Genomic DNA, 115,343 nt, shown 5'->3' on the forward strand with positions numbered 1-115,343 from the left:
AAACGCCTCGGAAACGCCACAAGGTATTACTACTATTTTATTTTTATTCTTTATATTGAAATTATCGAATAGTAAACTCTTTGTATAACTACTTACACATACCACTTTTTCTGCATTGTTATACATTTCTCCAATAATCCTCTTAGCCATTTTACGCTTACTAAACCTAATAATTTCTGAACCATGTGACGTAATTATAAAATTAAATTCTTTTATTTTATAAACAAAATAACTTGACAACTGGTATGAAGGATCAATTATATGTACGAAGTCATAATTTTTTTTAATTCTTTCTTTAAATAATACGCTCCAAATAGTAACGTTGATAGTTTATTAAATAAATTATTTCTCCCCCAAAAAGGTGTTCTAACTATAGTTACTCCTTTGATATTTTTATCAATCTCTATGCCTTCAGTTTCTGCTTTAGTTATTACTGTTACCTTATAACCCTCATTCAAACTAGCTAAAGCTAAATTATAAGCGTAACTTCCAATACCACCCATATCAGGTGGGAATTCACGGGACAATATTAATATCTTTTTCATAAGAGCAAAGCTCCTTTAGTATTTATTGATATACAAAATAATTAATTTAAATATTATCATAAATTTTCAATACTTCATCAACATGATGTTTAATATTGAATTTTTGAACACTTTTATATCCTTGTGTTGAAATATTGTTATAAAATTCTTGATCAACTATTAGCTTTTTTATATATTTTTCGAGGGATTCATGATCATCACTTTCAATTAGAAGTCCTGTTTCTTCGTGATTTATTAATTCTAAGACTCCACCCATCGCTGTGGATATAATTGGCTTGCCTGCCATTTGTGCTTCGATTATAACTCGTCCAAATGGTTCAGGATTTTTTGATGGAGCTATTATTATATCAAGCTCATCATATACTTTATCCATATCAGATAAATAACCAGTGAATTTAATTTTATGGTGATGAATAGTTTCTCTTGATAATTTATAAAGGTATTCCTCATAAGCTGAAGAACCTTCAATTCCACTTCCACCTACTACATAAAATTCAACTTCATAATTTCCATTATTGGTATTAAGGAAGCTTGTTGCAGCCTTAATAAATGTATCTTGCCCCTTCCAAGGCGCTAATCTACCTATAATTCCAATCTTAAACTGACCATATTTACTATATAATTTTATATCTTTTTCTTTTCTTAAAGCCACTCCATTATACACAACCTTAACTTTTTCCTTTTCATTGTATTTTCCCCCCACATATTTAGAGATAGCTATAATTTTATCTGAGTTGCTATATATTAAATTATTTATCTTAGAACGTGTATCCGTCCTGTCATGATAAATGTGTTTAAATTTGCAATAAAGCTTAGTAATTATAGTTATCAAACCTGATTTAAGCGTATTAGTATGAACTATATTAATTTCGTATTTTTTTATTAAACCTCTTAATTTAACTGAGTATACAAATATTTTTAAAATAGTCCTAATTTTACTCAATGTTGTCGCAGTTACAGCAGACTCTGCTGTTTCCTCTATGAATGATTTATCCATATTAAGATTGATTAAAATTATGTTTTTTCTTTTTTTAATTCCTTATAAAACTCCCCTTCCCCAGTATATACCATAAATATATTTATAGATTCCGGCAAATTATCAACTAATAATAGTAAACTTTTCTCTCCGCCACCTATGGCCACTTGATGGTCAAAAAATAGTATGTTTTTTTGTATTTCTCTCATTATTTTTTTTTCCTTTGCGTATTTTGTTTACTATCCTATAAGGAACATAAGAAATAAAGTAAAGTCCGATATTCTTTTTAGAGCCTCTATTAACACCCATTAATTCTCTAGCAATATGCCTTGCTTTTTTTCTCTCATCATTAAAATAATAAATCTTATATATATGTCTAAGCTGTGATTCTTCAATTTCTTTCATTTCTTTTTTAGTAAGTTGACTATAATAGTTTGATTTTATTTTTTTAAGTATTATTTGAGTTCCTTTGACTTGTTTTTCATACGCATGACTAATTCTATTTTTTTCTAAATAATATATATCCACTAAAGTTTTATTAATATATTTGAATGAAAATTGTTCTGATAACCTGATCCATAAATCATAGTCTTGTCTAGCAGGTAAATTTTCATCAAAAAAATTATTCTTTAGGCATTCGCTTTTTAGCATGACTGCTGATGTTGGTGAGACATAATCTTTTAGTAACTGATCTTTAAAAATATTGCCTTCTTTAATTTCTTTCGAATTTTTTCTTTTATTATGAGTTTCTATAATATTATATCCTGTAAACACTACATCACAATTCTTATTCTCTAAAAAAGCATTAATACTGTCTTCTAATTTCGTACTTGACCAAACATCGTCACTATCAAGGAATGCAATATACTCACCTTTAGATTTTAAAATCCCATTATTTCTGGCTGCATTAGCCCCTCTATTTATTTCATGCTTATAATAACTAATTCTAGGTTTATATTCATCTAACAGTTCTTGTGTATTATCATCTGAGAAATCATCAATCACTATGATTTCATAGTTTTTATAAGTCTGTGCAAAAACGCTTCTTATTGTTTTTATTATACTTGTAGCACGATTATAGGTTGGAATTATCACACTTACTAAAGGTCCTAGTTTTGTTTTATCCACTGTAATTAATATGCTCCTTTTGTATTAATCAAGACTAATAATGTCTTCAAAATTATTTTGAAATCGAGTAGAATATTTCTGTTTTTAATATAATTCAAATCCATAGAAACCATCTCATCAAAACCAACATTGTTCCTTGCGCTAACCTGCCATAGGCCAGTGCACCCTGGCTTTATCAACAATCTCTGTTTATGAAATAAAGTATATTCGTTAACCTCCCTTATCAGAGGAGGTCTTGGTCCCACCAAACTCATGTCACCTTTCAGAACATTTAACAGTTGAGGAAGTTCATCAATACTTGTCTTCCGAATAAATTTCCCCATTTTCGTAATACGTGGATCTGCCTTCATTTTAAACATCGCACCACTTACTTCGTTCTGATCTAGCAATCCTTCTAATAGTTCTTCCGCATTACTTACCATTGATCGAAACTTGTACATTTTAAATTCATTCTCATCTTTGCCAACTCGAGTCTGCTTAAAAAAAACAGCTCCTTTTGGGTCTTCTATCTTTATTACAATAGCAAGAATTAAAAATAAAGGAGATAACACGATAATTCCAATAATTGAAGCTGAGATATCAATACCTCTTTTAAGAAAGAGATAAAAGAGTGATTCGTTAATAATGAGTTTTTTACTGATGGATTGATCTCTTCTGGCACTTGACTGAGATGTTTCTTCCATTTGTATTCTCCTTCCTTTATTTTATTTTATTTTATGTACGAGTAAAAAAAGCTAGAGAATCGCTCAATTATATGTAAGCGCTTTTCTAACTTTTTTTACCTTTATTTATACTCGTTTGTGGGGGTTGTCCCCCCTGAGGCATCTAACCTCTCCTCACATCATGCCCTTGACGACTGGCGTCTAAGGCTTGTGGCCCGTTGCATGATCGAGTATCTCCAACTGATAGCGGTAGAGGAGATATAACCGTCACCTTCTAAATTTCTGATAATCCTAACTCCACAGAAAAAGGTTGTATTCTCATAGATGCTGATAGAACGATCTCGGCATAGGAACTATAGTCGTTCTTCGCCGAGATCTGTCGGTTATGAGTTCTGGATGGTTTGTTCACTTTCTACGTATTCTCTCATTTTCTTAATGAGTTCTTCTTTTAGTTCATCGCGTTGCATGGCAAAGTCTAGTGTGGTTAGGACAAAACCTAACTTCTCTCCTACGTCGTAACGCGTTCCTTCAAAGTCATAGGCATAGACGCTTTGCTCTTGATTCAGCATCTGAATTGCATCAGTTAGTTGGATCTCGCCACCTGCTCCGATTTCTTGTTTTTCAAGATGTGCGAAGATCTCTGGTGTTAGAATGTAACGGCCCATGATCGCTAGATTTGATGGTGCTTCCCCTAATGCTGGCTTCTCGACAAAGCGATTGACACCATAGAGTCTGCCGTCTGACTGGAGTGGATCGATAATGCCGTAGCGGTTGGTCTGGTTGTCAGCTACGGTTTGTACACCAATGACAGATGATCCGGTTTCGTTGTATTGATTGATCAATTGTTTGGTACATGGTGTGTCATCTTGCACGATGTCGTCTCCAAGTAAAACGGCAAATGGTTCGTCACCGATAAACTTGCGGGCAGTCCAGACAGCATGTCCAAGTCCTTTTGGTTCTTTTTGACGGATGTAGTGTAATTCAACTTTGGAAGCAGCGGTAACCTTTTCAAGTAACTCTAGCTTTTGTTTTGCGAGTAGATTCTGCTCGAGTTCAAAAGCGTGGTCGAAGTGATCTTCAATCGCTCGCTTGCCTTTACCGGTTACGATAATGATGTCTTCAATGCCAGAAGCGACTGCTTCTTCAATGATGTATTGAATGGTTGGTTTATCGACGATTGGCAGCATTTCCTTTGGCATCGCTTTGGTTGCTGGTAAGAAACGGGTTCCGAGTCCGGCTGCAGGTATAATGGCTTTTTTGACTGGTTTCATATGGTTGGTCTCTCCTCTTTGTTGTCTCTCCACTCTCTATATCTCTCTAATTTATTAGAAAATCCCAACATAGCGTTTGCGTTTGAAGCGTTCTGGCGGAAGAAAAGGAATCGGTTCATCCTTCATGATTCTTGTTAGATTCTGCTGCAAGAATGTTGTGGTTTCCGTGCCAAAACGTGTTTCGATTTGATATAGGGCTTTATGTAAATTGGTTGTGTCTATTTTTGGTCGATCCGTGTCTGATGTCATCATGTGTACCAGGTTACAGCCAATCATTCGTTCTGTTGTTCGTTTGACATAGGTGCCTGCTTTGCCTGTCACACTGGTTGCAAGAACTTGAAGGAGTACGCCTTGCTTCACAAGCTTATATAATAAATCCGGTTGTTCAATTAAATAACGGTTACGTTCTGGCTTAAATAAAATTGGAGTAATATCTAATAGCTGCAGCTGGTAAAGCTGTTCTGCTAGATTCGATGGAACGTCTCCGTCTGGTAAGTCAATAAGTAGATATCGGGAATGATTAATGGTTAGTAGGGAACGTGATTTGTATTCTTCAACAAGCATTTCGGTATAACGAACAAGTTGACCAGGAAAAATAGATAACGGAATATTCCGTCGATTAAGTTCGGTATTAAACGTTGAGACAGCTGATTCAATCAATTCAACTGATTGTGGAGTAGGATGTTGCGGCATATCTGGAGCTATAAGGATAGATCGAATTCCATTTTCATGAGCATTTTTAGCTATTTCAATAGACCTATCTTTCGATAATTGATTTTTGCAAACCATCGGAATAATGCGATTATATAGATCAATCATGGGCTACCCTCTCTCTTGAAAAGTAAGTACAAGAAAGCAATTCCATAATTTGTTCCTATCATACTACATACAGGACCAAATATCGATACTTTCCCAACATTTATTTGTTAATTTTACATTACAATCTATTAACATTTCATATTTCGTGCCGAATCATTAACATAGTAGTAGATACCTGTATATAGTATGATAGAATGAATATCGTTACACTAACGTTACACTTTATGGAAAGAGGGATGAATTGCCTACTATACAAATAGGTGAGCAACCTATTCATTATTATTATCATCTGAGTCAATCGAGTGAAGCGGATACAATTGTTTTTGCACACGGAGCAATGACAAATTATGAGCTGTTTGATGATTTGCTTCCATTCTTTATAACGCACTTTCACGTGCTTGTTTATGATCATCGTGGGTACGGGGGGAGCGTTCCGCTTACTGAACCACTTGAGACACTTTCATTGGATCTATTTGCTAGTGATTTGCACGTCTTGCTTCAGTCACTTGGTATAAGTAGTGGTGTTCATCTTGCTGGCTTTCATCTTGGAGCGCTTACCGTTCTGCGTTATGCGGTGATGTTTCCAGATGAAGTAAAATCACTTTGTTTGATGACGTTGCCCTGTACACCACCACACTTAGCTGAGCAATTAATGGAGCATCGGTTGGCTATTAGCAATCAAGGAACTTTTATCCCAGAGGAATATGTGACACGTGTCGCTACTAATCTGCCAGAGACACACCCAAGAATTGCGTACTTACAAGAGAGGGTTCAGAATCTCGACATGACGGTTTTTAATCAGGTCTTGAAACTGGTTGTCTTTAACGATCCGTTACCAGATTTGCGGGCCATTGAAAAACCGACGATGATCATGTCCGGTGCAAACGATGTTCTATTTCCTTCGTATTATCTTAATTTGCATGCGGTTTCCTATCCACATTGTCGTTTTGTATCAATTACAAATGCAGCTTCATTTATCGTTCTTGATCGTCCTGAGCCAGTTGCGAGAAAAATGATGAGGTTCATGAACGTTAAACATGTTAAGAAAACAGTGTCCGATCCATTTATTCAGCACATGGATGAAACGATGCGCGCGTATGTTGAACAGATTCATCAAACAGCCAGAGATCAGCTCACTGTCAGTACTGGATTACGTGTAGATGTCTTATTTCAGTTCAAGGTTACTCGAGAGGGCAAGGAGTTATTGGAAGGTTGGAATAAACGTTTTTCAAAACAGATCCTACTGTATCTCTTATTCCACCGCTCTACAACAAGAGAACAGTTGTGTGAGGAGCTTTGGCCAAGCACTCCTATCGATAAAGCAAAGAAAAATTTACGTGTATATCTTAATTACCTAAAAGGTGTCATTAGCGATAAGGAAGCCGAACAACCATACATTGTGATAGATCGAGAGCACATCCACCTTACAGGTTTAATTGAAAGTGATGCATTGGCTTTTACAACTCTCCTTCATAAAGCGAATCTTGAAGAGGATGAGAAAGAGAAAATCCAAGCTCGTTGAACAACTCCTTTCAGAAGTAAACCAACCACTACTTCGGGTTTGTTATGATGAGTGGTTTCTAACGATGCGTTTTCAGTTAGAGGAGGAGTTTATTGAATTAATCCAGTGGGCAACTGATTATTCAATAAGGGTTGGAGAAGAACGATGTATGACCACCGGCCTCAAGAAAGCGATCACAGCCGTGCCTGATGATCGGCTGTACGACTCCTTGATTGATTTGTATCAGCATTTGGGAGATGAGGCTGGTCGTGCGAAGTGGCTGCAGAAGAAGAAGTTAATTGAGGTTTAGGAAATTTAGTCCCGTCTATGTAGGCGGGATTTTTTGTTGTGAACAGTTAGGCTGAAACCAAATCAAAAAGCAGTGAGTCTATTGGGACTCACTGCTTGGGTCTTAGCCAAAAAAGCTAAAGCGTTTTCTCTTTTTTCGAACGGGTTCTGGTGGATAAATGATTAGGTTCTGGTTTGAGACTAGAAGTTCGGCATTTTCTTGAAATTGATAGAGTAGGTCCGTTCCAAACTCTTCTTCTATTAGGTCTGATGCTTGTTTCATCCGGAATGTCCGGGCTTGTAAGTTATGTGCATCAGACGCAAGAAGGTGAGCTAGGTTCGCCTCTAGCAATTGGTCAGTAAAACTTTTAACCGTTTTACCAAAATGCCCAGTGACGCTTGAAGTCGTAATTTGGGTTAAGGCACCGTTGCGCACAAACTCAAATAATTTGTCTGGCTTTTCTTGCAGCACCTTATTCCGTTCTGGGTGAGCAATAACCGGTATATAGCCTTGTACAGCCAGATCATAAAATAAGCGCTCACTGTAAGCAGGAACTGAGTTCGTTGGAAATTCTACTAATACGTAACGTCCTTCACCTGTTAGTGGAACGGAGCGTCCAAGCGCCAGATGCTCAACTAACTCGCCAAAAAGGCGGATTTCCTGTCCTGGCTTAACGACTAGTGGAATGCCTTCTGTTTCAAGTGCTGCAATCACAGCTTCTACTCCCGCTGCCATTTCTTCGGCAGTTGAGTCGAAGTAGGGATTCGCATGATGAGGCGTTGCAATAATCGTAGTAATACCTTCCTGTACGGCCGTCCGTGCCATTTCTACACTATGTGCAAGTGATGCTGATCCATCGTCTAGACCAGGAAGGATGTGACAGTGCACATCAATCATAGTGGATCACCTTCTAATCTAATAAATAGGATTAATAATAGTAATAGCTCTTCTCATCTACTGGTTTATTATTAAGGATGACACCTAATAAATTTGCCTTACTTTTTAATAAAAGATCTTTTGTTTTGACTACTTCATCACGGTCGGTTTTGCCACTTGAGGTAACAAGAATGGTTCCGTCTACTTTACTAGCAATTAACTGTGCATCGGTTACTGCCATCACAGGTGGCGCGTCTAAAATGATAATATCAAATTGTTCAAGTGCTTGCTCTAATACTAACTCCATCATACGCGAGTTTAAAAGTTCAGCAGGGTTTGGGGGGATAGGGCCACATGTCAAGATAGATAGATGTTCAATCTTGGTTATTTGTACCGTTTCTTCTAAAGTTGTTTGTTTTGATAACACATTTGTTAATCCGCGGGTATTAGGTGAGCTAAATGTGTAGTGAACGGTCGGGCGACGCATATCAGCATCTATTATAAGGACACGCTGCCCATTTTGTGCCATGACAATCGCTAGATTCGCTACACTAGTTGATTTGCCTTCCCCTGGCCCTGCTGATGTGACAACAAAACTGCGTAATTCTTTATCGACTGAAGAAAATTCAATATTGGTACGAATCGTTCGATACTGCTCCGATATTGGAGAATGTTTATGTAAGTCAGCAACCAATTGGCGTTGTGTCTTATTTCTTGTCGATTTTGATTTTTGTTTACTCGAGCGTGTTGCCATATGTGCAGGCACCTTCCTTCTAGGAACTTTTCTTTAAGAAATCGTCTACACTATCCATATTGGAGATTGCTCCAAGAACAGGCATATCCAGTGCATCTTCAATGTCTTTTTCCGATTTAATCGTTGTATCTAAATATTCTAACAAGAATGCCAAACCAACGGCAGCCATTAGGCCAACGACAAAAGCAATCGCAATATTCAGCATTTTGTTCGGGCTAACGGGTGATTGATTTTCTGTAAATGTTGCTGGTGACAGAATACTAACATTCTCTACACTAAACAATCCAGGTACTTCTTGTTCAAAGACTGACGCAATGGTATTAACAAGCATAGCAGCCTGCTCAGCACTAGAATCTTCAACAGTAATGTTCATAACCTGTGAATCATTCGCACTACTTACAGTAATCATTTGATTTAATTGACTAACTGTTAGATTTACATCCGCTTCTTCAATTACCTTGTCTAGGATATAGGGACTTTTAATAATTTCATTATACGTGCTAATCAATTCAATATTAGTGCGGATTTCATTTTGACTGAATGCATTCTCTGGATTCGGATTGGTTTGATTGACGAGTAGTTGTGTGCTATTTTGAAACATTGGTGTGAGTAAAAAGAAGCTAACGGCTGCGGCCACTACCATAGCAATAATAGGAAGGATAATAAGTAGTTTCAAACGCCTTCTTAATGTTAAAAATATATCTTTTAGACTAATGGTTTCTTCCATCCGATACAAATACCTCCTAAATGGTGTAACTTTTCTATAGATATTTTGGATTATATCATAGTTTCGTAGGGAGAATAGATTAATTTTCGCTTGTGTATCTGTAAATTTTTCACTATACTTATGAAAGTATTATGCCTTAAAGGTCTAAAGACCTATATAACATCAAAGAGAGGCGTTATGAATCTATGAGAAAAGGTTTTAAAATTGCTATTATTATCGTTGGTGTATTGTTCCTTGCAGGCGCTTGTTTTGCTTATTATGTCTACGACTCCATTCGTGATACAGCTACTGCCATTCATGAGCCGATCGGTGATCGTCAAATGCCAGGTAGAGACGTAAACATTGAAGACTCAGAGCCTGTATCATTCTTGATCGCCGGTATAGATGCTAGAGGAGATAATCTATCAGGGCGTTCCGATACGATGATTCTCGTGACGGTGAATCCTGCGATGAAGTCAGTGAAAATGCTCAGTATCCCACGTGATACACGTACTGAAATCGTCGGAAAAGGCACTGTCGAAAAGATCAACCATGCATACGCATATGGCGGACCAGCCATGGCAATGGACTCTGTTGAGAACTTATTTGACGTGAGTATCGACCATTATGTGACGATTAATATGGAAGGTTTTAAAGAATTAATTGACGCACTTGGTGGAGTTACTGTAGACAACGACTTTGAATTCAACCTCGATGGCCACACTTTCTCAGAAGGTAAGCAGTTCTTAAGCGGCGAAGAAGCCCTAGCTTACACTCGCATGAGAAAAGAAGACCCGCGCGGAGACTTCGGACGAGCAGCTCGCCAACGTGAAATTGTTGAAGCGGTTATTAGAGAAGCAGCCCAGTTCAGCTCGATTACAAAAGCAAACGAAATGCTAGATGTTGTTGGCGGATCAGTTAAAACAGATATGTCCCTTGATCAAATGTGGACGTTGCAAAATAACTATCGTAATGCGTTAGGCACAGTGGATCAAATCGAATTTGATTATACTACCCCTACTATAGACAGAGTATCATATGTTGTTTTAAGTGATGAGACTATAGCAGAGATTAGTGCTGAGTTGAGAGAGCATTTGGAATTGAATTAATAGAATTTTTACCCCTGCGGCGGTGGCTGTGGGGGTTGTTTTATGAAAATGGATCAACTAGGAACCTCGCTATGTTTTCGTTTTTCCAACCTGATACTTGTTCACTCACTTTATTCGTTTACATCTGTTTTGGTAGGGATGGCATAGACAAAATAACGTTCTTCCGGTCTAGTCAATGAAAAAAACGGGTAACACGTCATTAACACGAGCGTCTCCTCATCCCCCTCCCCCACGCGCCATGTTTCAGACTCATGACCAATTTCTGTGGAATCCACTATATACTCGAATTGGCCATATGGGGTATCTATTGTAATGAGATCGCCTTGTTCCACTTCACCTACATGTAAAAAGGCAGAGTCATTATGTCCCGCCAGAAACACTTGCTCTCCATCTCCAGGGAACCCTGTTTGGGGGTCATGACCAACTCCATGTTTAAGGTTCTCAAGCTCTGAACCATGTACGATCGGCATGGATAAATCAATGGATGGGATTTGAATTTTCCCGATTGAATCCCCAAGCTTAACCGAGAAGTCCTCACGCTTCATCAGTAACGCTTCATCTAGTTTTGTTTCATTTGCAGTTGAGTCATACCCATACTCCCTAAGGTAGTCTTCAGTCGCTTCCATTTGATAATTGCTACCAAAATAAAAGTCTACTAATAAATATCCAACGTATAAAAGGAAGCTTGCCCCAGTAACTAAACATAATCTACCGACCCATCGTATCATACGAACGCTCCTTAATTGAGTATGAAAAAGGCCACTTAATGATTTAAGTGGCCTTTTCATTATACTGTATTCTTTTTCTTCTTCCTATTCATTTGTAAAAATAGGATACCGATAGCAAGCAGAACGATTCCTGTTAGGGCCATGGCAAATACATTGTTTGCCGTTTGGACTAACGTACCGTTTCCATTCTCTTTGTCCCTGTCTTTACTAAGATCTTGATCATGATCTTTGTTATTCTCTGCTTCTTGTGATGGTTTGTGATCTTTTGGATCCCCAGTGCCTTTTACTGCTTCATCTGGATTTTTGGTCGGATCACTTGGTTCATCATTGTCTGTTTCGTTTGGTTGATCAACCCATTTAATTGATACAAGGTGATCGTCTATCTCTTTTAGTTCTTTTTCATCTGAGGTGTAGCCGACTACTGAAGCGACGTTGATAAGTGTTTCTTTTGTCAGATCAGATTGTGTGACAGCATACACAGCCGTTCCTGTTGTTTTCTCCCCTGGTGCGAGTTCTGTTGTTTCCAGTTTAACTTCTCCACCAAGCATTGGGTCTTCAACTTGAATATTTGTTATCGTGACATTGCCTCTGTTTTCTACTTCAAATGAGTATGTCACTTCATCACCAACTTGGCTGATGGATTCCTGGTTGCTGCTCTTTGTAAACGCAAGGCTGCCAGCTGCCTCTTCATATACTGTCACCTCATCAACTCCAGTGACACGTTCTCCTAGCTTTGTTTCACCAGCTACAGTCGCTTCATTATAGATCTCGCCACGGTCAATGTCGGCTTGAGTGATTGTATAGACTGCTTCTGCTACCAGTACGCTGCCTGGTTCAAGCGTGATGGAATGATCCTCTTCAATCACTTCTCCGTTGATCGTCAGGTACGTGATGTCACTGATATTTTCTAGCTCATCCGTTAACGTTACATCAACTAATGTGACATTTCCTATGTTTTGAGCTGTGAAGGTGTAGACGATCTCTTCTCCCACTTTTAACTCATCACGATCCGCTTCTTTCATTAATGCGATCGCTTGGGATTGTTCTGTTGGAATCGTATCGTCATCTTCTGTTTCAAGAACGGATTCGTCTGGACCTTTCCCTGTTACGGTTGCAATGTTTTTAACGTCTGTCTTGTTTAAATCTTCTTGTGTCACCGTGTAGCTTCCTGTTCCAGTCGTGGTTTGCCCTGGTGCTAGCTTTGTTGTTTCAAGGGTAACCTCTCCACCAAGCATTGGGTCAGTTAGTTCCAGATCCGTTATCGTTACATTCCCTGTATTTTCAACATCAAATGTATACGTTACGGTTTCCCCAACTTCTCTGACTGTCTCAAGATCGCTTGTTTTAGTTAAAGAAAGCTTTGGTGCTAATTCTTGTTCAATGAGGACCTCATCTTCGTCGCTCACTTTTTCTTGAGATGGTGCGTTCCCTTCAACCATCGCTTTGTTGAACACTTTTCCACGATCCACGTCTGCTTGTGTGATCGTATAGGTTGCTTCAGCCAATAGCTGACTACCTGGTTCAAGGGTGACTGATTCTTCATCCTTGATCTCTTCCCCATCAATCGTTTTCAAAGTAATCTCACTTAGGTTCTCTAATTCATCTGTAAGAACCACGTTATTCAACGTGACATTCCCTTTATTCAATACAGTAAAGGTGTACACAATGTCTTCGCCAACCATCAGATCATCCCGGTTCGCTTCTTTTGTCAGCTCAAGGGAAGGCTGTTGTTCAACCAAGGTCGTTTCGTCATCTGTTTCTTTGACGCCCGTGCCATCTGGGAACTCTCCTGTAACAGCGGCCACATTCGTGAGAACGCCGTTGTTTAAGTTGGCTTGAGTCACCACATATACAGCCATTCCAATGGTTTTCTCTCCTGGTGCGAGTTCAGCTGTTTCAAGCTCAATCTCTCCACCAAGCATTGGATCCTCGACTTGAATTTGTGTGACTGTCACATTTCCTGTGTTCTCCACTTCAAATGTGTACGTTACTTCATCACCAACTTGGCTGATGGTTTTCTGGTCGCTGCTCTTTGTGAACGCAAGGCTTCCAACTGCTTCTTCATACACAGTGGTCTCATCCTGATCAGTTACACGTTCTCCTAGCTTTGTTTCACCTGTTACAGTCGCATCGTTATAAACCTCACCACGATCGATATCCGCTTGTGTTATCGTATACGTTGCTTCTGCGATCAATACACTGTTTGGTTCGAGCGTGATCAATTCACCATCTTCAATCGCTTCTCCGTTGATGGTCAGGTATGTGATGTCACTGATATTTTCTAGCTTATCCGTTAATGTTACGTCAACTAATGTAACATTTCCTACGTTCTGAGCTGTGAAGGTGTAGACAATCTCTTCTCCCACTTTTAACTCATCACGATCCGCTTCTTTCATTAATGCGATCGCTTGGGATTGCTCCGTTGGAATCGTATCGTCATCTTCTGTTTCAATGACTGATTCGTCTGGGCTTGTACCTGTCACGATTGCCGTATTCTTAAGGTCTTTCTTGTTTAAATCTTCTTGTGTGATGACATAATTCGCCGTTCCAGTGGTTTTCTCTCCTGGTGCCAGCTTTGTCGTTTCAAGAGTGATTTCTCCGCCAAGCATCGGGTCAGTTAGTTCCAGATCCGTTATCGTTACATTCCCTGTATTTTCAACATCAAATGTGTACGTTACGGTTTCTCCAACTTCTCTGACTGTCTCAAGATCGCTTGTTTTAGTTAGTGAAAGCTTTGGTGCTAATTCTTGTTCTACAACGACTTGGTCTTCGTCGCTCACTTTTTCTTGGGATGGTGAGTTGCCTTCAACCATTGCTTCGTTGGTCACTTCACCACGATCCACATCTGCTTGAGTGATCGTATAGGTTGCTTCAGCTGCTAGCTGACTACCTGGTTCAAGGGTAATCGAATCTTCATCCTTGATCTCTTCCCCATCAATCGTTTTCAAGGTAATCTCACTTAGATTCTCTAATTCATCTGTAAGAACCACATTCGTGAGGGTCACATTTCCTGTATTTTCTACAGTAAAGGCGTACACAATGTCTTCGCCAACTATCAGATCATCCCGGTTCGCTTCTTTTGTCAGCTCCAGGGAAGGCTGTTGTTGAACCGATGTCGTTTCTTCATCTGTTTCTTTGGCTTCTGTGCCGTCTGGGAACTCTCCCGTAACAGCGGCCACATTCGTGAGAACTCCGTTGTTTAAGTCAGCTTGTGTGACGACATATACAGCGGTTCCTGTTGTCTTCTCGCCTGGTGCGAGTTCGGTCTTTTCTAGTTCGATCTCTCCACCAAGCATCGGATCATCGACTTGAATATTTGTGACTGTCACATTTCCTGTGTTTTCTACTTCAAACGTGTAGGTCACTTCATCACCAACTTGGTTGATGGTTTTCTGTTCGCTGCTCTTTGTGAACGCAAGGCTGCCAGCTGCTTCTTCACGCACAGTGACTTCATCAGAGTCAGTTACTTGGTCTCCTAGTTTCGTTTCACCTGTCACTGTCGCATTATTATAGATTTCGCCACGATCGATATCCGCTTGAGTAATCGTATACGTTGCTTCTGCGATCAATACACTGTTTGGTTCGAGCGTGATCGATTCATCATCATCAATCGCTTGTCCGTTGATCGTCAGATACTTGATATCACTGATATTCTCTAGTTCATCCATTAACGTTACATCAACTAATGTGACGTTCCCTACGTTCTGAGCTGTAAAGGTGTAGACAACCTCTTCGCCCACTTTTAACTCATCACGATTGGCGGATTTGATTAATCCAATCGCTGGAGATTGTTCCGTTGGAATCGTATCCTCATCTTCTGAGTCAACAACAGATCCGTCTGGACTTTCACCAGTCACGATTGCCGTATTCTTAAGGTCTTTCTTGTTTAAATCTTCTTGTGTGATGACATAATTCGCCGTTCCAGTGGTTTTCTCACCTGGTGCCAGCTTTGTCGTTTCAAGTGTGATCTCTCCACCAAGCATCGGGTCAGTTAGTTCCAGATCCGTTATGGTTACATTTCCTGTATTTTCAACTTCAAATGTATACGTGACGGTTTCCCCAACTTCTTTAACCAAGGTAAGATCACTTGATTTGGTGAGAGAAAGGTTTGGCGCTAACTCTTGTTCTACATTAACTTCGTCTTCGTCGCTCACTTTTTCTTGAGATGGTGAGTTGCCTTCAACCATTGCTTGGTTGGTCACTTCACCACGATCCACATTTGCTTGAGTGATCGTATAGGTTGCTTCAGCTACAAGCTGACTACCCGGTTCAAGAGTGATCGATTTTTCATCCGTAATCTCTTCCCCAACGATCGTTTTCAAGGTAATCTCACTTAGATTTTCTAATTCATCTGTGAGAACCACATTCGTGAGGGTCACGTTCCCTGTATTTACTACAGTGAAGGTGTACACAATGTCTTCGCCAACAATCAGATCATCCCGGTTTGCTTCTTTTGTTAGCTCCAGGGAAGGCCGTTGTTCAACCGATGTCGTTTCTTCATCTGTTTCTTTTACTTCTGTGCCATCTGGGAAATCTCCCATAACAACGGCCACATTCGTGAGAACTCCATTGTTTAAATCAGCCTGTGTAACCACATATGTCGCGGTTCCAGTGGTTTTCTCACCTGGTGCAAGTTCTGTTATTTCAAGTTCGATCTCTCCACCAAGCATCGGGTCTTCGACTTGAATGTTTGTGGCTGTTACATTTCCTGTGTTTTCTACTTCAAACGTATACGTTACTTTATCACCAACTTGGTTGATGGTTTTCTGTTCGCTGCTCTTTGTGAACGCAAGGCTGCCAGCTGCTTCTTCATACACAGTGACTTCATCAATGTCAGTCACCTGGTCTCCTAGTTTCGTTTCACCAGTTACTGTCGCCTTGTTTTCGACTTCGCCACGATCGACATCCGCTTGGGTAATCGTATACGTCGCTGCTGCAACTAGTACGCTACCTGGTTCAAGCGTGATCGATTCACCATCATCAATCGCTTCTCCGTTAATCGTCAGGTACGTAATGTCACTGATGTTTTCTAGTTCGTCTCTTAAGGATACGTCAACTAACGTGACATTCCCTACGTTCTGAGCTGTGAAGGTGTAAACAATCTCTTCACCGACTTTTAACTCATCACGATTGGCTGCTTTGATTAATCCAATCTCTGGAGATTGTTCTGTTGGAATTGTATCATCATCTTCCGTTTCTACAGATCCGATAGGACTTTCTCCGGTAACGGTTGCGATGTTTTTAATATCTTCCTTATTTAGATCTTCTTGCGTAACAGTATAGCTCGCTGTTCCAGTCGTTTTCTCTCCGGGTGCAAGCTCCGTTGTTTCAAGTGTGATCTCTCCACCAAGCATTGGATCATTTACATTCAGATCCGTTACCGTAACATTCCCTGTATTTTCTACGTCGAATGTATACGTTACGGTATCCCCAACGGCTTTCACCGAGTTAAGATCACTTGTTTTTTCAAAGCTTAATGATTTCTTCATTTCGGTGTTTTCTTTTGTGACTTTTGTGATCTCTGTTTGATCATTCTTAATCTCAAATCTTACGGGTTCCGCATTTAAGAGATAAGAATCAGGTGCCTTTGTTTCAATCAATCGGTATTCGCCTTCATCTAAATCCTCTATAAGCAGGACCCCATCTTCATCTGTCTGATAATCGCTGCCAACTGCTTCCCATTCATCATCATTTTTCTTCTCTAGTAGGAAGGTTGCCCCACCTAATTGTTCATTCGTTTCATCATTTACTTTTGTTAGTTCAACATGCCTTTTGATTTTTTTATTGCTTACTTGCAATGTGTTTTGACCATTAATATCGATAGTTTGAGTACCGTTTGGACCAATGACATAGTCATCTGGAGCTTTGTCTTCTCTAAGTTCGTACTCCCCAAACAATAACCCTTCAAACGTTACTTCTCCATTTTCATCCGTATTTTTCGTACTAATGACAATGTCTGAGAATTTATCTATTAGTGAGAAGGTGGCACCTTCTAACTTCTCATCATTTGTTTCCGCATCGATTTTCTCTACAGTTAGGGAACCTAGTTCACCACTACCATCGCCTATACCTTGAGTACGAGCGACTGTAATCTCCGATGCAGATAACCATGTTTCTGTATCAGTTTGATCTCCACTAAACGAAATGTTATTTTGAATCTCCGCTCCAACCCCAGCTTGAATAAACGATTTATATTCAAGGATATATGGACGATCTACTTTGTCTACGAACTCTAATACAAACCCGTTATCCGTCATTTCAATGGTATAATCTTCATCTATTATTAACGGATTCTCTTTTTCGACATTTCCATTCTCTTCAACACTTGTGTCATAAACCACAAATGAATCCTGCAGAAGAAGTTGGTTCGTTGTCAGCTCATCAACCAGTCGAACATTATCTACTTCCGCTTGGGCAAAGTTAATGTTTACGTTCCAGTTAACAAAACGTCCATCTTGCTTACCGCTTTTTTTAGTGTAATGACCACCATTTGGAGGGGAAACAGATGCATTCAGCTCAACTGGCTCTTGACCACCATCTGAGAATGTTGCCTTATTTCCATAATCTTTTTGAATGAAACTTAACTCATTTAAGCTCGTCTTATACGTAATGTAGTAAGGCTGATCAACAGGTGAGTTAAATTTGATTTCGAACTGATTCTTATCTTCGTTAATTGATAGTTCATAATCTTCTTTACTAACTAGATCACCTAAATTTACTCTATCAGGGGACCCACTTGGTAGCATTTCGTAAACTTCAATTGTATCTTCTACTAATTGTTGATTACCTTCAATGTCATCCTTAATCATTAATTGATTAATAGGTTGTAAATTGTAGTTAACCCCAATATTCCAAGTGATTTCTTTATCAACCGCATTGTAGGAACCACCTTTAAATCCATTAGCTCTCGTATAGGTATCAGGCGTAAACTGGTTATTAACAGGATGACTAATCCGGTCACTTGAGTTTGCTGGATTCTCCCATGAAAATACTGCCTGGTTTTCAAAGAATAGTTTTCCTTTATCTTCACGCTTTTCATAATCGAATTCTGTTGTGTAAGTGATAATCACTTCATCATCAATTGATTCGAACTCAATATCAAATTGATTCTTGTTAGTAAAATCATTTGGTTCGTTTATTTTAATCGTATAATTGTCTTCATTCATCTCTTCGTTGTTAGATGTTATTTTAATGGAGTCCTCCACTAAACGGAGTCCACTATTTTGGAAAACATCTTTTAAATACACATCGTTCATTTCGAATTTGTCGCTATTAAAACGTATTGTCCAATCAACTGTCTTTTTTTGATAATCAATATTTCCATTTGACTTGAATAGAATTTGTTGACCTATCTGTTGACTTGCTGAATCTTCTAGGCCCTCACCAGATTCAACTGTATTTGTAATCGTGCTACCTTCAAACACACGATCTTTAGCTTTAGTTACATATGTGACTTTGTAAGCTGAATCAATATCTTTTGTGAAGTTCAGTTCAAATCCGTTGTCCACAGTTATCACATCAACGTAATCTACTGTTTCACTTGCCGTTTCTCTCCCGTTCTCATCAATAGTAATACGTTCAACTACAAGAGAGCCTGCTTGAAATTGATGTAAATCCGTCAATGAATCTTTTAGGGTTGCATCTGCTTGCGGGATGGCTCGTTCATTATAGTTGTACCGTACTTCCCATGTGATAGTTTGGGATGGGCCATTCGTACTTTCCACTTCTTTAGCAAGCGGCGTTCCTCTTCCAACTTCTACTGTCGACTTGGCACTTGCTACTTCCGAACCATTTTCTAGTAGATCAGCCTTATTCTCAAAACTAGATTTCGTATTATCTGTGAGCTCTGTTGTGAAAACGAGTCGATAGGCCCGAGTCATATCGTTCTTAAATAGAATCGAGAACTCTGGATCATTAGAAAGTTCATATTCGTCGGTAGGTACTTCATCGCCTAACGAAGATGATCCATTTAACTTCATATCTAAATAGTAGAGTTTGATCGAACCATCGACTAAGCTCTGTCCCTCTTGGATCGGGTCGCTTAACACGGCATTAGTTAGGGTATCCATTGACTTGTTAAAGTCAACTGTCCACTCAACAGACTCCGAATTATAGGGGCGATTCGGTTCTCCTCTTTTTTCCATCGTGCTTCCCGACGGATTAAAATCAATCGGTATCGTTAAAGACTCCTTGCCTTCAATAGGTGTAACTGTTATGGTCTTTCCTTCTTCTAAAACAAGGTCTTCACTAAATTTCGTCCACAATCCTACAGTTCCATTTATATTGGAAAACTGTTCCACAGAATCTGTGAACTCAATCGTTGCTTGTCCATCTTTCGTAACGGAAAAGTAACCGATTATTTGATTATTAAAACGCATTTCGACTCGATCAATTTCATCATATACTATGAATTGCTCTGGAATATCGAACTGAAAGGTTGCTCCCTCCGTATAACCATGTCTATTAGGTAGCTCCCATGTATAGTTAATTTGAATGTTAGAATTCAAACCGGGGTTATCTATGGTTTCTCCATTTGAATTCTCATAACGAATCTTATAACTAGTTAAAATATTTGAATCAATGGTCGTGCTGGTTGCTTGAAGCTCTTGCTTCTCTTCAGATTCCTCTACTTCATCAGCTAATTCCTCTTCAACCTTGCTCTTATCTTCATCAATTAAATCGCTTTCAACTGTTTCTTCTGTTTCTTCTGTTTCTTCTGTTTCTTCCTCTTCTTCATTTACAGGTAATTGCTCTTCCTCTTCGCTCTTAGCTTCATTGACCGAATCAGTCTCAACTTCTTCTTGTTCCGCTAATTGCTCATCGTCAATGACTACCTTTTCCTGATCAGATGAATCCTCATCGGGAGCTTCTTCCACACTTTCTTCAACTGCTTCTTCAAGCAATGGTTTGTCAAAGTGTACCAATAATTCTTTGGAACCAAACGTATGCGTAAACAAAAGATTGATAGAATCTATATCTTCCGTAATCCGTTCTGTATTCCACGTTACGGGTATAGAGATCCTGCCAGAAGATTCCGTTTGTCCTTCTGCAAGAGTGAGAACCAATTGATTCTCTGAGATTACGTACGTACCCACTTCATTCTTATCGTGATCATAGAGTACTTCTTGGAGATCTTCTACATTTAGCTCAACAGGAAATTGAAAAGATAGTTGCGTGTTATCTAGAATGGTATAACTAACGTCAACTTCAAACTCATCATCCCTATTGGCTAATTGATCCTCCTCCCCGTATTGCTCATTTTCCGTTTGTTTCAACGACACATCTACATTGCCGGGATTCAATCCGTTTGCCACCATTACATGGGTGCCAAAAGGCTGAAAAATAAAGATCAAGATAAATAACCATGTTAATACCTTTTTCACGTTCGCATACCTCCTATTAAGCTTCATTTAACGCACTAGACGCACTCCCTAAAAGATTAGCAAGCGGTCAAACACGTATTTAATCATACTTTAATCATGTAGAAAAAGATAGAGTCATGACCTTATTTTGGATTTTTTAAAGGTGAAAATAACTGCTCATTTAGTAGGTATCAAATGATACGTTCTTGGTCATCGAACATGTGGGGTTTTCTTCTACCTTTTCTTGTACGCTTCACACACAAACACCCCCTCCGACATTGTCAGAGGGGGTGTTAAATAAACGTTTAATTAAAAGCGCTTCGCACCGATGTAGCGCGGTTTCCAGTAGCTGTTGTCCATGCTTGTGATAGTTACGCCGGTGCTTGACCCGGAGTGGATGAACTGGTTGTTTCCGATATAGATTCCGTTGTGAGATGGGCCGGCTTTGTACGTTTCGAAAAAGACGACGTCTCCTACTTGGAGGTTGGATACGCTGCTTCAAGCGCTGTGTTGAGAAGCGGCTGTTCTTGGTACTGAGATACCTTGTTGTTTGAATACATATTGAATAAATCCGCTGCAGTCGAATCCAGCTGTTGTTTGGCCACCCCATTTGTAAGGCGTACCGATGTGTTTTGAGGCTTCTGCGACGATGTTCGTGATCGTTGCGCCTGAGTTATTGCTAACTTGTTCGCTTTTGACTTCGGTGTTTGGCTTGTATGTAGAGCCTTGTCCTAGTTTTGCGAATGTTTTTGGTCCGGCGATTCCGTCAGCTGATAGACCGTTGGCACTTTGGAATTTGCGCACGGCGTCGCGTGTATCGGTTCCGTAGTAACCTGTTGGGTTTTGGTTAAAGACGCCAACTGAGCGTAGTTGCGATTGTAATTCTGTTACGGCGGCTCCCTTGCTACCTACACGCAAGATACTTGTTGCAGATGGCTTTGAGTTCGTATTCTTTGTTGTTTGGTTTGATGGTGCTGGTGCTTTGGAGCCTGTGTTGTTTAGGGCTGCAAAGGTTTGTGGTCCGGCGATTCCGTCAACTTGAAGATTTTTGTTTTGTTGGAAGGCACGAACGGCGTCTCTTGTTGTGTTATCGTATTGTCCGTTAGGTTCTTTATTTAAGAAACCTGCTGAACGTAGTTGAGATTGAAGCTGACTTACTTGGTTACCGCTGCTACCTACTCGTAAGATGCCTGAGTAAGATACAGTTTTATTTGTGTTTGCTGGTGCTGAGCTTGCTTTTTGAGACGATGATCCGCCTTTTAGGGCACCAATTGTTTTTGGTCCAGCAATTCCATCTACTGATAGGTTATTTGCTTGTTGGAACTTTCGAACGGCATCCGTAGTGATGGTTCCGTAGTATCCTGTTGATTTCTCGTATGTAAAAAATCCTTTTGACTTTAACTCATCTTGTAGTTGAGTGACGTCTGAGTGATTCATTCCTTGGCGAAGTGTCTGATCTCCGAGTGCTGCATCTGCAATGGTTGGTACTGCGAGAACAAGTCCTGTTGCGACGGTTGATGTTAAAACGGCCTTTTTCATCTTAGCTGTATGGCTCAAATAAAGAACCTCCTCTAATTCTCTTAGTTTGTTATTTCTTATTTCGGCTGCGTGAGTTAAGTGTTAAATATGGCCTGTTTATTATCTCTTATTTTTTTGACAAAATAAGGGACATAACTCGATTATATTCCTAAATTCTACACGATTTCTTGATATGAATCTATCAATGTAATGAAACTGTAATATTACATTTACGAGATTCGTTCTTTGCGTTCGTGACGCAGTTCGACATGATTCGATTTAGGCAAAAAAATCCCCAAGCGATGCTGAATCGTTGGGTAATAATCATTTTGTATAGGTAATATGTCCTGCAAGTGCGTATAAAGCAAGGGTGGATGCAAAATGGGAGGAGATGTCATTGGGATCTTGCTGTGGGTACACTTCCACAAAATCCATGCCAACTAATCCTCTTGATGCAAATTCATAAACCAGTGTGAGCAGTTCATAACTGGTTAAGCCATTAACATCTGCGGGTCCACCTGGGTTAAAGGCGACATCAAGCACATCACTACAGATTGATAGGTAGACGAGGTCAACATCAGCACTTGCCATCTCATATAATTCACCGGCAAATTCTCGTAGATTACTGGCTTCGCGTATCTGATTCACTGTTACTGTTTTAGCACCAGCTTCTTTTGCGTAACGACCGGTTGCTGGTTTGTTACGTGGTCCATGGATGCCGGTATGTATCAGACTTTCATTGACGACGCCATCTAGTTCGTAAAGTCTCGCAAACGGCGTTGATCGCGCGTACTTTTCGCCTTCATGATGTGGCATGTTGTCATAGTGCGTGTCCAGATGGAGAATACCGATTTTTTTATCAGGATGTGCTTCTGTTAATCCACGCACAATCGGATAGGTAATGCCGTGATCGCCACCAAGTGCAATCGGAAACTTGTTTGTTTTCCAGACGTCTTTGGCGAAGCTTGCGATGCGATTCATTGTCTCTTCTACATCGGCGGGAACAACATCAACGTCACCTAGATCTGCAAGTGTTAGATGCTCAAAGACATCAATGTGGTCGAGTTCCGGTAAGTAGCCAGAATAACGGCCGGAGCACAGACGCATGACCTTTGGCCCTAACTCACAGCCCGTATAATCACCCCATGTCACTGCCCCTTCCCACGGTACACCGTAGATCAGGACATCTGCCTTTTCAATTGAATCAGTTGTTCCATTTATTGCACCAAGAAACGGCGGCGTATTGCCATATAACATATTGTTCGTATTGGACATCAACTCAGTCCTCTCAAGTGAATTCTCGTTATGCTTTCCCTCTTTTTGTTGGATTAAACATAAAAAACACAGGTAGAAGAATATCTACTACCTGTGTTCGGTTGGTCTACCACTCCGCAATACTGCCGTCGTTATGTCTCCAAATGGGGTTATGCCAATTTGGTTCTTGTTTGCTCATCTTACGAACATGTTCCTCATTCACCTCAATGCCTAAGCCTGGTTTTGTTGGAATTTGAACATAACCTTTCGAATAGGTAAATACACTTGGATCAACAAGATAATCGAGTACGTCTGAGCCTTTGTTGTAATGAATGCCAAGGCTTTGCTCTTGAATAAAGGCATTGTGACATGTCGCGTCCACTTGCAGGCATGATGCCAAGGCAATGGGTCCTAATGGGCAATGTGGAGCCGCAGCAACATCAAAGGCTTCAGCCATGGAGAGGATTTTTTTGTTTTCTGTAATGCCTCCCGCATGAGATAAGTCCGGTTGAATGATGTCAACATAACCATCCATTAACAGATTCTTAAAGTCCCATTTTGAATACATTCTTTCTCCGGTCGCAATTGGAATGACGGTGTGCTTCGAGATCTCACGTAAGGCTTCATTGTTTTCTGAAAGCACTGGTTCTTCGATAAACATCGGTCGAAATTGTTCTAGTTCTTTTGCTAAAATTTTTGCCATTGGTTTATGCACACGGCCGTGGAAATCGATGCCGATGCCAAGATATTTACCTCCTGCTTCGCGAACAGCGGCGACATTTTCTAAGACATGGTCAATTTTCTCGTAGGAATCAATGTATTGCAGTTCATTTGTTCCATTCATTTTGATTGCGGTGAAGCCTTTTTCGACCGCATCTCGTGCGGCTGCGCCAACATCTGATGGACGGTCTCCACCAATCCATGAGTAGACTTTCATTGAGTCTCTTGCTTTGCCTCCAAGCAACTCGTGAACAGGTGCATTATAGTATTTTCCTTTAATATCCCAAAGGACTTGGTCAATGCCTGAGATTGCACTCATAAGGATCGGGCCCCCACGATAAAAGCCACTGCGGTACATCATGTTCCAGTGGTCTTCAATATTCAGAGGATTTTCTCCAATCAAATTCTCCATTAGCTCATCTACTGCGGTTTTGACTGTTGCTGCTCGACCTTCAACAATCGGTTCACCCCAAGCCAGTGATACCTTCATCGGTTTCAACTTTTAAAAATAACCATCTTGGTGGGACTTGAAAGAGCTCATAGCTTTTTATTTTCATCTGTGTCACTCCCCTAATGTAATCGCTTTAATTAGTGCCTACGCCCTTTGTGGTGTTCACGATAATACAGATCAGATTACATGTCCACTCTTGACTAAGGAAAAAGCCGGCTCATTAACGGAAGACCACTGAAAAAGTCTTTAAAAGGTGAAAAAGAAGCTCTACTCCTACCGAATATAGGAAAATCGCTTCTCTTTTACACGATATGCAGATGCAAATGGCTATTATTCAAAGCTAAGTAGCTTGTTTTTCAGTGGCCTCGACATACGGAGGTTCCTCCTTTACATGCAAGACCCGCTTTTTACATGCGAGGAGCTCAGGCGACATGCGGAGCTTCCTTCTTTACATGCAAGACTCGCTTTTTCACATGCGAGGAGCTCAGGCGACATGCGGAGGTTCCTTCTTTACATGCAAGATCCGCTTTTTCACATGCGAGGAGCTCAGGCGACATGCGGAGGTTCCTTCTTTACATGGGAGACCCGCTTTTTGACATGCGAGGAGCTCAGGCGACATGCGGAGACCACTGAAAAAGTCTTTATAAGGTTAAAAAGAAGTCCTTCTCTTACCAAATATAAGGAAAAACTTTTCAAAACTATATGCAGATGCAAATGGTCTTGGCTTGTTTTTCAGGGTCCTCCATTAACGGAGCGGTTCCTTTTACGGATACTATTAAGATTAATCAACCCTCATAACTGAAAAAAGACAACGGGACTCTTGTCGTCCATGTTGTCTTTTTTACTTTTAGTAGTCAAAGTTCTGCAGGAATGCTTGACACCTATGCGCTTTGTCGAGAGCATTTAGAAATTGACTATGTGATATATCTAGAAAAATAGAGGTGCGATCTCTAAACATGATTTGTGTACCAACTTTACCTTCTTGTTTCTCGGCTATGCAGGATACAACATGTCTTGAGAAAAACCACTCACAATTAGGATTGGATGGAGAAAGAGTAGGAGCGGCAATAATAGCTAATCCCTCGCTAATCATGATAGGTGGTTTGGATTTTATTCCAAGACTATAGAGACTATACAATCTTCTTCCATCATAGCTCGAACCATTTGCTAGACATGCCGACTGTACTAGTTGAAGCGGTGTTTGTTTTACTAGGTAGGTTGTATTGGGTTCCATTACTTTGGTTGAGTATTCAATATCACGATATGGTTGTATAAATAAGGTCTGTTCATTAATGGCGTAATCATCTACATGGCGAATACTCTGCTGCATATCTTTTAGCATCTGTGTCAATACTCCTCCTTCTGAAAGTTCCGAAATTTGGACTGTTTTCTTCAAATCGGTACAACTTTAGCGTGAATTATGACCAATGCCCACGGTGAAAAAAGCGTAAAACAGATTGATTGAAGCCTCATTTGCCATCTTTTGCTGATGTGCGTATGTATGCAAACTCTCGTAATCTAAGCTTACCGCGGAATACTTGGAAAGCGCGCTTTCAGAATGGTGTAGAGCAGATGACATACAATTTCGATGATGTGTTGGAACAGTATACCCCTCTCATTAAAGGACAGATTAAAAAGCTACGCCTAACGCAAAACTATGATGAATTTTACCAAGTTGGCTTGATCGCTCTTTGGGATGCCTATCAGCGATTCAGTCCAGAAAAAGGTGAGTTTGCAGCCTTCGCTAAACTAAGGGTTCGAGGGGATTTGATCTCCCATTTACGGAAGGAGATCCTCACAGCTGAGCGATTTATGCTAACTGATGAAACTACAGAACACTTGCTTGAATCCCTACAAGATCGTGATGATGAGCCAATTGCCGACTTCTGTTTCTCTCCTTATCTTCAGTATTTGTCACCGCGCGAATTGCTTTATGTGAATCAGGTGCTTATTCAAGGTAAAAGCAGAAAAACAGTTGCTCTTGAGCAGAATGTAACCTTAAACACGGTTGCAAGCTGGAGCAAGACGGCACGTCGTAAATTACGAGAGTCCGGCAAAGCTCTCGGTGATCCACGAAAAATGAAAGAATAGAATTCACTTTGTAAATTTAGTTAAAATTATACTGAATAGATCTTCATCATGCAATTGATTTATTCTAAATATTACTTTTATTCTGTTAATTAACCTGACTAACTTAAAGATAATAATCATGCAAGGTATAACCAACACCCCGGATGGTTTGGATATATGGAGGGTATCCGTGATCTGTAGCGAGTTTCTTGCGGATATTACTAATATGAACCAATACTGTTCGGGAGTCCTTATGGCTATTTTCCCCCCAGATGTCCTCAAAAAGCTGATCTGCACTATACACCTCATTCGGACGGTGAGCCAAATAGGATAAGAGCTTAAATTCTTGTGAAGAAAGTTCGATATAGTTGCCCTTATGAAAGACCTCTTGCGTAACTAGATTTATTGAAAGACCTTCGAATTGAATAACAAACGTCCGTTGATTCCGTACATTTTTGTAATGAAAGAGATGTGCTTTAATCCGTAACAGCAACTCTTCATAATCAATAGGCAGCTGAAAATAATCATTTGCGCCTGTTTCAAATATCTCCTGTCTGGTACACGTATGATCCTCAATCATAAAAATTGGAGCAGAGGTTTTGCTTCTCAACTGACAGCAAAGTTCAAGAGATTTCTTAAAACGTAACTCGCTACCAATGATGATAAGCTGGGATTTAATTCACTCATGATGCGTGAGAGCTGCAGTGAACTCTTTTGCCGAATGACAATAAACTGTTCTTTCATTGCGTCACGTATTAAAGCCTGATAAAACCGATCCTCATCTTCAATTAATAAAATCTGTGCCCTTCCCATCATATCCCTCATTCATTCATGTATTATCTATAGTATACGTAATAAAGAAGGATTTTCATAGCAAAATAAGGACTTTTGTATCATTTTTATTGACTAACAGCATAGGCAAAAGACCCCAATCACATAATTGAGGTCTTTTTATATGAAACGATGCAGTTACTCGTCAGATGACTCGTCCTGTTCAACTGAGCCACCTTCCATCCGTTCATCATCATTATCCATAAGCTGTTCATCTGATGGTTCAGACTCAAGCTCGAATTCATCTTGGCCTTCTATCTCTTCTTCATCAAGATCTTCATTTATATCTTCGTCCATCGTTGGATCTGAGATGCTTTCACGATTTTCACTATTTGAAGAAGAAGCAGGATCCTGCTCATCCTCGCCTCCACATGCTGTTAGAATGGCTGCAGAAAGGATGGCTGTGGCTACTATACTTGTTGTTTTATTCATCTGTTAACCTCCCGCAGAATTAAGACATCGATTTTTCAACATCACCATCTTAACAATGGAGACAACAAGCGTCTATTATACAAGCCGTTCTTATGCAATATTTTGCAAGATCACACGGTCTCTCATAATGTCTCTACCTTATGATTCATGCATATTGGAGTGATTACGCGTTTGGCTGCAGAGCAAACGTCATATCTGCCTCAACAGCAACCTCGCCATTTACAGTAGCCACGCCATGCGCTTTCGCCACTGGTCCTTTTAAGCGTGTGATCTCCACTTCAAGACGAAGCTGATCTCCAGGCTTCACCTGTCTTTTAAAACGACACTTTTCAATGCCACCAAAAAGTCCGATCTTGCCTTTGTTCTCTTCCTTCGTCAGAATCGAAACCGCTCCCGTTTGCGCAAGTGCTTCAAGAATTAACACACCCGGCATCACAGGATAATCAGGAAAATGCCCATTAAAAAACTCTTCATTTGCCGTTACATTTTTAATAGCAACCGCACGCTTCCCCTCTTCTACTTCATCCACCCGATCAATCAATAAAAACGGATAACGGTGCGGAATAATCTCTTTAATTTGCTCAATCGTTAACATATACAACATCCTCTCAAATACTCATCATTAGTGGAATTATACCATATCTCTATATAAGAATCCGATGATGATGTAGGATAGAAGAAATAGACAAAAAGGGAGCGATCAAATGGCAAGCTTTCACGGATACGTTGCACCAGTCTCACTAGGAATACAGACAGGATTACAGATTATCCTTCCAGAACACACAAACCAAACCACCCAACCGAAAACTCTCTATCTACTTCACGGCATGGGGGACAACGAAACGATCTGGACACGCCGCACGGCTATCGAACGTTACGCCGATACATATGGCTTCAGCGTTATCATGCCAAGCGTCGACACAAGCTATTACACAGACATGGCCTACGGAAAAAACTATTGGACCTACATCTCAGAAGAACTCCCAAAAATCATCAGCACCCACTTCAACATAACAACTGATCCCGAACACACCTACGTTGCCGGACTATCCATGGGAGGCTACGGCTCCTTTAAACTCGCCCTAAACCACCCAAACCGCTTCCGCGCAGCCGCCAGCTTCTCCGGCGCACTAGACGTCAAAAGTCTGCTCGCGCACACACCAGAAGAAAACAAAGAACAACGCAAACTCAGCCTGAAAATCATCTTTGGAGACAACCCAAACCTTGACGCAATAGGAGCCGACCTATTCTCGCTCATCACCAAACACCAAGAGGCTGGCCTTGCACTACCCGATCTCTATCAATACTGCGGAACCGACGACTTCCTCTATCGCATGAACACGAACTTCAGCAACCATCTAAAAGAACAAGGCATCAAAGCTTATTACGAAGAATCCAAAGCCGACCACACATGGGATTACTGGGATTATTGCATTGAATCATTTTTGAAGAAGATCTGTGAGAGGGACAACGCTTAGGCGTTGTCTTTTTTGTGGGGAGATGGGTCAATGCTGTGAATAAAAATGGTTATTTTTATTCCTTATATAATTAGACCTTTCTTGGTTTGCTGCGTGGGGGCTTGGTATTAGGTTTGCGCTCTTGGTAAGTACGGGGTAGTTCTTGGTTTTGGAGTGGAGCTCTTGCTTTGGGTCTAATCTAGCTTGGTATTGGGGTGGATTTCTTGCTTTAGTTCTGATCTAGCTTGATATTGGAGTGGAGCTCTTGCTTCAGCTCTCCTCCCGCTTGGTATGAGGGGGGCGCTCTTGGTTTTGACGCTCTGGCTCTTGCTATCTCTCGCCTTCTCTTGATGAAGCGTGTGCCTCTCTTGCTCTCCTCACCATTCTCCTTGCTGCTCCAAGCTTCTTCTTGATAAGCAGTACTTCCTTCTTGCTTTTACCTTCAGTTCCAATGCAGTTAATAAAAATGGACATTTTTATTCCTTATTTCAATTGACCTTTCTTGGTTTGGTGCGTGAGCTCTTGGTGAGTGAGGGGAGATCTTGGTATTTGAGTGGAGCTCTTGCTTTAGCTTTACTCCCGCTTGGTATTCGAGTGGAGCTCTTGCTTCGTCCCTTCTCCAAGCTTGGTATTAGGGGTGCGCTCTTGGTTTTGACGCTCTGGCTCTTGCTATCTCTTGCCTTTTCTTGATGAAACGTACGCAGCTCTGGCTGTTCTCGCCATTCTCCTTTATACTCCACGCTTCTTCTTGGTAAGCGGCACTTCCTTCTTGTTCTTACCCCAAGTTTCAATGCAGTAAATAAAAATGGACATTTTCATTCCTTATGTTCATGGATTTTTCTTGCCAGGGCGCTTGGTATTGGCTCGAAGGCTTCGCTCCACCCTGTCCATCCAATTAAATCCAATAAAATGGTTGCAACTGTAAATTATATAGTGTACTATGTGAGTAGTACAGTATGACAATATAGGGAGTTGAGAGTATGGAAAATCAGCAGGCGCGGCCTTTGGTTGTCGAGAATATCAGCAAAAGCTTAGGTGGAAAGAAGATCATTAAGGATCTATCTTTCTCAGTAGAAGCAGGGAAAATTTACGGTTTTCTTGGACCAAACGGATCGGGGAAAACAACAACGATTCGAATGATTGTTAGCTTAATTGGACTTGACGCAGGGGATGTCAAAATCGGCGGACACAGCATTCGCACAGAAAGAGAGCAAGCTCTCTCACAAATTGGTGCGATTGTTGAAAATCCAGATTTATACGAATACATGAGCGGACGAAAGAATCTGATTCATTTTGCTCGCATGACTAATAAGAAAGTCACTACCGAGCGCATTGATGAAGTCATCAAGATGGTTGAATTAGATCATGCCATTGATAAAAAAGTCAAAACCTACTCTCTTGGCATGAAACAGCGACTTGGTATTGCCTTATCCATTTTACATGAACCCAGTGTACTCATTTTAGACGAACCTACAAACGGATTAGATCCAAAAGGCATCCGGGAGCTGCGTTCTTATCTAAAAGATCTCGCCCACAATTCAGGAGTAGCCATTCTTGTCTCCTCACATCTTTTATCGGAAATTGAACTGATGTGCGACCGCGCCATTGTGATAAAAGAAGGCCAAGTCATTAACGAGCTTGCAGTGAACGACAAAGAGCAAGGAGAAGAACAGGAAGTCGCTGCTGTCTTTGAAGTAAATCAGCTGGAAAAAGCCGAGGCACTGCTTCTGCAATACGGAACCGTTCGCAAAGAAGAGAACCGAATTATCCTAGAAAATACAACGGTTGAGCAGGTCCCATCGATTGTATCTGCCCTAGTAAAACAGGAAATTGACATTTATCACGTTTCATATAAAAAGTCACTCGAAGATACGTATCATTTGTTAACAGAAAAGGAAGTGATCTAGATGTTTCTATCATTGGTGCAGAATGAGTGGATGAAGGCTTATTATCGGAATAAATTTATTGTGTTTTGCCTGGTTATTTCGGGACTAATCGGAATTGGAGCAGTGCTCACTACTTTATTTAATAACTATGACTTTGGAGCAGAGGAACCTGTTGAATCTATATCCGCGCTTGAGTTTACTGTAAGTGCTTTGGAAGCTACTTCAATCTTTGTGCTTGTGTTTAGTGTAGTGATATTGATCTCAAGTATTGCGAGCGAATTTAAAAGTGGTACGATGAAGCAGTTGTTGATCCGACCGGTTTCACGTACAAATATTCTTGTATCTAAATGGGTAATGACATTCCTAGCAACTATTATGATTCTGATCGGCATTGCCCTGGTTAGTTTGATTATTGGTAGCATTTTCTTCGGCTCTGATACTCCTTTCGTTGAAACGATTTCAGCACTTGGATTATGGATTTTATATAATTTACCTATGTTTTTCTTTTTCCAGACTCTAGGTCTTTTCATAGCCGTTTTAACTAGAAGCACAGCTCTTTCTGTGGCTGCTGTCATAGTCTTAAATTTTGTCGGTGGCGTTATTACTATGTTTCTTTTACGATTCGAATGGTCTAAATATCTAATCACAGCAAACCTATCACTACAGGATTATAGTCAGAATGAGCATCTATTCTTTGGAGGTACTCCATTAATGGAGAATATGACTCTTGGATTCTCACTAACCATTATTGCTGTCTATTCCATCGTGCTCCTGCTCATCGCTCATCTTGTTTTCAGTAAAAAGGATGTATTATCATAACCGTTCGACTAACATTTGAACGCAGAAAGGGGTGATCTCTAGGTGACCATTGAGTTTGACCCATCAAAACCCATCTACAGACAAATAGCAGATTATTATTATCAAAAAATCAGTAGCGGAGAACTCCGCCCTGGCGATAAGCTTCCTTCCGTCAGAGAAACCGCCCAGTCCCTGCGAGTGAACCCAAACACCGCTTCACGATCCTATCTAGAGATGGATCGTGAAGGTGTGACGTTCACGAAACGGGGTCATGGTACATTTGTAACTGAGGACGAAGAGGTGGTTAGAGAATTGAGAGTACAACTAGCACAATCTCATATCAAAGAATTGATTGACTATCTATATAAGCTCGGATTCTCAAACAAGCAAATTAAAGATCAGCTTGATTCGTTATTAGAGACGGAGGATGGTGAAACCAATGCAAAAAATCGAACTAAAAAACCTCTCTAAATCCTATGGAAGAAACGAAGTACTAAGCAATCTCAACCTAACATTAGAAGGCAACCGAATCTATGGCATCATCGGCGAAAACGGAACAGGAAAATCAACCCTACTCCGACTCATCAGTGGACTCGCCAGACCATCACGCGGATCCGTTACCGTAAACGGTCAAACCACCGCGGAAGGTCGTAGAAATCAGGTTGCCTATCTATCCGATCAAGAGATGCTTGATAAATTTTCAACACTAGCTTACCAAATCAAATTTCACGAAAATATGATTCCCGGTTTCCAAACAAACCGTGTCTATGAAATGCTCGACATGATAAAGCTGCCTGTTGATGGGAAAATCAAAAACCTCTCAAAAGGACATCGGAACTTGTTTAATCTCGTGCTAACACTTGCTAACCCTGCTCCTATCTTGATCATGGATGAGCCACTTTCAGGCATCGATACAAACAAAAAAGAGGATCTCATGCAGCTCTTGTCCTCCTTTACCCTTGATGAAGAACGACTCATCCTATTCGCAACACATGAATATGACGAGATTGAATTCCTAATTGATGGCTTGATCGTCATCAAAGGTACCAATGTCGCATACTTCACAGAAGACCTTGAAGAAATGCGAATTGAACAAGGAAAAACCATTCAACAAATTTTCAAGGAGGTGACCCAATGACCTCATTTCTAACCCTACTAAAAAGAGACCTAAGGCTGCAGGTTCCGTTTATGGTGATATACTCAGCAGCTATGCTTTTTGTCGCAATCGTCTTTACCTTTCTGGCCATGCGCTATTCATACGAATTTTTCGGAGCTATTCTATTCATTTTTCTAGCACAATTTTTCTTCGCCTTTATTGCCTTACCAATCAATTCAATCTGGAGAGAATGGCGAATGAAAACAGCCGGACATTGGCTCATGCTCCCAACATCCGTTCATGCAAAAATTTGGAGCAAAATACTCTCAATAATCATCTGGATTCTATTCTTAATTGTGTTAACCCTATTATTGTGGGCTGCAACGGGATTAATAGACCATACAGAAATACATGAAATGACCTTTATTCTCCTTAGTAAACTAGCATCAGTCGACCTATTGATTATTGGACCTTTTATGCTGTACTCTCTCATCTCCGTTTCAATTCCTGTATTCCTAGGAGTCATCATGCTCAATGGAGAAGGCGGTTTGAAAGGATTTCTGTACACCGGTTTGCTACTTGCCTTTTACCTTATTTTGATCCCATGGATCTCATCGATCGAGTTGCTCTCTTCCCTAAAATTTGGTCCAATCTTTCTTGATATAAGCTTTTTCCAAGAAAACACTACATTTGGTGACTCTTCATTTACCTTTAATATTATAGCTGACGGCTCCGCTCCTTTTACCTATGTAAGCACACTGATTTTGGAAGTTCTATTAGTTTGCTTCATGTATTGGATCTGCTGGTGGTATCTCGCAAGGAAAGTGGAAATTTAATTTGGATTCTACTGAAAAAGACTGTCCGAGGAGGGCAGTTTTTTTGTATGGGTATGAGGCGTTGGATTCGTTTCTACACGCAAGATGCCCATTACCACGCGCGAGAACCCTCTTTCCACACGCGGTGGCCTTTTCCTCTTGCTTGTTGGAGGATCTAGCTTGGTCCGATACCTGTTTTTCTTGATGCAGTTCTCTTTCCTCTTGGTAAGCAGCACATCCTTCTTGCTCTTACTTCAAATTTCAATGCAGTTAATAAAAATGGATATTTTCATTCATTATTTAAGTTGAACTTTCTTGGTTTGTCACGATGGGGCTTGGTATGTGGGGGTGGCTCTTGCTTCTTCTGGCTCTTGGTGCTGAGGGTAACTTCTTGCTTTCCTTCTTCTGCCTCTTGGTGCTGTGGGTGGCTTCTTGCTTTCTTCTTCTGCCTCTTGTGGGTGGCTTCTTGCTTTTCTTCTTCTGCCTCTTGGTGCTGTGGGTGCTTCTTGCTTTTCTTCTTCTACCTCTTGGTGCTGAGGGGATGTTCTTGGGTTTCTTCTTCTGGCTCTTGGTGCTGAGGCTGGATTCTTGGCTTTCTTCTTCTACCTCTTGGTGCTGAGGGTGACTTCTTGCTTTCCTTCTTCTGCCTCATGGTGCCGAGGGTGACTTCTTGCTTTCCTTCTTCTACCTCTTGGTGCCGAGGGTGACTTCTTGCTTTCCTTCTTCTACCTCTTGGTGTTGAGGGTGACTTCTTGCTTTCCTTCTTCTACCTCTTGGTGTTGAGGGTGACTTCTTGCTTTTCTTCTTCTGCCTCTTGGTGTTCTAACTATTCTTCTTGCTCCTCCGAACTTCCTCTTGGTGAACCGCATATTCTTCTGGCTCTCACCGCCGCAGCCCAAAAATTCAAATGCCTCTTAATAAAAATGTCCATTTTTATTCCTTATTTCCCTTGATCTAGACTAGTTTAATACGTGCCCATTCTCCGCCAAAAATAAAAGACCAACGCACACGCGTTAGTCTTCTACTCCTTTCATCAAGTCCACGATGTGGTACCAGGTTTCGAGCTTGAATACATCGAAGGGATCGCCGCCTCCGATGGTACCATAGCCGACCATCATGCCTAGGAAAAGCGAGGCTCCGATAAGTGTCAAGATGATATATAAACGCAGCCAAATAGGCAGAATTCGGATCCGGCCTTTTTTCTTACGTGGTGTCTTCTCGGGTTTTTGCTCGGCTTTTTGCTTTGCTTTTGCCTCTCGAATTTCCGCACGTGTTAGTGGTTTGGCTTTGGTTTCATTTTTTCCTTTATCAGAGGCGGGTTTTGCCTGCTTCTGATGGCTAGGTTGTTTCTTGTTCATGTATCTCTCTCCAGTCGAGCAACGTTTGCAATTAGCGACGGATACCGTTAATGATGCCTGACATTTCATCGGCTATGGACAAAGAACGTGCGTTAAATTGATAGTGACGCTGAGTCAAAATCAGTTCACTCATTTCTTTTGCCATATCGACATTTGAACCTTCTAGAGCTCCCTGCTGAATCAGTTGGTCAGAGGCTGCAATCATCTGCATGCGGTTGTCTCCATCTGGCATGAGAAAATCTGTGTTGCCAGCCGCTTCAAGCAACTGGGGTTTTGCCACTTCAACTAAACCAATTTGACCAACTGCTGCAACAGTTCCGTCCTGGAGCTGCGCTTCTAGTTGACCATTTGCCGTCATTTGAAGGGATTCAAAGGTATAGGGAACCGTCATTCGCTCACCATTGTCATCTAATAGGTAAAAGCCATTTTCATTTGCAATAACCAGCTCTTGATCATTGTTAGGATTCTCCGTTAAAAAGAAGGCTCCTTCACGAGTCAATCTTGTTTCCGAAGCTCCATTATCATTTCTCTCTACTTGAAAGAAATGATAGCCGTTTGTCAGCGCAAAATCAAGCATTCGTCCGGTTTGCATCGCAATGCCTGGTTCATTAGATAGACGAGTTTGGGCAATTTTTGCTCCTGATCCAACACGTAGGCCAGGAGGGGTTAATCGGTTGCCCTCCGTTGGTTGGTTAGTGTATTCACGGTTTAGAAGGTCCGAAAACGAGACATCTCGTTTTTTATAGCCAGCTGTTTCACTGTTTGCTACGTTATGCGAGATCGAATCAAGTTTGCTTTGAAGCTGGCCCATTGTCACTGATGCAATATTGGATGAAATATTCATGAACAATCTCCTTTATGCGGCTTGTTATCAGCCAATTCTTCCTACCTCGTTCACAGCTTTGTCCAAGCTTTGATCATATGCCTGTAACACTTTTTGATTAGCTTCAAACGAACGCAGAGCGCTCATCATATCAGCCATTGTTTGGTTACTGTCCACATTTGACTGCTCCACAAAACGCTGTTGAATCTGAAAATCAAAAGCAGAGGCTGGTAGTTCCTCTTCCGAACGAAGCAAGCCATTGCCTTCCTTTACAAGCGCTTGGGCATCCTCTGCATATGCAATGCCTAGTTGACCAAGGTTTGCACCAGCAGAACTTGTGACGACACCTGTTTCATTAATAAGAAATTCTTCGTTTTCAACCTGAATGGTTTGTCCTGCAGCATTTAATACAGGATATCCTTCTGTCGTGACGAGCTTGGCCCGAATCACTTACAGCAAATTGACCATTACGAGTGTAACGCACAGTCCCGTCATCTGCCTGAACGGAGAAAAAAAGCATTGGACGAGCGCCCGCTTCTCCTTCTGGTAAAACTCCGTCAAGTAACGCCACATCTGTTCCATTTCCAGTTTCAACAAGTGAGCCTTGTCTGAAGTTTGGTGTTGCTTCCTGCATATAGGTTCCAGTAGAGAGCGATCCGATGTTATACGATCGTCCTGTGATGGAATTTGCATTTCGTGCCTGAAGCAGCATCTCAGGAAAAGAGCGAATACTTGATTGATCGGCTTTATATCCAGGCGTATTCGCATTTGCCATATTATTTGTAAGCATTTCCTGACGCTGTTGCTGAGTCAGCATTCCTGCTGCTGCACCATATAAGCCTCGTAGCATGACATTTCTCCTCTCAGGTTACACACGTGCTCGTTTCTTAGACATTTTATCTAAGTTTTCTAGAATCAGACCCGTTCCCTTAGCTACACAATGCATCGGATCCTCAGCTACTAATACCGGTACTTTTAACTCTTCTGCAAGTAGCTCATCAATACCATGAAGCAACGCTCCACCACCCGTTAGAATGACACCACGATCAATGATGTCTGCAGATAGTTCAGGAGGTGTTTTCTCAAGCACTTCTTTTGCTGCTTGTACAATATACGCAGCCGATTCCGTTAGAGCACCTTGGATCTCTTCTGTTTTGACTGTTATCGTTCTTGGAAGACCACTTACTAAATCACGTCCGCGAATTTCCAGTTCTTCCTGACGTCCGCCTGGGAACACTGTCGCCACTGTCTTTTTGATATTCTCAGCTGTACGTACACCAATTAACAGCTTGTACTGTTTTTTGATGTAAGTTAAAATCTCGGAATCAAAACGATCCCAAGCTACTTTTATGGATGAGGCGGTGACGATATCACCCATTGAAAGAACAGCAACATCTGTTGTTCCACCGCCTATATCAATAACCATATTTCCACTCGGCTGAAAAATATCCATTCCTGCGCCAATTGCTGCTACCTTAGGCTCTTCTTCCAGATAGACATCCTTACCACCACTTCTTTCAGCTGCTTGACGGATCGCCTTTTGCTCAACCGATGTAATGTTTGTTGGGCAACAGATTAAGATGCGAGGCTTACTAAACATGCTTCTCACCTTAATCTTATCCAGAAAATGCTTAAGCATAGACTCCGTTAAATCAAAATCAGCAATGACACCATCCTGCATCGGGCGAAGTGCAACAATATTCCCAGGAGTACGTCCCACCATCCGATATGCTTCCTCACCTACTGCTAAAACGCGTTTTGTAGATGTTTCCATAGCCACAACAGATGGCTCATCCAGGACAATTCCACTTCCTTTTACAAAAATAAGTACGTTCGCTGTTCCTAAATCAATTCCAATATCTCGACCAAACATGATTCGTTCCTCCCTGTTATTCGAACATTATGTCATCATTTACAATTCTCTAAAGGCTATCGTCTCTTAATTACCAGCATCTGACTGAGTCACCCTTACAAAGTTGCAATCATGCATAGTGCCGGGGCGGTCCTCAAAATGTGCTCGAGTCTAGATTGACAGGCCTATATACCTAATTGTAGATTTTATCATATAATGTCCTCTCAGGGATGATTTTAGGGAAATTTATTGACGAGATTTTACAATTAGATGATCCGAAACGTCTACAGTCTTCCGATATTTTACTTTTGTCGCCTCACCACCCCGTAAATGGCGAATGGACTTGTGATACTCCAGAATGTCTTTCACTTCGTTTGCCAGCTCCGCATTAATTTCGGGCAGACGCTCCGTGAGATCTTTGTGTACAGTACTTTTTGAGACTCCAAACTCTTTCGCTATCGTTCTCACCGTTTTTCGAGTCTCAACAATGTACCTGCCTATCTTGATGGTTCGCTCTTTGATGTAATCATGCACACGACTCGCCTCCCTAATTCTGTGTTGGTGATTGGTACAGTTTATTAGGGAGTGGATATAGATATACCACCTTATTATAAGGACGAGCGCGGTTTTCCGGTGCGCAAGCTTGTCTCGGCACATTCAACCTGTATCATTTATTAACTTACTGACTTAAGACCAATAACAGACACCAAAATTAATGTAATAAAAAATAACCTCTTCAAATCACGGGATTCCCCATAAAAAATCATCCCAACAATCGCACCACCAAAGGCACCAATCCCAGTCCACACAGCATATACAGTCCCCATCGGCAACGAATTCATTGCATAAGACAATAGTATAAAACTAGAAGCAAAACCCAAAATCAAACCAATAATCGGAGCCGGACCACGCTTCGTTTTTAACTGATTCATCATCGTCACACCAAACAATTCACAAAACCCTGCAAGAATCACACTAACCCAAACCATTTTCTCTCACATCCCCTGTATCGTCCTCTTTTGTTACCATCTTTAGCCCTATAACCCCAATCAACAAAGTTAAAATAAATAGGAACTTAGCAGGAGGTAAAGCCTGACCCAGGCACCAGCGTATCCACCGCAACAGACCCCACAGTCCCAAGCCCCACAAACACCGCATACGCCGTCGCAACCGGAAGCTCCTTAGTCGCTTGTAGCAAAAGAAGAAAACTCACCACAATGGCAACACCAGTTCCTCCCCACTCAAGCACAGACGAAGCCTGATTCAACCCAATCACCCAGCACACCTCAAACACCGCCGCAACAATCAGCAAAACCCAATTTCTCATTTCTTTCTCTCTCCTCTCTCTACACACAGAAAAGCCCGGAAGACTCCCGCACATTCCCATGTGCAAAATATCTCCCGGGCTTTTATCCCTCCGTGTCACAGCATAACGCTGTGCGCCCCCTCTCGGACCAGACCAACCATAATAGCGGCTGCGGAACCCTAGGAAGCTTTATATGAGCTTATTATAACGTATGTGGGTGTAGAGTTCAAATTGGGCGGATGTGGTGGGGAGCGGCTGTTAGTGAGCGTAGGGGGGGCGGGAGGGGTCTTGGTGTTTTGTGCGGCTCTCTTGGTGGGGAGTGGCGGCTCTTGGTGTTTTGGGCTTCTTTCTTGGTGGGGAGCGCCGGGGCTTGGGGTTATGTGCTTCTCTCTTGATGGGGAGTGGTGGCTCTTGGTTACTTGTGCTTCTTTGTTGATGGGGAGTGGTAGCTCTTGGTTATTTGTGCGGCTCTCTGGGTAATGAGAGGCGGAGCTTGGTTGTTTGTGCTTCCCTCTTGGTGGCGAGCGCAGGCTCTTGCTGTTTTGTGCTTCTCTCTTGGTGGCGAGCGGTGCCTCTTGGTTACTTGTGCTTCTTTCTTGATGGGGAGTGGTGGCTCTTGCTGTTTTGTACTTCTCTCTTGGTGGGGAGCGCCAACTCTTGGTGTTTTGTGCTTCTCTCTTGATGGGGAGCGGGGGTTCTTGGTTACTTGTGCTTCTCTCTTGATGGGGAGCGCCGGCTCTTGGTTACCGATCCTTCTCTCTTGGTGCCGAGCAGCGGAGCTTGGTAACGCCCCCTTCTCTCTTGCTATCAAGCAACGGCTCTTGCTTAATCTTGGCACTATCTTGGTATGAGTAAGTCTGCTCTTGCTCTTGGCGTTCAGTTCTTGGTTTCTTCACCACTCCTCTTGCTATCTCCCACAAAATTCAATCGATTTAATAAAAATGGAAATTTTTATTCCTTATTTCCCTTGACCTTACTCAATTCGCTATAGGTAGTAGCTTTGAAGCTCTTGGTTTGTGGTTCTACCTCTTGGTGTCGAGCGGTGCCTCTTGCTTTCACCTTCCTTGTTCTTGATATCCTGCGGTACCTCTTGCTTAATCTAACCTCCGTCTTGGTCCAAAAGCATTTGCCCTTGCTATTAGCTACCTCCTCTTGGTGGACAGAGAACTTGTCTTGATTTTTCCCCCATTTCTCTTGCTATTGCTTTCTCTTTCTTAATACAGAACTCAACTTTCTTGCTAATCTACCATTAACTCAGTCTCTAAAAAAACTAAGAATTAATTTCTGATTTTTAGAGGATTTTGTCTCTTTTCAAAGAATAGTTAGTAATCAAAAGGAGTTGATACATTGCAGGTTGTCAAAGAACGGACTAGTCCACTGCGAATTGCACAATTGGAGGCTCTATTAAGAAGACTGCCAAGTGAACACGAAAAAGTTCCGATTATAAAAAAGGAACTAATGAAACGGCGTATTGGCTATCAAGGTGAGAAATCGTTAACTTATTATTTTAATTTAATTACGGATCCGAACACTTATTTGCTCCATGACCTTCGACTTTTAGGGCCAACCGGCTATCATTTTCAGATGGATACAGTTCTTGTTACTCCATCTTTCATTGCGATTATTGAAATAAAGAATTACTCAGGGACCATTTATTTTGATCCAGATACACACCAAGTCTTCCGCACATCCGACACGCACGATGATGAAATTCTCACCAATCCCCTCTCACAAATTCAAATTCAGAAAATGCAGCTAAAAGATTGGCTAGTGGAACATGATTGGCCTTTGCTACCAATTGTTAAGATGGTTATTTTTAGTGATCCCTCTACTAAGATTGTTTCGACACCTACCAATCTAAAAACGATTAATCAGGTCACAACTGCTCCCGCATTTCTTCCAAAACTAAAAGCTCTACAAACCGCGCTTCCTAAAACTCACCTCACAACATCAAGCCTACAAAAATTAACCCAGCAGCTTGCTAGTATGCATGTCCCTACAAGTTCAAATATTCTAAATGACTTTAAAATCGATCGTTCCTCAATTATTTCAGGTGTTTATTGCCCATCTTGTGATGAGCCGACATTGATTCGTGGCATGATCATTGGAAAGTGGTTTTGCCAGAGCTGCGAAGTGTCGTCCAAACATGCGCACATATTTGCACTTGAAGATTATTTTCTCTTATTGGATAAACATGCATCAAGCCACGAAATTCATCAATTTCTTCGGACTTCTACTAGGCAACAAGCCTATGATTTACTGAAGAACTTCCCATTAAATCGATTCGGCGCGTTTCGCTCCAGACGTTACGAGCTTCAATATCCTCTTCCATTAACAAAATTGACGCCATAATCTTTCAGAGTAAACAACTTGATAACAGGGGTATTTTCTTGGTGTCACGCCTCTCTCCGTGCTAATCAACCTTTCTCTCTTGTTATCCTGCCTCTCCTCTTGGTACGTGGCTCACACTTCTTGCTACCCTGCCACTGTCCTTGTTAATCAACCAATCTTTCTTGCTATCCCGCTCCTCTCCTTGGTAATCAACTCACACTTCTTGCTATCCAGCTTCCCCCTTGGTAAACTGCCTTTCTCTCTTGCTATCACGTACCTCCCCTTGATAATCAGCTCACACTTCTTGCTATCCCGCTCCCTCACCTTGATAATTAGCTCATCTCTCTTGCTATCCATCCTCTCCCCTTGATAATCCTGCTTTAATCTCCCATCCTCCTAAAAACACAAAAAAACCACCGAAACCCAATTGGATCTCGGTGGTACTTATGGAATTTATTAAGTGTTCGAAGACTCGCTTGGTACTAAACCTGATTGGTCTGGTTCTGATGGGCTTTCTTCGCTGTCTTTATCAGTTTCAGGCGCTTCTTTGTCATCGCCGTCTTCTTTTTCTTTGTCTTCATCTTTTCCTTGTTCTGGTGCTTCTTTTTCAGCTTGTTCTGTTTCTTTTGCTGCTTGCTCTAGGGATTGTCCGAAGAAGTCTTCTGGATTTAGAGCTTCGCCTTCGCTATCGCGAATTTCAAAGTGAACGTGAACGCCTGCTTCTTCGTTGTAAAGGTTACGTCCAGCTTCTCCTAGCTTGTCGCCTTGATTAACTGTGTCGCCTTCTTCAACTTCAAGTGATGCTAAGCTGCTGTAATGCGTTTTGATTCCGTCTTCATGCATGATTTCAACTACATTTCCTAAAGTTGAATCTTGTTGAGACTTTGTGACTTTACCACTTAGTGAAGCAACTACGTCAAAGGCTTCCTCGTTTGTTGATCCGAAGTCTACACCTTTGTTCATACGGTACGTGTTGCTGTAATAAACAAGAGATGCTTGCTGTTCTTCAGCAGAGGCAGATTCGTCGTAAAAGTGCCCGATGATTTCTGCTTCAGCATTTTCAAGTGTTGGTACACCAACTACTTCTGTAGAAGACTGGACTGGTACTGCTTCTTCATCACGTGGGTCGAAACCAAGTTGGAAATCGTCAGTTGGCGCTTCTTGATTCTCCTGGTCTAATGGAGTTCCTAAATTTTGACCTTGGAAATAGAATACGGAGCTAAGAATGCCTGCTGCTGCTACTAGATAGATGGTTGGTAAAACCCAACGTTTACGTAAGAGACGTTGTGCGTTGGACCATTTGCTTTCGTTTTTAGAAGATCGATTGTTATCTTCATTCATTTCTCATCACCTCAGCAACCATTCTGAACAGATTACTAGAAATGTATACATGCTGCGTGAAATATTTTTTTGAGATTCTTTTCATAGCAGGTTTCTATTCGGATCTAGTAATCAACAGACTTATTCACAGATCCACAGACTTATCCCCATTTTAGGTCATTTATCCACAACAAAAAAGCCTGAATGCCATTTTTCATTAGCACTCAGGCTTGAACCTGTGGATTATTTTAAACGCGCTGTTACTTTTTCTGCAAAGTGATCGATTCCCGCGATTTCTATGCCTTGATAGTAGTGTTCGACAATCTTATCGTAGGTCATTCCATCCTTCGCCATTCCATCTGCACCATATTGACTCATTCCAACTCCGTGGCCCCAGCCTTTTGTTTGGATAGTGACAACCCCGTTTGCACGCTGCCATGTAAAATCGGTGGAGTCTAGTTCAAGCAATTCTCTAATTTCTCGTCCTTTGAATGTTTTCTCTCCAATTGTCACAGAGGCAACACGATCGCCATCTGTTCGGCTCGCTGTGTCTGGGATTGACCCATCCGTAGGCAAGGAAACACCCAGTTTCTGCTCAACTTCAGCATCTGTCAATTCTTTTACAGCTGAAAAACGAGGTGACTCCTTATCCCAAGGACTCTCTACACTACGTAAGTAAGGGAAAGGATTTTCATAGAAATCCTCTGAGTTTTCTGTAAAACCATTACTTGTGGAAAAAAATTGAGCTGAAATTGGTTCATTATCATACGTTAAAATTTGACCTGCTGTGGCTGTTACGGCTTCTTTGACACGATTATAGTTACTCTCATAATCTTGTCCCCATTTCTGGCGAAGCTCTTCCGCGTCTTGATAGACCTGATGTTGAATCGTATCTGTCACCATAGCGCCCTCAGGTATTTTTGTATTTCCTTCATTCAAAACCAGCTTCAAAATAAATGTACGAGCAGCTAATGCTTGTGCCTTTAATGCCTCCATTTCAAAGGATGGTGACATCTCAGAAGAAACAACACCAGCTACATAATCCTCAAGTGGGACATGTTCAAGGCTGTTTTTCTTGCTACGAAACACACTTACATCAAATGAAGGAGGAGCTTTCTTAGACTCTTTTCCCACAACCTCATCCTCCAAACCTTGAGTATCTTTTGTCGAGGCACTAATTGATTGTTCATCTCCTGAGAAAAAAGCGACCATTACAGAAGGGATAATCAATACGGCTACAAAAAGTATAACAAATGACCAAACAAATCGCTTCATAGCAGCCCTCCATTGCAACCAAACTAACACTACTCTTAACCATATGCCGACGAAAAGACAAGTAGAACAAAAAGAAAAGAGACATTCATCAAAATGAATGCCTCTTTCGCTAAAAATGCTGTCGCCTTCTATCATTTCCTAGGCAATAACCTAATTTGTAGACGTATTAAGACTTAATGAAGCAGTTTGTTCAAGTGATACTGGTTCACCTTCGACAATTTCTTCTACTTCTTTCACACGTTCTACGTCAGCACCAAGTGCAGCTAGTTTGCCTGCTAGATCAACGTATCCGCGGTCAATATGCTTTAATTCCGTTACTCGAGTAACTCCTTCTGAGACCAATCCAGCAATAACAAGCGCAGCGCCTGCACGTAAATCAGTTGATGCAACTTCTGCACCTTGTAAGTTATTAGGTCCGGTAATAATAGCAGAACGACCTTCAATTTTAATATTGCTGTTCATACGACGGAATTCTTCAACGTGCATAAAACGATTTTCAAATACCGTTTCTGTGATAACACTTGTGCCTTCTGCTTGGAGAAGAAGTGCCATCATTTGAGCTTGCATGTCAGTTGGGAATCCAGGATGTGGCATTGTCTTTAAATCCACTGCTTTGAGCGTTTTTGGACCAATTACTCTTAATCCGTTAGGAACCTCAGTAATATCGACACCCATCTCTTCCATTTTTGCAATAAGTGGGCGCAGATGTTCTGCTACAGCACCTTCAACGATCACATCACCTTCAGTAATTGCAGCTGCTACCATAAACGTACCTGCTTCAATTCGGTCAGGAATCACTGTGTGTCCCGCTGCTGTCAGTTTGTCGACACCTTCAATACGGATGACGCCAGTTCCAGCACCTCGAACTTTTGCCCCCATTGCATTTAAGTAATTCGCAAGGCAAACAATTTCAGGCTCTTCTGCTACGTTCTCAAGAATCGTTGTTCCTTCAGCAAGAACAGCTGCCATAATAATGTTTTCGGTTGCCCCTACACTTGGGAAATCAAGATAGATCTTTGCTCCCTGCAAGCGACCATCGATACTTGCTTCGATAAAGCCATTTCCAATTTCAACCGTTGCTCCCATTGCTTCAAAGCCTTTTAAGTGTTGGTCAATCGGACGTGATCCAATTGCACAGCCACCAGGAAGCGCAATACGAGCTTTTCCAATTCGGGCCAAAAGAGGACCCATCACTAGGAACGAGGCTCTCATTTTACGAACATACTCAAATGGAGCTTCTGTTTTTAAAGCCTTCGTTGCATCTACAACAAATTCTCCGTTTTCGTAGGTAACGTTAGCATTTAAATTCTTTAGTACTTCTTTCATTGTATATACATCAGCTAGTGCAGGCACTTCATGAATCACACTTGTGCCCTCTTCAGCTAAGATAGATGCAGCAATCACAGGTAATACAGCGTTCTTTGCGCCTTCTACCTTGACGGATCCGTGTAGCTTGTTGCCACCTCGGACAATAATTTTTTCCAACATATTCCCCTCCGCGTCAAGTTTTTGTCTCTTCTATATCATCAATATTCAGTCGTAATAATAGGCGTTCCTATTGTCACAGTTGTCCCCTCGCCCAAAGCTTCATCGCTTCTCAGAGCAATCTGGACATTCATCGTTTTGTTCCCGGTATTAAGCTGTTGCTTCCACACAGTAGTATATGCGGATACCGAGACAAACGTTTCTTCTGTGAGAGCCTCTACTTCTTCGGCATCTAGAGCATCCATATAAGTATTGGCTAATTTCATGAGTGATTCTTTTTTGTTTATTTGTGCATCTTTTTTGCTTTGTACTTGTGTATAAAGCGATGCCGTGTCCATTGAAAGTAGCAGCAAGCGATTTTGTAATTGATCTGCTAACTCATAACGTTTCCAATCAGAGGCACTTGTGCCAGTCATTTTGTACGTGAAAGTGAGTGTGTGAGTATTGTTATCGGGATACGCCATAAGACGCAGTGATTCCTTTACCCCACCTGCAGATTGCAATTGATATTCAGCTGTCCATTCAGTTGTACTAGTATCTAAATACGTTTGGTCCAAGCCCTCAAGCTGACCAGAAAGCTTATGTACGTGTTCTTGGAACATATCTTGTGAATCCACTGTTCCTTGTACGTCTCGTGCAAGCACCTGCCATTCTTTCAGAGCTAAATCATCGTATTCCACTAGTTCAAGGATCGTTTCAATTGGTTGAATGATTCGTTCAGCTTGCATATTATCTGATTTTGAATAAAACACAATTACAGAAGACATAATAAGTAAGCTCAACAGTACTTTCATCCATCCCATGGAAACCGCCCCTTTTAGTAAACTGTTCTTAGTAACAGTTTGACCGTTAGAAGGCTAAGCATACATGGAAGTTAGAGTCACCATTCGACAGCAACTACCACAAATATTGGAGTAGTCTCGATGCTTGAAGGTAGTCAAGAAAAAAGCGGCTAACAAGGTATGCTAGTGCAAGAGCTGTTAATAGTCTGAGCATAATTGCTTGAGGACCCTTAGGTTCTCTAACAAACAAGTCAAACCGAAAACTCTGCAGTGCCCACCAAGATAACCCCAGGAAGAAGAGATTCACCATGATCTGAATCAGTGCGTCCTGCCCAAAACCATCAGTCACCTATAAAAACTCCTTTTCTTACAAGAGTAACCACTGTAAGATTATTTGCCGTAAATTTAATTACGTGTAATTAATGGTGGATTATATGATGAGACAATCCACACTCAACTATAACGGAAAAACATAAAAAAAGCTACTGCTAATCTTTATTCAAATCTAAAAAAATGCTTAAAAGTTGACAAATTAAGACACACCTTTACAAAGCTTGTAAAATTGAGACTTTGTGCTCTGTATTTTAGTTACCCGGTTAGCTCTTTATTTAATCTTGAAATTTACAAATTTTAAAAAAAGCTTAGTGATTGCGCATCACTAAGCTTTTCTTTATTTTATAAAACCTTGTTCACGTGCAAGAATTTTAGCTACTCTCGGTGCATGCCAGATAAGTGGCAGCATCAGAATGGAAACAGGAACTGCTGCAATCACAACAAAAGATTGTAGCGCGCCGATTCCGCCCCCACCAATATTTATTAGTAACACCGCAATAACCGCCATAATTACGGCCCAAAACACTCGAACCGGTTTAGGTGGATTTCCAACTCCTGTTACACTCATCGATAATGAATACGACATAGAGTCTACGGTTGTGACAACAAATAAAATGGTAAGCAGCAAAAAGACAAATGGCATAATTGTTCCAAGCGGCATTTGATGGGCAATCGCAATGATCGCTGCAGGCAACCCATTTTCAAAAAGTGGTTCACTAATGGACCCAGGGTTGTTCAGCTCATAATGAATTCCACTTCCACCTAATACAGTAAACCATAAATTTGTAATGATTGGCGTCAGGATTGCAACAACTAGGAAGATTTCACGAATGGTACGTCCGCGAGAAACCCTTGCTACCAGTAAGGCTACTAATGGACCAAATCCAATAAACCAACCAAAGAAAAATAATGTCCACGAACCAAGCCATTCATTATCTCCTCTAAACGTGCTCATCCGAATAAAATCACTTAGATATACACCGGATGAAGAGATAAAGGAATCAACTATAAAAAGTCCTGGACCACAGATCAACAGAAACACAGCAATAATTAATACCATATTTACGTTTATACTACTAAGCCATTTAATCCCTTTATCGATTCCAGTTATGGTTGAGACCAAAACCACCGATGTTAAAGCGATGATGATAAGTACCTGCGTTATGAATGTGTTCGGCCAACCAAATAGCGCATTCACCCCATAGCTTACTTGTAGACCAAGAAAGCCGATTGGACCAATTGTACCAGCGGCTGCACCAATGATACAAACCACGTCAGCAGCTGTACCCCATGCACTGGTTTTAATTTTTTCACCCAAAATTGGATAAAGCAATGTTCTCGGCTTAAGTGGCATGCCCCTGTGATTATGGGCGTACATAATCACGATTACGCTAATTGCTCCGTATACCGACCAAGCGGTGAATCCCCAAGATAGGAAGCTTTGAGCTAATGCTGGGCTAACAGCAGCTTCCGTTCCACTCTCAATCCCTTGGAAAACGGGCGGCATGTCGATAAAGTAATACATCGGTTCAGCAGCAGCCCAGAAAACTCCTCCTGCTCCGAGTCCAGTTGTCACGATTATCGCTAAATATTTGAAAAAGCTCATTTCTGGGGTTTTTAATTTCCCTAACACAACATTTCCACTTGCTGAAAAGGCGATATAAGCCCCCACAATAAAAGTGGCAATAAGAAGAACCTGCCAATAAGGCCCAAAATAACGAATGGCATAATCAAAACCAAGATCGACATATTTCGAAGTCCACGTAACATTTAACAAAGATAATAATACAAATAAAACCAATATGCCTCCGCTTATAAGAAAAACTGGCCAATTTAATATCTCTTTGATCTTACTCCAATCCTTGCGACTCATTCATTTCCTCCAGTTGATACATTTTATAAGCAACAATCGTACCATAGATACTACGAGCGAATATTGTGAATCCTTTTTTTGTCGAAAAGAGGACTTAGGTTGTACAAAAACGAATGGATATGTAGCGGTGTAAGGAGGTGATTTTATTATGATGACCCTAAAAGAACGAGTTATGCCTATAAAACTTCAACAATTAAGGGCTTTAGAAAAAAGATTAGGAAGATTGTCTGGCAAGATGAAGGACGATATTGCGCTCTATGAAGCAGGATATCGAGGTGAACAGAATCTCGATTATCACCTAGGATTTTTAGGTGTTAATGAATTTGAGATCGTACATGACGTAAGGATAAGCAATGGTCGAGGAAACTATTTTCAAATAGACACACTCGTGCTGACCACTCAATTTTTTGTGATTCTAGAAGTGAAAAATATGGTCGGCCGCTTTGAATTTAATGACGAGCTTAAGCAAATGGTACGCATTTGGAATGGTGAGGAGGTCTTAATGCAAAACCCTTTAAACCAAGTTCGTAGGCAACAAACTCAATTATCCGATTGGTTGCTAGATCGCGGATTCCCTCTCATGCCAATTGAGCAGCTAATAGTCTTCGCAAACCCCTCCACCATCGTGCACTCAACAGAAGCAGGAAGGCATACATTATCAAAAGTTGTCTATGCAGAAGGCGTTGTGCCTCGATTAGAAAAGCTGAAATCGAATTACGGAAAAGCGAAGTCCTATTTGGATAATGTGAAACTTCGAAAAGTTGCTGAGCAGCTCAAAGCAAGTCATTCCCCCTTTTAACCTCAATTTTAAAACTCTACCATCTCAAACCATCTCAATTGCAAAAAGGAGTCTACTGTCCCAGTTGTCGTACACCAAACATGGTACGTCGAGGCAGAAGTGGAAACTGGCACTGCCAATCATGTCCCATCACCTCTAAAACTGCACACGTACAAGCTTTGGAGGATTATTATTTGTTGATCAAGCCGACGATTAGCAGCGCGGAGTTGCGGGAGTTTTTGGGGATTGAATCCAGAGTTGTTGCGTATCACCTACTTAATAAGTTAGACATTAAACGAACGCACAAGAATCGGCATTGCTACTATCACCTAACTTTCCCACTGAAGTTGAAGTAAAAAGAGGGAGGACATCGGAGTTAGTAGAGTTTATGGCCTAGTTTAGCTCGGATCGTAAGACCATCGCTCCAGTTTTTTATCCTATCGTTCCAGTCGGCGGGCCATCTGCTCCAATTTCTTACTCTATCGCTCCAGTCGGTGCTCCATCGCTCCAGTTTCTTACCCTATCGCTCCAGTCAGTGCTCCATCGCTCCAACTTCTTACTCTATCGCTCCAGTCAGTGGGCCATCGCTCCAATTTCTTACTCTATCGCTCCAGTCGGTGCTCCATCGCTCCAGTTTCTTACCCTATCGTTCCAGTCAGTGCTCCATCGCTCCAATTTCTTACCCTATCGCTCCAGTCAGTGCTCCATCGCTCCAACTTCTTACTCTATCGCTCCAGTCAGTGCTCCATCGCTCCAATTTCTTATCCTATCGCTCCAGTCAGTGCTCCATCGCTCCAATTTCTTATCCTATCGCTCCATTCGATGGCCCATCGCTCTAATTTCGTCCTCACCCCGACACCCCCCAACCAAAAAAACTGCCCTCCACATGTGGAGAGCAGTCTTTTTTATTATTTACCCGCGACTTTCAAGCGGTTGAGGGCACGTTCGAGAGCGGCTTTGGCGCGGACGGTGTTGATGCCGTCGTGGCTTTGGGCGTTTACTCGTTTTTCGGCGCGTTCTTTTGCTTGTTGGGCGCGGTCGACGTCGATGTCAGTCGGTTGTTCTGATGCTTCTGCTAAAATGGTAACCTTATCCGGTCGTACTTCTACGAATCCGCCGCTGACCGCGATGATATCTTCGGATGAGCCTTTTTTCATTCGGGCTGCGCCGATGGCAAGTGGCGAAACGAGCGGGATATGGTTTGGTAAGATACCAAGCTCACCTTCAACAGTTCGAACAACCACCATGTCGACGTCACCTTCGTAAACAGTGCCGTCTGGTGTTACGACGCTGGCATGAACAGTTGGCATAAAATCCCCTCCTTTTCAGCAGAGCTTGGTTTTAGACCATTTGCTCTGCTTTTTCAACCACTTCTTCAATGCGGCCAACTAGACGGAATGCGTCTTCTGGCAGATCATCGTATTTTCCTGAAAGGATTTCGCTGAATCCTTTGATTGTTTCTTTAAGTGGTACATATGAACCCTTTTGTCCCGTAAATTGCTCAGCTACGTGGAAGTTCTGGCTTAGGAAGAACTGGATACGACGAGCTCTTGATACAACAAGTTTGTCGTCCTCAGATAATTCCTCCATACCAAGGATCGCGATGATATCTTGAAGCTCACGATACTTCTGTAGTGTTTGCTGTACGCGACGAGCGATTGAATAGTGCTCTTCACCAACTACTTCTGGAGAAAGGGCACGTGATGTTGAAGCTAATGGATCAACCGCTGGGTAGATACCCATTTCAGTTAGTTTACGCTCAAGGTTTGTTGTTGCATCCAAGTGAGCAAACGCTGTAGCTTGTCCTGGATCCGTATAGTCATCGGCAGGTACAAAGATCGCTTGGATCGATGTAACTGAACCTTTTTTCGTTGAAGTAATACGCTCTTGAAGTTGACCCATCTCAGTTGCAAGTGTTGGTTGGTACCCAACGGCAGATGGAAGACGTCCAAGTAGTGCAGATACCTCTGAACCAGCTTGTGTGAAGCGGAAAATGTTATCAATGAAAAGTAGCACGTCGGCTCCTTGCTCATCACGGAAATACTCAGCCATTGTCAAACCGCTTAGTGCAACACGCATACGCGCACCAGGTGGCTCGTTCATTTGACCAAATACCATTGCCGTTTTCTTAATAACGCCAGCTTCAGTCATCTCATGGTACAAGTCATTACCTTCACGTGTACGCTCTCCTACTCCGGCGAATACAGAGATCCCGCCGTGCTCTTGAGCTACGTTATTGATTAATTCTTGAATTAGAACGGTTTTACCTACTCCCGCTCCTCCAAATAGTCCAACCTTACCACCTTTTGTATAAGGGGCAAGCAAGTCAACTACTTTGATTCCTGTTTCTAGGATCTCAGTTGCTGTTGTTAACTCGTCAAAAGCAGGTGCTTCACGGTGAATTGGGTCACGGCGCACACCACTTTCTACTGGATCTTTGAACTTCAAATCAATCTCATCACCAAGTACGTTAAATACGCGACCTAGTGTTGCTTCTCCAACTGGGACTGAGATTGGTGCTCCTGTATCGACAACGGCTGTTCCACGAACAAGACCGTCTGTTGAGCTCATTGCAATTGTACGAACAGTGTTGTTACCAAGGTGAAGTGCAACTTCAAGTGTGACTGATACGTCAACAGCGTTTGTTTCACTACCTTGTTGATTTACGGTTAAGGCATTGTTAATTAGAGGAAGGTTGCCATCGACAAACTGCACGTCAACAACAGGTCCTGTAATTTGAATAATACGCCCTGTGCTCATCTTTTTCCCTCCTATTTAGATCGGCAACAGTCTACTCGAGAGCGGCTGCTCCACCGACGATTTCTGTGATTTCCTGCGTAATAGCCGCCTGACGTGCACGGTTATAGGAAAGTGTTAAGTCATCAATCATAGAGTTTGCATTATCTGTTGCAGAACTCATGGCTGTCATTCTTGCACCAAATTCACTAGCTTTCCCATCAAGCAGTGCACCAAAGATTAGGCTCTCTGCATATTGAGGAAGCAATTGGTCAAGAATGGCTTGCTCATTAGGTTCATAGATATAGCTTGCATTTGAACTAGCTGACTCGTCTACAAGTCCAGCTAAAGGTAATACTTTATTCTCTGTTGGAACCTGAGATAGTGGATTTACAAAGTGGTTATGCCAGATGTATAACTCATCAAATACTTGATCAGCAAACATATCCACTGTTGTACTAGCTAGTTTCTTAATATCACTAAACTCGGGCTGATCTTGAACTTGAATCATTTCCTGAATAATTGGAAGTCCTCTTCCTCTTAACAAGTCACGACCAATTCTTCCGATAACAATTAAAGCATACTCATCCGTAGAGTTGTGACGCTCATTAAGTGTTTTAGTCAGCCTGCGAATAAGGGAACTGTTATATCCACCAGCTAGGCCAGTATCAGATGTAATGACAATATATCCTGTTTTCTTAACCGGACGTTCCTCAAGTAGTGGGTGCGTAGCATCGGTGCCGCTTGCAGCCATATTTGATACCACTTCTTTGATTTTTGCAGCGTACGGGTTAAAAGCCTGTGCTTTTTCCTGTGCGCGGTTAAGCTTAGATGCCGCAACCATTTGCATAGCGCGCGTAATCTGCTTTGTTTTTTTCGTAGAAGTGATCCGGTTTTTTATATCACGTAAAGAAGCCAATCTCTCACCACCTTTATTGAAAACTTGGGTTTATCTGCTTAGCTATCAGATACGTTAAAACCTTTTTTGAACTCTTGAATAGCTGCTCTAAAGTCGCCATCATCAGGTAGGTTACCTGTTGTACGAATGTGATCCAAGCAAGTCTTTTTTGTTGAGGTCCAAAAATGCGAATAGTTCAGCTTCAAAACGAAGAACATCTTTAACCGGAATATCGTCTATATAACCATTTACTAGCGAGAACAGGATAGCTACCTGCTTCTCAACTGGAACTGGTTTATTAAGATCTTGTTTAAGAATTTCAACAGTACGTACTCCACGGTTTAGTTTCGCCTGAGTAGCTGCATCTAGATCAGATCCGAATTGAGAGAATGCTTCTAGCTCACGATATGAAGCTAAATCTAAACGTAGCGTACCTGCTACCTTTTTCATTGCTTTAATCTGAGCAGATCCTCCAACACGAGATACCGAGATACCTGGGTTAACAGCTGGACGAACACCTGAGTAGAACAAGTCAGATTGTAAGAATACTTGACCATCTGTAATCGAGATTACGTTTGTTGGAATGTATGCTGATACATCACCAGCTTGTGTTTCGATAAATGGTAGAGCTGTAATTGAACCAGCGCCTTTATCGTCACTTAGCTTCGCTGCACGCTCTAGTAAGCGTGAGTGAAGGTAGAATACATCCCCTGGGAATGCCTCACGACCTGGAGGACGACGAAGCAATAGGGACATTTCACGATAAGCAGCCGCTTGTTTAGATAAATCATCATAAATTACAAGTACGTGCTTGCCATCGTACATGAACTCCTCTGCCATCGTTACCCCTGTGTAAGGAGAAAGGTAAAGCATTGGTGCCTGGATCAGAAGCCCCAGCTGTTACAACGATTGTGTAATCAAGTGCTCCACGTTGACGAAGTGTTTCTACCACGTTTGATACAGTAGATTCCTTCTGTCCAATCGCAACGTATACACAGATCATGTCTTGGTCTTTTTGGTTAAGAATTGTATCAATTGCAATAGAAGTCTTACCAATTTGACGGTCACCGATGATAAGCTCACGTTGGCCACGACCAATTGGAATCATTGAGTCAATTGATTTGATACCTGTTTGTAGTGGTTCATGAACCGATTTACGATCCATTACACCAGGTGCATTTCCTTCAATTGGACGGCTTTTTGTTGTGTTAATTGGACCTAGTCCATCAACAGGCTGACCAAGAGAGTTTACAACGCGACCAAGAAGTTCTGGTCCTACTGGAACCTCCATGATGCGACCAGTACGCTTAACCTCGTCACCCTCACGAATACCAAGATAAGGGCCAAGAATGATAATACCAATGGTGTTCTCTTCCAGGTTCTGAGCCATACCCATGACACCATTCGAGAATTCTAGTAATTCACCAGCCATTACGTTCTCAAGACCATGAGCAAACGCAATTCCATCCCCAACGCGGATAACTGTACCAACGTCTTGAACTTCAACATTTGCTTCAAAGTTCTCAATTTGCTGTTTAATCAGCGAGCTAATTTCTTCAGCTTTAATGCTGCTCATTTTGATTCACCCCTTTAGTGATTGCTACCGATATTTACTACTATCGATATTTGCTACCGATTTCCTGCTAACAGGTTTCGTTCCAGACGGTTCAGCTGACCTTTGATGCTGCCGTCATATATACGATCGCCAATGCGGATTTTCACTCCGCCAACTAGCTCTTTGTCTACCTTATTTGTTGCGATGAGACGGCTTTTGCCTGCTTTAGGCGCAAACACAAGCTCAACTTGCTTTAACTCTTCATCTGTTAAAGGTTTTGCAGAATACACCATTGCATCTGCGATATTTAATAAATCATGATGTAATTTTGTAAACGCCTTAGATAGGTCAGACACAATTGAAAAACGCTGACGCTCAAGTAAAAGAAGAAGTGTATGTAAAACATCTGCCCCTACTTGTCCTGAAAAGCTTTTACGAACCAGTTCCTTTTTCGTTACTAATGTAACCTTTGGGTGGTTGATTGTCTTTACAAGTTCTGGCGTACTCTTTATAACGGATTGAATAATTTCTAGCTCTTCGCCTGTTTTTTCAAGTGTACCTTTTGACTGGGCCAATTGAAAAAGAGCAACCGCGTAACGATTTGCTACCGCTTGGTTGCTCATAGCTCTTCGCCCGCTTGTTTAAGATAGTCTTGGATCAACTGTTCTTGAGCTTTTTCATCCAATTCTTTCTCAATTACTTTTTGAGCAATTAAGACAGATAAAGACGCGACCTGTTCGCGAAGAGCCACAACAGCTTGGTCTTTTTCATTTTGGATTTCAGCAATAGCTGTATCTTTCATACGCTGAGCTTCTTCTTTAGAGGTTTTAAGAATATCCTGCCCCTGTTGCTCGCCTAATTTCTTAGCATTTTCAATGATTCCTTGAGCTTCTTTTTTTGCATTGTTTAATTCTTCACGTTGTCCTGGTTAAGAAGTTCTTCCGCATCTTTACGATTACGTTCTGCAGAGTCAATTTGATCATTTACAAGCTTTTCACGTTGCTCCATTACTCCAAGAAGTGGCTTTAGAGCAAATTTGCTAAGTAACGCTAAGAGAATGATAAAACCAAGTAATTGAAAAATAATTGAACCCCATGGTATTACTAATCCACCCATGATTTTGTACTCCTTTCGTCGCTATACATAAGGAATGGCGAAGGTTCAAACATGAACACAGTCGCCATTATTATACGATCGTACTAATTAACCACCAATACCAAATAGCATTAAGATTGAGATAACAATCGCAATGATCGGAACAGCCTCAGCCAATGGTACACCAATAAACATAAGTGTTTGAAGTGTTGATTTAAGTTCTGGCTGACGAGTTACACCTTCAAGAGTAGCTTTAACAATGATAGCAACCGCAATTGCCCCACCAATAGCAGCAAAACCAGCTGCAAGTGCAATACCTAAAAATAACATAATTCATGTTCCTCCTAGTAATATAGTTTTTTATATATATAGTTTGTCCGAAAAACGGACGGTGTTAAAGAATTAATGTGCTTCTACTTTATGAGACATATAAACCATTGCTAGCATCACAAAGATATAAGCCTGTAATGTTCCAATAAAGATACTAAATGCTTGCCAAATGACAAGAGGACCCATTGCTGCTGCTCCAGATAGAAACTTCATCATGAAACCAGCGCCTTCAATTCCAAATCCAGACGTACCGAAAGCAACAATCAAAATCATAAGAATTTCTTTAGCGTAAATGTTACCGAACAATCGCATACCTAGTGTTAGCATATTTGCAATTTCTTCAATGATCTTAAATGGTAGCAGCACCCAAACAGGTGTTATGTAGCCTTTTAAGTATCCTTTCATTCCATTAATACGTAAGCCATAGATATGTGTCAGCAATACGACAAAAACAGAAAGAGAAAGAGCCATCGCGGGATCGGAAGTTGGAGATTTCCACCAAACCTCATGAGTTTCTTTGTTATATATTTCAAATGGAATCCCTAGCATATTACTTACAAATACGTAGAATAGAAGTGTAACTGCTAAAGCAATAAATCTTCCGCCGACTTCCCAACTCATATTTGCTTTTATAATGTTTCGACAAAAATCTACTGTCCATTCCAAGAAATTCTGAAGTTTGCCAGGACGAACAGATAAATTACGGGTGCCAATAAAGAAAAGCAGAAATATAATTAAACTTGCGACAAACGACATTACAATCGTTGAGGCATGGAAAGTAAGTCCGTATATTTCCCATTTGGCCATTACATGGTCCACACACCATCACCTCTCTTTAAAAATAAATTTTCGAACGCTGTCAATGAATAGCATAGCGTATACCGAAGAAAAGCCTACCAAAACAAATAGTACATCTAGCCATTGTGGAAAGATAATTGCGATATAAATAATGACTACTGGACAAACCATTCGAACGATAACGTTCAATCCTACAAGCAATGACATCGTACGGTTCTGCTTCAAGGCGACATGTCCTATGATTTTTGCATCAACAAAGTTCAACAAAAGATTCACAAGCCCTGCAACCAACCCAGCAAAAATACTTAGAAACAAGATATGAAATGGGCTAATGATAAACCCAGCCATGCAAATAGCGGCGCATACACCAAGTATCGTCGCATATCTCTTCATATTTGTTTCGAGTTCACCTGTCATGTTCATCGTCTCCTAAAAAAGGCTGAACTACCTTATACATTCCATAACAGCCTGTTAAGAGTCCAACAAACAGGAAGATGATTAGAAACCAAGGCATTGTTCCTAGTTGACGATCTAACCATAACCCGATAAATACGCCACCTACTAATCCTCCAACCAAGCAAGAGGATATCATCGAAACTAATCCCGCTGTCTTCCAAAGGTTAGATTTTTGTTTCGGCATGTTTGCCTCCAGACACAAAAAAACTAATGTCTATATGTAACCCTTACCATTTGTCCCTAGTTATCGTACAATAGCGAAACCCTTGTGTCAACGGTGTTTTGCCATGAAAAAAAGGGGGTACAGAAGTTGGTCACGATTGTTCACACATCCGTCATAATGTCTGCAAGATTTTCCATAACGCACCTAATAAGCATACTTAATTAAATGAAAAAACTCAAGAGAAAACGCTTTCTCTTGAGAAGTTTTTCGCTATTCTCCGTCAATTTGTATCATAGACTCAATAATATCCTGACGTCCTTCTTGTTTTGCAAACACTAATGCTTTGTACGTTCCAGGTGGAAGGCTCACATCTGTTATTTCTGCTTGAACCATGCCCCGGTCTGAGTAATCTCTCGTCTCAAGGTACGTAATAAATTGAAACGTGTCAGGATCATACAACGCAATCCCCGATTCTTCTGCTCCTCCAGGAAGATAATATTCATATCTGTAGGAATTCGGTTTATCTCCGTGCACAAATTGAAAAGCCATGACTCTTGGATAATCTGGTTCCTCCATAAATAAAATGTAGGGTAGTAAAATATCTTCCTTGCCACCTGTGATCTTAATATGGTCATAATGAATGCCTTCACCTAAAATAGATGGCATCAAATCTAGAGAAAGTGTGACTTCTTTTTTCTCTTTAGGTTTTAGTGTCACAGCTGGTGGTGCGTGCCACTCCATACCATCTAGCAACACAAAAGGCGGATCAATATGGTACGTATTCGTCTGATCACTTTGATTTTCGACGGTAATGGTTACCGATCGTTTCTCACGAATATCATTTTTCGACCATTTTCCAAACGTAATTGCAGCTGGGTACACCAATGTATCTAATTCAAGCGACTTATTTACCTGCAGACGACCTGCCCCTTGCTCGTGCGGCGCATACAAATCGCCTTCCTTATTAAACAGTTGCTTCGCTGAATTCATCAAGGCAGCTTTTATTTGTTCAGGTGTCCAGTCCGGATGAGCTTGCACAAGGAGCGCCGCCGCACCTGCTACATGTGGCGCTGACATACTCGTGCCATCAAGTCCCGTATAGCCACCAGGAACCGTGCTATCAATGCTCATCCCCGGTGCAACAAGATCTGGTTTCACTTCCCATGAAAACGTCACAGGACCACGCGAACTAAACGGCGCTAAGAAATCTTGTTCTTTTCTGTACATCGTACGAAGAATCGATGAATGAGTCGAATCTAATTTTTCGAGCAGCCATTCCCCATCTTCTTGACTTAATGTTCCTGCTGGCAGTGAGTGTCGTTTCTCCACTCCACCAACAAACGGACCTGATGTATTATTATAAATCAACACACCAACTGCGCCGGCTTTCTGCGCAATCTCCACCTTTTCTTCAAATGAAATTCGCCCACGTTTCACTACGGCAATTTTACCTCGTGCCTCAAGCTCCTTATAGTCATCACCCATTCCAAAACCAGCTGAAACATATTCAAAATCCCTTCTCAGCGTCCAGCGATCCGTGCCTTTAAGAGCATTTAACTCTAATTCCTTACTCTCACTTGGGATCGTAATATATGGTGTTTGCATTGGGGGTGCGGATGCCCCAACGGATATCGCTTGTTGCGCAGTCCCTGGTGAACCCACCGTCCACATAGCCGGGCCACTGTTTCCGCTTGACGTCACAGCAACAACTCCCTGCTCAACTGCTTTATCCAGCGCCAAACTCGTTGGCCAATCAGGCCCATTCACGGTATTCCCAAGTGACAAATTTAGAACATCGACTCCGTCCTCAACCGCTTTTTCAATCGCCTCAATTACCTGTTCCGTTGTGCCTTGACCACCTGGTCCAAGTGCACGATAAGCATAAATTTCTGCCTCAGGAGCCACACCCTGAACTCTGCCGTTCGCTGCAATAATGCCTGCCACATGTGTTCCATGTAACGTTGGCGGACCCTGAGAGGCCTGCGTTTCCATTGGATCTAAATCAGAATCAATGATGTCATAACCGCCCTTATAATTCCGCACCAAGTCAGGATGAGTATAGTCAATCCCCGTATCAATGACCGCTACCTTTACACCCTCACCCGTCAGCCTATGTCCCGATTCATCCAACATGCCCCGGACAGAACCCGCCCCGATAAAAGGCACACTCTCTTCTAGTGCAGCTTGATAAGTCGCAATTTCATCCACTCGCTCCACATGTTCAATCTGCTTAATTGTATCCAAATCTTTTTTGGAAAGACTCATGGAAAAGCCATTATATAATGTGGAAAACTTCTTACGAATGACACTGCCTGGCACTTGTGCGGACACCTCAGCTAGCGCCTCATCAAGTTTTCCCTGCTTTGCCCCTACTATAACCACCGCCTGCTCTGCCTGCTCCTGCTCTATTACAGTCGTTTGCGCAGGAAGATCAGGATATAACACCTCTGCAACTACAGGCGAAGGACTGATTACACATAAAAAAAGTAACAGCCAAATTCGGATTTTCTTCAATACTCTCACCTCCATTGCGTTACGTATCCTATGTAGTATGAGGGAGTGAGCCACGCATTATACACCTTTTACTCGGGAGAAAAATGGGAACAAAAAAAAGACCTCGCGCGAAACGTATCTCGCTCGAAATCTTTTAGTTCCATCTATTATTTTGTACCAAAAAGTCGGTCGCCAGCATCGCCCAAACCAGGCACGATATAGCCATGATCATCTAACTTCTCATCCATAGCCGCTAAATACAAATCAACATCTGGATGCGCCTCATTCAAAGCCTTAACCCCTTCAGGAGCAGCAACCAAACACATTAACTTAATACTTGTCGCTCCACGCTTTTTAATACTCGTAATCGCATCAATCGCCGAACCACCCGTTGCAAGCATCGGATCAATGACAATAAAGTCACGCTCCTCCACATCCTTTGGCAGCTTCACATAATACTCAACCGGCTTTAATGTTTCTGGATCACGATACAAACCAACATGTCCAACCTTAGCAGCTGGAATCATGCGCAAAATACCATCCGTCATCCCTAGACCCGCACGTAAAATCGGTACAACCCCAAGTTTTTTCCCTGCGATCCGATTCGCTTTTGCTGGCCCAACAGGTGTTTCAACCGTTGTCTCCTCAAGCGGTAAATCACGTGTAATCTCAAAAGCCATCAGCGCCGCAACTTCCTCAACCAGCTCACGAAATTCCTTCGTTCCCGTTTCCTTATCACGTATGTATGATAACTTATGCTGAATTAGAGGGTGATCAAAAACATATACTTTACTCATGGCAATCGCTCCTTTTATTGGACTTTCCTTAAAGCATTCTAGCGGAAACAAGCTCCTTGTTCAAGTCTGAATACTTTTTTGGGGCGGAGTGGAGGTGGAGAAGTTCTTGGTAATGCGCGACGGCTCTTGGTGTGGCGCGGAAACTCTTGGTAAGAGGATCTGGCTTTTGGTGTGGCGGTGCCGTTCTTAGTAAATTGCTCTTTCCTCTTAGTTAAGATACATAAGTTCTTCGTTTTAGGTCCCTGCTCTTGGTTATAAGTGCTTCTCTCTTGGTATCGCACCCTACCTCTTGCTATGTCATCCGTCCTTCTTGATCCGGTGCTCATTCCGCTTGCTATCGTCCTCCGGCTCTGGCTAAAATTCCATATTGTCTTGATCCCACCATTATTCTTCTTGCCAAATCCCCAAACCTTCAATCTGTTATAAAAATGGGCATTTTTATTCCTTATTTCTTTTACTCTTTACAAAAACCTCCTGCCCCGCAACATGCGGTACAAGAGGTTTTATCTGTTTTATAGGTTTGGATACATTGGGTATTTTGCTGTTAGGTTCGCGACACGTGTGCGAACTTGCTCGGCTACTTCTTCGCTATCAACATTTTTCAATGTTAATGCGATGAGTTTACCGACTTCTTCCATTGCTTCAGCATCAAAACCACGAGATGTAACAGCAGCTGTTCCTAAACGGATACCGCTTGTTACGAATGGGCTTTGAGGGTCGAATGGAATCGTGTTTTTATTTGTTGTAATACCTACGTGGTCAAGTGCTTTTTCTGCTACTTTTCCAGTAAGTTCTAGAGATTGAAGGTCCATTAATAATAAATGGTTATCTGATCCACCTGAAACAAGATTAATGCCTTCTGATTTCAGCGTTTCTCCAAGATGTTTTGCATTATCAATGATATTTTGTGCATATGTTTTAAATTCTGGTTTAAGTGCTTCACCAAATGCAACGGCTTTAGCGGAGATAACGTGCATGAGTGGTCCACCTTGAATACCAGGGAAGATCGACTTATTTAGTGCTTTGCCGTATTTTTCACCAATTTCTTCGTTGGTCAAAATAATTCCGCCGCGTGGTCCGCGAAGGGTTTTGTGAGTTGTTGACGTAACAAAATGGGCATGTGGAACTGGGTTTTGGTGTAATCCAGCTGCTACTAGACCTGCGATGTGCGCCATATCAACCATTAAAAATGCTCCAACTTCATCGGCGATTTCACGGAATTTTGCAAAGTCAATTTCGCGTGGGTACGCACTTGCTCCTGCAACGATCATTTTTGGTTTGTGCTCTTTTGCTAGTTCACGAACAACATCATAATCTATAAGTTGAGTCTCTTTATCGACACCATACTCAACAAAATTATATTGAACACCACTAAAGTTTACAGGGCTACCATGAGTTAAGTGACCACCGTGAGATAGGTTCATCCCAAGTACAGTATCTCCTTGGTCAAGCACTGTAAAATACACAGCCATATTCGCTTGGGCTCCTGAGTGGGGCTTGGACGTTTGCATAAGCGGAACCAAAAATTTCATTTACTCGTTCTTGTGCCACTTCTTCTACGATGTCAACATATTCACAACCACCGTAATAGCGACGACCTGGGTAACCCTCTGCATATTTGTTTGTTAATACAGAACCCTGAGCCTCCATTACCGCTTCACTAACAAAGTTTTCTGAGGCAATTAATTCAATTTTGTCGCGCTGACGACCTAACTCCAAATTAATTGCTTCTAGAATTTTCGGATCTTGCTTCTTTAGATTCTCCATTACCCATTCCCCTCTCAAAAACCGCTCTCATTCGGTTTTAGACTATTTCTTTAAAGATTCAACTATATACTATCATATAATTAAGAGTATTTCCGTAACATTTGGTGAAATTCGTGAAAATCATTCTGTTTTTACTTATTCGTATACAGCTCTTATTCCACCAATTAACTTAGGACGGGTAATCGCCATTGTTACGTGGGCCGCCCCAATCTCTTTGATTTGACTTCGAACAGGCACGGCTACTTGTCTTAAGTGCATGCCTATAAATGTATCGCCAATATCAATTCCCGCATCTGCACGTATGGATTCGACTAAAACCGGAGAGTTCATTTGTGAGAAGGCATATTCAGCCATCGCTCCTCCCGCTTTACGAATCGGAACAGCTGACACTGGTTCATACCCACGCGTTCTAGCAGAATTTGCTTCTACCACAAGTGCTCGATTAAGGTGCTCACAGCACTGAAATGCTAGTTCAACACCAGTTTTTTCTTTGTAAGCCAAAAGCGTTTGGTAAATAGCTGTAGCTACTTCCTCAGAACCATTTGTGCCGATATGCTCGCCGATGACCTCACTTGTGCTTGTGCCTATGACTAACAAATCCCCCGTAGTTAGCGACTTGGCTTGGTGTAGATCTTCAAGCAGCTTTGAGAGAGAGAATGTAATTGTCTCGGATAATTTACTCATAAGCCGCTCCTAACATTCGTATTTAGACACCTTTTCAATACGATTCGCATGTCGTCCACCTTCAAATTCGGTTTGTAACCAAGTACGAACAATTTCAATCGCAATACCAGGACCAACTACTCGCTCTCCCATTGCTAACATGTTGCTATCGTTGTGCTCACGTGTCATTTTTGCCGTGAATAAGTCATGTACAAGCGCACAGCGAATCCCTTTTACTTTATTCGCTGAAATGGACATACCAATACCTGTCCCACAAATGAGAATGCCTCGATTGAAGGTTCCATCTGCTACTTTTTCAGCAGTTGGGAAAGCATAATCGGCATAATCAACAGATGCTTTTGAATTTGGACCAAAATCCTCACACTCATGTCCGAGTTCAATGATTACTTCTTTAATACTCTCTTTTAAATCCACTCCTGCGTGATCTGAAGCAATTGCAATTTTCATCAAGGTTACCACCTTTATAAGATTGGTTTATAAAAAAAACGCCTTCATTCAGATAGGCGTTTTCTTTAGATGTAGTTATATTGTAAACCTTTCGATCGTTGCCTTCAATCTCTTCGCCTGAACAGATAATTCCTGCGCGGCTTTTGACGTGTCAGCAATGACACTTGTTTGCTCATTTGCAAGCTTCGTAACACTTGATGAATCGCGTGATGTTTCTTCCGCGATTGCAGCCACTTCCTGAGAGGCTTTTGCAGTTACTTGAATGGCTTTCATTTGGTTATCAACCATGCCAGTAATATCAGAAATAACAGCAGCCACTTCGTCTACGGAACGGGTCATTTCTTTCATTGCCCGGCTCGTTTCCTCACCTTGTTTGGATTGCTCATTCGCTTCAGCTACTTGATCGCTAATCTGCAGGACCACATTTTTCACTTCTGTCTGAATGGTATGTACAAGATTTGTAATATCGGCAACAGCTTGTGCACTTTCATCGGCTAACTTACGCACCTCTTCGGCCACAACGGCAAATCCCTTACCTTGTTCTCCAGCACGAGCCGCTTCAATCGAGGCATTTAACGCCAAAAGATTTGTCTGACCAGCAATTTCACCAACAAGTGAAATAATTTGTTCCACCTCACCAGCTTGTTTCTCTAATTTTTTTACAGCCCCTAGTGATGCTTGATTATTGTTGGCTAACAGTCGAATTCCTTCAACTAGGCCTTTAATAACCGTTCTGCTTTCACTAAGGTTGTGAACCAGTTGCTTGGAGGAATTGCGAGATTGGTCTGCACGACTTTTCACTTGCTCTGCAATTTGTTTTGCCTCATTCATTGATTCAGCATTTTTACGACTGACTTCTGCTGAACCAACCGCCCCTTCGGAAATGGATTGAAGTGTTTCTCCCATTTTTTTCACTCGTGAGGAAGCCAGTTCAGAAGACTGTGTCATATCACTCACTCGTTGCTCTGTTGCCAAAAAACTAGAATCTATATCCTGAACCATTTGTCGCAAATTAAGTAGCATTTCATTATACGCTTCGCCTAATGCTCGAATCTCATCATCGGATCCTGTAATGATGACATCCTCCTGAATATCACCAGCCGCAGCTCTCCTTGCTGATGCTTCCAGACGATTAAGCGGTTTAGTGATATAACCCGCCGCGAAAAAGCAGAGTATACCTGTCCACACAACACCTGCAATAAGAGTCAAAATGGTGAAGATCTCACTATTTAATCCTAACCATTCAGAAAAATAATCAGATAGGACAAAGATAAATAAAGAACTGATTCCATAAGTAACCAGTGCTAAGCCACTAACTCCGAGTACTAGCTTCTTACGGAGACTAAAACGATACGAAGGTTTTTCCCTTTCCAACTCAACATCCCCTTACGCTCACATTTTCCATTTCTCAAGCAACTCATCTATACATTGCTCAAGTTCAATCCCTACTTGTTCATATTCTTCTTTTGGACCACCAATTGGATCCGCAATATCTCCGCCTGTTGCTGCATATCCCTTTAACGTGTGCACTTTTCCAGATGCATTTGGATGTTTGATGGAAAGCATCTCTTTGTGGCTAGATGTCATCGTCAAAATCACATCTGCCCAACTGACTAATTCAGCCGATACAGACTGCGAAAAATGTTGATGGCTAATTCCTCGTTGATCTAGCACATCCGCCGTACCCTGAGAGATCGGCACACCAGGCCAGGCCGTTACCCCTGCAGATTTTACAGAAAGTTGATCACCAGCTTTTTCTTTTAGTAGGTACTCCGCCAACGGAGACCGGCATGTGTTTCCCGTACAGACAAATAAGATGTTTTTCAACTTAGACAGCTCCTTTTTAAATAAAGTGTTGCCCTTATTCTACCATCTCTCGTCTGTTAAAGTGGAAACATAATTTTCACACCGAATCCAATAAGAATACAGCCACCCAGAAGCTCTCCATAGATGCCAATATACTGTTGAAAACGCGAGCCAATCATCAGACCTAGCCACGACAATATCATACTAACTAGTCCAATTAGACACACTGTCAAAATCGTTTTCGCTCCTAAAATCCCAAAGCTCAAACCAGCAGAAAAACTATCCAAGCTCACACTAATCGCAAAAGCAGCTAGCCCCCATCCAACCGGCTTCAAAAAAGAATTATCCTCCGTAGAAAACGCAGACAAAATCATTTGAAGACCAATTAAAAACAACAGCCCCCCGCCAATATAAACGGCGACCATATCAAAATAGAGCGAAAGCCATTTTCCCGCAGCCATGCCCAAAAGCGGCATCGCTACATGAAACAATCCAATGGTTAACCCAATCCGAAAAATCTGCCGACCACGCAGCCCCAAGCATTCCCATTCCAAGCGTCACCGAAAACGCATCCATGCCAAGCGCAGCTGACATAATTAATATCGTCACAAATTCACTCATTGTTAACTCACTCCCCGAACATGCTATTTGAATGTATGCATGCCCAAGCCAAAATAGACAACCTATGTGAGAGGTTGTCTATTTTTTGATGAGGTGGGGTGGAGCACGACACTTTAGTTCCGCTCATGGATCTCTGCTTTCCCCTCATGGCGGCCTGGTTCCGCTCATTGACCTCCGCTTTTCGCTCATGGCGGCTCGGTTCCGCTCATGGATCTCTGTTTTTCGCTCATGGCGACCTGGTTCCGCTCATACATCTCCACTTTTCGCTCATGGCGACCTGGTTCCGCTCATACATCTCCACTTTTCGCTCATGGCGACCTGGTTCCGCTCATACATCTCCACTTTTCGCTCATGGCGACCTGGTTCCGCTCATACATCTCCACTTTTCGCTCATGGCGACCTGGTTCCGCTCATTGGTCTTCGCTTTTCGCTCATGACGGCCTGACTCCGCTCATGAATCTCCACTTTCCGCTCATGGCGGCCTCGTTACGCTCATTGACCTCCACTTTCCGCTCATAGGCCTATCCTCATTTCACTTAGTCTCCCCACGCAAAAAAACCGGCACTCGGCCGGTTTTCTACTTTCACTCTATAATTCTTCCTCCCGCCGCCTTGAGCAAGCGGTTCATGACCGCGGCTCCGACTCCACTTTCAGGGAATACTTCTGAGTAGATGACATCAATGTGATGATCATCAAATTGGCGCAGGCCATTGTATAGCAGGGCTGCGGTTTTAGCCAGGTCTCCATCGGCTCCGCAGGCAAATACAAAGTCGGCTTTGTATTTGTGCTGGCGGTTCTCTGTTGTAAGTACGCCGACACGATTACCCTGCGCCGTCTCACTGGCAACCAACTCATGAATCCGATCTGGATCACGGACAAGCGTTAGACTTCCTTTTGGCGCGTAGTGTGTATATTTCATACCTGGAGACTTTGGAGCTTGTCCTTCTGTAACCAAGGCTTGGTCCAGTTCAACATCCGCCGCAACTTCTGCGATCTGCTCCAGTGTAATTCCACCTGGGCGAAAGATGACCGGGTGCTGACCACTAATGTCGAGCACGGTTGATTCTAGACCTACACCGGTTGGTCCTCCGTCGATTACCCCAGCAATTCTGCCCGCTAAATCAGTCCACACGTGGTCGGCTGTTGTTGGGCTTGGTCTACCTGAAAGGTTAGCACTCGGCGCAGCAACTGGCACATCCGCTTTTAAAAGTAGTTCTCGAGCAACCGGATGTGACGGCATTCGCACGGCTACAGTATCTAACCCGGCGGTAACATCAGATGGAACCCGATCACTTGCTTTAAAAATAAGCGTTAATGGACCCGGCCAGTAAGCCTTCATTAGCTTTTCAGCCACTTCAGGTATTTCCGTTACTAATTCATCCAACTGTGCTCGATCCGCAATATGCACAATGAGCGGATTGTCATTCGGACGACCTTTTGCTCGGAAAATCTCTTTCACCGCATCTGAATCCAGTGCATTTCCTCCTAATCCATAAACCGTCTCGGTTGGAAACGCAACCACGTTTCCTTGCTTAATCCATTGTGCGGCTTCTTGCAGGTATTTCTCTTTATTCTGAAGATTCATTGACTTATTCACATTCCAACGTTTTGTCTGTATATAACTCATATCACAGCTCCTATCCTCCTCATTTTGAGATGTGCATTCTCTTTTGTCAACTTCCTTTAAAAAGTGACCAAATCCCTAGTAATGATAAGGGTTACAGGCTACTAATTTCGTAGCTACAATCAAATAAAAACACCCGTTCGTATACAACGAACAAGGTTACCCACACCTGTGGATAACCTGTAGATAAGCCGTCAGTTCTGCGATTTATTCACATGATTGTTCGAGTAATTCACAGGCAAAAATCGACACACCTTTATTCTCAAATTGCTGGAAATGTGATAATCGTTTTATCTCTGTTGGTACCTCATCCTGTTCAATTTCTCTAAAATGAAGCTGTTCAAAAAACGCTCCTGCCTGTTTTGTTATGAGAAATACTTCTTTCAGTTGAAGTTTTCTCCCATAAGCAAGTGCTGCTTCTAGGAAACCCATGCCTTTTGCCGGTGTAAAATAATCCGTTTCAAGCACTAGTGAGCGCAATAACCCATAGTCGCCTGCAGGTTCAAGGCCAATAATACCTACAATCTCATTATCTATGGTTTCAGCTACAAGAAAATAGCTAGTAATATTCCTAGTATCATCTTCACGAAGTCCCGCCCTTGCAAGAAGTCGTTGAATATATAGTAGATCTCGATCCTGAGCCTGTCTGAATACCATTGTCATACACAACTCGCCCCTTTTTCACTCTTTGCACCATCTTATGCAGGGCTTGTCTATAGTATTACTGCTTCTTGGCAACTGTAGTTGTCTCATCACTACCAAACAATGTATCAAACAATCCTTTGAAAAAATCGACTACAAAAAACGAAACCTCTACTTCTTCTTCAGGCTGTGTTTCAGCTTCAACATTTTCTGCTGGAACAGCTTCACTCTGATCCATATCAATAAAACATAAAGGCGGGAACAACACACACCACCAGTTTTCTCCCTTTCCTTCACCCAAGCGTAATTAATACGGCTTGATACTCTCCTGCAGGGTACACCAGGTTCCCATAAAGCTTGGTAGGAAAATCAACTTGTTCAAATCCTACTTCATAGGATTGCTTAATCCCTTGATTAGTAAGCTCAGACTCTACAATCGCTTCTACTTCATTTATCTTCGAGTTAATGATCGTCATTGCTTCTTCTTTGGATTCAATACCGGTTACCCATTCCGTAATCGACGCATTCACTTTATCACGGATCTCACGTTTAAGCTTTTGATCGCTAATCGAATCACTATTTGCTAAAATACGAAGACGTATCGCATCCTCTTGACTAACTTCTTGGTGGAATGCAGCAATTGCCTGGTTTCCTTGGTCTTCCCAGCTGATTAATAAAACAAAAAAAGAGAATAATAGATAAATAATAGCTTGTGGTTTCATGACCAGCACCATCCCTTCCCCCTTATTGTGGTCGGGATGATCTGGCGCTAAACCTATAACTCTTCGACAAAATTTCCATATGCAAGCACGATGCGGTCTTTTTTATTTATATCCAATCGGACCTCGGTATCTGTATTCGGAAACGCCTCTTGTAGCATCTTTCTTACTGCTTCACCTTGCCCTGCTCCTACTTCAAATGCAACAAGCGCACGCGGTTTCACTACTTGTTTTAGCTGATGTGTTAGCTTCCGGTAACAATCTAAACCGTCACGACCTGCAAATAACGCGAGCTCCGGTTCATGCTCTCGTACATGTATGGCGAGTGACTCTCGATCTGATTCAGGGATGTACGGGGGGTTCGAGACAATGATGTCAAATTGCTTTCCCATTTGTATAAATGGTTCTAACAGATCACCTTGGTAAAAGGTAATGTCAGCTTGATGTTCAGTTGCATTTTGTTTTGCCATTTCCAGTGCTTTTTCGGATAGATCAGAAGCAGAAAGACGTAGCCATTTGTCCTCAAGCGAAAGAGTTGTGGCAATAATTCCACTACCAGTGCCAACATCAACCGCCTCCAGTTCTGCATGACCAAATAAGACTTTCCTGCGTTCCAACACAGCAATAATTAATTCCTCTGTCTCCGGTCTTGGGATGAGCACGTCGCCTGACACCTTAAATGGACGACCAAAAAATTCTTCATGTCCAATCAGATGCTGAACGGGATAGCCTTTTGCAAGCATGTACACATCCTGTTGGAAAGCCTCAAATAGTGTCACAGGAATCTCATCCTGAAAACGAGCAAACAAACCAGCCCGTTCGACGCCAAGATGATGGCGGAGCAGCCATTCACCAGCCATTGTCTCAAGCTTCCTCTCCTCCAAAAAAGAAGAAGCCCAACGGAGGGCTTCATGTATCGTTCGGCTTGTAGCCATCTTAGTCTTCTGCCCTTTGCATAAGCTCAGACTGCTCTTCCATAATGAGTGTATCAATGATTTCATCTAGCTTACCTTGCAAAATTTGCTCCAGCTTTTGCAACGTTAAACCAATACGATGGTCCGTTACCCGACTTTGCGGGAAGTTGTAGGTACGAATTCGTTCAGAACGGTCACCTGTTCCAACCGCTGTTTTACGCGTTTCGTCATATTCAGCCTGAATTTCACGATTGATCTTATCGAATACACGAGCACGCAAGATCTTCATCGCTTTTTCCTTGTTTTTGATCTGTGATTTTTCATCCTGCATCGACACAACTGTTGATGTAGGAACATGCGTCAAACGAACGGCAGACATGGTTGTATTTACACTCTGTCCACCTGGACCACTTGAAGCAAATGTATCCACACGAATATCCTTCTCATGAATTTCTACTTCAACCTCTTCCGCCTCTGGAAGGACCGCAACTGTTGCAGTAGACGTATGAATCCGACCACCAGACTCCGTTGAAGGAACACGCTGCACACGATGTGCCCCATTTTCATACTTCAGCTTAGAATAAGCTCCAGTCCCGTTTACCATAAAGATGATCTCTTTATATCCACCAAGCTCTGTAGTCGTTGCTTCCATCACTTCGATCTTCCAACCTTGTGCTTCTGCAAAGCGATGATACATTTTGTACAGATCTCCAGCAAACAGCTGTGCTTCGTCTCCACCAGCCGCTCCACGGATTTCAACAATTACGTTTTTATCATCGTTTGGATCCTTAGGAAGAAGCAAAATATGCAAACGTTCTTCAATCTCTTGGCTTTGCGAGGAAAGCTCAGAAATCTCTTCCTTCACCATTGCATACATCTCATCATCCAACTTATCTTCCATCATTGCTTTTGCATCTTTTAATTGCTCAGAAACTTCCTTATATTCACGATACGCTTGAACTGTGTCCTCAAGACCAGACTGCTCCTTGGAATACTCGCGCAATCTCTTTGTGTCACTAATAATATCCGGGTCACTTAATAATTCATTCAACCGATCATATCTGTCTTCTAAAGACTGTAAACGATCAAACATGCCTTCACCTCATAGTATAATATCCGTACATAGCATAACGTTCTAAGTATAGTATATAGGCACCCCTCGGTCAACGTGACCCACACTTAAGAAGACTCTCGCTCTTTTTTGAGCCAAAGGTAGGAATCAGTAAGTTCAAAGACCATCAATAGCAGAAGCATAAATGAGACTAATAGCATTTTCCAAAGTTCCAATTCAATAAATGTCCATAATAAGATACCGATTAAAAGGATAAAAGCAGGAAAAAACTTCGCATGCTTAAACCGCTTCTCCGCCGTAATCTTGCCACCGCCTGCTTGTGTCGCCTTTCCTATCAATCTACCAACCAGAACAGCCACACTAGCAAGCAGTGCAAATAAAAGACTTCCGTTTATCAAATAAGTCGTAACAATCAACCAGAGAAACATCAAAGCATTTCCAACCTTATCACTAAACATTACGATTCTCCTCTTGTAAAAGCTCCAGTTGTTCTTTTTTATACCACACATACGAATTAATAAAATTAAAAACCGCCAATATCAAAAAACAAGACGCAATTAAAATGCGGCGCCATAAGCTAAGGTCAAACCCATAAAAAAAGAATAGTGCAGCAATCCCAACCCACAGCAAGCTGTTCCATATCGAAGTGAATAATTCCTTCTTAGCCGTCTCTCGTTCCTTTATTACTTCAACATGATAGCCAATCACAGAGGCAAGCGTTATAGCCAAACCCCAACCTACAAGCATCAACCAACTTACCTCAACAATAAAAAGGAACATAATAAAAAGAATCGGTGAAATAATCATCAAATGCCTTTTTGCGACCATATTAAATCACACCCTACTCAATCAGATTGAAGGTCTGCCTCTTGCTCCCTCTCCTTTTTGTACCAAAAATATGAATCTAGAAAATCCAAAACAGCGGTAATAAGAAGGAGAACCGTCACTAAAACCTGACGCCAGAGCGCAAGATCTGAATCTACCCACCAAAATGCAACAATAAGTCCAATCCATACAATTGTTAACCATTTTGACATCCTGAACTGACTCTTACCAGAAGCGCCCCACATGCCCACCTCTAGCTTATAGCCAATCATCGCAGCAATAAATATCACTATTACCATAAAAAGCGTATAAAACAAACCCGAATCTAAAATCAGAAAAAATATTCCCAACCATACCGGCGCTAAATACACCTGATACTTTTTATCTATCACATCATCATCTCCCATAAAGCAACTACCTTACTCCGACTATACATGATTACCTTTTATAGAACAATTAGGAACTAATTACCGATCTACTTCTTGATAACTCCCCTTCTCTCTTGGTATTCCACAAACGTTCTTGCTATCTCGGCACTGTTCTTGCTACGTGTAGTTTCCGCTTGGTATCAGGTTCTGCTTCTTGCCAAATCCCCGCTCCCCCTTGCTTACCCCCACATTTCTCTTACTAAAATTGTCTGGCTCTTGGTTTTTTCCTTTTTCCGCTTAGTATCAGAGTCCACTTCTTGCCAAGCCCCCCATCCGTCTTGCTTTCTCCCAGTTTTCTCTTGCTATCATGCTTTGGTTCTTGATGTTTCCCTTATGCCGCTTGGTAAAAGGCTCTGCTTCTTGCTAAGTCCCCGATCCGTCTTGCTTTTCTCCCGCTTTACGCTCTTCCACCAGCCACACCCGCAACCACAAAAAAAGCCAGAGCGTCTCCACTCTGGCTTCTCGTACTAGTTATTCAGCTTTTTTGATCATTAATACGTTTTCTTCACCTGCATTCGCTTCTCCTGATTGGAGCAGCTGAATGAATTCGTCTTCTGCTAAGTTCGTGAAGACAATTGGTGTGATAATGGAGGCTGCTTTTTCTGAGATAACAGCTGTATCAAAGCGCAGCAATTCTTGTCCTTGTGTCACTTTATCTCCTTGCTCAACTAATGCTTCAAAGCCTTCACCTTTTAGGTGAACGGTATCGATTCCTACATGGATTAGAATTTCTTTTCCAGATTCATCGACGATTCCGAGTGCATGCTTTGTTGGGAAGAAGTTCACGATGGTTCCGTTTACCGGAGAGTGAACCACTCCTTCTGTTGGTTCAATGGCAAATCCGTCACCCATCATTTTACCGGCAAATACGTTATCAGGCACGTCGGTGATTGGGAGGATTTTTCCTGTAATCGGAAGTGTAAAATTAAAGTCACCTGGTTCACCATCTGTTTCAACAACTGTTTCGACTTCTTCAATTGGTGATGGAGTTTTTCCAGAAATGATGTCTTGAATTTGACCTTTTAATTGATCTGATTTTGGTCCAAATATCGCTTGGATGTTTTGACCTACTTGCATGACTCCTGAAGCACCTAGCTTCTTCAGTCTGTCTTTTTTCACTTGATCCACGTCTTTTACTGAGACACGCAAACGAGTGATACACGCGTCAAGATTGCTGATATTTTCTTTATTCCCTAATGCTTTTAATACTTCGTAAGGAAGATCTCCAACTGGAGCGGAACTAGATGCTTGTCCCTCTTCATCTTCTTCGTCTTCCTCACGACCTGGTGTCATTAGGTTGAACTTGAGAATGGCAAAACGGAATAGGACATAGTAAATGACCGAGAATCCTAGACCAACGATGATGACCCACCACCAGTCCGTGCGGTTTGGTAGGACGCCATAAAGCAAGAAGTCAATAACTCCCCCCGAGAAGCTCATACCGATTTTTACATCTAGTAGATACATCAGTAAAAACGAGAGACCCGCAATAAGAGTGTGAATCACAAACAAAATGGGTGCAACAAACAAGAAACTAAATTCAAGTGGTTCCGTGATTCCTGTTAAAAAGGCTGTAAGAGCTGCTGATCCCATGAGTCCAGCTACGATTTTCTTGTGCTTTGGTTTTGCACAGTGATAGATAGCAAGTGCAGCAGCTGGAAGACCAAACATCATGAATGGGAACTTACCAACCATAAAGGCTCCGGCTGTTGGTTCAACACCATCACGAATTTGTGCAAAGAACATCGCCTGGTCACCTTTAATTAATTCTCCGGCTGCATTTGTATAGGTACCAAATTCAAACCAGAAAGGTGAGTAGAAAATGTGATGTAATCCAAAAGGAATTAATGCGCGTTCGATCACACCAAAGATGTACACACTTAGTGCCTGGACTTGCTTCTGTCATGAAATACGAGAAAGAATTAAGTCCTGTTTGAATAAATGGCCATACAAAATGTAAGAGAACCCCTACAAAAATCGCAAAAAATGCTGTTGCAATTGGTACAAAACGTTTCCCTGCAAAGAATCCTAAGTATTGCGGAAGATTAATATTATAATATTTGTTAAAGGTAAATGATGCTAAGAGCCCTGCTATGACACCGCCAAATACCCCTGTTGATAAGGTGGAAATCCCAAGTACATTTGCATATGCTGGGTCTTCCGCTACCATGTCTGGTGTGATACCTCCCATGGTGCCCATTGTTACGTTAATAATTAAAAATCCAATAATTGCAGCTAGTCCCGCTACACCGTCCCCGTTTGAAAGGCCGATTGCAACCCCAACGGCAAAGAGTAGTGGCAAGTTAGCAAAGACAATATCACCAGTCTCAAGCATTAAAGTTGAGATCATCGAAAAGATGTCGTTGCCTAAAAATGGCATAGCACTAAGAATATCCTGATTTTGCATTGCATCACCAAATGCTAATAAGATACCAGCAGCAGGCAAAAGTGCAACCGGAAGCATAAGAGCTCGTCCCATGCGTTGTAAGACACCAAAAGCTTGTTTAAACATGATAAAACCCCCTAAAGTAGTTGTAAATCCACATAAAAAAGGCATGAGGGAAAGAACGCTCGTGACCGAGTAGGATAGACTCCTCCTACGGTACATACGAACGTTTTCTTTCTCTCATGCCTGCATCACCAGTAACACGTTCAAGAAAACGATAGGTTTATATTTGAGTGAGACGCTGCAAATGAAGCGTGAGATACACTGCTTCACCCTCAGGAATTTGCTTCTTAAGGGACTGTTGCATCACTTTTATGAGATTCCATGACAAATTATAGCACACGGGATATTCCTTTTGCAATACTTCTTTAAGCGCTTCCATCGGATCGAGATACTTTTCTTCTTCTATTCGTTCAATTGCAAAATGCAGGTGACGTACAAGCCTTAAATAATTAAGCTCTGTCCGATCGACTTTTATCTGCAATCGCTGTTCAATGATTTCTACTAACTGAGCAATCAATCGAGTATGAGCATTTACATCTTGAAGACTTCGATTTGTTATCCCGCTATGAATATGTAAGGCAATAAATCCAATTTCACTATCAGGTAATAAAACGTCCAGTTTATCAATTACATATTCCCTAATATCAGAAGCTACTTTAAATTCCTTTGGGTACGCGAGCTCCGTTTCTTTTAGAAAAGGATTCGTAATTGCCTGCCCCTGCTTGATTCGTTTAATTGCATAAAACAAGTGATCGGTTAAGGCGACATGAATGTGCTCATATAGTCTTATTTGAAGTTTATCTTCAATCATCTCAATCACATCATTCATCAGATCAAGAAATGATTCATCTATATAATGCATCAACTGTTGATATTGCTTTTGTTCTGTCTCTTCTTTTAAGACAAAAAATTTCTCAGCTTGCTCGCTCCCCACCTCGTCACCTGGTGACTTTCCAAAGCCTAAGCCTTTTCCAATCAGAACAACTTCATCGTAATCAGGATGATGAACCACTAAGACATTATTATTTAATACTTTTTTTACTATGAGCATGTCGCACAAGCCCCTCTCAAATCCTAAAAAGACTGCTCTCATCATACGAAAGGTTACATCTTTCGTCAATAACTTGCTTTATTAGCTGTTTCAGCAAGGAGGTGTTAGGGAATCCTTATGGAGAGTAATAGACGGACTAGTGAGGTGTTGGGATGAACTATGTCATTATCGGTGGAGACGCTGCTGGTATGAGTGCGGCGATGCAAATCGTTCGTAACGACCAGGATGCAAACATTACGGTGCTAGAAAGTGGTACGTATTATTCCTACGCTCAATGCGGCTTACCGTACTTGTTAAGCGGGGTTGTGGAAGAAGCAGATCAGCTAGTTGCACGAAATGTTGATACGTTTCGAGAAAAACATGGAATTGATGCTCGTATCAATCATACGGTGACAGGTATTGATCCAACGAACAAAACAGTGAGTGGTGATGACTTCTCAGTGAAATATGATAAGTTATTAATCGCCACAGGAGCAAGGCCGATTGAGCCAGATTGGGACGGAATAAACCTCGGCCGCATTCACACGTTAAAAACGATTCCGGATGCTTTAAGAATTATGAAAAATCTAACCGATGAGGTCAAACACGTGACGATTGTAGGCGGCGGTTATATCGGATTAGAGGTTGCTGAGAACTTGGTGTTACTCGGTAAAAAGGTCACCATTATTAACCGATCCGAGTCTAGGTGCTGGTTTTGAAAAGAGCATGTCCACACTGATCCAGGAAGAAGCTAATAAACATGGAGTCGAGCTTGAGCTTGGCGAGACCGTGCAAAGCTTTAAAGGAGATCGGAATGGTGTTGTCTCTGAGGTCGTTACAGCAAACAAAACGATACAAACCGATATGGTTATTGCGGCAGTTGGTGTCACACCAAATACAGACTTTCTTCAAGGGAGTGGCATTCACCTCTCTGATAAGGGAGCTATTAAAGTAAATGCATATCTAGAATCCAACATGCCAGATATCTATGCAGCCGGCGATTGTGCCACCCAGTACCACAGACTAAAGCAAAAGGATGACTTCCTTCCACTTGGTACACACGCTAATAAACAAGGAAGACTAGCAGGCTTAAATATGATTGGGGCAGCTCGTCCGTTTCAAGGTGTTGTCGGAACGGCCATTATGCAATTCTTTGATTTAACTTTAGCCAAAACCGGCTTATCGTCTGTTGAAGCACAGGAGCTTGGCTTTCCTTGTGCCATTTCCGAGACGGAAACCTCAACAAGTGCTGCGTATCACCCCAATGCCGAGCGACTAAACAGTCTGTTAGTGTACCATGGTGATACAGAGCAAGTACTTGGCGGGCAATTCATCGGAAAAACAGGCGTCGATAAACGAGTTGATGTTCTCGCAACTGCGCTTTATTACAGAGTCACGATGGAGGAGATAGAGAATTTGGACTTATCCTACGCTCCACCTTATAACAGTGTGTGGGATCCAATACAGCAAACGGCAAGAAGAAGGTAGCTGAACAAGTAAGGTGAGACTCATATACATAAGTCTCACCTTAAAAAGTCCAGACGCAGAGTCTAGACGTTCCCTATTTCTTCTTGTTCAACCGTCTCTTCCTTTTCCGTAAAAAAACGAGATGGCTCGTCCGGCACGCTGTGGCAGTGGCGACATCGTGGTTCGTAGGATTCCGAAGCTCCAACAAGGATAATTGGATCATTGTAGGATGCAGGTTCACCGTTAATCAGTCGCTGAGTCCGACTAGCCGATGCGGAACAGCTTGCACATACCGCTTGTAGCTTTGTTACTTGTTCGGCGACAGCCATTAGTTTCATCGTTGGTCCAAATGGTTCACCGCGGAAGTCTAGGTCAAGTCCCGCACAAATCACTCGTAGGCCACGATCAGCAAGCTGACTTGCCGCTTCTATGATTTCCGCATCAAAAAATTGCACTTCGTCTATGGCAACAACTACCGTGTCTTCATCTACTGCTGCAAGTAGGTCCGCTGCGTTCCCTACAGGCTCCGCCCACACTTTGTTCCCGTTATGAGATACAACTTCCTCCACGCTATATCGGTTATCCAGCAATGGTTTAAATACTTGTGCTTTTAGTTTTCCGAATCCTACCCGACGTACTCGGCGAATAAGTTCTTCTGATTTTCCTGAGAACATGCCACCACATATTACTTCTATCTGGCCTTCTTGATTATAATTACTCATTGGAACCCACCTTACTTTGGTCTTTTATCATACGATATCGCACTTGATGATGTATGTATAGAGTTTGTCTTATGATAGATGCTATGTATAGACAGAAAAAAAGCAGGCAAGTGAACCTGCCCGCTATATTTCTTATAGGTTGTATTTCTTTTTGAAACGGTCAACACGGCCGCCAACATCGTTAAGCTTCTGCTTACCAGTGTAGAACGGGTGTGAATCAGAACTGATCTCAACTTTAAGAAGTGGGTACGTGTTACCGTCTTCCCATTCAACTGTCTCAGCAGATCCTTTTGTAGAACCACTCAAAAATTTGAAGCCTGTGCTTGTGTCTAAAAAGACAACCTTTTGGTAATTAGGATGGATATCCTGTTTCATAATCTTTCATCTCCTTTTGCCCTGAATCTCTTCGAAACAGAGTTGTTCGCACACGGTAGAATTATATCAAGTCCGCATTATAATTGCAACAGCGTTTTTGTTATGATTTAGAGCTTACAGGTCTTTTTCTAACACCCTTCATATCTTGATCTAAGGCGTCAAAAAATTCATCATTTGTTTTTGTGTCTTTTACTCGCTTAATGAACTGATCCACATAATCAGGAGAATCATTCATCGTTTTGCGAATTGTCCACAGTTTATCTAGCTGTGACTTCTCAATAAGAAGCTCTTCTTTACGTGTTCCGGAACGACGAATATCAATAGATGGGAAGATACGACGTTCAGAAAGCTTACGGTCAAGATGAAGCTCCATATTCCCTGTCCCTTTAAATTCTTCATAAATGACGTCATCCATACGAGAGCCAGTTTCCACTAAGGCTGTCGCCAGAATCGTTAAGCTGCCACCTTCTTCAATGTTACGAGCAGCACCAAAGAATCGTTTTGGACGGTGGAATGCAGCCGGATCAATACCACCGGAAAGCGTTCGCCCACTTGGTGGCAGGTGTAGGTTGTAGGCTCTAGCAAGACGAGTAATACTATCCATTAGTATAACAACGTCTTTTTTATGCTCAACTAAACGCATCGCACGTTCTAAAACTAACTCAGCTACCTTGATATGATTCTCCGGTAACTCGTCAAATGTTGAACTAATGACTTCACCTTTTACTGAACGTTCAATATCCGTTACTTCCTCAGGGCGCTCATCAATTAATAAAACCATTAATTCTACATCCGGATGATTATCTGCGATACTGTTTGCTACTTCTTTCATAAGTGAGGTTTTACCTGCTTTTGGAGGGGCAACAATTAAACCACGCTGTCCAAAACCAATGGGAGAGATGATGTCAATAATACGCGACGAAACTCTGCCTGGTTTTGACTCAAGCTCAATTTTCACCTCAGGATATAGAGGTGTTAAGGCTGGAAAGTATGGGCGGTCTTTTGATGTTTCAGGCGCTTTACCATTAACAGCTTCAACATGTAAAAGTCCATGATACCGTTCATTCTCTTTTGGAGGACGAACCTTGCCCGATACCTTATCTCCCTTACGTAGATCAAAACGACGAATTTGGGAAGCAGAGATATAGATATCCTCAACGCTTTGAGTGTAGGCGATTGGTCTTAAGAAACCAAACCCTTCATTTGGCACAATATCTAACACACCTTCCATAAACATTAAGCCATCTTTCTCAGCCTGGCCTTTTAGTATGGAAAATATTAATTCTCTTTTTGTTAGTTTACTATAGTAGGAAACTTTATATTCCTTTGCAAGCTCATAGAGCTCCTTAAGTTTTAATTTTTCAAGCTCAGCAATGTGGACACTCATTCTTACACCACGTTTCTATTAAATTTCATGAAATTCTTTGAAAGCGCTATTCAACTAGTCAATCATCATTTCTTTTTTACAGAACAACACAAAATAGACTATAGCCAATTTTTAACAACTCTTGGTACATAGATTGGAGATTCGTTATTCAGCGCTTAAGTCAACTTGGGAGTATGTGTACGTTATCCATTAATATCTAAATAGGAGAATTCGTGGAGAAATGATTTCGCGGATCATGTATGATAGCGAGTATATTATTCCATTCTACCCTAAAACACATAGAATATTCAATAGCCGTGTGAAAAATAGAGGTTTGTACACAGTTTGAAAGGGGAGTTCGTAAAGGTCAATTGAGAGAAGACGGGGATCTGCAGTCTTGCCGCTCCCTGGATGAGGGGCACGCTTTCCGTGGGCGGGCGCCCGCCTAATTTGGCTTTGCCAAATCATTTCAACACTGCCCGTAAGTCCCACTGGAGTCGGCCTCCCCCATCCCGTCCGCTAGCTTGGAGCGTCTGGATTTCGGCAGATTATTACCTAGTTATTAATTTCATTTAGTATCTTAGTGTAACGGAAAAAATCATTACATTTAATCAACATGGAAAGAACTTAGGACATTACTAAACAAGTGAATATCAAGGCGAACATCTTGAATGAATTACTCAATCTTCGGTTGGTCAGCTTTCTTTTTTGATGAACAAAAAAACGAGCCATTATGTGAGTTAATCAACATAATGGCTCGGCTCTTCAAATAGCTAAGACATTTCTGTCGCAGCTTCTTTATATTTGGTATTATCTTATAACTAGATCAGGCTTCTTCTTCATACTGTGAGTACCGTCTACAAAACGGATGGTACCTGATTTGGCTCTCATGACGATTGATTGTGTATCGGCATTTTTCCCTTTGTAACGGACACCTCTTAGAAGCTCACCGTCTGTTACGCCAGTGGCTGCAAAGATACAATCATCCCCACCTACAAGATCATCCATCATAAATACTTTGTCAATTACTTCAATGCCCATTTTGCGACAGCGTTCAACCTCTGCATCGTTTTGAGGCAGTAGTCTTCCTTGTAGCTCTCCGCCCAAGCATTTTAATCCAGCTGCTGCAATAACACCTTCAGGAGCGCCACCAGATCCAAGCATAATATCTACGCCCGTATCTCCAAATGCGGTATTAATTGCCGCTGCGACGTCACCATCAGAAAGCAACTTAATTCTGGCTCCAGCTGCACGGATTTCCTGAATCATTTTTGTATGGCGTTCACGATTAAGAATCGTTACAACCAAGTCTTCAATATCTTTATTTTTAGCCTTAGCTACAGCACGTAGGTTATCAATAACCGGAGCGTCAATGTCAACTAAACCAACAGATTCTGGACCAACAGCAATCTTTTCCATGTACATATCAGGGGCATTCAGAAGTTGTCCGTTATCAGCAACAGCAAGCACTGCTAAAGCATTCCACTGACCGTATGCTACGATATTTGTACCTTCTAGGGGATCAACAGCAATGTCCACACGTGGACCATAGCCATTTCCTAACTTCTCTCCAATATAGAGCATAGGAGCCTCGTCCATTTCTCCCTCACCAATGACAACCGTTCCTTTCATTGGAATCGTATCAAACACATCTCGCATCGCTTCAGTTGCTGCTCGATCCGCTTCTTCTTTATTACCTCTTCCCATCCAACGTCCGGATGCAAGAGCTGCCGCTTCTGTTACTCGGACTAGCTCCATCGATAAACTTCTCTCCATTTTAAGACCCCTTCCAGTACAAAAAGTAGTTTCTCTATTAGCTTTTGACTTGCTCTCGTTCCTCTTCAGACATTTGCTCACGCCAAATACGCGCACCAAGTCCAACAAGCTTTTCTTCTAAGTTCTCATATCCTCGGTCAACATGCTCTAATCCAGAAAGCTCAGTTACTCCTTCTGCCATTAATCCAGCGATAAGTAACGCCGCTCCGGCTCGGAGGTCACTTGCTCTGACTTTTGCTCCTTGTAAAGCAGTTGCCCCATTAATAATGGCTGACCGACCCTCTACCTTTACATCTGCACCCATACGACGAATCTCATCAATATGCTTAAACCGGGCATTATAGATGGTGTCGGTTACAATACTTGTGCCTGTTGCCTGTGTGAGTAACGTCGTAAACGGTTGTTGCAAGTCAGTTGGGAATCCTGGGTAGACAAGCGTTTTGATATCTACTCCGGTTTTGGGCTTATGATTTTCAATCAGGACCTGGTCATCTCGTTCTTCCACCGAGACTCCCATTTCTCTTAATTTAGCTATTAGTGATTCAACGTGATAAGGAATAATATTATCTACAACTACCTTCTGCCCAATAGCTGCTGCGAGAATCATATATGTACCCGCTTCAATTCGGTCAGGAATGATCGTATGACGGCACCCATGAAGTGACTCCACTCCATCGATACGAATAACATTTGTTCCCGCCCCTTTGATCTTTGCTCCCATATTGGTTAGAAGTGTTGCAACATCAATGATTTCCGGTTCTTTTGCTGCATTTTCAATCACTGTTTGCCCTTTTGCAAGTACTGCAGCCAACATGATATTAATTGTGGCTCCCACGCTTACTACATCTAGATAAATTCTCGCACCTCGTAATTCTTCAGCACGCAAATAGATCGCACCTTGCTCGTTGGTTACTTTGGCGCCTAGTGCTTCAAATCCTTTTATATGTTGATCAATAGGACGTGGACCTAAATTACAGCCCCCCGGAAGACCTATGACTGCTTTTTTGAATTTCCCTAACATTGCACCCATCAAATAATACGAAGCTCGTAATTGCTTCACTCGCCCATTTGGAAGTGGCATTGAGAACATATTTTCCGGATGAATTGTCATTTCATGATCATTTAAATGAACATTTCCACCAATTTCTTTTAACAACTCTGACAAAAGCTCCACATCAGAAATGGCTGGTAGGTTATCTATTGTTACGGGGCTATCCGCCAAAATAGCTGCTGGAATCAATGCAACTGCACTATTTTTCGCACCGCCTATTTGTACGGTTCCTTCAAGAGGATACCCGCCTTCAATCATTAATTTATCCATGATCGCATCCCTTCTTTCCTCGTTCCGTCCTTCTAACCAGTATAGCCAAGTTCGTCTTCATCTTAACAATTAAAATTGACATAAACTGGGCAGAAGGACGGACCAAAATCGCTTATACAAAAAGCTTAGTGGTCCGCCATCTGTACTTGGAATTAGTTGTTGCGATTTTCCCAGTCTGCAAGGAACTTCTCAATACCTTGATCAGTTAATGGATGTTTTGTCAGTTGTTTAATAACATTAAGAGGAATTGTTGCAATATGTGCCCCTCTAAGTGCCGCTTCAGTTACATGAACCGGGTGGCGAACAGATGCTGCAATAATTTCTGTTGGCAATTTATGCGTTTCGAAAATAGCTGCAATTTGATCAATAAGATCTAATCCGTCATGTCCGATATCATCAAGTCTACCTAGGAACGGAGAAACATAAGTAGCTCCTGCACGCGCAGCCAATAATGCTTGTACTGCAGAGAAAACAAGTGTCACATTTGTTTTAATACCAAGCTCCGAAAAAGCATGAACTGCTTTTAAACCATCTGGAGTCATTGGCACTTTAACTGTAATATTTGGAGCAATAGCAGCTAGTTCTTTTCCTTCACTAATCATCGTTTCTGAATCTAGTGCAATAACCTCAGCACTAACTGACTCTGAAACTAGATCTGTAATTTCACGCAAACGATCGTGAAAATCTACACCTTCTTTTGCAACCAGGGAAGGGTTGGTTGTAACCCCAGAAAGAATGCCTAACTCTTTTGCTTCACGAATCTCATTTATATTCGCTGTATCAATAAAGAATTTCATCTCTAACACATCGCTTTCTAAGATAGTTTTAGTGAGTCTACTTGTAAAAAAAATCGATAAAAGCAGTTCAACAGAACTGCTTTTATCATTGTACACTATTAACCCTTATTGGAAGAACCAAACTCTCTCATTTTGCCAATAACTGTTTCTTTAATGGCATCTCTAGCTTGGTCCAAGATATTTACGCGGATCGTACTCATCAGGTTTTGCAGCAAGTGTCTCACGTACTGCCTTAGCTGAAGAGATTTGGCTTTCTGTATTTACATTAATTTTGGCATGACCAAACTCAATTGCTTTTTTGATATCTTTAGTTGGGATACCAGTACCACCATGAAGAACTAGTGGAATTCCTACCAAACCATCAATTGTTTTCATGTGATCAAATCCAAGATTCGGTTCACCTTTGTATGGACCATGAACAGAACCAAGTGCAGGAGCAAAGCAGTCTACATTCGTTGCTTCAACAAGCTCTTTACATTCTTCAGGAATCGCATAAGCTGCTTCAGCATCATCTACGATTAAGTCATCTTCTTGTCCACCAATACGCCCAAGCTCTGCTTCAACAGATACTCCAACAGCGTGTGCCATTTCAACAACACGTTTAGTAATAGCAATGTTCTCTTCAAGTGGATGATGAGATCCATCAATCATTACTGAAGTAAATCCTGCACGAATTGCTTTTGCGCAGCTTTCAAGACTTGAACCATGATCAAGATGAATAGCTACTGGAGCTTCTACTCCATACTCCTCAATAAGAGCTTCAACCAATTTTACAATGGTTTTAAATCCACCCATATAACGAGCTGCTCCTTCAGATACACCAAGGATAACTGGAGAGTTCTCCTCTTTGGCTGCTTGAAGAATTGCTTGAGTAAACTCAAGGTTGTTTAAGTTAAACTGTCCAACAGCATAACTTTCTGCTTTTGCTTTGTTCAGCATTTCTGTCATTGATACTAAAGGCATAATGATGATCCTCCTACTATATATTGCAGATTTTCTTACATGAGAGCGTCAAAACTAACCGCTTGCTTAAAAGTAAGTGTCGTCCAAGCAAATTCTCTTACGTGCAGGGAGCGGCATGCATAGCCTTGTCCACTATGTACAACTAGTTGAACCAGATACGCTTCGGTTTCATTTTGGGTTCTTTTGAACGAATCCATTATAGCATATTATGAGTCAATTACATCCTTTTTACGTTGGAGATTACACGTTTTTTTTAAAATAATCACTTCTCCAATGTACAGCTTCTTATAAATGGTCTCGTATTACCTGCCTTACATCATCAATATCAAAAGGTTTCGCAAAATAATTAGCGGCACCTAATTGAATGGCTTCATTAATTAAATTTAATTCACCATAAGCCGTCATCATTATAACTTTTATATCAGGATGAGTACTCTTAATCCTTCTAAGGATCTCCAAGCCATCCATCCCTGGAATTTTCATATCCAATAAAATCAAGTCTGGATTTTCATCTTTTACAATACTAAGAGCTTGAACGCCATTAGCAGCTTGAAAAACGGTGTATCCATCTTTTTGCAAAATTTCATTGAGAAGCACACGTATGCCATATTGGTCATCAACCACCAGTAATTTTTTCAATAGTAAACCTCCTTATGCGCTAATCATTCTTTAGATCCAATGGACTATTTTCGGTGCGCTCCATAAGGATTCCTGCTTTTGTTTGCAGATTGTTAAAATTAATCGAAACATGTAAGTAAAGCGAGAAAGAATGAAGTTTGATACAATAACAAAACAGTAAAAATACCTAAAGGAGAATCCAGATGCTTAAAGTTTTTAACACCCAATTTACAGGCGCAACAAAAGCCCTACTTAACAAAGAAGAGGAACTCGAAGATGCTGCCAGACTTCTAACCCAAGCCATCACATCAAACGGCACAGTCTATATCGCCGCATTCGGAGAAATGAAAGCAATCGAAGCAGAAGCCCTATACGGAAAAGAAGCATTCCCACAAGCTGTAGAACTAAAACCATCGGATCTCGACTCGCTAACTGAGCGAGACCGCGTCCTAATCACGTCCCGCTTCTCAGACGATATAGACGCAATAAAACTAGCCAACATAGTATCCGAAAAAAATGTACCTATATTCTCTATCACAACCATAACAGAAGATGGAGCAAACTCTCTAGTCCACCTTAGCGATTTCATCCTCGACTTAAACCTTCACCAAGGCTTAGTACCAGACGAAGACGGCTCACGTATCGGTTACCCAGCCTCTCTTCTAGGACTACACGCATATTTTCTTCTATCATTGACGATTAGGGAGATGTTGGGGGAGGTTGAGGGGTAGCGTTGGTGTGACTGAGGATTTTCGAGCATGAACACTCCATTTTCGCGCACATAATAAGATTTTTCGAGCATTTTCTGAAATTTTGAGCCGTCCAGCATTATTTACGCGCAGAAGGCCTCTTTTTTTGAGCATTATTGGATTTTTTGAGCATAGGTTAAGAATTTTTGAGCATTCCGCTCCATTCATTAAGCATTCGATAAGCAGTATGTCTGGATTCGATGAGAAGAAATTCACGCGCCTCTTTATTCGTGAGCGATTTGTCCATTATGACGGAGAACTCTTCTAATGCTTGGAGATGAGCTTTTTTTGAGAAACGAAAACAGTGAGCACAGTACAAGCTTCCATTTTTTTCAGTACGAGTCATAAATGGCCTGTTGCAAAATGGACAATCCACACCTTTTCTAATATCTACGTAATTAAGCTTATAAGTTTGAAGGACAGATGGCTGATCTGGAAGATGTGACTGGCAAAGAAAATGTGCCAATTTAATTAGTTGATCGGATGTCATGGAGTTTTTATTGGAGGAAGTTTGGAAGTTTTCAAGCTTTTCCGGGAGAGCCTCAGCACGGATAACGGAGTTGGGTAATGGATTATGATCTGTCTCGATAATAGTTGTAGGATTTGTGAAAGCTACAATCGTTTTTATGGGGATGGAGGGGAAGTTTTGATTGAGGAAAAAATGCTGCAGCTGAAGTCGTTGCCTTCGAACTTGAATCAGAGGGTTGGGCAAGCTTTCTACAACATCATTCAGTTTTCTTAACATTTGACTAGCTGAATTCTCAAAACGAATACTACCTGCAAGGTTCTTCACCTCAATAATTCCAATAAACTGTGGGCACAAAATTAACGTATCTATTTGAAAAAAAGTCTGGTTAATCCCTCGAAGACGCAAATCATGCATTAGAAGAAAATCATCATTCAGAAACTGATAGTAATAATCTAATGATTGCTCTCCCTGGTACCCAAGCTCTCTTTTCATGAGATCCAAATGAACCTTCTGATAAGCCCGGTGTTTTGAATCTAACCTCGCGTGTAGTGCACGAAGCTGAATTAATCTTTTAGGAATTCTCTCTTTTTATAAATTTTTATGATGTTGCACCTCCTGTAGATAGTCAATTCATTTTCGATAAACGTATACTAATATCCTTCTAGAATCTATCATTTTTTGAGCCCTTCTGTTTTTTTGCGAAAATTTGGGCTTTCCGCTCACCTGATCATATTTTTGAGCACCTCTACTCGTTTTTTGAGCATTTTCATTTTTTTTGAGCATACTCGTTAGTTTTCCGAGCACGATGGTTCTATTTTTGCGCATTTTTGGGATTTTCGCGCACCTCACTCATGTTTTTGAGCATTCCTACTCGTTTTTTGAGCATTTTCATTTTTGGGGCATACGCGTTAGTTTTCCGCGCACCTCCCTCACATTTTTCTGAGCATTCACACCCTCTCCTCCCCAAAAAACAAAAAAAGCACAGGACCCACTCCTGTGCTTCTTCCATATTCTTATTTAACTGCAGCTTTGATAAAGTCTCTGAACAACGGCTGTGGGCGGGTTGGTCTTGAGACGAATTCTGGGTGGAACTGGGATGCGACAAAGTATGGATGGTCAGCTAGTTCGATGATTTCTACGAGGCGTCCGTCTGGGCTTGTCCCGGAGAAGATGAATCCTTCTGCTTCCATTTGTGCGCGGTATTCGTTATTAAATTCGTAACGGTGGCGGTGGCGTTCGTAGATCACTTGCTCGCCGTATGCTGCTTTTGCTACTGTTCCGTCTTGAAGTTTACATGCATAAAGTCCAAGGCGAAGGGTTCCACCTAAGTCTTCTACGTCCTTTTGTTCTGGAAGTAAATCAATGATTGGATATGGTGTTTCTGGGTTCAGCTCTGCTGAGTTGGCGTCAGTTAAGTTTAGCACATTTCGTGCGTATTCTACTGAAGCAAGCTGCATGCCTAGGCAGATTCCAAGGAACGGCACCTTGTTTTCGCGTGCGTAACGGATGGCGGTGATTTTCCCTTCGATTCCTCGATCTCCAAATCCACCAGGTACAAGTACCCCGTCTACTTCTTTCAGTAGGTCAGCAACGTTTTCCTCTGTTACTTCTTCTGCATTAATCCATTCGATCTTAATATCGGCATCGTAGGCATAACCTGCGTGACGCAATGCTTCTGCAACGGAAAGGTAGGCATCAGGTAAAGAAACGTATTTACCAACAAGACCAATGCGAACGGTATTATTTAGGTTACGAACTCGTTCAACAAGCTCTTCCCATTCGGTCATATCCGCTTGTTTTGTTTCTAATTTTAAGTGATCACATACAATGTCATCAAGCTTTTGCTTTTGCAGTGCTAATGTCACTTGGTACAACACGTCAGCGTCTTCGGCTTCGATAACCGCTTCTTTACGAATGTCGCAGAATAGTGCAATTTTCTCTTTCATTTCGTGTGGAACCGGACGCTCTGTACGAACGACGATTACGTTAGGTTGAATACCTAGTGAACGAAGCTCTTTCACACTATGTTGAGTTGGTTTTGATTTCATTTCTCCTGCTGCTGCAAGATATGGAATGAGTGTGCAGTGTACATACATCACATTTTCAAAACCGACGTCACTTTTGATCTGACGGATTGCTTCTAGGAAAGGCAGACTTTCAATATCTCCAACTGTTCCACCAATTTCTGTGATAACGATATCTGCGTTTGTTTCTCTAGCTGCACGGAACACACGCTCTTTGATTTCGTTTGTTACATGAGGAATAACTTGGACAGTTCCTCCAAGATAGTCGCCACGGCGTTCTTTTTTCAGAACGGATGAATAGATTTTCCCTGTTGTTACGTTACTATTTTGGCTTAGGTTAATGTCAATAAAACGCTCATAGTGACCTAAGTCTAAGTCTGTTTCTGCCCCGTCATCTGTTACAAATACTTCACCATGCTGGTAAGGACTCATTGTTCCTGGGTCAACGTTAATATATGGGTCAAATTTTTGAATGGTTACACTTAATCCTCTGTTCTTTAACAGTCTACCTAAAGAAGCAGCCGTAATTCCTTTACCAAGTGATGAAACGACACCGCCCGTTACGAAAATGTACTTTGTTGCCATGCTTGATCTCTCCTTTTTATTGCTCGCCTAGATGGCCGCAGATGACTGGGAAGCCGGGTAAAAACAAAAAAAACAAAAGCGGCGGACTCCCTCTATAACAGGGGGCACACGCTTTTGTTTCCATTACATCTATATCAGTTCATTATACTATTTCTTAAGCCCAAGGATGATTCTACCTAGAAAGTGTGGATAAGTCAAGTGCTTGTCTTATCGTTCTTCCTCATCCTCTTCAAATGAGTCTTCATCCTCATCGTCTTCACTTTCTTCGTCTTCTTCAAATCCATCAAGGTCTTTTTCGTCGAAGTCCTCTTCTGAAGAATCCTCTTCATTTGAGATCTCATCAAGCTCATCTTCAAGATCCTCAAACTCATCCTCTTCAGAGTCATCTAGCTCACTATCATCAACTAGATCTAAATCATCGTCATCAACTGCTTTTTTCTTCTTTTTCTTAGGAGTTGCCGCAGGAACTGGTTCTTCAATTTGATCGATTGGGTACCAAGCTTTTATGCCCCAACGATTCTCTCCCATTGTAATAAAACGACCATCTGTATTTAGGTCGGTATACAAAAAGGAAATACTATTTTTAACGTCCCCTTTGCTCATTCCTTTAATTTTAGCAATCTCGTCTACTAGCGCGTAGTATTCAATTGGTTGCTTTTTATTTTGCATGAGTTCATAAGCAATCTCTATCATAGACATTTCTTGTATTTCATCAGCAGTAAGAGTATTAAAATTCAAACCGGGCACGCCCTTTCACCATTATCTATAGGATCCAATCACAATCAATTTTTAAGATCATCTTTTTCATTATAAACATATTTTCATAAAATATGCTAGAGCTTCCTTAGAACGCGTGCTGATCAATTATGAATCAGGTTTTTAATTTGCAAGTTTATGTATTCCTCTAAGGTGAAATGTCTTCTAATTGCCCATCTCCGGAATGTCCACATTTGGCCAGCAACAAGGATATTATGTGTGATGAGCTTCATCTCTTTTTCTGTTAGATCAAGAGCTTCTTCTTTTTTACAGTCAGCAAGGATTTCTTCCATCATTGCTACCATTTCCGTCTCTTTTTTCAAAACGTATGGCAAGGTTTCTTTTGGTAAAGACTTTGTTTCCTGGTACATAACTAGCACTTCATCTTGCATGGAATCGATGACTAGAAAATACGCACGAATAGCCTCTTCTAATCGATTAATTGCTGATCCCGTCGTATGCAATTGTTTTTTTAGTCGTTCTGTTACTTCATCATAAATAGCATCACAAACTAGATAAAGCACGTCTTCTTTTGTACCAATATATTCATAGAGTGTTCCAATACTAAAACCAGATTCCTTTGCGATTTCCCTTGTTGTGGTTCGATGAAATCCCTTTTCAATAAATAAACGTACAGCTCCTTTAATAATTTGCTGACGACGTTTATTAATAAGCTGTTGATCTTTTACTAGACTTGGCACCGACTTTTTTTCCATAAGGCAACAGACTCCCTCTCACCTATTTGAACCTATTCTATCATGAGAGTTCCTAAAATTCCAAAATCGTGTTTCATGATTTCCATAAAAATTGGGCATAGTAAAAAAAACATTGTTGAGGAGTACTCATATGAAGATCACACTCACGATTATTGCTCTACTATTAATCATCATCATCTGGCTGCGGGTCGACTACCGTATTGGTTTAACTAAACTAAGGAAAACAAGGAAACAGTCGATTCAAGAAAGCCGTTATCCGTCTCTTTCCCTGATTACTACGGGTGAGGACTTTTTTGAGCGACTTTTTGCTGATATCACGGCAGCTCATCACCATGTACATATGATGTTTTATATTTTTAAAGAGGACCATATCGGAACACGTATGATTGAGCTATTGGAAAAAAGAGCTGCAGAAGGGATCGACATTATACTCATGGTTGATTGGGTAGGTTCTAAGCTTTCACGCAAAAGCATTAAACGTATGCAGGAAGCTGGCATTGTTTTCACGCACAGCCAAACTCCATCATTTCCAACGATCTTCTTCTCTCTGAACCATAGGAATCATCGAAAAATTACCATCATTGATGGGAAAATCGGTTACTTAGGTGGATTTAACGTGGGTGATGAATACCTTGGACGTAATCCCAAATTCGGATTTTGGCGTGACTTTCACCTGCGTTTTGAAGGAGATGGCGTTCAGGACTTGCAGAAACAATTTTTAACGGACCTAGATTGCACGCAAACAGATTATTTTATGAAAAAGACTTTCTATCCAAGCGCTCCCAAAAGGAGAACAAGAGGTTCGTTTGATTCCTACAGATGGAAAATATCTAGAAGCACTTTTATTAGAGACGCTAAAAAAGGCAAAAAGCTCTATCTTAATGGGTTCGCCTTATTATATACCGAGCGACATTCTGCAAGAAGAGCTCATCCAAGCAGCCCAAAATGGCATCAAGATTCAACTACTACTGCCACAAAAAGCAGACCATCCACTCGTCAAAGAAGGATCAATGCCTTACATTCAACGATTATTGGAGTCTGGTGTATCTGTCTATCATTATGACCAGGGCTTCTACCATGCAAAAGCTCTAGTCATTGACCAGAGCTTAGGATGGGTAAGTACCGCTAATCTTGATAAACGCAGCTTTCACTTAAACAGTGAAATGACCTGCATGCTGTATGTTCAAGAAAGTGTTCAAGCGGTCATGAATTGTATGCTTCGTGACATTCAAACAGCAGAAGAAATCACGATGGAATCCTTACAAAAACGCTCCCTGCTCAGTAGAAGCAAGGAGCAAATTGCCGGACTTGTATCTGGTTTGCTTTAAAAAACAAAAACCTCGACCAAAAACCAGATAATTAACACCGTTTGAATGACGGCCTTTGCAAGCGTTCCACTTAAAAAAGCAAGGAACGAGGCAAAGGCTATTTTAAAGGCATTGTTCATATTTCGATGGATAATTAATTCAACAATCAATACAAGCGCAAACGGAACAAGAATGACACCAAACGGCGGAATCACAAAGGAACCAAAAATTACTCCAATGATTCCAGCCCACTCTCCCCACTTAGAACCCCCATATTTTTTAACGAAAATATCTGGCTAAAATGTCTGCAGCAATTAATACCACCGTCAGAATGACCGCCACTGTCCAAAAGATCCAACTAAGCGACCCGTCTGTCACTCCAAATTGGTAGATCAGAAAACCAATCCAAAGTACAAGCACAGAGGGTACAATCGGAAAAATTAGTCCAGCATAACCAAGAATAAAACAGACAACAATTAGAATCCACCAAACGATATCCATAATCAGCGTTACATTTTGTCAGGTGCACTAACACCTAACAGGGCCAGAGCACTCTGCAGTGTAATCTGGGTCGATTTCATTAACGCTAACCGCGCATTACTTTTTTCTGGAGCTTCGACGTCAAGCACACGTTCTGCATTATAAAAGCTGTGCAGGGCAGTTGCTAAATCATGCACGTAGTTCGCTACCTTATGAGGCGTGCGTTTGACCGCTGCATCCGCAACAACTGCAGGATAATCTCCAATGATCTTTAACAAATCATATTCCTTTTCAGAAGCGATTGGCGAAAGATCCGTTGATGAATCATAACTTAGCCCAAGCTCATCTCCTTGACGAAGCATACTGCACACACGCGCATGCGCGTATTGTACGTAGAAGACGGGGTTCTCATTTGATTTTGAAACAGCAAGATCCATATCAAAATCCAGCTGCGTATCTAAACTTCTCATCGCAAAGAAATAACGAGTCGCATCAAGGCCTACTTCTTCCATTAGTTCACGAAGAGTTACTGCCTTACCAGTACGCTTACTCATCTTGACCTTTTCGCCGCCTTGGACCAGGCTAACCATCTGCGTAATTTGAATATCCAACTTCTCACGATCATATCCTAATGCTTCAATTGCAGCTTTCATACGCGCAATGTAACCATGATGATCTGCTCCCATCATGTCAATTAAACGATCGTACCCACGATTGAATTTGTCTTCATGGTAAGCAATGTCAGGAAGCAGATACGTGTAGCTACCATCTTTTTTAATAAGCACACGATCTTTGTCATCCCCATATTTTGTTGTTCGTAACCAGGTTGCTCCGTCTTCCTCATAAATCTCATCTTGTTTTCTTAATACATCAAGAGTACGATCAATCACTCCTGATTCATAAAGAGACATCTCAGAGAACCATGTATCAAATTCTACACGGTAATCAGCAAGGTCTACCTTTATTTTATCAAGAGCCTTATTCAGACCATACGTACGGAAAGCTTTTAGACGCGTCTCATCATCTAATTTCAGATAAGCGTCTCCCTCAGAGTCCGCAAGCTCCTGACCCATTTCAATGATGTCCTTGCCATGATAACCATCCTCAGGCATCTCTGTATCCATACCTAACGCCTGCTTGTAACGAGCTTCAACCGAATACGCAAGGTTATTAATCTGATTACCTGCATCATTAATGTAATACTCACGGCCCATTTGATAGCCGGCCTTCTCCATAATCCTAACCATCGCATCGCCAACCGCAGCTCCACGCGCGTGACCTAAATGGAGCGTTCCCGTAGGATTTGCCGATACGTACTCAACCAAGATCTTTTCTCCTTGACCTGCATCACTTGCTCCATATGAGTCTGGTTTAGCTAACACATCCGTAATCACATCACGTAAAAAAGAATTGTCCATATAAAAATTAATAAAACCCGGACCAGCAATATTCACTTTTTCTACAGATGCTTTTTCTTGATTCAAGCGCTCCGTAATTGCCTCTGCAATTTGTTTCGGTGCTTTTTTTGCAATTCTCGCTAGCTGCATCGCAATATTCGTTGCATAATCTCCGTGCGACTTTTCCTTAGGTGTCTCAAGTAAAATATCCGGAATTTCGTGCGACTCAGCTAATCCAGCTTCTACAATCGCTGCTTTGATCTCATCTTTTAAAACGTGTTTAATCTGTTCAACGCTGTTCATCTTCTTTGTGCTCCTCTAATCAAGTATTTATTAATCGTCTGCCTCTTCTAATTTTAGCCTGACTTCATGACTCCCAGTCTCCTGTCCAGCAAGCCAGAACCGATAGCGGATATAGATACGCCCACGCGGCTTCTGAATTGTTGGCCATTGCACAAGAACTACTTCCGTCTCAGCTTTTGTTTCCCATGACGCCTCAGTTGTAACATAGCGACCAAGCGTTTCCTTATTCTGCACAAACGTTTGCCTCATTAAGACATCCCCTTGACGAATAAGTGTTAGCTCTTCCCCATCCCACTTCATTGTGGTTTGAACATTTTTATCCACACCAAACGTCTCTGTAAACCGAAGATAATCCTGTGTTCCCTTGTGGTACAGTTCTCCTTCAGTTGAAAACTCATAAGAATCCAACTCACCTTGAAGCTCTATATTAGTTTGAAACGTTAAACGCAATCGTCGTTTTATCGGTTTATTCATGTGACGCACACCTTTCTCCCTTACAAGTTTAGCGAGTTTGTCGGGTACATGCAAGATACCTATTATACAATAAAATGTTTAGCTTTTAGAAAAAAGGTGAATATATACACTGTAAGCAAAAAGCAAAAGGAGGCGTTACTCATGAGTAATGGTACTGGAGATAAAATTAAAGGCGCAGCAAACAAAGCAAAAGGCGAAATTAAAGACCAAGCTGGGAACGCAACTGACAACAAATCCCTTCAAGCAAAGGGTAAAAAAGATAAAGTTAAAGGCAACGTACAAGAAGGCGTAGGAAAAGCAAAAGACGCTGAATAAATAAAATGGTAAGAACAAAGAGCCGGTGCGGATGCATCGGTTTTTTTGCGGTTGGATTGGGGAGTGGGTGCGATAGTCAGGTGGCCATTGCTCCAATTTGAGGGCTATCGCTCCAGTTTCGGCTTCCATTGCTCCAATTCGGGGGCCATCGCTCCAGTTTCGGCTTCCATTGCTCCAATTCGGGGGCCATCGCTCCAGTTTCGGCTTCCATTGCTCCAATATGGGGGCCATCGCTCCAGTTTTGGCTTCCATTGCTTCAATTCAGGGGCCATCGCTCCAGTTTTGGCTTCCATTGCTTCAATTCAGGGGCTATCGCTCCAGTTTCGGCTTCCATTGCTCCAATTCAGGGGCCATCGCTCCAGTTTTGGCTTCCATTGCTCCAATCCGAGGGCTATCGTTTCGATTCCAACATCCATCGTTTCAATCTCCTCTCCATCGTTTCAATCCGACCCTCCATCATTTCACTTCCCTCCCACTCACTCCATTCCATCCCCCACACAACTTTGACAACCCTATCAACTTCTATCATCATAAATAAATATCGACCTACTACCAAAGAGGGTGTTTCTAGTTGAAGAAAATCAAAACAAATGCCAGCCGACTGCTTGATCAGCAGAATATTTCTTATTCGATTCTTCTATACGAAACGAAGGATGGGAAAATTGATGGGTTATCGGTGGCTGAAAAAACAGACCAGAACCCTGATCACGTCTTTAAAACGTTGGTGACGCAGGGCTCGAGTAAGCAGCACTATGTTTTTTTAGTGAGAGTAACTGATGAGCTTCACCTGAAAAATGCAGCAAAGGCCGTTCAGGAAAAACAACTGACAATGATTCCGGTTAAGGATATTCAGTCAACTACAGGCTACATGCGTGGTGGTTGTTCTCCAATTGCGATGAAACGCACCTTTCCCACGATCCTGGATGAGAGTGCGCTGCACCAAAACGAGATCATCATTAGCGGCGGAAAAATTGGTGTGCAGTTAAAGTTAAGCGTAGAGTCACTCATTCAACTTACCCAAGCCAAAACGGCACAAATCGCGAAAGAAAAATAAAAGCCATCCATTGCTGAAATTTCAGCAACGGATGGCTTTTAGCATGACTACTTATTTTAATAGATCGCCAACAAACTTTGGAAGTGCAAAGGCTGCTGTGTGGATCTCTTTTGTGTAATACTTTGAGTCGATTTCGTGGAATCGCTCATCGCTCACTTCAAGTGGATCGTGCTTTTTTGATCCGATTGTAAAAGTCCACAGTCCACTCGGGTAGGTTGGAATATTTGCAGTATATACACGTGTGATCGGGAAAATCTCGCTAATATCCTTGTACACTGTGCGAATAAGCTCTTCCTGGAACCATGGGTTGTCAGTCTGTGCGACAAATACGCCATCTTCTTTTAATGCTTTTGAGATGCCTTCATAGAATCCTTTTTCAAAAAGCTTCACAGCTGGTCCAACAGGCTCTGTTGAATCGACCATAATGACATCGTACTCAGCCTCTGATTGGGCAATATGCATAAAGCCATCTGCAATTTGAACATCCACGCGCTCATCGTCTAATGCTCCAGCAATGGTAGGAAGATATTTTTTCGAGTACTCCACTACTTTGCCGTCAATCTCCACAAGAGTAGCTTTCTCTACAGATGGGTGTTTTAACACTTCACGGATTACGCCACCGTCTCCTCCACCAACTACTAACACGTGTTTAGGATTTGGGTGCGTAAATAATGGAACGTGTGCAACCATCTCGTGATAGACAAACTCATCTCTTTCGGTTGTCATCACCATGCCATCAAGAACTAGCATATTACCGAATTCCTCTGTTTCAATCATATCTAGCTGTTGAAACTCGGTTTTTTCTGTATGTAATGTACGTTTAATTTTCGCTGTAATACCAAAGCGTTCTGTTTGTTTTTCTGTATACCATAATTCCATATCATTCACCTCATCTGATTTTGCATGTAACACAGCAAGTATATAGCAAAAAAACCGCCGTGCCAATTCATGTTTAAAAAATCGCATAACTACCTATCCTGTATGTATTAAAGACATATTGGAGGTGGCATAAGGTATGCAAATTGTTCTTAGTCGCAAGAAAAAAAGACGTATTCGTTTTTTTCGCTTTATGATTCGTTCGCTATTACTTGCTCTTATTCTATCAGGTCTCTTTATTCTTGGTTTGCTATCTTATACCAGAATGCAAGGCCCTCCCCCTATCCAAGTCTCCGAAACCACTGTTTTGTATGGGGCAGATGGATCTGTTATTGGTGAGGATCATGGCGGGCAAAACCGTTACTGGGTTTCTTTTGATAATATTTCTTCGTATGTAAGTGACGCTACCGTATCTATAGAGGACCGCAAATTTTATGAGCATTTTGGATTTGACCCTTGGCGTATAGGTGGAGCCATCATAGCAAATATTAAAGCTGGATCAAGCGCTCAAGGTGCAAGTACGATTACGCAGCAATATGCACGGAATTTATATTTAACTCATGAAAAAACATGGTCTCGTAAATGGAATGAATTAATGTACTCACTACGTCTTGAGATGAACTATAGCAAAGAAGAGATTCTTGAGGGGTATCTGAATACTGTCTATTACGGACACGGTGCGTATGGAATCGAGGCTGCTTCTACGTTTTTCTATAACAAATCTGCATCCGATTTAAGCTTGGCGGAAGCTGCCATGCTTGCGGGCATTCCTAAAGGACCTAGCTACTATTCTCCAATTATTGATTTTGATCGAGCAAAAGCTAGACAGGAGTTAATCCTAACCAGCATGGTTGAAAATGGCTACCTAACAGCCGCTGAAGCCGAGACAGCCAAAGCCGAAAAACTTGTGTTTAAAGAAGCTGAAGCCGAAGCAACGGAAGTGATTGGCCCTTATTTTCAAGATGTCATTACAAGCCAATTAACAACTCTTTTGGATCTAAGTGAGGATGAGCTTGAAACGGGTGGGTATCATATCTATACAACACTTGATCCCAAGATGCAAAAAGAAGCTGAGCATTGGGTCCAAGAGGAAATGCCTGATTCTGATTTGCAAACCTCTCTAGTGGCCATTGACCCTAAAACGGGGGGTGTACGGGCAATGGTTGGCGGTGTTAACTATGCGGAGAGTAGCTATAACCGAGCTACACAAAGCAAACGAGAGCCAGGTTCGACTATTAAACCGCTACTTTACTATGAAGCGCTGCAGCATGGGTTCACAGCTGCTTCGACGTTTATGAGTGAGCCGACGGAATTTACGTATGATGAAGGAAGACAAACGTACTCTCCAGACAACTTCAACCATCATTACGCAAATGATTTTATTACAATGCAGCAAGCTTTGGCCGTTTCCGATAATATATTTGCCATTAAAACTCACCTATTTATCGGTCCAGACAAACTCGTAGATCTAGCGCAGGTATTGGGGTTAGGGCAGTTTAACAATGTTCCCTCTCTAGCTCTAGGTTCAGAGGCAGTGAGTCTACTTGATTTAACAAACAGCTATGTGCCATTTGCAAATAACGGATTATTTGGTGAACCGCAATTTATCGAAAAAGTAGAAGATGCGGAAGGGACTATTTTATATGAACAAGGGCCAGACCTTAAGCCAACCTTGGATCCTACTTCAACATTCTTGATGACAGAGATGATGACAGGTATGTTTGACCCTGCCTTAAATGGCTATACAACAGTGACCGGAAACTCTGTTGTGCCGCTATTGCATCGACCGGTAGCAGGCAAATCAGGCTCGACTCCTTATGATAGCTGGATGGTCGGCTTTACACCACAGCTTGTAACAGGGATTTGGGTTGGACATGACCGTGATAAAAAGCTCGATCAACTCTCGGAAGGACCCATTTCAAAAAAAATCTGGGCGAACTTTACAGAGCATGCTTTGGAAGGAAAGTTGAAGTTACCTTTTCACGAGCCAGGCGGAGTGGTTCAAGTAGAAGTAGATCCGCAGAGTGGCCTACTTGCAAATGATGCGTGCCCAGGCGGTGTATCTATGTTTTTTAAAGCAGGCACTGAGCCCACTTCTTCTTGCAGTACACCTGAAGAGGAAGAAAAACTCGAGGAACAAAAGCAGGAGAAAGAACGATTTATTGATCGCTTCAAAAAGTGGTTTGGACAAGATGACCATTAAGTCAAAAGGAGAGTATGCATGAGTAGACGTTCAAAAATTGCTCTAATCGTAGCCCTGACCACCACCTTTGGTCAGGTTCTAATCTTCTTCATCGCTGCCATGATAACAGGAAATTGGAAATTGCTCGTTTGGAGCTCCTCTTTTGGCGTTTTGGTTGGAATTCCAGTTCTATTAATAGTCATGCGGCAAATTCGATTAAAAAAATCTTAATGGAACTGTATGCTCCATGGGCAAATTGCATACCTATAAAGAGAAGTTCATGAAGGAACATGCTACACTATGCATACCATACCTCGAAGGAGTGAAGAAATGACGACATATAAAACTAGACAAGACATCCCTGAAGAAGAGAAATGGAATTTAGACGATCTTTATGCAGAAGAATCTGAATGGCACAGTGATCTCAAAAAAGTAGAAGCATTAGCCCAAGACCTCGCTAGCTATGATGGCAAGATACAAGACGGACAATCCCTTTATGATTTTTTGAAAAAACAAGAGGATCTCAGCTTTATCTTTACGAAGGTTTTTGCTTATGCAATGTTCAGTACTGACATCGATACGCGTGACTCAAACGCTCAATCCTTAAAGGACCGTGCGACACAGGTTAGCGTGAAGGTTGGTTCTGCTACCTCATTTTTTATGCCTTTCCTCTTAACATTAGACGAAGACACGTTAAAGGCATACATACAGGAAGTGAAAGAGCTTGAATACTTTGAGGAGGATCTTTGGGATTCTTTCCGCTACAAAGCTCATGTTTTAACGAAAGAGAAAGAAGAGGTTTTATCTGCGCTTGGTGAAGCTCTTTCATCACCGGACCGAACATTTGGCATGCTTAATAATGCAGATATCGTTTTTGGAAAAGTAACCAATGAAGATGGCGAAAAAGTAGAGATGACTCGAGGAATGTACTCTAAGCTTATCGAAGACGACGATCGAAGCAAACGAAAAGAAGCATACAAGGCATATTATAAGCCTTATGTGCAGCTTAGCAACACAATCGCTTCCACCCTTTCATCTGCGATTAAGAATAACGTGACCGTTTCTCAGCTGCGTCAATATGATTCGGCTCTTGGCAAATCCCTATTTGGTGATAATGTGCCAACAGAAGTCTATGACAACTTAATTGCTACAGCTAAGAAAAACCTAGAACCGTACCACCGCTATACAGCTATTCGCAAGGAAATTCTCGGTGTTGATGAACTACGACAATACGACTTAAACGTATCACTTGTGAGTGGAGCCAAAAAGGATATTTCGTATGAAGAAGCATACGATACGATGTTGACAGCTCTTGCTCCACTTGGAGAAGAATACATTCAGACACTCAAAGATTTCAAAGAGAAACGCTATATTGATGTCCGTGAAACACCAGCAAAACGCTCTGGCGCTTATAACATGGGTGTGTATGGCGTCCATCCATTTGTGCTATTAAATCATCATGATGATTTAGACAGCTTATTCACGTTAGCACACGAAATGGGCCATGCGATGCACAGTCATTATTCAAGTAAACATCAGCCGCAGATCACTGCAAGTTATACGATTTTTGTTGCTGAAGTTGCTTCTACTGTAAATGAAGTTCTGCTCATTCATCATTTGCTTGAGCATTCAACAGACAAAGAGGTACGCAAATATTTGCTAAACCATTTTATTGATCAATTCCGCGGTACCTTCTTTACTCAGGTCATGTTTGCTGAATTTGAAAAACGTACACATGAGCTAGCCGAGCAAGGTGAGCCGTTAAATGCTGATAAGTTCAACGAGATTTATGAAGAATTGTTCCGCGAATATAACGGTCCTGACATTGTTTTTGATGAAGAAGTGAAATATGGTTGGTCTCGTATTCCACACTTCTACCGTCCATTTTATGTATACAAATATTCAACCGGGTTCGCCTCTTCCATCCAAATTGCCAAACGTATTTTGGATAAAGAAGAAGGAGCGCTTGAAGACTATCATGCCTTTCTTAAAAGCGGAAGCTCAGATTACCCACTTGAGCTATTGAAAAAAGCAGGAGTAGACTTAACTACTCCAGAACCAATCGAATCTGCCCTCGCTTATTTGGGAGAGATCGTTACTGAGTTTGAGTCGCTATAATGTTAAAAAGGAAGTAGACACCAACCGTGTCTACTTCCTTTTTTATCGTTACCGACCAAGTAATGGGGACATGACAAGAATACCTACAATCAGACCCATGACAAAAATGAGTATATATCGTTTCATAGGAGATCTTACATTCAATCCCTGCTTAATGCTTCATGCAGCTCTTCTTCAGAGTGATTCCACATATCCTCATTATGATTTTTCAAAAATTCCGCAAGCAACACTCGAGATTTTTTCTCCATATCATCCACAACAATTTTTCCTTTTAAGGACTTATCCATTTTGTTTACATGTTCGGGCATACTTTTATATCCGCGTCTAATCTCGAGATCAACCAGCATTTCACAGCCTGCTACTCCACCATAGTAAGGCTTTCCTTCCTTACTTAAGATCGTTACCCATACCAACCAATAAAGCTTACCGTTTGGTACTTTATCTTTTTCTTTTAAGAATTTAATTCTCTTTTCAACAGCCGATCGAGCATGAAGGGCGCCTAGATCAACTTTTACCTCTTCATCATCAGGGCTCACAAATACAGGTGTGACGTTATCTAGGTTTAGAGTACCAGCACCATAGCCACCGTGACCATCTGTTGAGTCTCCACTTAAAATGGTAAAGCCATCTGTTTTTTTCTTGAGATTCTTATTATTTAATAAATCCATTATCCGAACTCCCTTTCAAGATCATCCGTTTGATTTATTATAGTTTAACACAATGGTACGGTTGAAACTATTCTTCAGCACAGGCAAACTTCGACATATTTCTCTATCCACCGACAATAGCATACAAGAGTTATCAGGAATATATAGCAGTATTTCGACGTTATCAAGAGATAATATAAAATAATTATAAAATATGAAATTATATATAGATATTCAAAGATTTTCGGACTATAATCATCTCAGCACTATACAATATATTCCGTAGGAGGAAAAACATGAAGCGTTTTGTATCAATGTTTTTAGTTGTTGCACTTTTGGTTTTCTCTGTACCATCTGTTAGTTTTGCTGCAGTAAGTGAGGAAGAGTTAGAAAGTCTTTTAACAGAAAAGAATATTACTAGAGAACAACTAGATAGTTATCTTGCTGATTTTTTTGACTTTACCGTTGATGACTTCGATGACTATGAGTACTTATATTGGTTTGTCTGGACTGTGGATGGCGATGATCCTGATGAAGGCATACCTTATATTGAACATACCCTTGGCAACTTCGGTATTACATATGACGAGCTAGTTTCCCTGCTTGCCGAGAACGATAAAACAATCAATGATTTTGTATTCATTGAAGAACTAGATACTTATCTGTTTGAAAACTATGAGTGGGATTGGGATGAAGAATGGCCAGAAGAGCCTTACTATGAAGGCTTTTTCACAGAGTTCGGTTTCACTTATAAAGAATTAGACAACTTGTTTGAGCACTTATTTAAAATTATTGAGGAGAACCCAGAATCTGTAGAAAAGCTATCTTCACTAGCGGATCGTTTAGAAGCATTTGATGGCTTTGAGTCAGCAACTGAGCTAACAGCTGAAGAAATTGCTGAGTTGTTTTTAATTGGAACAGAATTAATTGATGTTCTGAAGATGAATCCTGAGTTCTTTTTAGCTAAGCCAGGAGAGCAAAAGCCAATTAGCTTTACTGATCTTATGAAACTGACAAAAATTGAAGGTTATGATTTGTTAATTGTTCTTTATGATTTAGATGGGAACAAGCTAGCTGATTTCATTATCACCTCTGCAATGTTTAATGGAAAAACGATTAACGATGCTGGTGGAGATATCGATGAGGCTGGTAAAGTAACAGAAGAAAAAGTTGAAAACAAAACAGAAAACGAAAACAAAACTCCTGCTCCTCCAAGCTAAAGAAAAATTAGCTAAAGCAGAAAAGAAAACAGCCAAAGCAAGTGACAGTAAAAAAACGGCTGCTAAAAGTGATTCTGGTTCATCTAAAAAAGTAACAAAAACAGTTGATGGTGCAAAAATGCCGAAAACCGCTACATCGTATCCAACTTACACATTGATTGGACTACTTATTACTCTAGGTGGCGTATTCTTATTCCGTCGGTTTAAGACTGCATCATGAGAAAGAATCAACTAAACAGGACGAAACGCTATAAAAAGCGTTTCATCCTTCTTTTTTTAACTGGCGCACTAATCATATGTGGGCTTTTGTTCACCACAACAAATGCGTACAAATTTGCTAAAGGATACTTTTTGTTTAAAACAGCAGAAGTAGGAGCACAGAGCAAAACTCAAATTGAACAGCCTATTGATGAAAAACAGCCGGAGGAACCGTCTGAACCAATCGACTGGTGGCCCGAGCAAGGTGAGTTAATGGGTGAGTTAGAGATTCCGTCACTTGAAGCAACGCTACCTGTTTATCACGGTACGGACGATAATGAGTTGGATCAGGGAGTGGGCCACTTTGCTCAAAGTGTGCTTCCAGGTGACCCAGATAACTCTGTATTGTCTGGCCATCGAGATACGGTTTTTCGCAAGCTTGGTGAGGTTGGCGAGGGCGATACATTAATTGTCCGCACTCGTATTGGTGAATACACTTACAAGATTTTCAGAGAGCGTATTGTTGATGAGGACGACCGTACGGTTATTGTTTCAACCGACGATGCACAATTAACGTTAACCACCTGCTATCCATTTGACTTTGTCGGAGAGGCACCTGATCGGTATGTGCTAGAAGCTGAGTTAGTGAATACGACTCTTTATCCTGAACTTGTTGATTTTGAATCTTAAGTTCTTCTGCTATACTACTAGTAGACGATTATAAGGAGGACAAAAGATGCCAATTGTAACAGTTAAAATGCTTGAGGGTCGTAATGATGATCAGAAAAAAGCACTGATTGAACAGGTAACTTCAGCAGTTGTTGAAACGGTGGATGCTCCTCCAGAAAATGTGACAGTTATTATTGAAGAAATGAAACACGAGCACTATGGCAAAGCAGGAAAGCGCCCGTCTGTATTAGATTAATGAATAAAAAGAAGGACACTTGATTACCGCTCAAGTGTCCTTCTTTTCTTCGGGAATTTATCTCTTTTTATATAATGATGTACACAGAACCATGTAACAAAAATGACCGCGAGTATTGTATATCCAGCTATTGGCTTATCTATCATTAGCCATAGCAACAATGGAATGCCAGCACCAAACAATAACCAAAACAACACAACATAACTGAAGAGCTTCATTGTCCTCACCTTTCACGTTGTCAAAAGTCTATTTTCACTATATAAAAATAAGACTTTTGAAGCCATAGAAAAGCTGTATAAAAACATGTGAGATTATGTCAGCAAGATGATTACACGTTCATTTTTCAAGATTCTGCTTGTACTCCAATGCCTTCTCAAACTCTTCATCTGTATACTTTTGCTTAGGTTTTACTGAGATTACCTTCTGTTTTAATTCCTCACCACTTAAATGATCGAAATACAATAAGGTGGACAACAGTTCAAGAAAGCGCGAGCTCTGTTGATTAAGACTATTTGTTACAGCCGTTGCATCGGGCATGTCAATCGATGAAAGCGACAGGAATTGGCTGCCTTCATCCGACAAGCTATAGCGATAATGATAATAATGTCCCTTGTCCTCTTTTACTTCATTCAGTAAACCAAGGTTTGTCAGCTCCTCAATTCGAAGACTAAGCTCTTCGGAATAAGGACCATATACATGGAAGGTATACCGCTCTCGAAATGGAATGTTGAGCTTCTTTTCTATGTAAATCATCTTTTGCAGCTTTTTGCGGCCAATGACTTCACCCGCTTGTGAAAAAAACGTCATGAGTTTCGCATGTTCATCCAGCATATGCTCCTCCTTCACCCTTCTTGAAATAATAGTTTCTTTATCTCTTGTTTTTCCTTCTTAAATTCATCATCCAATTCAAGCCAATCGCCAGGATAGTATAACTTATGGTCCGTACGTTTTTTCCCTGAGATTGATTCAACTAAATCCGATTGTCTCGATAATTCACGGATTTTCCCATTAGGAAGTACCAAATGAATTGGTACCCGCTCCTCTTCCTCACCAGGTCGATAAAAATCATAGGGCAAATCAGATGAAGAGTCTACTACTAAATAGTAATCAGGGTCAAGTCCAGTCGCTGTAAATAACTCCCGTAACCTCGGCCAGTCTGTCATTTGAATATTTGGATTCACTTCTACATATTTAAACAACCGTCTATTAATAAACCGCACACACAAATCCTTTAAGATCTCGTCCTTTTCATCCTGCCAAATTTGAAAATAAAACAGAACAATGGATTCGTCCAAACGTAAATAATCTTCAAGCGTTGGATTCCCATCAAAAAAAGAATATAGATGATACGGTGATTGATTAAACTCATACCCTTGTTTATATAAAAATTTTGCACGATGAAAAATCTTGCTCAAGATCACTTCAGCACTTCTTGTCACAGGGTGAAAATAGACCTGCCAATACATTTGATAACGACTCATGATATAGTCTTCCACCGCATGCATACCACTTTGTTTAATGACAACCTGATCTTCTGTTGGCCTCATGACCCGCAGAATTCGCTCCATGTCAAAATGGCCGTAACTGACTCCAATGTAATACGCATCACGTTGAAGATAATCCATTCGGTCCGCGTCTATTTGACTGGAAATCATGCTTGTTACAAGCTTATTAGAAGACGTTTTTTCAATCACTTCAGCCACATCTTTTGCAAATCTTGGCCCGATTGAAGTTAGAACCTGATTCACTTCAGTGTCACCAAGAATGATGGCGCGTGTCCACTCTTCATGATCCGAGTGAAATACTTTTTCAAACGAATGTGAAAAAGGACCATGACCAATATCATGAAGCAGAGCTGATACAAGTGCCAGCTGTCTGTCTTCCTCATTCCAGTGCGGTCTGCCTTGAAAGACTTCAATCATACGTCTTGTGATTTCGTACACCCCTAGAGAATGGGTGAACCTAGTATGTTCGGCACCATGAAAGGTGATATAGCTTGTCCCTAATTGCCGAACTCGTCTAAGTCGTTGAAACTCTTTTGTTCCAATCAAAGCCCATATTAACTTATCCCGCACATGGATATACCGATGCACCGGATCTTTAAATACCTTCTCTTCATCAAGCAATCCCTGATACGATTCTGTCATGGCCGTTCCTCTCCAATTATGTCGCTAATATTCTTATTATACATCAGCTGAGGAGATCATGAAATGAAAAAACCAAGACAACTAGTTGCAGTCGTCTTGGTTTTTTAAGTTTGTTATGAGGTTGCTGTATATCCTCTTCCTCATCTTTGATATGACCATTTTTACGTTCCCCATGATCCACAATAACTGCACACGCAGCATCACCAGTAATATTTACAGAGGTACGAATCATGTCTAAAATTCGGTCTACCCCAATGACTAACGCAATTCCTTCTGCTGGTAGTCCGACTGATGTTAGAACCATTGCAAGCATAATCATGCCAGCTCCAGGAACCCCGGCCGTACCGATACTAGCTAAAGTAGCGGTCAAAACAACCGTCAAAAGATCAGGGACTGTCAGTGTTTCAGCGTATACCTGTGCAATAAATACAGTAGCAATTGCTTGCATGATTGCTGTTCCATCCATGTTAATTGTAGCCCCAAGCGGTTGAACAAAACTTGATACTTGTTTGGAAACACCAAGCTTTTCCTGAGCCGTCTTCATGGATAACGGTAACGTACCTGTACTACTCGATAAACTAAATGCCATCGCTATAGCCGGTATGAAATTTTTAAAGAATTTGATAGGATTCATTCGTCCAAGGATCGATACACCTAATCCATACGTAAAGAATGTGTGGATTACTAATGCGCCCACTACGCAGAGCATATACATCGCTAATGATTTCATAGCTGCAAAGCCAGCATTACCAAGAGCTGAAGCAATAAGCGCACCCGCACCATAAGGAGCAAGTTTCATAATAACAGTAACCAAAAACATCATGATTTCGTTACCCTGCTCCAACAATTTTTTAAAGGTTGCAACTTTCTCACCAAGAATCGCAATAGCTACACCAATAAATAATGCGAACGCAATAATTTGGAGCATTTCTCCAGTTGCCATTGCTTCTATCGGGTTAGATGGAATAATATTTGTAATTGTTTCCATAATAGGAGGAGCTTCAGAAACTGAATAATCTTCTTCTCCAGTACCAAGTAAACCTTCGTCTCCAGGTTGCACTATTAATCCGATTGAGAGACCAATGGTCAAAGCAATTGCAGTAGTAGATAAGAAAAACGCGATGGTCTTACCACCTATTCTCCCTAGTTTTTTAGGATCTCCCATTCCTGCTGCACCTAGTGCAATAGAAAAGAAAACAAGTGGAATCACAATCATCATGATTAAGTTCAGAAAAGTCGTACCAATTGGACCAAAGAAATACATGTCTACTGATTCGAATAGTTCTGGTGCAAATACATTAAATAAGATACCAGTAACAATACCGACAAAAAGTCCTATCAAAATTTTCACCGTTAAATTCATACCTATTCCCCCTTCTACTCCAAATTTTTGCTGTTAAAACATATCGAGACTCTTTTCCCTAATTCCAAATAAAAGAAACCTACTTGTTCTATATGTATATATTCAGTTTTCAGCTTAGACATGTTCACAATTGTATCTCAACCATAAAGAGTAATGCAATGGAAAATCATAACTCCTTCTATGGAAGCCACCGTAAGATTGATCATGGTATACTTGTATTATTATATTTGACACAAGGAGAAACAAGATGAATTTCGAAAAGAAAAATCAAAAATTCGCCAAAACATGGCGTTATTTTAACCATTCTAACCGCGGAACAGAATACGCCGCTCTCCAGTCATTTGCCTTTGACGATATGTTATGCCAATCCGTTGGTGAATCTGAAACAGCTGCACTTAGAGCCTGGGTCCACCATCAAACAGTTGTGCTCGGAACTCAGGATTCTCGGTTGCCTTTTATACAGGAAGGACTTGATTTCCTAGTCCCTGACTATCGAGCGATTGTTCGAAATTCAGGAGGACTTGCTGTCATGTTGGACGAAGGAGTGCTGAATCTTTCCCTTATCTTTAAAGAGATGAAGGGTTGGTCCATTAATGCGGGTTATGATCTAATGGTCGAACTCATTCGGACGATGTTCCCTAGTCATAAAGATCAAATTGAAGCACGTGAAATTGTTGGCTCCTATTGTCCAGGAAGCTATGACCTGAGCATAAACGGTAGAAAATTCGCCGGGATCTCACAACGCCGTACAAGAGGTGGCGTAGCTGTACAAATTTACCTCTGTGTAACAGGTAGCGGCTCAGAGCGAGCTGAGGTTATTCGAAGGTTTTACGAAGTAGCCCTTCGCGATGGCGAAGCTCGATACGAAGTTCCAATCATACGACCTGAAACAATGGCCTCACTCGAAGAACTATTAGGTGAGCAATTAACAGTAGATGGTGTCTTACAGCTAGCAACAAATGCCATGAAACAACTAGGCGCTGAGCTCTCACCATCTGAAGCAAGTGAAGAAGAACAAAACCAATTTGAACAGCAGCTTATACGAGTGACGCAGCGCCACGACCGTTGCCTTGCACCTAATTAAATAGCATGGGAAGAGGCTGGATATGATTCCGCCTCTTTTTTGTGGGGAGGATGGGTGGGCCCTTCTTGCGTGCGGTTTCTGTACTCTCATGCGTGCCTTCCTTACCCGCGACTCCCCCCTCGCCCCAACACAAAAAAACGCAGCGGAATTCGCTGCGTTTCTGCTTCTTACCATATTAAACTGTTACACGTTGTTTGATGGCTTGCATCGCTGTGATTAAGCTAAGCTTAAAGACATCGTCTGCGTCACATCCGCGTGATAGATCGTTCACTGGTTTGTTTAAACCTTGCAAGATCGGGCCAATTGCATCGTATCCACCAAGACGCTGAGCAATTTTATAACCTAAGTTACCTGACTCAAGACTTGGGAAAATGAATACATTTGCTTGTCCTTGAAGTGGTGAATTAGGTGCTTTCTTTTGTGCAACAGCTGGAACAAATGCTGCGTCAAATTGGAATTCACCGTCAATCACTAGATCCGGACGAGCTGCTTGGGCAATTTTTGTTGCTTCTGATACTTTTTGCGTTTCTTGAGAAGACGCAGATCCAAGTGTTGAGAAGCTAAGCATAGCTACTTTTGGATCTATATCAAATAGTTTAGCTGTTTCTGCCGTTGCAATCGCAATTTCAGAAAGCTCTTCTGCATTTGGTGCGATGTTAATCGCGCAATCACCAAAGACAAATTTCTGATCTTCTTTTACCATCACAAACACACCAGAAGTACGTTTGATTCCTGGCAACGTTTTAATAATCTGAAAAGCTGGTCTTACAGTGTCGCCAGTTGAATGAGCTGCACCACTAACTAGACCTTCTGCTTTATCCATATAAACAAGCATTGTACCAAAGTAGTTCACATCAAGAAGGATCTTACGTGCGCTTTCTTCGGTTTCTTTTCCTTTACGACGTCCAACAAAAGCTTCGACCATCGCATCAAATTCCGCATAGTCTGCTGGATTGTATATAGTGATTTCTGAAGAAAGTTGAATTCCCTCTTTATTTGCTACTTCGTTAATCGCTTCTGGAGCACCAATTAGAATTGGTTTCACAATACGCTCTTCTGCCAATTTGACAGCTGCTTTTAAAATTCTTTCATCCGTACCTTCTGGAAAAACAATGGTTGGCTGATGTTGTTGGACCTGTTCTTTAATTTGAGTAAACAAATCGCTCATGCCAAACCCCCCTTTACTTTATTCATACCCTGTATACCCTTAGGATACCCCTGTTTTTCGCAAAAGGGAACAGGCATACACAAAGTTGTCATTTTTGCAATTAAAAAAAGTGATGATAAGAATACGCTTACATTCACGCTGTATTTGATGGACATCGCTTACATTTATTTTTCACAAAAAAACGCCTTTTTATGAGCTAAGCTCTCTAAAAGATGTATTCACAATTGGAAATATGATAATGTAAAGTAGGATTGGTCAAAAACAGAGTGATTTGACTTAGGAGGTTTATAAGAAAATGAACGAAGCAGCAAAGACTTTAGATGGATGGTATGTACTACATGATTTCCGCAAAATCGATTGGGCTTCATGGAAACAAGTAGCAAGCGAGGAAAGAGAACAAATTATAAATGAATTGCATACCCTGCTTTCTAATTGGGAGGATGCCATCTCAACAGAATCAGGTACGCACACAATCTACTCCATTTTAGGACAAAAAGCAGATATTATGTTGATGCTAATGCGTCCTACGATGCAAGAACTAAATGAACTAGAAAATGCATTTAATAAAACAAGATTTGCTGAGTTTACAGTCCCCTCTTACTCTTATGTATCAGTGGTTGAGCTAAGTAATTATCTTGCAGCTGAAAGCAACGAAGATCCTTATCAAAACCCACATGTTCGTTCAAGACTTTACCCTACACTTACTGATGCGCCATATGTGTGCTTCTATCCAATGGATAAACGCCGAGACGGTCAGGATAACTGGTATATGCTTGATATGGACGAGCGTCGTTCACTTATGCGCAGTCACGGGATGATTGGACGCAGCTATGCCGGAAAAGTAAAACAGATTATTTCAGGCTCTATCGGATTTGATGATTGGGAATGGGGCGTAACGCTATTTGCTGATGATGTCCTTCAGTTTAAAAAGCTAGTATACGAAATGCGTTTTGACGAAGTATCAGCACGTTACGGAGAGTTTGGTTCATTTTATGTTGGAACCCTACTAAAAAAAGAACAGCTATCACGCTATTTACACGTGTAATGATAAGAAATGGACGACATAACCCGTTGTCCATTTTTTTTGATGGATGAAGTTGGATTGGGATTGCTCTTGGTGAGCCATTTCTTTCTTGATTACGCGCCATGACTCTGAGTAAAGCTCTAATCTTTCTTGAATTAACCTCCTACTTCTGAGTAAAACCTTCACCTTTCTTGATCTCAACCTCTGCTTCTGAATAAAACCTCCATCTTTCTTGATTTCGGCCTCTACTTCTGAATAAAACCCCGTTCTTTCTTGCTATCCACCTCTACCTCTGACTAACCCCCCCTTCTTTTTTAGTATCCACCTCTACCTCTGACTATAACCTCCATCTCTCTTTATCAACTATTGATTCCTCTTGCCAAGACTGCCTTTCTCTTGGTGCATCAAAAATCCCTCTTGGTAAAGACCCACACATTCAAAAGGACTTTAAAAATGCCTCATTTTTATTCCTTATGTCTTTTGACCTTGCTTATCTCACTCTCTGGCGCTTGCTAACGCATGCTTCCTCTTGATGTTCCCGGTGTGCTCTTGGTAATGGATTTCCGGCTTGGTAACGAGTTGTTCTTTCTTGGTGTCTCTTCCTCCGTCTGAATAAAGCACCTATCTTTCTTTGTATCCACCTCTACCTCTGACTAAAACCCCGTGCTTTCTTGCTATCACCCTCCACCTCTGACTAAAACCCCCATCTCTCTTGATCAACCATTGATTCCTCTTGCCAAAACTGCCTTTCTCTTGGTGAATCAAAAATCCCTCTTGGTAAAGACCCCCACTTCCCCTCCTCCTCTCCAACATAAAAAAAGAAGCGAGCCTCGGAGGCTCGCTTCTTACTTCTTATTTTTCTAATTCAGCCAATGTCAGGTTTGGACGAATGACTACAAAATACGTTTGGATAATCATGAAGATATTTCCGATAACCCAGTACAGAGAAAGAGCAGAAGGTAATGTTACACCAGCAATAATAATCATGACAGGCATAATATACATTAAGATACTCATCGGATTAGGCATACCTTCAACAGTCGGCATTGCCTGCATTTGACTCATAGACATTTTCAACTGAACAAATGTTGTAATGGCCGCTACAACGGGCAGAATGTAGTCTGGCTGACCTAGGTTAAACCAGAGAAATTCATGGGCTCTAATTTCTTCTGTACGGATAATCGCAAAATAGAACGCCATAATGATTGGGAATTGAACAAGAATTGGCAAACACCCAGCCAATGGGTTAACGCCGTGCTTTTGATAAAGTCCCATCATTTCCTTTTGAACTTCTTGCTGAGCTTTTGGATCGCCCTTTTTCTTTTTCATTCGTTCTTGAATTTCTTGCATTTCAGGACGAAGTAGTTGCATTTTTCGTGTACTTTTTTGCTGCTTCAGAACTAGTGGTAATAGGACACAACGAATCAAAATCGTTGTAATGATAATAGACAAACCGTAGTTATCATTAAAGAAAACAGCAACGGTTGTAATTAACCAAGACATTGGATATACGAAGAAATGACTCCAGAATCCCTCGGTTTCAGCTGTAATTGGTGCTTGCTCCATAGGTGAACATGCTGATAGAACAATCATCAACAGCACCATTGTTAACATAATCAAATGTGACTTCTTCAAAATTAAGACTCCTCCTTGTTGTATATACGCAATTGACTTAATAAGCTGCTGCCACAAGGGATGGAGCCTCATCATCAGAAGCATATTGATCATTAATAGACGGTTTCTTTGGACGATAGGTGACCGACTTCGGGCGAATAGGTGGTGATACAAGATACAGATATGCTTGAACACGCATCTCTTTCTGTTGATTCCATTTCACCTTATAATTACTAAAGGCAAGGTTCATATTTGAGAACGCAGCCAGCATATATAAGCCGATCAGGACAACGGCCCACAACATCATCATTTCAAGTAATAATTCAATCACACCTATTCACCTCCTACCCTTTGCACAACAGAATCATCGTACCACACTTGTCCACCGTTCTCAAAATGCTTTTTTAATGTTCTTGTTTATTTTTTTGAAAGCGATAACGCTGCTTTAATCCCTTTAAACAATGAACCACTACCATACATGATTACTCCGCCTTTGTAGACATTAGCTGCAAAGATACTAAATACTACGATAGAGGCAATCATCACGCCAAATGATAGCACGACTTCCCAGACTGGTATAGCGAGTAGTCCGAAGCGAAGGAACATGATGATTGGTGAGAAGAACGGAATCCATGAAGAAACTGTTACAACGATTGAATCGGGATTACTTAACCCATAAATCGCAATAAAAAATGCAATCATGACCATGTAAATTAACGGTTGGATTAGTGTGTTTACGTCTTCTACACGACTTACAAGTGATCCTAGCATCGCCGCAATACTTCCATATAACAAGAAACCAAGTGCTAAAAAGATAAACGCATAAATAAGTAAATCATAAGGTAAACTTGATCCAAGAAACTCGGTAATAAAGCTAGCTTGCTCTGAAGAACCTCTAATCAGAAATCCTAGTCCAACTCCAATTACAATCGAGAGAACTTGAAGTAGCGCCACTCCAAGCAATCCCGATAATCTTTCCGAACATTTGAACAATCGGGTGAACACTTGAGACCAAGATCTCCATTACGCGAGATGATTTCTCTGTGGCAACTTCTGTAGCAATCATGGTTCCATACATAATAACTGAAATATAGATGACAAAAGAAGAACATACACGATTGCTTGAGCTTGAAAGGTTTCTTCTTCTGTTCGATCAGGAGTTAATGATGAAGCTGCTGATTCCGTATCAAAGGAAATTGGAGCATAAATGTCTGCAAGCTCTGCTTCATCAAGCCCAAGCTCTAGTGTTGCAAGTGACTCTTTTACTCTTTGCACGGTTGTTTCAACATCATTTGCGACTGATGAACTCACATCCTCCGCATAAAGCAATGCTGAAAGTTGTCCCGTCTCTTCCTCGGATGACAGGCTTAACACATAATCAGTACCGGCTTCCTCTAATATGTCAGCTTGGTTCTCCAACAAGTGTTGACTCATTTGTTGCTTCATAGTCCTCTGACCCCGAAAGCTCTGCTACAACAACGTCGGTCACATCCTCTTGATCTCCAACAACTACGATCGTTTGTGGTCCTTCATCTCCGCCTGAGAATGCATCAAAGATTCGATCAATATTAATGGCACCAGCAATAAAAACGATCGTAATAAGTGTCGTAATAATAAACGCCTTTGTCTTTAAGCGATTGGATAATGTGTGTAAGGTCACTGTCCAAAAATTATTCATAAGTGGTACCCACCTTCTCGACAAAAATATCGTGTAAGCTTGGTTCTTCTACTTCAAATCGTTCCACAAAGCCTTTTTCTGTTATAAGAGCAAACAATGTTTTGGCAATCTCCATTCCCTCAACTTGAATACGCGCTCCATTTGGGTTCGATTCGTACTTCGTTACACCCGGTTGATCTTTAAGGAAATCCAGAGAATAATCAGCACGTATGACCACATTTTTCTTGCCAAAGTCTTGTTTGATTTCTTTCAGCTTGCCATGAACAACAGGACTACCTTTATGCATGATACATAAGTGCTCACACAACTCTTCCACATGCTCCATCCGGTGACTAGAAAAGACAATGGTTGCCCCTTCATTTTTTAACTCATTCACTGCTTTTTTTAGCAAATCAACATTTAGAGGATCCAGGCCGCTAAAAGGTTCATCTAAAATAATTAGCTCTGGACGATGCAACACAGCAGCGATAAATTGAATTTTTTGTTGATTCCCTTTAGACAATTCTTCGATCTTTTTTGTCTCATATTCCGGCACCTTAAACTTCTCAAGCCAGTCTTTCATGGAGCTTATGATCTCTGCTTTTTTCATGCCCTTTAGGCGTCCTAGATACAGCAGTTGTTCTCTTACTGTTAGCTTTGGATATAAACCTCGTTCCTCAGGTAGATAGCCAATGATGCTTGTGCGACTATAATCAATCTTTTTTTGATCCCACGTAATTTTCCCTTCAGAAGGCTCTAACAGACCAAGCATCATTCTAAAAGTTGTGGTTTTTCCCGCTCCGTTAGCTCCAAGCATGCCAAACATTTCACCTTTTGGTACTTGAATCGTTAAGTCGCTTACTGCATTAAACTGACCAAATCGTTTTGTTACATGATCAATGGATAAACTCATACGCTCAACTCCTTATTATTCTTCCAATTTTGTTCGTAAAATGTCCGCGATACCTACAGCTTGAATTTGTTGGATCTCATAGCGCTGATCAGTAAGCATTTGTTCTGTTAATTCACGATCCTCAGATAATAGCATGGATGTTTTACCTGTTGTTTGGACTTTTTTCACTCCTGGAATACTTGCCAGACCGGGCGCATGTTCCACCCACATATACGCATATTGTTCAGTAAGCTGGTCTTTTTCAAAAGGACCAT

Annotated in this window: 109 protein-coding genes, 12 pseudogenes and 1 riboswitch (2 of these 122 only partly in view); of the genes and pseudogenes, 28 read left to right on the top strand and 93 right to left on the bottom strand. The window is 41.4% G+C overall.

Annotation, left to right across the window (positions count from 1 at the left end):
- The 8 genes from NDM98_RS24640 to NDM98_RS10720 all read right to left on the bottom strand — a co-directional run.
- On the bottom strand, positions 1–240 hold the 5' portion of the coding sequence (locus tag NDM98_RS24640) for a glycosyltransferase (RefSeq protein ID WP_373370372.1). It extends 96 nt beyond the left edge of the window; the window shows 240 of its 336 coding nt (coding positions 1–240); the start codon lies at positions 238–240; its stop codon lies beyond the left edge, outside the window.
- Positions 241–257: 17 nt separating this feature from the next.
- Complete coding sequence (locus NDM98_RS10690) at positions 258–545, bottom strand: hypothetical protein (protein WP_251607301.1); 288 nt, start codon at positions 543–545, stop codon at positions 258–260.
- A 46-nt stretch (positions 546–591) separates the two neighbouring features.
- Positions 592–1,542, bottom strand: a complete 951-nt coding sequence (locus tag NDM98_RS10695) for a glycosyltransferase family 4 protein (RefSeq protein ID WP_251607304.1) — start codon at positions 1,540–1,542, stop codon at positions 592–594.
- 17 nt (positions 1,543–1,559) lie between these two features.
- Positions 1,560–1,730, bottom strand: a complete 171-nt coding sequence (locus tag NDM98_RS10700; protein ID WP_251607307.1) for a hypothetical protein — start codon at positions 1,728–1,730, stop codon at positions 1,560–1,562.
- Complete coding sequence (locus tag NDM98_RS10705) at positions 1,696–2,649, bottom strand: glycosyltransferase family 2 protein (RefSeq protein WP_251607310.1); 954 nt, start codon at positions 2,647–2,649, stop codon at positions 1,696–1,698. The genes NDM98_RS10700 and NDM98_RS10705 overlap by 35 nt, the downstream gene beginning before the upstream one ends.
- Before the next feature lie 5 nt (positions 2,650–2,654).
- A complete protein-coding gene (locus NDM98_RS10710; protein WP_251607313.1) occupies positions 2,655–3,332 on the bottom strand; it encodes a sugar transferase in 678 nt (225 codons plus the stop codon).
- Between the two features lie 362 nt (positions 3,333–3,694).
- Positions 3,695–4,582: a UTP--glucose-1-phosphate uridylyltransferase GalU gene (gene galU / locus NDM98_RS10715; RefSeq protein ID WP_251607317.1), complete on the bottom strand. Its 888-nt coding sequence runs from the start codon at positions 4,580–4,582 to the stop codon at positions 3,695–3,697.
- Between the two features lie 54 nt (positions 4,583–4,636).
- Positions 4,637–5,401: a tyrosine-protein phosphatase gene (locus NDM98_RS10720; protein ID WP_251607320.1), complete on the bottom strand. Its 765-nt coding sequence runs from the start codon at positions 5,399–5,401 to the stop codon at positions 4,637–4,639.
- A gap of 241 nt (positions 5,402–5,642) precedes the next feature.
- On the opposite strand from NDM98_RS10720, the gene NDM98_RS10725 reads away from it, so the two are divergent.
- Both NDM98_RS10725 and NDM98_RS10730 read left to right on the top strand, forming a co-directional pair.
- Entirely contained in the window at positions 5,643–6,923 is a 1,281-nt protein-coding gene (locus tag NDM98_RS10725) for an alpha/beta hydrolase (protein WP_251607323.1), read from the top strand.
- Positions 6,895–7,212: a hypothetical protein gene (locus tag NDM98_RS10730; protein ID WP_251607326.1), complete on the top strand. Its 318-nt coding sequence runs from the start codon at positions 6,895–6,897 to the stop codon at positions 7,210–7,212. Before NDM98_RS10725 ends, NDM98_RS10730 begins: the two co-directional genes overlap by 29 nt.
- A 102-nt stretch (positions 7,213–7,314) precedes the next feature.
- Here NDM98_RS10730 and NDM98_RS10735 read toward each other — a convergent pair whose 3' ends face one another.
- From NDM98_RS10735 to NDM98_RS10745, 3 genes are read right to left on the bottom strand one after another with little or no spacing between them, the layout of a single operon-like run.
- Positions 7,315–8,088, bottom strand: a complete 774-nt coding sequence (locus NDM98_RS10735; protein ID WP_251607329.1) for a tyrosine-protein phosphatase — start codon at positions 8,086–8,088, stop codon at positions 7,315–7,317.
- Positions 8,089–8,119: 31 nt separating this feature from the next.
- Positions 8,120–8,821 (bottom strand): CpsD/CapB family tyrosine-protein kinase, encoded by a 702-nt coding sequence (locus tag NDM98_RS10740; RefSeq protein ID WP_251607332.1) that lies wholly within the window; start codon positions 8,819–8,821, stop codon positions 8,120–8,122.
- Positions 8,822–8,840: 19 nt separating this feature from the next.
- On the bottom strand, positions 8,841–9,548 hold the full coding sequence (locus NDM98_RS10745; protein ID WP_251607335.1) for a YveK family protein: 708 nt from the start codon (positions 9,546–9,548) through the stop codon (positions 8,841–8,843).
- Between the two features lie 185 nt (positions 9,549–9,733).
- Here NDM98_RS10745 and NDM98_RS10750 point away from each other — a divergent pair, with 185 nt between their 5' ends.
- The gene (locus NDM98_RS10750; RefSeq protein WP_251607338.1) at positions 9,734–10,636 is read left to right on the top strand and encodes an LCP family glycopolymer transferase; all 903 of its coding nucleotides are present in this window, start codon (positions 9,734–9,736) and stop codon (positions 10,634–10,636) included.
- A gap of 110 nt (positions 10,637–10,746) precedes the next feature.
- Here NDM98_RS10750 and NDM98_RS10755 read toward each other — a convergent pair whose 3' ends face one another.
- From NDM98_RS10755 to NDM98_RS10785, 6 genes and pseudogenes are all read right to left on the bottom strand, one after another.
- Entirely contained in the window at positions 10,747–11,364 is a 618-nt protein-coding gene (locus NDM98_RS10755; RefSeq protein WP_251607341.1) for a class D sortase, read from the bottom strand.
- Between the two features lie 59 nt (positions 11,365–11,423).
- Positions 11,424–20,747, bottom strand: coding sequence for a CLIPPER-2 domain-containing protein (locus NDM98_RS10760; protein ID WP_251607344.1), 9,324 nt, complete (start codon positions 20,745–20,747; stop codon positions 11,424–11,426).
- A 288-nt stretch (positions 20,748–21,035) separates the two neighbouring features.
- Positions 21,036–22,265 (bottom strand): annotated as a pseudogene (locus tag NDM98_RS23490) (C40 family peptidase).
- 303 nt (positions 22,266–22,568) lie between these two features.
- Complete coding sequence (locus NDM98_RS10775) at positions 22,569–23,519, bottom strand: agmatinase family protein (protein ID WP_251607348.1); 951 nt, start codon at positions 23,517–23,519, stop codon at positions 22,569–22,571.
- A gap of 106 nt (positions 23,520–23,625) precedes the next feature.
- A pseudogene (gene dgoD, locus NDM98_RS10780) lies at positions 23,626–24,775 on the bottom strand (galactonate dehydratase).
- Between the two features lie 741 nt (positions 24,776–25,516).
- Positions 25,517–26,011 (bottom strand): competence protein ComK, encoded by a 495-nt coding sequence (locus NDM98_RS10785; protein ID WP_251609086.1) that lies wholly within the window; start codon positions 26,009–26,011, stop codon positions 25,517–25,519.
- A gap of 230 nt (positions 26,012–26,241) precedes the next feature.
- Between NDM98_RS10785 and NDM98_RS10790 the strand changes: the two genes are divergently transcribed.
- Positions 26,242–26,760: a sigma-70 family RNA polymerase sigma factor gene (locus NDM98_RS10790; protein WP_251607351.1), complete on the top strand. Its 519-nt coding sequence runs from the start codon at positions 26,242–26,244 to the stop codon at positions 26,758–26,760.
- Between the two features lie 103 nt (positions 26,761–26,863).
- Here NDM98_RS10790 and NDM98_RS10795 read toward each other — a convergent pair whose 3' ends face one another.
- The 3 genes from NDM98_RS10795 to fabZ form a co-directional block, all read right to left on the bottom strand.
- Positions 26,864–27,319 (bottom strand): winged helix-turn-helix domain-containing protein, encoded by a 456-nt coding sequence (locus tag NDM98_RS10795; RefSeq protein ID WP_251607354.1) that lies wholly within the window; start codon positions 27,317–27,319, stop codon positions 26,864–26,866.
- A 389-nt stretch (positions 27,320–27,708) separates the two neighbouring features.
- A complete protein-coding gene (locus tag NDM98_RS10800) occupies positions 27,709–28,002 on the bottom strand; it encodes a hypothetical protein (RefSeq protein WP_251607357.1) in 294 nt (97 codons plus the stop codon).
- 163 nt (positions 28,003–28,165) lie between these two features.
- Positions 28,166–28,597, bottom strand: a complete 432-nt coding sequence (gene fabZ / locus NDM98_RS10805) for a 3-hydroxyacyl-ACP dehydratase FabZ (RefSeq protein ID WP_251607360.1) — start codon at positions 28,595–28,597, stop codon at positions 28,166–28,168.
- 109 nt (positions 28,598–28,706) lie between these two features.
- Between fabZ and NDM98_RS10810 the strand changes: the two genes are divergently transcribed.
- From NDM98_RS10810 to NDM98_RS10840, 7 genes are all read left to right on the top strand, one after another.
- Positions 28,707–29,480: an alpha/beta hydrolase gene (locus NDM98_RS10810; protein ID WP_251607363.1), complete on the top strand. Its 774-nt coding sequence runs from the start codon at positions 28,707–28,709 to the stop codon at positions 29,478–29,480.
- Positions 29,481–30,439: 959 nt separating this feature from the next.
- The gene (locus tag NDM98_RS10815) at positions 30,440–31,366 is read left to right on the top strand and encodes an ABC transporter ATP-binding protein (protein ID WP_251607366.1); all 927 of its coding nucleotides are present in this window, start codon (positions 30,440–30,442) and stop codon (positions 31,364–31,366) included.
- Positions 31,367–32,164 (top strand): ABC transporter permease, encoded by a 798-nt coding sequence (locus tag NDM98_RS10820; protein WP_251607369.1) that lies wholly within the window; start codon positions 31,367–31,369, stop codon positions 32,162–32,164.
- A gap of 42 nt (positions 32,165–32,206) precedes the next feature.
- On the top strand, positions 32,207–32,614 hold the full coding sequence (locus NDM98_RS10825; RefSeq protein WP_251607372.1) for a GntR family transcriptional regulator: 408 nt from the start codon (positions 32,207–32,209) through the stop codon (positions 32,612–32,614).
- Positions 32,583–33,281: an ATP-binding cassette domain-containing protein gene (locus NDM98_RS10830; RefSeq protein ID WP_251607375.1), complete on the top strand. Its 699-nt coding sequence runs from the start codon at positions 32,583–32,585 to the stop codon at positions 33,279–33,281. Before NDM98_RS10825 ends, NDM98_RS10830 begins: the two co-directional genes overlap by 32 nt.
- Entirely contained in the window at positions 33,278–34,075 is a 798-nt protein-coding gene (locus NDM98_RS10835) for a hypothetical protein (RefSeq protein WP_251607377.1), read from the top strand. The genes NDM98_RS10830 and NDM98_RS10835 overlap by 4 nt, the downstream gene beginning before the upstream one ends.
- Before the next feature lie 334 nt (positions 34,076–34,409).
- Positions 34,410–34,673 carry a hypothetical protein gene (locus tag NDM98_RS10840; protein WP_251607379.1) on the top strand — a complete coding sequence of 88 codons (264 nt, stop codon included), beginning with the start codon at positions 34,410–34,412 and terminating at the stop codon, positions 34,671–34,673.
- A gap of 394 nt (positions 34,674–35,067) precedes the next feature.
- Here the strand turns inward: NDM98_RS10840 and NDM98_RS10845 are convergent, their stop codons facing one another.
- From NDM98_RS10845 to NDM98_RS23495, 7 genes and pseudogenes are all read right to left on the bottom strand, one after another.
- Positions 35,068–35,412 (bottom strand): DNA-directed RNA polymerase subunit beta, encoded by a 345-nt coding sequence (locus tag NDM98_RS10845; protein WP_251607381.1) that lies wholly within the window; start codon positions 35,410–35,412, stop codon positions 35,068–35,070.
- A 31-nt stretch (positions 35,413–35,443) separates the two neighbouring features.
- The gene (locus NDM98_RS10850) at positions 35,444–36,256 is read right to left on the bottom strand and encodes a flagellar hook-basal body protein (protein ID WP_251607383.1); all 813 of its coding nucleotides are present in this window, start codon (positions 36,254–36,256) and stop codon (positions 35,444–35,446) included.
- A 27-nt stretch (positions 36,257–36,283) separates the two neighbouring features.
- Positions 36,284–37,085 (bottom strand): annotated as a pseudogene (locus tag NDM98_RS10855) (flagellar hook-basal body protein).
- An 18-nt stretch (positions 37,086–37,103) separates the two neighbouring features.
- Positions 37,104–38,108 (bottom strand): cell shape-determining protein Mbl, encoded by a 1,005-nt coding sequence (locus NDM98_RS10860; protein WP_251607385.1) that lies wholly within the window; start codon positions 38,106–38,108, stop codon positions 37,104–37,106.
- Positions 38,109–38,333: 225 nt separating this feature from the next.
- Positions 38,334–38,621, bottom strand: a complete 288-nt coding sequence (gene spoIIID, locus NDM98_RS10865) for a sporulation transcriptional regulator SpoIIID (protein WP_143846942.1) — start codon at positions 38,619–38,621, stop codon at positions 38,334–38,336.
- Positions 38,622–38,761: 140 nt separating this feature from the next.
- Positions 38,762–39,076, bottom strand: coding sequence for a DMT family transporter (locus NDM98_RS10870; protein WP_251607387.1), 315 nt, complete (start codon positions 39,074–39,076; stop codon positions 38,762–38,764).
- A gap of 86 nt (positions 39,077–39,162) precedes the next feature.
- Positions 39,163–39,414 carry a DMT family transporter gene (locus NDM98_RS23495; protein WP_307728790.1) on the bottom strand — a complete coding sequence of 84 codons (252 nt, stop codon included), beginning with the start codon at positions 39,412–39,414 and terminating at the stop codon, positions 39,163–39,165.
- Positions 39,415–39,483: 69 nt separating this feature from the next.
- Positions 39,484–39,587, bottom strand: a riboswitch (guanidine-I (ykkC/yxkD leader).
- A gap of 1,153 nt (positions 39,588–40,740) precedes the next feature.
- Here NDM98_RS23495 and NDM98_RS10880 point away from each other — a divergent pair.
- A complete protein-coding gene (locus NDM98_RS10880; RefSeq protein WP_251607390.1) occupies positions 40,741–41,745 on the top strand; it encodes a nuclease-related domain-containing protein in 1,005 nt (334 codons plus the stop codon).
- A 147-nt stretch (positions 41,746–41,892) separates the two neighbouring features.
- Here the strand turns inward: NDM98_RS10880 and NDM98_RS10885 are convergent, their stop codons facing one another.
- From NDM98_RS10885 to NDM98_RS10915, 7 genes are all read right to left on the bottom strand, one after another.
- Positions 41,893–42,081 carry a hypothetical protein gene (locus NDM98_RS10885; RefSeq protein ID WP_251607393.1) on the bottom strand — a complete coding sequence of 63 codons (189 nt, stop codon included), beginning with the start codon at positions 42,079–42,081 and terminating at the stop codon, positions 41,893–41,895.
- Positions 42,082–42,180: 99 nt separating this feature from the next.
- Complete coding sequence (gene spoIIQ / locus NDM98_RS10890; RefSeq protein WP_251607396.1) at positions 42,181–43,065, bottom strand: stage II sporulation protein SpoIIQ; 885 nt, start codon at positions 43,063–43,065, stop codon at positions 42,181–42,183.
- 222 nt (positions 43,066–43,287) lie between these two features.
- Positions 43,288–44,319, bottom strand: a complete 1,032-nt coding sequence (spoIID, locus tag NDM98_RS10895) for a stage II sporulation protein D (protein ID WP_251607399.1) — start codon at positions 44,317–44,319, stop codon at positions 43,288–43,290.
- Between the two features lie 150 nt (positions 44,320–44,469).
- A complete protein-coding gene (gene murA / locus NDM98_RS10900; protein WP_251609088.1) occupies positions 44,470–45,804 on the bottom strand; it encodes a UDP-N-acetylglucosamine 1-carboxyvinyltransferase in 1,335 nt (444 codons plus the stop codon).
- 41 nt (positions 45,805–45,845) lie between these two features.
- Positions 45,846–46,607, bottom strand: coding sequence for a YwmB family TATA-box binding protein (locus NDM98_RS10905; protein WP_251607402.1), 762 nt, complete (start codon positions 46,605–46,607; stop codon positions 45,846–45,848).
- A gap of 94 nt (positions 46,608–46,701) precedes the next feature.
- Positions 46,702–46,935: a DUF1146 family protein gene (locus tag NDM98_RS10910; RefSeq protein WP_251607404.1), complete on the bottom strand. Its 234-nt coding sequence runs from the start codon at positions 46,933–46,935 to the stop codon at positions 46,702–46,704.
- A gap of 321 nt (positions 46,936–47,256) precedes the next feature.
- On the bottom strand, positions 47,257–48,792 hold the full coding sequence (locus NDM98_RS10915) for a BCCT family transporter (protein WP_251607407.1): 1,536 nt from the start codon (positions 48,790–48,792) through the stop codon (positions 47,257–47,259).
- A gap of 148 nt (positions 48,793–48,940) precedes the next feature.
- On the opposite strand from NDM98_RS10915, the gene NDM98_RS10920 reads away from it, so the two are divergent.
- Positions 48,941–49,591, top strand: a complete 651-nt coding sequence (locus NDM98_RS10920; protein WP_251607410.1) for a nuclease-related domain-containing protein — start codon at positions 48,941–48,943, stop codon at positions 49,589–49,591.
- 887 nt (positions 49,592–50,478) lie between these two features.
- Here the strand turns inward: NDM98_RS10920 and NDM98_RS10925 are convergent.
- From NDM98_RS10925 to glcT, 29 genes and pseudogenes are all read right to left on the bottom strand, one after another.
- Positions 50,479–50,880 carry a F0F1 ATP synthase subunit epsilon gene (locus NDM98_RS10925; RefSeq protein ID WP_251607413.1) on the bottom strand — a complete coding sequence of 134 codons (402 nt, stop codon included), beginning with the start codon at positions 50,878–50,880 and terminating at the stop codon, positions 50,479–50,481.
- A gap of 31 nt (positions 50,881–50,911) precedes the next feature.
- Positions 50,912–52,330: a F0F1 ATP synthase subunit beta gene (gene atpD, locus NDM98_RS10930; RefSeq protein WP_251607416.1), complete on the bottom strand. Its 1,419-nt coding sequence runs from the start codon at positions 52,328–52,330 to the stop codon at positions 50,912–50,914.
- Between the two features lie 31 nt (positions 52,331–52,361).
- Positions 52,362–53,225 carry an ATP synthase F1 subunit gamma gene (gene atpG / locus NDM98_RS10935; protein WP_251607420.1) on the bottom strand — a complete coding sequence of 288 codons (864 nt, stop codon included), beginning with the start codon at positions 53,223–53,225 and terminating at the stop codon, positions 52,362–52,364.
- Positions 53,226–53,263: 38 nt separating this feature from the next.
- Positions 53,264–54,780, bottom strand: a pseudogene (atpA, locus tag NDM98_RS10940) (F0F1 ATP synthase subunit alpha).
- 53 nt (positions 54,781–54,833) lie between these two features.
- Positions 54,834–55,382: a F0F1 ATP synthase subunit delta gene (locus tag NDM98_RS10945; RefSeq protein ID WP_251607423.1), complete on the bottom strand. Its 549-nt coding sequence runs from the start codon at positions 55,380–55,382 to the stop codon at positions 54,834–54,836.
- Positions 55,379–55,875 (bottom strand): annotated as a pseudogene (gene atpF / locus NDM98_RS10950) (F0F1 ATP synthase subunit B). The gene NDM98_RS10945 and the pseudogene atpF overlap by 4 nt, the downstream one beginning before the upstream one ends.
- Positions 55,876–55,962: 87 nt before the next feature.
- On the bottom strand, positions 55,963–56,184 hold the full coding sequence (gene atpE / locus NDM98_RS10955) for a F0F1 ATP synthase subunit C (protein WP_251607426.1): 222 nt from the start codon (positions 56,182–56,184) through the stop codon (positions 55,963–55,965).
- Between the two features lie 72 nt (positions 56,185–56,256).
- Entirely contained in the window at positions 56,257–57,003 is a 747-nt protein-coding gene (gene atpB, locus NDM98_RS10960) for a F0F1 ATP synthase subunit A (protein WP_373370373.1), read from the bottom strand.
- Between the two features lie 6 nt (positions 57,004–57,009).
- Positions 57,010–57,399, bottom strand: a complete 390-nt coding sequence (locus NDM98_RS10965; RefSeq protein ID WP_251607429.1) for an ATP synthase subunit I — start codon at positions 57,397–57,399, stop codon at positions 57,010–57,012.
- Entirely contained in the window at positions 57,389–57,622 is a 234-nt protein-coding gene (locus tag NDM98_RS10970) for an AtpZ/AtpI family protein (protein ID WP_251607433.1), read from the bottom strand. Before NDM98_RS10970 ends, NDM98_RS10965 begins: the two co-directional genes overlap by 11 nt.
- Positions 57,623–57,871: 249 nt before the next feature.
- Positions 57,872–60,124, bottom strand: a complete 2,253-nt coding sequence (locus NDM98_RS10975) for a S8 family serine peptidase (protein WP_373370404.1) — start codon at positions 60,122–60,124, stop codon at positions 57,872–57,874.
- 137 nt (positions 60,125–60,261) lie between these two features.
- A complete protein-coding gene (gene upp / locus NDM98_RS10980; protein WP_251607436.1) occupies positions 60,262–60,891 on the bottom strand; it encodes a uracil phosphoribosyltransferase in 630 nt (209 codons plus the stop codon).
- A gap of 512 nt (positions 60,892–61,403) precedes the next feature.
- Positions 61,404–62,658: pseudogene (gene glyA / locus NDM98_RS10985) on the bottom strand (serine hydroxymethyltransferase).
- 135 nt (positions 62,659–62,793) lie between these two features.
- Positions 62,794–63,342, bottom strand: coding sequence for a TIGR01440 family protein (locus tag NDM98_RS10990; RefSeq protein WP_251607439.1), 549 nt, complete (start codon positions 63,340–63,342; stop codon positions 62,794–62,796).
- Between the two features lie 9 nt (positions 63,343–63,351).
- On the bottom strand, positions 63,352–63,789 hold the full coding sequence (gene rpiB, locus NDM98_RS10995) for a ribose 5-phosphate isomerase B (protein ID WP_251607441.1): 438 nt from the start codon (positions 63,787–63,789) through the stop codon (positions 63,352–63,354).
- 75 nt (positions 63,790–63,864) lie between these two features.
- Positions 63,865–65,163: a methyl-accepting chemotaxis protein gene (locus tag NDM98_RS11000; protein WP_251607444.1), complete on the bottom strand. Its 1,299-nt coding sequence runs from the start codon at positions 65,161–65,163 to the stop codon at positions 63,865–63,867.
- Between the two features lie 18 nt (positions 65,164–65,181).
- Entirely contained in the window at positions 65,182–65,616 is a 435-nt protein-coding gene (locus tag NDM98_RS11005) for a low molecular weight protein arginine phosphatase (protein ID WP_251607447.1), read from the bottom strand.
- Between the two features lie 56 nt (positions 65,617–65,672).
- Positions 65,673–66,216, bottom strand: a pseudogene (locus NDM98_RS11010) (manganese efflux pump MntP).
- A 583-nt stretch (positions 66,217–66,799) separates the two neighbouring features.
- The gene (locus NDM98_RS11015; RefSeq protein WP_251607450.1) at positions 66,800–67,843 is read right to left on the bottom strand and encodes an L-threonylcarbamoyladenylate synthase; all 1,044 of its coding nucleotides are present in this window, start codon (positions 67,841–67,843) and stop codon (positions 66,800–66,802) included.
- A gap of 204 nt (positions 67,844–68,047) precedes the next feature.
- Positions 68,048–68,503, bottom strand: coding sequence for a GNAT family N-acetyltransferase (locus NDM98_RS11020; protein WP_251607453.1), 456 nt, complete (start codon positions 68,501–68,503; stop codon positions 68,048–68,050).
- A 58-nt stretch (positions 68,504–68,561) separates the two neighbouring features.
- Positions 68,562–68,750 (bottom strand): hypothetical protein, encoded by a 189-nt coding sequence (locus NDM98_RS11025; protein WP_373370405.1) that lies wholly within the window; start codon positions 68,748–68,750, stop codon positions 68,562–68,564.
- 25 nt (positions 68,751–68,775) lie between these two features.
- Positions 68,776–69,204: a stage II sporulation protein R gene (locus NDM98_RS11030; RefSeq protein WP_251607459.1), complete on the bottom strand. Its 429-nt coding sequence runs from the start codon at positions 69,202–69,204 to the stop codon at positions 68,776–68,778.
- A gap of 53 nt (positions 69,205–69,257) precedes the next feature.
- A complete protein-coding gene (prmC, locus tag NDM98_RS11035) occupies positions 69,258–70,136 on the bottom strand; it encodes a peptide chain release factor N(5)-glutamine methyltransferase (RefSeq protein ID WP_251607462.1) in 879 nt (292 codons plus the stop codon).
- Position 70,137: 1 nt separating this feature from the next.
- Positions 70,138–71,208: a peptide chain release factor 1 gene (gene prfA, locus NDM98_RS11040; RefSeq protein ID WP_251607465.1), complete on the bottom strand. Its 1,071-nt coding sequence runs from the start codon at positions 71,206–71,208 to the stop codon at positions 70,138–70,140.
- A gap of 86 nt (positions 71,209–71,294) precedes the next feature.
- Positions 71,295–71,645 (bottom strand): hypothetical protein, encoded by a 351-nt coding sequence (locus NDM98_RS11045; protein WP_251607470.1) that lies wholly within the window; start codon positions 71,643–71,645, stop codon positions 71,295–71,297.
- Positions 71,638–72,015 (bottom strand): hypothetical protein, encoded by a 378-nt coding sequence (locus NDM98_RS11050; RefSeq protein ID WP_251607473.1) that lies wholly within the window; start codon positions 72,013–72,015, stop codon positions 71,638–71,640. Before NDM98_RS11050 ends, NDM98_RS11045 begins: the two co-directional genes overlap by 8 nt.
- 17 nt (positions 72,016–72,032) lie before the next feature.
- The gene (locus NDM98_RS11055) at positions 72,033–72,419 is read right to left on the bottom strand and encodes a hypothetical protein (protein WP_251607476.1); all 387 of its coding nucleotides are present in this window, start codon (positions 72,417–72,419) and stop codon (positions 72,033–72,035) included.
- A gap of 492 nt (positions 72,420–72,911) precedes the next feature.
- A pseudogene (gene ptsG, locus NDM98_RS11060) lies at positions 72,912–74,952 on the bottom strand (glucose-specific PTS transporter subunit IIBC).
- 157 nt (positions 74,953–75,109) lie between these two features.
- Positions 75,110–75,940 carry a glucose PTS transporter transcription antiterminator GlcT gene (gene glcT, locus NDM98_RS11065; RefSeq protein ID WP_251607478.1) on the bottom strand — a complete coding sequence of 277 codons (831 nt, stop codon included), beginning with the start codon at positions 75,938–75,940 and terminating at the stop codon, positions 75,110–75,112.
- Positions 75,941–76,092: 152 nt separating this feature from the next.
- Between glcT and NDM98_RS11070 the strand changes: the two are divergent.
- Positions 76,093–77,407 (top strand): annotated as a pseudogene (locus NDM98_RS11070) (FAD-dependent oxidoreductase).
- Between the two features lie 62 nt (positions 77,408–77,469).
- On the opposite strand, the gene NDM98_RS11075 reads toward NDM98_RS11070, so the two are convergent.
- The 8 genes and pseudogenes from NDM98_RS11075 to NDM98_RS11110 all read right to left on the bottom strand — a co-directional run bounded on the left by NDM98_RS11075 (position 77,470) and on the right by NDM98_RS11110 (position 85,345).
- Positions 77,470–78,108, bottom strand: coding sequence for a thymidine kinase (locus NDM98_RS11075; protein WP_251607481.1), 639 nt, complete (start codon positions 78,106–78,108; stop codon positions 77,470–77,472).
- 132 nt (positions 78,109–78,240) lie between these two features.
- Positions 78,241–78,483, bottom strand: coding sequence for a type B 50S ribosomal protein L31 (locus tag NDM98_RS11080; RefSeq protein ID WP_251607483.1), 243 nt, complete (start codon positions 78,481–78,483; stop codon positions 78,241–78,243).
- A gap of 100 nt (positions 78,484–78,583) precedes the next feature.
- Entirely contained in the window at positions 78,584–79,870 is a 1,287-nt protein-coding gene (rho, locus tag NDM98_RS11085) for a transcription termination factor Rho (RefSeq protein WP_251607486.1), read from the bottom strand.
- A gap of 789 nt (positions 79,871–80,659) precedes the next feature.
- Complete coding sequence (glpX, locus tag NDM98_RS11090) at positions 80,660–81,625, bottom strand: class II fructose-bisphosphatase (RefSeq protein WP_251607488.1); 966 nt, start codon at positions 81,623–81,625, stop codon at positions 80,660–80,662.
- A 37-nt stretch (positions 81,626–81,662) separates the two neighbouring features.
- A complete protein-coding gene (gene murA / locus NDM98_RS11095) occupies positions 81,663–82,946 on the bottom strand; it encodes a UDP-N-acetylglucosamine 1-carboxyvinyltransferase (protein WP_251607491.1) in 1,284 nt (427 codons plus the stop codon).
- A gap of 152 nt (positions 82,947–83,098) precedes the next feature.
- Positions 83,099–83,743: a fructose-6-phosphate aldolase gene (gene fsa, locus NDM98_RS11100; RefSeq protein WP_251609096.1), complete on the bottom strand. Its 645-nt coding sequence runs from the start codon at positions 83,741–83,743 to the stop codon at positions 83,099–83,101.
- Between the two features lie 98 nt (positions 83,744–83,841).
- Positions 83,842–84,706, bottom strand: a pseudogene (gene fba, locus NDM98_RS11105) (class II fructose-1,6-bisphosphate aldolase).
- Between the two features lie 285 nt (positions 84,707–84,991).
- Entirely contained in the window at positions 84,992–85,345 is a 354-nt protein-coding gene (locus NDM98_RS11110) for a response regulator (protein WP_251607494.1), read from the bottom strand.
- 182 nt (positions 85,346–85,527) lie between these two features.
- Here NDM98_RS11110 and NDM98_RS11115 point away from each other — a divergent pair, with 182 nt between their 5' ends.
- Positions 85,528–86,055: a DUF2529 family protein gene (locus NDM98_RS11115; protein WP_251607495.1), complete on the top strand. Its 528-nt coding sequence runs from the start codon at positions 85,528–85,530 to the stop codon at positions 86,053–86,055.
- 154 nt (positions 86,056–86,209) lie between these two features.
- On the opposite strand, the gene NDM98_RS11120 is transcribed toward NDM98_RS11115, so the two are convergent.
- The 4 genes from NDM98_RS11120 to NDM98_RS11135 form a co-directional block, all read right to left on the bottom strand.
- Complete coding sequence (locus NDM98_RS11120; protein WP_251609098.1) at positions 86,210–87,034, bottom strand: nuclease-related domain-containing protein; 825 nt, start codon at positions 87,032–87,034, stop codon at positions 86,210–86,212.
- Positions 87,035–87,555: 521 nt separating this feature from the next.
- Positions 87,556–89,151, bottom strand: coding sequence for a CTP synthase (gene pyrG / locus NDM98_RS11125; RefSeq protein ID WP_251607498.1), 1,596 nt, complete (start codon positions 89,149–89,151; stop codon positions 87,556–87,558).
- A 207-nt stretch (positions 89,152–89,358) separates the two neighbouring features.
- Positions 89,359–89,889, bottom strand: a complete 531-nt coding sequence (gene rpoE, locus NDM98_RS11130) for a DNA-directed RNA polymerase subunit delta (RefSeq protein ID WP_251607501.1) — start codon at positions 89,887–89,889, stop codon at positions 89,359–89,361.
- A gap of 122 nt (positions 89,890–90,011) precedes the next feature.
- Positions 90,012–90,623, bottom strand: coding sequence for a TetR/AcrR family transcriptional regulator (locus NDM98_RS11135; RefSeq protein ID WP_251607504.1), 612 nt, complete (start codon positions 90,621–90,623; stop codon positions 90,012–90,014).
- A 343-nt stretch (positions 90,624–90,966) separates the two neighbouring features.
- On the opposite strand from NDM98_RS11135, the pseudogene NDM98_RS24645 reads away from it, so the two are divergent.
- Both NDM98_RS24645 and NDM98_RS11145 read left to right on the top strand, forming a co-directional pair.
- A pseudogene (locus tag NDM98_RS24645) lies at positions 90,967–91,206 on the top strand (phospholipase D-like domain-containing protein); the annotation flags it as partial.
- Positions 91,207–91,504: 298 nt separating this feature from the next.
- The gene (locus tag NDM98_RS11145; RefSeq protein ID WP_251607507.1) at positions 91,505–91,951 is read left to right on the top strand and encodes a phospholipase D-like domain-containing protein; all 447 of its coding nucleotides are present in this window, start codon (positions 91,505–91,507) and stop codon (positions 91,949–91,951) included.
- Here the strand turns inward: NDM98_RS11145 and NDM98_RS24650 are convergent.
- From NDM98_RS24650 to NDM98_RS11160, 3 genes and pseudogenes are all read right to left on the bottom strand, one after another.
- A pseudogene (locus NDM98_RS24650) lies at positions 91,948–92,431 on the bottom strand (DUF456 domain-containing protein). The gene NDM98_RS11145 and the pseudogene NDM98_RS24650 overlap by 4 nt on opposite strands.
- Positions 92,432–92,439: 8 nt before the next feature.
- Positions 92,440–94,110 (bottom strand): arginine--tRNA ligase, encoded by a 1,671-nt coding sequence (argS, locus tag NDM98_RS11155; RefSeq protein WP_251607510.1) that lies wholly within the window; start codon positions 94,108–94,110, stop codon positions 92,440–92,442.
- Positions 94,111–94,140: 30 nt separating this feature from the next.
- Entirely contained in the window at positions 94,141–94,584 is a 444-nt protein-coding gene (locus tag NDM98_RS11160) for a YwiB family protein (protein ID WP_251607513.1), read from the bottom strand.
- A gap of 141 nt (positions 94,585–94,725) precedes the next feature.
- On the opposite strand from NDM98_RS11160, the gene NDM98_RS11165 reads away from it, so the two are divergent.
- Together NDM98_RS11165 and ybaK are read left to right on the top strand one after the other, a co-directional pair.
- Positions 94,726–94,899: a CsbD family protein gene (locus tag NDM98_RS11165; protein ID WP_251607516.1), complete on the top strand. Its 174-nt coding sequence runs from the start codon at positions 94,726–94,728 to the stop codon at positions 94,897–94,899.
- Between the two features lie 571 nt (positions 94,900–95,470).
- Entirely contained in the window at positions 95,471–95,953 is a 483-nt protein-coding gene (gene ybaK, locus NDM98_RS11170) for a Cys-tRNA(Pro) deacylase (RefSeq protein ID WP_251607519.1), read from the top strand.
- Positions 95,954–96,004: 51 nt separating this feature from the next.
- On the opposite strand, the gene speE is transcribed toward ybaK, so the two are convergent.
- Positions 96,005–96,832: a spermidine synthase gene (speE, locus tag NDM98_RS11175; protein WP_251609100.1), complete on the bottom strand. Its 828-nt coding sequence runs from the start codon at positions 96,830–96,832 to the stop codon at positions 96,005–96,007.
- 136 nt (positions 96,833–96,968) lie between these two features.
- On the opposite strand from speE, the gene NDM98_RS11180 reads away from it, so the two are divergent.
- The 3 genes from NDM98_RS11180 (at position 96,969) to pepF (ending at position 101,129) form a co-directional block, all read left to right on the top strand.
- Positions 96,969–99,032, top strand: a complete 2,064-nt coding sequence (locus NDM98_RS11180; protein WP_251607522.1) for a transglycosylase domain-containing protein — start codon at positions 96,969–96,971, stop codon at positions 99,030–99,032.
- 18 nt (positions 99,033–99,050) lie between these two features.
- The gene (locus NDM98_RS11185; protein WP_251607525.1) at positions 99,051–99,242 is read left to right on the top strand and encodes a hypothetical protein; all 192 of its coding nucleotides are present in this window, start codon (positions 99,051–99,053) and stop codon (positions 99,240–99,242) included.
- Positions 99,243–99,341: 99 nt separating this feature from the next.
- On the top strand, positions 99,342–101,129 hold the full coding sequence (gene pepF, locus NDM98_RS11190; RefSeq protein ID WP_251607528.1) for an oligoendopeptidase F: 1,788 nt from the start codon (positions 99,342–99,344) through the stop codon (positions 101,127–101,129).
- Between the two features lie 140 nt (positions 101,130–101,269).
- Here pepF and NDM98_RS11195 read toward each other — a convergent pair whose 3' ends face one another.
- Positions 101,270–101,797 (bottom strand): YwhD family protein, encoded by a 528-nt coding sequence (locus tag NDM98_RS11195; RefSeq protein WP_251607531.1) that lies wholly within the window; start codon positions 101,795–101,797, stop codon positions 101,270–101,272.
- Positions 101,798–102,072: 275 nt separating this feature from the next.
- Here NDM98_RS11195 and NDM98_RS11200 point away from each other — a divergent pair, with 275 nt between their 5' ends.
- From NDM98_RS11200 to thmT, 4 genes are read left to right on the top strand one after another with little or no spacing between them, the layout of a single operon-like run.
- Positions 102,073–102,996 carry a processed acidic surface protein gene (locus NDM98_RS11200; RefSeq protein ID WP_251607534.1) on the top strand — a complete coding sequence of 308 codons (924 nt, stop codon included), beginning with the start codon at positions 102,073–102,075 and terminating at the stop codon, positions 102,994–102,996.
- Positions 102,947–103,216, top strand: a complete 270-nt coding sequence (locus tag NDM98_RS11205; protein WP_251607537.1) for an LPXTG cell wall anchor domain-containing protein — start codon at positions 102,947–102,949, stop codon at positions 103,214–103,216. Before NDM98_RS11200 ends, NDM98_RS11205 begins: the two co-directional genes overlap by 50 nt.
- Positions 103,213–103,884, top strand: a complete 672-nt coding sequence (gene srtD / locus NDM98_RS11210) for a class D sortase, LPxTATN-specific (RefSeq protein WP_251607540.1) — start codon at positions 103,213–103,215, stop codon at positions 103,882–103,884. Before NDM98_RS11205 ends, srtD begins: the two co-directional genes overlap by 4 nt.
- Positions 103,885–103,930: 46 nt before the next feature.
- Positions 103,931–104,119, top strand: a complete 189-nt coding sequence (gene thmT, locus NDM98_RS11215; protein ID WP_251607543.1) for a 2-hydroxymuconate tautomerase — start codon at positions 103,931–103,933, stop codon at positions 104,117–104,119.
- Between the two features lie 23 nt (positions 104,120–104,142).
- Here thmT and NDM98_RS11220 read toward each other — a convergent pair whose 3' ends face one another.
- The 4 genes from NDM98_RS11220 to NDM98_RS11235 all read right to left on the bottom strand — a co-directional run bounded on the left by NDM98_RS11220 (position 104,143) and on the right by NDM98_RS11235 (position 107,629).
- Complete coding sequence (locus NDM98_RS11220; protein ID WP_251607546.1) at positions 104,143–104,337, bottom strand: hypothetical protein; 195 nt, start codon at positions 104,335–104,337, stop codon at positions 104,143–104,145.
- 118 nt (positions 104,338–104,455) lie between these two features.
- Positions 104,456–104,950, bottom strand: coding sequence for a YwgA family protein (locus tag NDM98_RS11225; RefSeq protein WP_251607549.1), 495 nt, complete (start codon positions 104,948–104,950; stop codon positions 104,456–104,458).
- Positions 104,951–104,961: 11 nt separating this feature from the next.
- Positions 104,962–106,266, bottom strand: a complete 1,305-nt coding sequence (locus tag NDM98_RS11230) for an HD domain-containing protein (protein WP_251607552.1) — start codon at positions 106,264–106,266, stop codon at positions 104,962–104,964.
- 43 nt (positions 106,267–106,309) lie between these two features.
- On the bottom strand, positions 106,310–107,629 hold the full coding sequence (locus tag NDM98_RS11235) for a dicarboxylate/amino acid:cation symporter (protein ID WP_251607554.1): 1,320 nt from the start codon (positions 107,627–107,629) through the stop codon (positions 106,310–106,312).
- 247 nt (positions 107,630–107,876) lie between these two features.
- On the opposite strand from NDM98_RS11235, the gene NDM98_RS11240 reads away from it, so the two are divergent.
- A complete protein-coding gene (locus NDM98_RS11240) occupies positions 107,877–108,713 on the top strand; it encodes a lipoate--protein ligase family protein (protein ID WP_251607556.1) in 837 nt (278 codons plus the stop codon).
- 175 nt (positions 108,714–108,888) lie between these two features.
- Here the strand turns inward: NDM98_RS11240 and pta are convergent, their stop codons facing one another.
- Positions 108,889–109,881, bottom strand: coding sequence for a phosphate acetyltransferase (pta, locus tag NDM98_RS11245; RefSeq protein WP_251607558.1), 993 nt, complete (start codon positions 109,879–109,881; stop codon positions 108,889–108,891).
- A 295-nt stretch (positions 109,882–110,176) separates the two neighbouring features.
- Here pta and hemQ point away from each other — a divergent pair, with 295 nt between their 5' ends.
- Positions 110,177–110,926 (top strand): hydrogen peroxide-dependent heme synthase, encoded by a 750-nt coding sequence (gene hemQ / locus NDM98_RS11250; protein WP_251607560.1) that lies wholly within the window; start codon positions 110,177–110,179, stop codon positions 110,924–110,926.
- Between the two features lie 831 nt (positions 110,927–111,757).
- Here the strand turns inward: hemQ and yidC are convergent.
- The 8 genes from yidC to NDM98_RS11285 form a co-directional block, all read right to left on the bottom strand.
- On the bottom strand, positions 111,758–112,540 hold the full coding sequence (yidC, locus tag NDM98_RS11255; protein ID WP_251607562.1) for a membrane protein insertase YidC: 783 nt from the start codon (positions 112,538–112,540) through the stop codon (positions 111,758–111,760).
- A 37-nt stretch (positions 112,541–112,577) separates the two neighbouring features.
- Complete coding sequence (locus NDM98_RS11260) at positions 112,578–112,850, bottom strand: hypothetical protein (protein WP_251607564.1); 273 nt, start codon at positions 112,848–112,850, stop codon at positions 112,578–112,580.
- Positions 112,851–112,936: 86 nt separating this feature from the next.
- Positions 112,937–113,473: an ABC transporter permease gene (locus tag NDM98_RS11265; protein ID WP_251607566.1), complete on the bottom strand. Its 537-nt coding sequence runs from the start codon at positions 113,471–113,473 to the stop codon at positions 112,937–112,939.
- Positions 113,415–113,597: an ABC transporter permease gene (locus tag NDM98_RS24655; RefSeq protein ID WP_373370374.1), complete on the bottom strand. Its 183-nt coding sequence runs from the start codon at positions 113,595–113,597 to the stop codon at positions 113,415–113,417. The genes NDM98_RS11265 and NDM98_RS24655 overlap by 59 nt, the downstream gene beginning before the upstream one ends.
- Positions 113,582–113,965: an ABC transporter permease family protein gene (locus NDM98_RS11270; RefSeq protein ID WP_251607569.1), complete on the bottom strand. Its 384-nt coding sequence runs from the start codon at positions 113,963–113,965 to the stop codon at positions 113,582–113,584. The genes NDM98_RS24655 and NDM98_RS11270 overlap by 16 nt, the downstream gene beginning before the upstream one ends.
- On the bottom strand, positions 113,922–114,197 hold the full coding sequence (locus NDM98_RS11275) for a hypothetical protein (protein WP_251607571.1): 276 nt from the start codon (positions 114,195–114,197) through the stop codon (positions 113,922–113,924). The genes NDM98_RS11270 and NDM98_RS11275 overlap by 44 nt, the downstream gene beginning before the upstream one ends.
- Positions 114,190–115,089, bottom strand: a complete 900-nt coding sequence (locus NDM98_RS11280; protein WP_251607573.1) for an ABC transporter ATP-binding protein — start codon at positions 115,087–115,089, stop codon at positions 114,190–114,192. Before NDM98_RS11280 ends, NDM98_RS11275 begins: the two co-directional genes overlap by 8 nt.
- Before the next feature lie 15 nt (positions 115,090–115,104).
- Positions 115,105–115,343 carry the 3' end of an ATP-binding cassette domain-containing protein gene (locus NDM98_RS11285; protein ID WP_251607575.1) on the bottom strand. 622 nt of this gene lie beyond the right edge of the window, so the window shows 239 of its 861 coding nt (coding positions 623–861); its start codon lies off the right edge, out of view; the stop codon is at positions 115,105–115,107.

Origin of the sequence: Alkalicoccobacillus plakortidis, from assembly GCF_023703085.1 — a bacterium.
In the GTDB taxonomy this organism is placed as follows: Bacteria; Bacillota; Bacilli; order Bacillales; family Bacillaceae_D; genus Alkalicoccobacillus; species Alkalicoccobacillus plakortidis.

Excerpts from the sequence above, each read along its gene's own strand:
- NDM98_RS11135 (WP_251607504.1), bottom strand. The coding sequence starts at position 90,623 with ATGGAAAAAAAGTCGGTGCCAAGTCTAGTAAAAGATCAACAGCTTATT.
- NDM98_RS10845 (WP_251607381.1), bottom strand. The coding sequence starts at position 35,412 with ATGAACAAGAAACAACCTAGCCATCAGAAGCAGGCAAAACCCGCCTCT.
- NDM98_RS11145 (WP_251607507.1), top strand. The coding sequence starts at position 91,505 with ATGGGTTCGCCTTATTATATACCGAGCGACATTCTGCAAGAAGAGCTC.
- NDM98_RS10775 (WP_251607348.1), bottom strand. The coding sequence starts at position 23,519 with ATGTCCAATACGAACAATATGTTATATGGCAATACGCCGCCGTTTCTT.
- NDM98_RS10835 (WP_251607377.1), top strand. The coding sequence starts at position 33,278 with ATGACCTCATTTCTAACCCTACTAAAAAGAGACCTAAGGCTGCAGGTT.
- NDM98_RS10795 (WP_251607354.1), bottom strand. The coding sequence starts at position 27,319 with ATGATTGAGGATCATACGTGTACCAGACAGGAGATATTTGAAACAGGC.
- pepF (WP_251607528.1), top strand. The coding sequence starts at position 99,342 with ATGACGACATATAAAACTAGACAAGACATCCCTGAAGAAGAGAAATGG.
- NDM98_RS10830 (WP_251607375.1), top strand. The coding sequence starts at position 32,583 with ATGCAAAAAATCGAACTAAAAAACCTCTCTAAATCCTATGGAAGAAAC.
- spoIIQ (WP_251607396.1), bottom strand. The coding sequence starts at position 43,065 with ATGAATGAAGATAACAATCGATCTTCTAAAAACGAAAGCAAATGGTCC.
- NDM98_RS11195 (WP_251607531.1), bottom strand. The coding sequence starts at position 101,797 with ATGGATTTATTAAATAATAAGAATCTCAAGAAAAAAACAGATGGCTTT.
- NDM98_RS11230 (WP_251607552.1), bottom strand. The coding sequence starts at position 106,266 with ATGACAGAATCGTATCAGGGATTGCTTGATGAAGAGAAGGTATTTAAA.
- glcT (WP_251607478.1), bottom strand. The coding sequence starts at position 75,940 with ATGCTCATAGTAAAAAAAGTATTAAATAATAATGTCTTAGTGGTTCAT.
- NDM98_RS10745 (WP_251607335.1), bottom strand. The coding sequence starts at position 9,548 with ATGGAAGAAACCATTAGTCTAAAAGATATATTTTTAACATTAAGAAGG.
- upp (WP_251607436.1), bottom strand. The coding sequence starts at position 60,891 with ATGAGTAAAGTATATGTTTTTGATCACCCTCTAATTCAGCATAAGTTA.
- NDM98_RS11220 (WP_251607546.1), bottom strand. The coding sequence starts at position 104,337 with ATGAAGCTCTTCAGTTATGTTGTGTTGTTTTGGTTATTGTTTGGTGCT.
- NDM98_RS10850 (WP_251607383.1), bottom strand. The coding sequence starts at position 36,256 with ATGAATATTTCATCCAATATTGCATCAGTGACAATGGGCCAGCTTCAA.
- hemQ (WP_251607560.1), top strand. The coding sequence starts at position 110,177 with ATGAACGAAGCAGCAAAGACTTTAGATGGATGGTATGTACTACATGAT.
- NDM98_RS11270 (WP_251607569.1), bottom strand. The coding sequence starts at position 113,965 with ATGAAGCAACAAATGAGTCAACACTTGTTGGAGAACCAAGCTGACATA.
- NDM98_RS10915 (WP_251607407.1), bottom strand. The coding sequence starts at position 48,792 with ATGAGTCGCAAGGATTGGAGTAAGATCAAAGAGATATTAAATTGGCCA.
- NDM98_RS10710 (WP_251607313.1), bottom strand. The coding sequence starts at position 3,332 with ATGGAAGAAACATCTCAGTCAAGTGCCAGAAGAGATCAATCCATCAGT.
- NDM98_RS11165 (WP_251607516.1), top strand. The coding sequence starts at position 94,726 with ATGAGTAATGGTACTGGAGATAAAATTAAAGGCGCAGCAAACAAAGCA.
- NDM98_RS10860 (WP_251607385.1), bottom strand. The coding sequence starts at position 38,108 with ATGTTTGGTCGAGATATTGGAATTGATTTAGGAACAGCGAACGTACTT.
- NDM98_RS11080 (WP_251607483.1), bottom strand. The coding sequence starts at position 78,483 with ATGAAACAGGATATCCATCCTAATTACCAAAAGGTTGTCTTTTTAGAC.
- murA (WP_251607491.1), bottom strand. The coding sequence starts at position 82,946 with ATGGATAAATTAATGATTGAAGGCGGGTATCCTCTTGAAGGAACCGTA.
- NDM98_RS11045 (WP_251607470.1), bottom strand. The coding sequence starts at position 71,645 with ATGTTTAGTGATAAGGTTGGAAATGCTTTGATGTTTCTCTGGTTGATT.
- NDM98_RS10905 (WP_251607402.1), bottom strand. The coding sequence starts at position 46,607 with ATGGGATGGATGAAAGTACTGTTGAGCTTACTTATTATGTCTTCTGTA.
- NDM98_RS11050 (WP_251607473.1), bottom strand. The coding sequence starts at position 72,015 with ATGGTCGCAAAAAGGCATTTGATGATTATTTCACCGATTCTTTTTATT.
- NDM98_RS10810 (WP_251607363.1), top strand. The coding sequence starts at position 28,707 with ATGGCAAGCTTTCACGGATACGTTGCACCAGTCTCACTAGGAATACAG.
- NDM98_RS11280 (WP_251607573.1), bottom strand. The coding sequence starts at position 115,089 with ATGAGTTTATCCATTGATCATGTAACAAAACGATTTGGTCAGTTTAAT.
- NDM98_RS10730 (WP_251607326.1), top strand. The coding sequence starts at position 6,895 with ATGAGAAAGAGAAAATCCAAGCTCGTTGAACAACTCCTTTCAGAAGTA.
- NDM98_RS11185 (WP_251607525.1), top strand. The coding sequence starts at position 99,051 with ATGAGTAGACGTTCAAAAATTGCTCTAATCGTAGCCCTGACCACCACC.
- NDM98_RS10790 (WP_251607351.1), top strand. The coding sequence starts at position 26,242 with ATGACATACAATTTCGATGATGTGTTGGAACAGTATACCCCTCTCATT.
- spoIID (WP_251607399.1), bottom strand. The coding sequence starts at position 44,319 with ATGAAGCGATTTGTTTGGTCATTTGTTATACTTTTTGTAGCCGTATTG.
- NDM98_RS11200 (WP_251607534.1), top strand. The coding sequence starts at position 102,073 with ATGAAGCGTTTTGTATCAATGTTTTTAGTTGTTGCACTTTTGGTTTTC.
- NDM98_RS11015 (WP_251607450.1), bottom strand. The coding sequence starts at position 67,843 with ATGAGTTATATACAGACAAAACGTTGGAATGTGAATAAGTCAATGAAT.
- NDM98_RS23495 (WP_307728790.1), bottom strand. The coding sequence starts at position 39,414 with ATGAGAAATTGGGTTTTGCTGATTGTTGCGGCGGTGTTTGAGGTGTGC.
- NDM98_RS10820 (WP_251607369.1), top strand. The coding sequence starts at position 31,367 with ATGTTTCTATCATTGGTGCAGAATGAGTGGATGAAGGCTTATTATCGG.
- fsa (WP_251609096.1), bottom strand. The coding sequence starts at position 83,743 with ATGAAATTCTTTATTGATACAGCGAATATAAATGAGATTCGTGAAGCA.
- NDM98_RS10920 (WP_251607410.1), top strand. The coding sequence starts at position 48,941 with ATGATGACCCTAAAAGAACGAGTTATGCCTATAAAACTTCAACAATTA.
- prmC (WP_251607462.1), bottom strand. The coding sequence starts at position 70,136 with ATGGCTACAAGCCGAACGATACATGAAGCCCTCCGTTGGGCTTCTTCT.
- atpD (WP_251607416.1), bottom strand. The coding sequence starts at position 52,330 with ATGAGCACAGGGCGTATTATTCAAATTACAGGACCTGTTGTTGACGTG.
- NDM98_RS10700 (WP_251607307.1), bottom strand. The coding sequence starts at position 1,730 with ATGAGAGAAATACAAAAAAACATACTATTTTTTGACCATCAAGTGGCC.
- NDM98_RS10755 (WP_251607341.1), bottom strand. The coding sequence starts at position 11,364 with ATGATACGATGGGTCGGTAGATTATGTTTAGTTACTGGGGCAAGCTTC.
- NDM98_RS10815 (WP_251607366.1), top strand. The coding sequence starts at position 30,440 with ATGGAAAATCAGCAGGCGCGGCCTTTGGTTGTCGAGAATATCAGCAAA.
- NDM98_RS10870 (WP_251607387.1), bottom strand. The coding sequence starts at position 39,076 with ATGGTTTGGGTTAGTGTGATTCTTGCAGGGTTTTGTGAATTGTTTGGT.
- pta (WP_251607558.1), bottom strand. The coding sequence starts at position 109,881 with ATGAGCGATTTGTTTACTCAAATTAAAGAACAGGTCCAACAACATCAG.
- NDM98_RS10990 (WP_251607439.1), bottom strand. The coding sequence starts at position 63,342 with ATGAGTAAATTATCCGAGACAATTACATTCTCTCTCTCAAAGCTGCTT.
- speE (WP_251609100.1), bottom strand. The coding sequence starts at position 96,832 with ATGGAATTATGGTATACAGAAAAACAAACAGAACGCTTTGGTATTACA.
- prfA (WP_251607465.1), bottom strand. The coding sequence starts at position 71,208 with ATGTTTGATCGTTTACAGTCTTTAGAAGACAGATATGATCGGTTGAAT.
- NDM98_RS11180 (WP_251607522.1), top strand. The coding sequence starts at position 96,969 with ATGCAAATTGTTCTTAGTCGCAAGAAAAAAAGACGTATTCGTTTTTTT.
- NDM98_RS10965 (WP_251607429.1), bottom strand. The coding sequence starts at position 57,399 with ATGACAGGTGAACTCGAAACAAATATGAAGAGATATGCGACGATACTT.
- NDM98_RS11115 (WP_251607495.1), top strand. The coding sequence starts at position 85,528 with ATGCTTAAAGTTTTTAACACCCAATTTACAGGCGCAACAAAAGCCCTA.
- rho (WP_251607486.1), bottom strand. The coding sequence starts at position 79,870 with ATGAGTGTCCACATTGCTGAGCTTGAAAAATTAAAACTTAAGGAGCTC.
- glpX (WP_251607488.1), bottom strand. The coding sequence starts at position 81,625 with ATGGAGAGAAGTTTATCGATGGAGCTAGTCCGAGTAACAGAAGCGGCA.
- srtD (WP_251607540.1), top strand. The coding sequence starts at position 103,213 with ATGAGAAAGAATCAACTAAACAGGACGAAACGCTATAAAAAGCGTTTC.
- NDM98_RS10945 (WP_251607423.1), bottom strand. The coding sequence starts at position 55,382 with ATGAGCAACCAAGCGGTAGCAAATCGTTACGCGGTTGCTCTTTTTCAA.
- NDM98_RS10690 (WP_251607301.1), bottom strand. The coding sequence starts at position 545 with ATGAAAAAGATATTAATATTGTCCCGTGAATTCCCACCTGATATGGGT.
- NDM98_RS11240 (WP_251607556.1), top strand. The coding sequence starts at position 107,877 with ATGAATTTCGAAAAGAAAAATCAAAAATTCGCCAAAACATGGCGTTAT.
- NDM98_RS11030 (WP_251607459.1), bottom strand. The coding sequence starts at position 69,204 with ATGAAACCACAAGCTATTATTTATCTATTATTCTCTTTTTTTGTTTTA.
- NDM98_RS11020 (WP_251607453.1), bottom strand. The coding sequence starts at position 68,503 with ATGACAATGGTATTCAGACAGGCTCAGGATCGAGATCTACTATATATT.
- NDM98_RS24655 (WP_373370374.1), bottom strand. The coding sequence starts at position 113,597 with ATGTATGGAACCATGATTGCTACAGAAGTTGCCACAGAGAAATCATCT.
- NDM98_RS10735 (WP_251607329.1), bottom strand. The coding sequence starts at position 8,088 with ATGATTGATGTGCACTGTCACATCCTTCCTGGTCTAGACGATGGATCA.
- atpE (WP_251607426.1), bottom strand. The coding sequence starts at position 56,184 with ATGTTATTTTTAGGTATTGCACTTGCAGCTGGTTTTGCTGCTATTGGT.
- NDM98_RS11160 (WP_251607513.1), bottom strand. The coding sequence starts at position 94,584 with ATGAATAAACCGATAAAACGACGATTGCGTTTAACGTTTCAAACTAAT.
- thmT (WP_251607543.1), top strand. The coding sequence starts at position 103,931 with ATGCCAATTGTAACAGTTAAAATGCTTGAGGGTCGTAATGATGATCAG.
- NDM98_RS10695 (WP_251607304.1), bottom strand. The coding sequence starts at position 1,542 with ATGGATAAATCATTCATAGAGGAAACAGCAGAGTCTGCTGTAACTGCG.
- NDM98_RS10800 (WP_251607357.1), bottom strand. The coding sequence starts at position 28,002 with ATGAATAAAACAACAAGTATAGTAGCCACAGCCATCCTTTCTGCAGCC.
- NDM98_RS10970 (WP_251607433.1), bottom strand. The coding sequence starts at position 57,622 with ATGCCGAAACAAAAATCTAACCTTTGGAAGACAGCGGGATTAGTTTCG.
- rpiB (WP_251607441.1), bottom strand. The coding sequence starts at position 63,789 with ATGAAAATTGCAATTGCTTCAGATCACGCAGGAGTGGATTTAAAAGAG.
- NDM98_RS11075 (WP_251607481.1), bottom strand. The coding sequence starts at position 78,108 with ATGAGTAATTATAATCAAGAAGGCCAGATAGAAGTAATATGTGGTGGC.
- argS (WP_251607510.1), bottom strand. The coding sequence starts at position 94,110 with ATGAACAGCGTTGAACAGATTAAACACGTTTTAAAAGATGAGATCAAA.
- galU (WP_251607317.1), bottom strand. The coding sequence starts at position 4,582 with ATGAAACCAGTCAAAAAAGCCATTATACCTGCAGCCGGACTCGGAACC.
- pyrG (WP_251607498.1), bottom strand. The coding sequence starts at position 89,151 with ATGGCAACAAAGTACATTTTCGTAACGGGCGGTGTCGTTTCATCACTT.
- NDM98_RS11225 (WP_251607549.1), bottom strand. The coding sequence starts at position 104,950 with ATGCTGGATGAACATGCGAAACTCATGACGTTTTTTTCACAAGCGGGT.
- NDM98_RS10785 (WP_251609086.1), bottom strand. The coding sequence starts at position 26,011 with ATGCTAAAAGATATGCAGCAGAGTATTCGCCATGTAGATGATTACGCC.
- NDM98_RS10750 (WP_251607338.1), top strand. The coding sequence starts at position 9,734 with ATGAGAAAAGGTTTTAAAATTGCTATTATTATCGTTGGTGTATTGTTC.
- NDM98_RS11055 (WP_251607476.1), bottom strand. The coding sequence starts at position 72,419 with ATGGGAGATGATGATGTGATAGATAAAAAGTATCAGGTGTATTTAGCG.
- NDM98_RS11120 (WP_251609098.1), bottom strand. The coding sequence starts at position 87,034 with ATGAAAAGAGAGCTTGGGTACCAGGGAGAGCAATCATTAGATTATTAC.
- NDM98_RS11275 (WP_251607571.1), bottom strand. The coding sequence starts at position 114,197 with ATGAATAATTTTTGGACAGTGACCTTACACACATTATCCAATCGCTTA.
- fabZ (WP_251607360.1), bottom strand. The coding sequence starts at position 28,597 with ATGTTAACGATTGAGCAAATTAAAGAGATTATTCCGCACCGTTATCCG.
- NDM98_RS10740 (WP_251607332.1), bottom strand. The coding sequence starts at position 8,821 with ATGGCAACACGCTCGAGTAAACAAAAATCAAAATCGACAAGAAATAAG.
- NDM98_RS10885 (WP_251607393.1), bottom strand. The coding sequence starts at position 42,081 with ATGGATAGCAAGAGAGATGAGCTAATTATCAAGGTGAGGGAGCGGGAT.
- NDM98_RS10925 (WP_251607413.1), bottom strand. The coding sequence starts at position 50,880 with ATGCCAACTGTTCATGCCAGCGTCGTAACACCAGACGGCACTGTTTAC.
- NDM98_RS10720 (WP_251607320.1), bottom strand. The coding sequence starts at position 5,401 with ATGATTGATCTATATAATCGCATTATTCCGATGGTTTGCAAAAATCAA.
- NDM98_RS11235 (WP_251607554.1), bottom strand. The coding sequence starts at position 107,629 with ATGAATTTAACGGTGAAAATTTTGATAGGACTTTTTGTCGGTATTGTT.